The 102,384-nt window shown below is 55.8% G+C and carries 97 protein-coding genes and 1 other RNA gene (1 of these 98 only partly in view); 56 read left to right on the top strand and 42 right to left on the bottom strand.

The features are described from left to right. Positions 1-451 precede the first annotated feature (451 nt). Positions 452-1,477, top strand: a complete 1,026-nt coding sequence (locus ELY25_RS17730; protein WP_126952604.1) for an aspartate carbamoyltransferase — start codon at positions 452-454, stop codon at positions 1,475-1,477. A 3-nt stretch (positions 1,478-1,480) separates the two neighbouring features. Here the strand turns inward: ELY25_RS17730 and ruvX are convergent, their stop codons facing one another. The 4 genes from ruvX to ELY25_RS17710 form a co-directional block, all read right to left on the bottom strand. Then, positions 1,481-1,936: a Holliday junction resolvase RuvX gene (gene ruvX, locus ELY25_RS17725; RefSeq protein WP_126952577.1), complete on the bottom strand. Its 456-nt coding sequence runs from the start codon at positions 1,934-1,936 to the stop codon at positions 1,481-1,483. Next, entirely contained in the window at positions 1,936-2,493 is a 558-nt protein-coding gene (locus ELY25_RS17720) for a YqgE/AlgH family protein (RefSeq protein ID WP_126952576.1), read from the bottom strand. The genes ruvX and ELY25_RS17720 overlap by 1 nt, the downstream gene beginning before the upstream one ends. A 54-nt stretch (positions 2,494-2,547) precedes the next feature. Next, on the bottom strand, positions 2,548-3,519 hold the full coding sequence (gene gshB / locus ELY25_RS17715; protein ID WP_126952575.1) for a glutathione synthase: 972 nt from the start codon (positions 3,517-3,519) through the stop codon (positions 2,548-2,550). 74 nt (positions 3,520-3,593) lie between these two features. Then, a complete protein-coding gene (locus ELY25_RS17710) occupies positions 3,594-4,286 on the bottom strand; it encodes a CvfB family protein (RefSeq protein ID WP_126952574.1) in 693 nt (230 codons plus the stop codon). 180 nt (positions 4,287-4,466) lie between these two features. Here ELY25_RS17710 and ELY25_RS17705 point away from each other — a divergent pair, with 180 nt between their 5' ends. Together ELY25_RS17705 and ELY25_RS17700 are read left to right on the top strand one after the other, a co-directional pair. Then, positions 4,467-6,095 carry a sodium:solute symporter family protein gene (locus ELY25_RS17705; protein WP_126952573.1) on the top strand — a complete coding sequence of 543 codons (1,629 nt, stop codon included), beginning with the start codon at positions 4,467-4,469 and terminating at the stop codon, positions 6,093-6,095. Beyond that, positions 6,088-6,615 carry a hypothetical protein gene (locus tag ELY25_RS17700; RefSeq protein ID WP_126952572.1) on the top strand — a complete coding sequence of 176 codons (528 nt, stop codon included), beginning with the start codon at positions 6,088-6,090 and terminating at the stop codon, positions 6,613-6,615. Before ELY25_RS17705 ends, ELY25_RS17700 begins: the two co-directional genes overlap by 8 nt. A 32-nt stretch (positions 6,616-6,647) precedes the next feature. Here ELY25_RS17700 and ELY25_RS17695 read toward each other — a convergent pair whose 3' ends face one another. Genes ELY25_RS17695 through ELY25_RS17685 form a run of 3 tightly spaced genes read right to left on the bottom strand, consistent with a single transcriptional unit; the run spans position 6,648 to position 8,381 of the window. Further along, positions 6,648-7,403, bottom strand: a complete 756-nt coding sequence (locus tag ELY25_RS17695; protein WP_126952571.1) for a 16S rRNA (uracil(1498)-N(3))-methyltransferase — start codon at positions 7,401-7,403, stop codon at positions 6,648-6,650. Between the two features lie 2 nt (positions 7,404-7,405). After that, entirely contained in the window at positions 7,406-7,912 is a 507-nt protein-coding gene (secB, locus tag ELY25_RS17690) for a protein-export chaperone SecB (protein ID WP_126952570.1), read from the bottom strand. A gap of 46 nt (positions 7,913-7,958) precedes the next feature. Beyond that, positions 7,959-8,381 carry a rhodanese-like domain-containing protein gene (locus ELY25_RS17685; RefSeq protein ID WP_126952603.1) on the bottom strand — a complete coding sequence of 141 codons (423 nt, stop codon included), beginning with the start codon at positions 8,379-8,381 and terminating at the stop codon, positions 7,959-7,961. Between the two features lie 274 nt (positions 8,382-8,655). Between ELY25_RS17685 and gpmI the strand changes: the two genes are divergently transcribed. The 3 genes from gpmI (at position 8,656) to ELY25_RS17670 (ending at position 12,740) form a co-directional block, all read left to right on the top strand. Continuing rightward, a complete protein-coding gene (gene gpmI, locus ELY25_RS17680; protein WP_126952569.1) occupies positions 8,656-10,218 on the top strand; it encodes a 2,3-bisphosphoglycerate-independent phosphoglycerate mutase in 1,563 nt (520 codons plus the stop codon). Further along, positions 10,218-11,360 carry a murein hydrolase activator EnvC family protein gene (locus ELY25_RS17675; protein WP_126952602.1) on the top strand — a complete coding sequence of 381 codons (1,143 nt, stop codon included), beginning with the start codon at positions 10,218-10,220 and terminating at the stop codon, positions 11,358-11,360. Before gpmI ends, ELY25_RS17675 begins: the two co-directional genes overlap by 1 nt. A 75-nt stretch (positions 11,361-11,435) precedes the next feature. Next, entirely contained in the window at positions 11,436-12,740 is a 1,305-nt protein-coding gene (locus tag ELY25_RS17670) for a S41 family peptidase (protein ID WP_126952568.1), read from the top strand. Here ELY25_RS17670 and ELY25_RS17665 read toward each other — a convergent pair. The 4 genes from ELY25_RS17665 to ELY25_RS17650 all read right to left on the bottom strand — a co-directional run bounded on the left by ELY25_RS17665 (position 12,737) and on the right by ELY25_RS17650 (position 17,266). After that, positions 12,737-13,990, bottom strand: coding sequence for a UbiH/UbiF/VisC/COQ6 family ubiquinone biosynthesis hydroxylase (locus ELY25_RS17665; RefSeq protein ID WP_126952567.1), 1,254 nt, complete (start codon positions 13,988-13,990; stop codon positions 12,737-12,739). The genes ELY25_RS17670 and ELY25_RS17665 overlap by 4 nt on opposite strands. A 29-nt stretch (positions 13,991-14,019) precedes the next feature. Then, positions 14,020-15,249: a 2-octaprenyl-6-methoxyphenyl hydroxylase gene (ubiH, locus tag ELY25_RS17660; protein WP_126952566.1), complete on the bottom strand. Its 1,230-nt coding sequence runs from the start codon at positions 15,247-15,249 to the stop codon at positions 14,020-14,022. Between the two features lie 83 nt (positions 15,250-15,332). Beyond that, entirely contained in the window at positions 15,333-16,673 is a 1,341-nt protein-coding gene (gene pepP / locus ELY25_RS17655) for a Xaa-Pro aminopeptidase (RefSeq protein WP_126952565.1), read from the bottom strand. 14 nt (positions 16,674-16,687) lie between these two features. Further along, the gene (locus ELY25_RS17650) at positions 16,688-17,266 is read right to left on the bottom strand and encodes a UPF0149 family protein (protein WP_126952564.1); all 579 of its coding nucleotides are present in this window, start codon (positions 17,264-17,266) and stop codon (positions 16,688-16,690) included. Between the two features lie 158 nt (positions 17,267-17,424). Between ELY25_RS17650 and ELY25_RS17645 the strand changes: the two genes are divergently transcribed. The 3 genes from ELY25_RS17645 (at position 17,425) to ELY25_RS17635 (ending at position 18,601) form a co-directional block, all read left to right on the top strand. Beyond that, the gene (locus tag ELY25_RS17645) at positions 17,425-17,724 is read left to right on the top strand and encodes a cell division protein ZapA (protein WP_126952563.1); all 300 of its coding nucleotides are present in this window, start codon (positions 17,425-17,427) and stop codon (positions 17,722-17,724) included. 53 nt (positions 17,725-17,777) lie between these two features. Then, a non-coding RNA gene (ssrS, locus tag ELY25_RS17640) (6S RNA) lies at positions 17,778-17,961 on the top strand. A gap of 7 nt (positions 17,962-17,968) precedes the next feature. Beyond that, positions 17,969-18,601: a 5-formyltetrahydrofolate cyclo-ligase gene (locus tag ELY25_RS17635; protein WP_126952562.1), complete on the top strand. Its 633-nt coding sequence runs from the start codon at positions 17,969-17,971 to the stop codon at positions 18,599-18,601. Positions 18,602-18,983: 382 nt separating this feature from the next. On the opposite strand, the gene ilvA is transcribed toward ELY25_RS17635, so the two are convergent. Continuing rightward, positions 18,984-20,498 carry a threonine ammonia-lyase, biosynthetic gene (gene ilvA / locus ELY25_RS17630; RefSeq protein ID WP_126952561.1) on the bottom strand — a complete coding sequence of 505 codons (1,515 nt, stop codon included), beginning with the start codon at positions 20,496-20,498 and terminating at the stop codon, positions 18,984-18,986. Between the two features lie 172 nt (positions 20,499-20,670). Between ilvA and rpiA the strand changes: the two genes are divergently transcribed. Then, positions 20,671-21,342, top strand: a complete 672-nt coding sequence (rpiA, locus tag ELY25_RS17625; protein WP_126952560.1) for a ribose-5-phosphate isomerase RpiA — start codon at positions 20,671-20,673, stop codon at positions 21,340-21,342. Here the strand turns inward: rpiA and waaA are convergent. The 3 genes from waaA to ELY25_RS17610 are packed head-to-tail and all read right to left on the bottom strand — an operon-like array spanning position 21,339 to position 25,145. After that, positions 21,339-22,628: a lipid IV(A) 3-deoxy-D-manno-octulosonic acid transferase gene (gene waaA, locus ELY25_RS17620; RefSeq protein WP_126952559.1), complete on the bottom strand. Its 1,290-nt coding sequence runs from the start codon at positions 22,626-22,628 to the stop codon at positions 21,339-21,341. The genes rpiA and waaA overlap by 4 nt on opposite strands. Further along, positions 22,628-24,058 carry a bifunctional D-glycero-beta-D-manno-heptose-7-phosphate kinase/D-glycero-beta-D-manno-heptose 1-phosphate adenylyltransferase HldE gene (gene hldE, locus ELY25_RS17615; RefSeq protein ID WP_126952558.1) on the bottom strand — a complete coding sequence of 477 codons (1,431 nt, stop codon included), beginning with the start codon at positions 24,056-24,058 and terminating at the stop codon, positions 22,628-22,630. Before hldE ends, waaA begins: the two co-directional genes overlap by 1 nt. Further along, positions 24,048-25,145: a glycosyltransferase family 9 protein gene (locus ELY25_RS17610; RefSeq protein WP_126952557.1), complete on the bottom strand. Its 1,098-nt coding sequence runs from the start codon at positions 25,143-25,145 to the stop codon at positions 24,048-24,050. Before ELY25_RS17610 ends, hldE begins: the two co-directional genes overlap by 11 nt. On the opposite strand from ELY25_RS17610, the gene ELY25_RS17605 reads away from it, so the two are divergent. Further along, the gene (locus ELY25_RS17605; RefSeq protein ID WP_126952556.1) at positions 25,144-25,881 is read left to right on the top strand and encodes a 3-deoxy-D-manno-octulosonic acid kinase; all 738 of its coding nucleotides are present in this window, start codon (positions 25,144-25,146) and stop codon (positions 25,879-25,881) included. The genes ELY25_RS17610 and ELY25_RS17605 overlap by 2 nt on opposite strands. Here the strand turns inward: ELY25_RS17605 and ELY25_RS17600 are convergent. Continuing rightward, positions 25,863-26,981 carry a glycosyltransferase family 4 protein gene (locus ELY25_RS17600; protein WP_126952555.1) on the bottom strand — a complete coding sequence of 373 codons (1,119 nt, stop codon included), beginning with the start codon at positions 26,979-26,981 and terminating at the stop codon, positions 25,863-25,865. The two genes, ELY25_RS17605 and ELY25_RS17600, sit on opposite strands and share 19 nt — an antisense overlap. An 81-nt stretch (positions 26,982-27,062) precedes the next feature. On the opposite strand from ELY25_RS17600, the gene ELY25_RS17595 reads away from it, so the two are divergent. Further along, positions 27,063-28,100 carry a glycosyltransferase family 9 protein gene (locus ELY25_RS17595; RefSeq protein WP_126952554.1) on the top strand — a complete coding sequence of 346 codons (1,038 nt, stop codon included), beginning with the start codon at positions 27,063-27,065 and terminating at the stop codon, positions 28,098-28,100. Here the strand turns inward: ELY25_RS17595 and ELY25_RS17590 are convergent. Next, entirely contained in the window at positions 28,080-28,844 is a 765-nt protein-coding gene (locus ELY25_RS17590) for a glycosyltransferase family 2 protein (RefSeq protein ID WP_126952553.1), read from the bottom strand. The genes ELY25_RS17595 and ELY25_RS17590 overlap by 21 nt on opposite strands. Positions 28,845-29,004: 160 nt before the next feature. Between ELY25_RS17590 and ELY25_RS17585 the strand changes: the two genes are divergently transcribed. Next, complete coding sequence (locus ELY25_RS17585) at positions 29,005-30,657, top strand: sulfatase-like hydrolase/transferase (RefSeq protein ID WP_126952552.1); 1,653 nt, start codon at positions 29,005-29,007, stop codon at positions 30,655-30,657. Here ELY25_RS17585 and waaF read toward each other — a convergent pair. Further along, a complete protein-coding gene (gene waaF / locus ELY25_RS17580; protein WP_126952551.1) occupies positions 30,647-31,693 on the bottom strand; it encodes a lipopolysaccharide heptosyltransferase II in 1,047 nt (348 codons plus the stop codon). The two genes, ELY25_RS17585 and waaF, sit on opposite strands and share 11 nt — an antisense overlap. Then, the gene (gene rfaD, locus ELY25_RS17575; RefSeq protein WP_126952550.1) at positions 31,686-32,642 is read right to left on the bottom strand and encodes an ADP-glyceromanno-heptose 6-epimerase; all 957 of its coding nucleotides are present in this window, start codon (positions 32,640-32,642) and stop codon (positions 31,686-31,688) included. Before rfaD ends, waaF begins: the two co-directional genes overlap by 8 nt. Positions 32,643-32,767: 125 nt before the next feature. Between rfaD and glyQ the strand changes: the two genes are divergently transcribed. The 4 genes from glyQ to gmhB all read left to right on the top strand — a co-directional run bounded on the left by glyQ (position 32,768) and on the right by gmhB (position 37,512). Next, the gene (gene glyQ, locus ELY25_RS17570) at positions 32,768-33,727 is read left to right on the top strand and encodes a glycine--tRNA ligase subunit alpha (RefSeq protein WP_126952549.1); all 960 of its coding nucleotides are present in this window, start codon (positions 32,768-32,770) and stop codon (positions 33,725-33,727) included. Further along, the gene (glyS, locus tag ELY25_RS17565) at positions 33,727-35,793 is read left to right on the top strand and encodes a glycine--tRNA ligase subunit beta (protein WP_126952548.1); all 2,067 of its coding nucleotides are present in this window, start codon (positions 33,727-33,729) and stop codon (positions 35,791-35,793) included. The genes glyQ and glyS overlap by 1 nt, the downstream gene beginning before the upstream one ends. Positions 35,794-36,147: 354 nt before the next feature. Continuing rightward, positions 36,148-36,936: a BUD32 family EKC/KEOPS complex subunit gene (locus tag ELY25_RS17560; RefSeq protein WP_126952547.1), complete on the top strand. Its 789-nt coding sequence runs from the start codon at positions 36,148-36,150 to the stop codon at positions 36,934-36,936. A gap of 12 nt (positions 36,937-36,948) precedes the next feature. Next, a complete protein-coding gene (gmhB, locus tag ELY25_RS17555; protein WP_126952546.1) occupies positions 36,949-37,512 on the top strand; it encodes a D-glycero-beta-D-manno-heptose 1,7-bisphosphate 7-phosphatase in 564 nt (187 codons plus the stop codon). Between the two features lie 113 nt (positions 37,513-37,625). Here gmhB and gyrB read toward each other — a convergent pair whose 3' ends face one another. The 4 genes from gyrB to dnaA all read right to left on the bottom strand — a co-directional run bounded on the left by gyrB (position 37,626) and on the right by dnaA (position 43,913). Then, positions 37,626-40,046 (bottom strand): DNA topoisomerase (ATP-hydrolyzing) subunit B, encoded by a 2,421-nt coding sequence (gyrB, locus tag ELY25_RS17550; protein ID WP_126952545.1) that lies wholly within the window; start codon positions 40,044-40,046, stop codon positions 37,626-37,628. A 39-nt stretch (positions 40,047-40,085) separates the two neighbouring features. Beyond that, the gene (recF, locus tag ELY25_RS17545; protein ID WP_126952544.1) at positions 40,086-41,189 is read right to left on the bottom strand and encodes a DNA replication/repair protein RecF; all 1,104 of its coding nucleotides are present in this window, start codon (positions 41,187-41,189) and stop codon (positions 40,086-40,088) included. A gap of 99 nt (positions 41,190-41,288) precedes the next feature. Beyond that, entirely contained in the window at positions 41,289-42,392 is a 1,104-nt protein-coding gene (gene dnaN, locus ELY25_RS17540; RefSeq protein WP_126952543.1) for a DNA polymerase III subunit beta, read from the bottom strand. 57 nt (positions 42,393-42,449) lie between these two features. After that, complete coding sequence (gene dnaA / locus ELY25_RS17535) at positions 42,450-43,913, bottom strand: chromosomal replication initiator protein DnaA (protein WP_126952542.1); 1,464 nt, start codon at positions 43,911-43,913, stop codon at positions 42,450-42,452. A gap of 534 nt (positions 43,914-44,447) precedes the next feature. Between dnaA and rpmH the strand changes: the two genes are divergently transcribed. From rpmH to mnmE, 4 genes are all read left to right on the top strand, one after another. Then, complete coding sequence (gene rpmH, locus ELY25_RS17530; RefSeq protein ID WP_087106981.1) at positions 44,448-44,582, top strand: 50S ribosomal protein L34; 135 nt, start codon at positions 44,448-44,450, stop codon at positions 44,580-44,582. Between the two features lie 13 nt (positions 44,583-44,595). Next, entirely contained in the window at positions 44,596-44,997 is a 402-nt protein-coding gene (gene rnpA / locus ELY25_RS17525; RefSeq protein WP_126952541.1) for a ribonuclease P protein component, read from the top strand. A gap of 115 nt (positions 44,998-45,112) precedes the next feature. Next, a complete protein-coding gene (gene yidC, locus ELY25_RS17520) occupies positions 45,113-46,801 on the top strand; it encodes a membrane protein insertase YidC (protein ID WP_126952540.1) in 1,689 nt (562 codons plus the stop codon). A 98-nt stretch (positions 46,802-46,899) separates the two neighbouring features. Then, a complete protein-coding gene (mnmE, locus tag ELY25_RS17515) occupies positions 46,900-48,270 on the top strand; it encodes a tRNA uridine-5-carboxymethylaminomethyl(34) synthesis GTPase MnmE (protein WP_126952539.1) in 1,371 nt (456 codons plus the stop codon). 13 nt (positions 48,271-48,283) lie between these two features. Here mnmE and ELY25_RS17510 read toward each other — a convergent pair whose 3' ends face one another. The 5 genes from ELY25_RS17510 to rdgB all read right to left on the bottom strand — a co-directional run bounded on the left by ELY25_RS17510 (position 48,284) and on the right by rdgB (position 53,000). Further along, positions 48,284-49,393, bottom strand: coding sequence for a cobalamin-independent methionine synthase II family protein (locus ELY25_RS17510; protein ID WP_126952538.1), 1,110 nt, complete (start codon positions 49,391-49,393; stop codon positions 48,284-48,286). A gap of 200 nt (positions 49,394-49,593) precedes the next feature. Next, positions 49,594-50,439 carry a 23S rRNA (adenine(2030)-N(6))-methyltransferase RlmJ gene (locus ELY25_RS17505; protein WP_126952537.1) on the bottom strand — a complete coding sequence of 282 codons (846 nt, stop codon included), beginning with the start codon at positions 50,437-50,439 and terminating at the stop codon, positions 49,594-49,596. An 84-nt stretch (positions 50,440-50,523) separates the two neighbouring features. Then, positions 50,524-51,198, bottom strand: coding sequence for a YiaD family glycine zipper/OmpA-like lipoprotein (locus ELY25_RS17500; protein WP_126952536.1), 675 nt, complete (start codon positions 51,196-51,198; stop codon positions 50,524-50,526). A gap of 31 nt (positions 51,199-51,229) precedes the next feature. Continuing rightward, the gene (hemW, locus tag ELY25_RS17495; protein WP_126952535.1) at positions 51,230-52,399 is read right to left on the bottom strand and encodes a radical SAM family heme chaperone HemW; all 1,170 of its coding nucleotides are present in this window, start codon (positions 52,397-52,399) and stop codon (positions 51,230-51,232) included. Beyond that, positions 52,392-53,000 (bottom strand): RdgB/HAM1 family non-canonical purine NTP pyrophosphatase, encoded by a 609-nt coding sequence (gene rdgB, locus ELY25_RS17490; protein WP_126952534.1) that lies wholly within the window; start codon positions 52,998-53,000, stop codon positions 52,392-52,394. The genes hemW and rdgB overlap by 8 nt, the downstream gene beginning before the upstream one ends. Before the next feature lie 276 nt (positions 53,001-53,276). On the opposite strand from rdgB, the gene ELY25_RS17485 reads away from it, so the two are divergent. After that, entirely contained in the window at positions 53,277-53,963 is a 687-nt protein-coding gene (locus tag ELY25_RS17485; RefSeq protein WP_126952533.1) for a LuxR C-terminal-related transcriptional regulator, read from the top strand. Positions 53,964-53,989: 26 nt separating this feature from the next. After that, entirely contained in the window at positions 53,990-54,508 is a 519-nt protein-coding gene (locus ELY25_RS17480; protein WP_126952532.1) for a CsgE family curli-type amyloid fiber assembly protein, read from the top strand. A 116-nt stretch (positions 54,509-54,624) separates the two neighbouring features. Here ELY25_RS17480 and ELY25_RS17475 read toward each other — a convergent pair whose 3' ends face one another. The 5 genes from ELY25_RS17475 to ELY25_RS17455 form a co-directional block, all read right to left on the bottom strand. Beyond that, on the bottom strand, positions 54,625-54,894 hold the full coding sequence (locus tag ELY25_RS17475) for a hypothetical protein (protein WP_236995761.1): 270 nt from the start codon (positions 54,892-54,894) through the stop codon (positions 54,625-54,627). A 159-nt stretch (positions 54,895-55,053) separates the two neighbouring features. Next, positions 55,054-56,334, bottom strand: a complete 1,281-nt coding sequence (hemL, locus tag ELY25_RS17470; protein WP_126952531.1) for a glutamate-1-semialdehyde 2,1-aminomutase — start codon at positions 56,332-56,334, stop codon at positions 55,054-55,056. A 36-nt stretch (positions 56,335-56,370) separates the two neighbouring features. Further along, positions 56,371-57,180, bottom strand: coding sequence for a bifunctional hydroxymethylpyrimidine kinase/phosphomethylpyrimidine kinase (thiD, locus tag ELY25_RS17465; protein WP_126952530.1), 810 nt, complete (start codon positions 57,178-57,180; stop codon positions 56,371-56,373). Then, positions 57,180-57,611, bottom strand: a complete 432-nt coding sequence (hemJ, locus tag ELY25_RS17460; RefSeq protein ID WP_106374599.1) for a protoporphyrinogen oxidase HemJ — start codon at positions 57,609-57,611, stop codon at positions 57,180-57,182. The genes thiD and hemJ overlap by 1 nt, the downstream gene beginning before the upstream one ends. A gap of 13 nt (positions 57,612-57,624) precedes the next feature. Beyond that, positions 57,625-59,415, bottom strand: a complete 1,791-nt coding sequence (locus tag ELY25_RS17455) for a chloride channel protein (RefSeq protein ID WP_126952529.1) — start codon at positions 59,413-59,415, stop codon at positions 57,625-57,627. A 133-nt stretch (positions 59,416-59,548) separates the two neighbouring features. On the opposite strand from ELY25_RS17455, the gene argC reads away from it, so the two are divergent. The 19 genes from argC to mgtE all read left to right on the top strand — a co-directional run bounded on the left by argC (position 59,549) and on the right by mgtE (position 77,350). Beyond that, positions 59,549-60,583 (top strand): N-acetyl-gamma-glutamyl-phosphate reductase, encoded by a 1,035-nt coding sequence (argC, locus tag ELY25_RS17450; protein WP_126952528.1) that lies wholly within the window; start codon positions 59,549-59,551, stop codon positions 60,581-60,583. A gap of 158 nt (positions 60,584-60,741) precedes the next feature. Further along, positions 60,742-61,095: an iron-sulfur cluster insertion protein ErpA gene (gene erpA / locus ELY25_RS17445; RefSeq protein ID WP_126952527.1), complete on the top strand. Its 354-nt coding sequence runs from the start codon at positions 60,742-60,744 to the stop codon at positions 61,093-61,095. A 162-nt stretch (positions 61,096-61,257) separates the two neighbouring features. Further along, a complete protein-coding gene (locus ELY25_RS17440; RefSeq protein ID WP_126952526.1) occupies positions 61,258-62,028 on the top strand; it encodes a transporter substrate-binding domain-containing protein in 771 nt (256 codons plus the stop codon). Positions 62,029-62,129: 101 nt separating this feature from the next. Beyond that, on the top strand, positions 62,130-62,801 hold the full coding sequence (locus tag ELY25_RS17435; RefSeq protein ID WP_126952525.1) for an amino acid ABC transporter permease: 672 nt from the start codon (positions 62,130-62,132) through the stop codon (positions 62,799-62,801). Positions 62,802-62,812: 11 nt separating this feature from the next. Continuing rightward, positions 62,813-63,583, top strand: a complete 771-nt coding sequence (locus tag ELY25_RS17430; protein WP_272482565.1) for an amino acid ABC transporter ATP-binding protein — start codon at positions 62,813-62,815, stop codon at positions 63,581-63,583. 555 nt (positions 63,584-64,138) lie between these two features. Next, positions 64,139-66,043 (top strand): tRNA uridine-5-carboxymethylaminomethyl(34) synthesis enzyme MnmG, encoded by a 1,905-nt coding sequence (gene mnmG / locus ELY25_RS17425; protein ID WP_126952524.1) that lies wholly within the window; start codon positions 64,139-64,141, stop codon positions 66,041-66,043. Beyond that, positions 66,040-66,720 (top strand): 16S rRNA (guanine(527)-N(7))-methyltransferase RsmG, encoded by a 681-nt coding sequence (gene rsmG / locus ELY25_RS17420; RefSeq protein ID WP_126952523.1) that lies wholly within the window; start codon positions 66,040-66,042, stop codon positions 66,718-66,720. Before mnmG ends, rsmG begins: the two co-directional genes overlap by 4 nt. Next, complete coding sequence (locus ELY25_RS17415; protein ID WP_126952522.1) at positions 66,721-67,488, top strand: ParA family protein; 768 nt, start codon at positions 66,721-66,723, stop codon at positions 67,486-67,488. A gap of 27 nt (positions 67,489-67,515) precedes the next feature. Next, positions 67,516-68,445, top strand: a complete 930-nt coding sequence (locus ELY25_RS17410; RefSeq protein ID WP_126952521.1) for a ParB/RepB/Spo0J family partition protein — start codon at positions 67,516-67,518, stop codon at positions 68,443-68,445. 193 nt (positions 68,446-68,638) lie between these two features. After that, positions 68,639-69,037 carry an ATP synthase subunit I gene (locus tag ELY25_RS17405; protein WP_126952520.1) on the top strand — a complete coding sequence of 133 codons (399 nt, stop codon included), beginning with the start codon at positions 68,639-68,641 and terminating at the stop codon, positions 69,035-69,037. A gap of 12 nt (positions 69,038-69,049) precedes the next feature. Beyond that, positions 69,050-69,877, top strand: a complete 828-nt coding sequence (atpB, locus tag ELY25_RS17400; protein ID WP_126952519.1) for a F0F1 ATP synthase subunit A — start codon at positions 69,050-69,052, stop codon at positions 69,875-69,877. Positions 69,878-69,994: 117 nt separating this feature from the next. Beyond that, a complete protein-coding gene (gene atpE, locus ELY25_RS17395; RefSeq protein ID WP_018918432.1) occupies positions 69,995-70,222 on the top strand; it encodes a F0F1 ATP synthase subunit C in 228 nt (75 codons plus the stop codon). Between the two features lie 77 nt (positions 70,223-70,299). Beyond that, a complete protein-coding gene (locus ELY25_RS17390; protein WP_126952518.1) occupies positions 70,300-70,770 on the top strand; it encodes a F0F1 ATP synthase subunit B in 471 nt (156 codons plus the stop codon). Between the two features lie 11 nt (positions 70,771-70,781). Further along, positions 70,782-71,318 (top strand): F0F1 ATP synthase subunit delta, encoded by a 537-nt coding sequence (locus tag ELY25_RS17385; protein ID WP_126952517.1) that lies wholly within the window; start codon positions 70,782-70,784, stop codon positions 71,316-71,318. A gap of 16 nt (positions 71,319-71,334) precedes the next feature. Next, the gene (gene atpA / locus ELY25_RS17380; RefSeq protein WP_126952516.1) at positions 71,335-72,879 is read left to right on the top strand and encodes a F0F1 ATP synthase subunit alpha; all 1,545 of its coding nucleotides are present in this window, start codon (positions 71,335-71,337) and stop codon (positions 72,877-72,879) included. Positions 72,880-72,946: 67 nt separating this feature from the next. Next, the gene (atpG, locus tag ELY25_RS17375; protein WP_106374615.1) at positions 72,947-73,831 is read left to right on the top strand and encodes a F0F1 ATP synthase subunit gamma; all 885 of its coding nucleotides are present in this window, start codon (positions 72,947-72,949) and stop codon (positions 73,829-73,831) included. Positions 73,832-73,904: 73 nt separating this feature from the next. Further along, entirely contained in the window at positions 73,905-75,284 is a 1,380-nt protein-coding gene (gene atpD, locus ELY25_RS17370; RefSeq protein ID WP_126952515.1) for a F0F1 ATP synthase subunit beta, read from the top strand. A gap of 24 nt (positions 75,285-75,308) precedes the next feature. Further along, positions 75,309-75,737 (top strand): F0F1 ATP synthase subunit epsilon, encoded by a 429-nt coding sequence (locus ELY25_RS17365; RefSeq protein ID WP_126952514.1) that lies wholly within the window; start codon positions 75,309-75,311, stop codon positions 75,735-75,737. Positions 75,738-75,967: 230 nt separating this feature from the next. Next, positions 75,968-77,350 (top strand): magnesium transporter, encoded by a 1,383-nt coding sequence (mgtE, locus tag ELY25_RS17360; protein WP_126952513.1) that lies wholly within the window; start codon positions 75,968-75,970, stop codon positions 77,348-77,350. Positions 77,351-77,373: 23 nt separating this feature from the next. Here the strand turns inward: mgtE and ELY25_RS17355 are convergent, their stop codons facing one another. Both ELY25_RS17355 and ELY25_RS17350 read right to left on the bottom strand, forming a co-directional pair. Next, complete coding sequence (locus ELY25_RS17355) at positions 77,374-77,973, bottom strand: phosphatase PAP2 family protein (RefSeq protein WP_126952512.1); 600 nt, start codon at positions 77,971-77,973, stop codon at positions 77,374-77,376. A 119-nt stretch (positions 77,974-78,092) separates the two neighbouring features. Then, positions 78,093-79,286: a cation diffusion facilitator family transporter gene (locus tag ELY25_RS17350; protein WP_126952511.1), complete on the bottom strand. Its 1,194-nt coding sequence runs from the start codon at positions 79,284-79,286 to the stop codon at positions 78,093-78,095. A gap of 197 nt (positions 79,287-79,483) precedes the next feature. Here ELY25_RS17350 and ELY25_RS17345 point away from each other — a divergent pair, with 197 nt between their 5' ends. The 5 genes from ELY25_RS17345 to nhaD all read left to right on the top strand — a co-directional run bounded on the left by ELY25_RS17345 (position 79,484) and on the right by nhaD (position 86,286). Continuing rightward, the gene (locus ELY25_RS17345) at positions 79,484-80,284 is read left to right on the top strand and encodes an undecaprenyl-diphosphate phosphatase (protein ID WP_126952510.1); all 801 of its coding nucleotides are present in this window, start codon (positions 79,484-79,486) and stop codon (positions 80,282-80,284) included. A gap of 9 nt (positions 80,285-80,293) precedes the next feature. After that, entirely contained in the window at positions 80,294-81,415 is a 1,122-nt protein-coding gene (locus tag ELY25_RS17340) for an FAD:protein FMN transferase (RefSeq protein ID WP_126952509.1), read from the top strand. Position 81,416: 1 nt separating this feature from the next. Further along, positions 81,417-82,787, top strand: coding sequence for a bifunctional UDP-N-acetylglucosamine diphosphorylase/glucosamine-1-phosphate N-acetyltransferase GlmU (gene glmU, locus ELY25_RS17335; RefSeq protein ID WP_126952508.1), 1,371 nt, complete (start codon positions 81,417-81,419; stop codon positions 82,785-82,787). Positions 82,788-82,835: 48 nt separating this feature from the next. Continuing rightward, entirely contained in the window at positions 82,836-84,665 is a 1,830-nt protein-coding gene (glmS, locus tag ELY25_RS17330) for a glutamine--fructose-6-phosphate transaminase (isomerizing) (RefSeq protein WP_126952507.1), read from the top strand. A 154-nt stretch (positions 84,666-84,819) separates the two neighbouring features. After that, positions 84,820-86,286: a sodium:proton antiporter NhaD gene (nhaD, locus tag ELY25_RS17325; RefSeq protein ID WP_126952506.1), complete on the top strand. Its 1,467-nt coding sequence runs from the start codon at positions 84,820-84,822 to the stop codon at positions 86,284-86,286. Between the two features lie 116 nt (positions 86,287-86,402). Here nhaD and ELY25_RS17320 read toward each other — a convergent pair whose 3' ends face one another. The 3 genes from ELY25_RS17320 to ELY25_RS17310 form a co-directional block, all read right to left on the bottom strand. Further along, on the bottom strand, positions 86,403-87,005 hold the full coding sequence (locus ELY25_RS17320; protein WP_126952505.1) for a CBS domain-containing protein: 603 nt from the start codon (positions 87,003-87,005) through the stop codon (positions 86,403-86,405). Positions 87,006-87,107: 102 nt separating this feature from the next. After that, entirely contained in the window at positions 87,108-88,487 is a 1,380-nt protein-coding gene (locus tag ELY25_RS17315; protein ID WP_126952504.1) for an ATP-binding protein, read from the bottom strand. Then, on the bottom strand, positions 88,484-89,164 hold the full coding sequence (locus ELY25_RS17310) for a response regulator transcription factor (RefSeq protein ID WP_126952503.1): 681 nt from the start codon (positions 89,162-89,164) through the stop codon (positions 88,484-88,486). The genes ELY25_RS17315 and ELY25_RS17310 overlap by 4 nt, the downstream gene beginning before the upstream one ends. A gap of 111 nt (positions 89,165-89,275) precedes the next feature. On the opposite strand from ELY25_RS17310, the gene ELY25_RS17305 reads away from it, so the two are divergent. The 3 genes from ELY25_RS17305 (at position 89,276) to ELY25_RS17295 (ending at position 91,097) form a co-directional block, all read left to right on the top strand. Beyond that, positions 89,276-90,196: a GNAT family N-acetyltransferase gene (locus tag ELY25_RS17305; RefSeq protein WP_126952502.1), complete on the top strand. Its 921-nt coding sequence runs from the start codon at positions 89,276-89,278 to the stop codon at positions 90,194-90,196. Then, the gene (locus tag ELY25_RS17300) at positions 90,162-90,419 is read left to right on the top strand and encodes a hypothetical protein (protein ID WP_126952501.1); all 258 of its coding nucleotides are present in this window, start codon (positions 90,162-90,164) and stop codon (positions 90,417-90,419) included. The genes ELY25_RS17305 and ELY25_RS17300 overlap by 35 nt, the downstream gene beginning before the upstream one ends. 258 nt (positions 90,420-90,677) lie before the next feature. Next, positions 90,678-91,097: a c-type cytochrome gene (locus ELY25_RS17295; protein ID WP_236995760.1), complete on the top strand. Its 420-nt coding sequence runs from the start codon at positions 90,678-90,680 to the stop codon at positions 91,095-91,097. Between the two features lie 49 nt (positions 91,098-91,146). Here the strand turns inward: ELY25_RS17295 and rep are convergent, their stop codons facing one another. After that, positions 91,147-93,216 (bottom strand): DNA helicase Rep, encoded by a 2,070-nt coding sequence (gene rep, locus ELY25_RS17290; RefSeq protein ID WP_126952499.1) that lies wholly within the window; start codon positions 93,214-93,216, stop codon positions 91,147-91,149. Positions 93,217-93,292: 76 nt separating this feature from the next. Between rep and ELY25_RS17285 the strand changes: the two genes are divergently transcribed. After that, on the top strand, positions 93,293-93,763 hold the full coding sequence (locus tag ELY25_RS17285) for a tRNA (cytidine(34)-2'-O)-methyltransferase (RefSeq protein ID WP_126952498.1): 471 nt from the start codon (positions 93,293-93,295) through the stop codon (positions 93,761-93,763). Positions 93,764-93,766: 3 nt separating this feature from the next. Here the strand turns inward: ELY25_RS17285 and pyrE are convergent, their stop codons facing one another. Continuing rightward, positions 93,767-94,432 (bottom strand): orotate phosphoribosyltransferase, encoded by a 666-nt coding sequence (pyrE, locus tag ELY25_RS17280; RefSeq protein ID WP_126952497.1) that lies wholly within the window; start codon positions 94,430-94,432, stop codon positions 93,767-93,769. A 141-nt stretch (positions 94,433-94,573) separates the two neighbouring features. Between pyrE and ELY25_RS17275 the strand changes: the two genes are divergently transcribed. Further along, positions 94,574-95,341: an exodeoxyribonuclease III gene (locus ELY25_RS17275; protein ID WP_126952496.1), complete on the top strand. Its 768-nt coding sequence runs from the start codon at positions 94,574-94,576 to the stop codon at positions 95,339-95,341. 71 nt (positions 95,342-95,412) lie between these two features. On the opposite strand, the gene rph is transcribed toward ELY25_RS17275, so the two are convergent. Continuing rightward, positions 95,413-96,150: a ribonuclease PH gene (gene rph, locus ELY25_RS17270; protein WP_126952495.1), complete on the bottom strand. Its 738-nt coding sequence runs from the start codon at positions 96,148-96,150 to the stop codon at positions 95,413-95,415. Between the two features lie 128 nt (positions 96,151-96,278). Between rph and ELY25_RS17265 the strand changes: the two genes are divergently transcribed. Beyond that, positions 96,279-97,157 carry a YicC/YloC family endoribonuclease gene (locus ELY25_RS17265; RefSeq protein WP_126952494.1) on the top strand — a complete coding sequence of 293 codons (879 nt, stop codon included), beginning with the start codon at positions 96,279-96,281 and terminating at the stop codon, positions 97,155-97,157. A gap of 229 nt (positions 97,158-97,386) precedes the next feature. Here ELY25_RS17265 and ELY25_RS18125 read toward each other — a convergent pair whose 3' ends face one another. Beyond that, positions 97,387-99,078 carry a methyl-accepting chemotaxis protein gene (locus ELY25_RS18125; RefSeq protein WP_126952493.1) on the bottom strand — a complete coding sequence of 564 codons (1,692 nt, stop codon included), beginning with the start codon at positions 99,076-99,078 and terminating at the stop codon, positions 97,387-97,389. A gap of 604 nt (positions 99,079-99,682) precedes the next feature. On the opposite strand from ELY25_RS18125, the gene ELY25_RS17255 reads away from it, so the two are divergent. From ELY25_RS17255 to ELY25_RS17245, 3 genes are all read left to right on the top strand, one after another. Further along, positions 99,683-100,945 (top strand): PAS domain-containing sensor histidine kinase, encoded by a 1,263-nt coding sequence (locus ELY25_RS17255; protein WP_126952492.1) that lies wholly within the window; start codon positions 99,683-99,685, stop codon positions 100,943-100,945. After that, positions 100,942-101,610 carry a response regulator gene (locus ELY25_RS17250; protein WP_221885513.1) on the top strand — a complete coding sequence of 223 codons (669 nt, stop codon included), beginning with the start codon at positions 100,942-100,944 and terminating at the stop codon, positions 101,608-101,610. The genes ELY25_RS17255 and ELY25_RS17250 overlap by 4 nt, the downstream gene beginning before the upstream one ends. Before the next feature lie 111 nt (positions 101,611-101,721). Continuing rightward, positions 101,722-102,384 carry the beginning of an EAL domain-containing protein gene (locus tag ELY25_RS17245; RefSeq protein WP_126952491.1) on the top strand. Its footprint extends 2,958 nt past the window's final position, so only the first 663 of its 3,621 coding nucleotides appear in the window; it begins with the start codon at positions 101,722-101,724; its stop codon lies beyond the right edge, outside the window.

Here is a 102,384-nt window from a genome sequence, read left to right as displayed (position 1 = left end):
GGTGACTTGTCACCCTCATCGGCAAACGCCCACATGAATTACCTGATCAAATTGTTAAAGAGCATTTCGCTAAGACCTATCAACACTCGACTCGATGACCGGAGCCGCTTGCCTCAGCGAGGAAGGCGTATTCTACGCATTTCCTGGCGATTGTCAAGGGCGTTGTTTTCGATGTGAAACGTGCGACATCCAAAACATCCAACCGCTTGATAATCCGAAGGTTTTCACCTTCATTCACCGCTGGTAACGCTTGGCGTCCCCGGCAGCGGATGCGTACTTTACGGATTCACCGGGCGTTTGGCAAGGGGCTTTGCGAAATAAGTCTGAAAAACTTCTGCTACCTCCTTTATAAGGCCGTGAAAGCACTTCGGCGAACCACGTATTGGCGGTTACACTACGCGCAGCCACTTCATCTACTCACTTCGCCTTCTACTTCAACATGAGGTCCATGATGAGCCCCCATCTGCTATCCGTTGACTCCTTAAACCGCGACAGCGTTAACCACCTTCTACGCGTTGCGGCTCAAATGGAGCCGATTGCCCAGCGTCGTCAGGTTACGCGTGTTCTTGAGGGCGCCGTCTTGGGCAACCTGTTCTTCGAAGCCAGTACGCGCACCCGGGTAAGTTTTCATACGGCGTTTTGCCGACTGGGCGGTAGCGTGTGTGACACCACAGGCTTTACCTTCTCTTCCATGGCCAAGGGCGAGTCGCTTTACGATACCAGCCGGGTAATGAGTGGCTACTGTGACGCTATTGTCATGCGCCATCCGGACCAAGGCTCTGTTGCCGAGTTTGCCGCCGCTACTAATGTGCCGGTCATCAATGGCGGTGACGGCCCGGGTGAGCATCCAAGCCAGGCACTGCTGGATCTTTACACCATCGACAAAGAGTTTCAGCGGTTAGGCAAGTCGCTTGGCGGGGCGCATATCCTGCTGACCGGCGATCTCAAGTACGGGCGCACCGTACACTCCCTGATCAAGCTGCTCTCTTTATATGACCCGTTGCGCATCACGCTGGTGTCGCCACCCGGGCTTGAAATGCCGACGTCCTTGATCGACCTGGTCACAGCCCGCGGGCATCAGGTAGAAGTACGTGATCACCTGGCGACTGATTTTAGCGACCTGGATGTGGTGTACACCACGCGGATTCAGAAAGAACGCTTTACCGAAGAGATGAATGAAAGCTTCAAGGGAGTCTCGGACGACTTCATGGTCAATAAGGCATTTTTGGATCAGCGCTGCAGCGACTCGACCATTGTCATGCATCCATTACCGCGCGACAGCCGCCCCGGTGCCAATGATTTGAACGTGGATCTTAATGGCGACCCGCGCCTGGCGATATTCCGTCAGACCGATAACGGTATTCCCATGCGCATGGCCATTTTTGCCACGCTGTTGAAAGTCGACGATCTGATCGAGAAGGACATGCGGCCGGTACGCTGGTTTGTGCCTGATCAACTTGGCACGCTGGACCGTTAAGCCTTAATAGACAGCGCGCCCATCAGGAAGACCTTCCTGGTGGGCAAACCAACCCTCCAGAATCAGCACGGCAGCAATACCGTCCACGCTCTCCTGGCGATAGTTGCCCCGGTGCCCGGCTTCTTTAGCGATCAGCTTGGCCTCCCGGGTAGAGCCGCGCTCATCAACCATCACACACGGTTTGCCATAGCGTCCGTGCAAGCGATTACCAAACTTGCGCGCACGCTTGCTCATGTCCGATTCACTGCCATCCATATTGAGCGGCAATCCCACGACCAGAAGGTCAGGCTGCCACTCTTTAAGAAGCTGCTCTACTTTATTCCAGTCAGGGATACCATCACGCGCGGTGAGCGGGGCAAGCTCCCGAGCGCTTCTAAGCAGCTCATTACCTACGGCGACGCCAATGCGCCGAGTACCATAATCAAAGGCAAGAATTAACCGCTGGCCTGTTTCTGCCATCAAGCGTGCCCTGCGTCCCGAGTCATCAGATTGAGATCAACGCCGAGCAGCCCGGCCGCTGCCGTCAGCCTCTCTGCGGGAGGCGTGCTGAACAGTACCTCGCTCTGGCCTTCAACCGTAAGCCAGGTGTTTTCCTTAAGCTCATCTTCGAGCTGGCCCACTTCCCAGCCCGCACAGCCCAGGCAGATCAGAAAGTGCTCAGGCCCTTCCCCGTTAGCCAGCGCCTGAAGGATATCCATAGAGGTGGTCAGTGCGATGTCGTCTTCTACCTGAATGCTGGAGTCCCACGCCTGACTGTCACCCAGGTGGAGAATAAAGCCGCGGTCCTTATGCATCGGCCCGCCATAATAGACGGGCGCATTGCGATGAGGGCTCTCGTCACCGCCCAGCTCCAACTGGTCAAACAGCGCCTCCAGGGTGATATCCAGCGGGCGGTTGGTAATTACGCCCATACAGCCGTTATGGTCATGCTCACAGAGATAGATCAGGCTGCCCTCAAAATTCGGGTCATCCAGATGCGGCATCGCCATTAAAAAGTGGTGCTTCAGACTTTGCATGCGGCTCCTACGGTCTGCTGGCCCTGCCAGCAGACCTTCTATATTAGTAGTGAATCAGGCGTTCTGGGCAGCGCTCAGGCGGCGCTCAATCGCATCCAGCAGCGATCCGGCAATATCGGTGCCACGCTGATCATCAATTTCACGCACGCAGGTGGGGCTCGTCACGTTGATTTCGGTGATGTAGTCACCGATTACGTCCAGCCCGACAAACATCAGCCCCTTTTCACGAATCATGGGCTGGACTTGCTCAATCAGCCAGTAATCGCGCTTGGTAAGCTCACGCGTTACCCCGCGGCCTCCAGCAGCCAGATTGCCGCGCGTCTCACCCGCCGAGGGGATACGCGCAAGCCCGAAAGGCACCGGCTCGCCATCAACCAGCAGAATGCGCGTGTCGCCATCCTTGATTTCAGGCAGGTAGCGCTGAACCATGATCTGGCGCTGGCCGCGCAGCGTCAGCTGCTCGATGACCGCACCAATGTTGCGACCGTCAGGGCCGATATGAAAAATCCCGGTACCACCCATACCGTCCAGCGGCTTGAAAATCACATCGCCGTGCTCGGCGTGGAAAGCGCGCAGCACGTCATCGCGGCTTGCCACCAGTGTGGGTGTACAGCATTCAGGGAACTGCTGGGCAAACAGCTTCTCGTTACACTGCAAAAGCGCGGCGGTCGGATTCACGACTAGCACGCCTTCGCGCTCGGCAAAGCCCAACAGATGGACAGCATTGGTGAAATCGGCATCCACCGGCGGGTCCTTGCGCATCAGCACCACGTCCAGCTCGGCAAGTGGACGGTTAGCCGGCTCGCCCAGGTCGTACCAGTGCTCGGGGTCGCGATGCACCGTCAGCGGCCGCATACGTGCGCAGGCCTGCCCCGCGTTCAAGAAAAGATCTTCCTGCTCCATATAGTGCAGGGTATAGCCGCGCTCCTGCGCCGCCCATAGCATGGCAAGGGTAGTATCTTTCTTGTAAGCGATGTCACTGATGGGGTCCATCACGACGCCGAGATGCAGATTTGATTGACTCATCGGGGCAAATCCATACATGAACAATAGGTAAGCAGTATGCCGCACTGCCTGGCCGGCTCCAACCGTTGGCGCCGTTACGGGGCAAGCGCGCCTGGGTTCAGGCGTATTGCATCCGGCGCTAGGGTAATCAGCTGCTGCTTGTAGAGCCGCCCGATGGCCTGCTTAAACGCGCTCTTGCTGACCCCCAGGCGTGCCTTGATATCGTGGGCCGAACTCTTGTCGCCCAACGGCAGGTAGCCGCCGCTTTCACGCAGCGCCTTGAGTATCTTCTCGCCCACCACGTCCAGGCGTGCAGCCCCCGGCGGCAGCAGTGAAATGTCCACACGCCCATCATCGCGGCGCTGCTTCACGTAGCCGGTCAGTGACTGCCCGCGGCGCAGCGGCTGGCTGATATCATCCTGGTAGATAAGCCCCCAGTAGCGATGATTGACCACCACCTTCATGCCCAGGTCAGTGCGATCGGCTACCACCACGGCCACCTCGTCGCCCTGAGCCAGCGCCCAGGCATCATCGGTCAGAAAACGATCAAGACGCATGGTGGCTACCGGACGTCCCTGGTCGTCTTCATACAGCTTGACCAGCACACGCTTGCCCGGGTCCGGGCGAAAGATCTGCTCGCTGTAGGGCAGCAAGACGTCCTTGGGCTGCCCCCAGCGCAGGAAAGCGCCGGTGTTGTTCACCGCCGTCACCGTCAGATACGCCACTTCGCCTATCCGGGCAGATGCGTCACTGGCAGCGCGAGGGGGAGTCGTTGATTCACGGACCATGGATGCCGTCCTTAAAAAATGAGCTTTCATTATGGCGCCTGGACGTCTTCGGGCAAAGCATCAGCAATGCTTTAGTCTTGAGTCATGGCAAGCGCCGGTTAATTCATCTCTATCGTAAGCAGGCTTACCACAACCTGCTACGCTCAAAACATCAGTGGAATCAGCCTACAGGGACAGCACATGGAAGGTTTTACGCCCGTCGACATGACAGTCTTGATCGTTTATATCGGCCTGATCGCCTGGATCGGCTCACGCTTTGGCAAGGATCAACATAGCCCCGAAGACTACTTTCTAGGCGGGCGTAAGATTCCCGGCTGGGCCATCGGCCTTTCGGTGATGGCCACCCAGGCAAGCGCCATCACTTTCATCGGCGCCCCCGGCTGGGGCTTTGAAGGCGGGCTTGAACGGCTGGTCACGTTCATCAACGTGCCGCTGGCGATGATCGTGCTGATCATGGTCTTTGTGCCGGTATTTCACCGGGCAGGCATCTACAGCATTTATGAGCTGCTCGAGCGCCGCTTCGGCCCGGCCACCCGCACGCTGAGCGCTCTGCTGTTCTTGATCGCCCGAGGTCTTGCGACCGGCGTGGTGCTGTATGCGCCAGCACTGGTGCTTTCGGTGGTCACCGGCTGGAGCGTCAACCTGACCATTATCATCATGGCGGTGCTGGCCATCAGCTACACGGTGCTGGGCGGCATGAGTGCAGTTATCTGGACCGATGTCATACAGATGTTTGTGCTGTGGCTAGGGGCGCTGATGAGCATCTTCCTGCTGGTGACCAGCCTGCCCGGCGGCTGGAGCGACGTGTTTACCTTCGGCGCGCAGAGTGGCATGTTCAACGCCATCGACCTGTCTCTCGACCCCAGCGTGACCTATTCGCTATGGGCAGGCCTGCTGGGCGGCTTCTTCCTTCACGTCGCCTACTTCGGCACCGACCAGAGTCAGATTCAGCGTGTGCTCTCAAGCCCTTCGGTACTCGATGCCCAGCGCTCGCTGCTGATTGGCGGCTACCTGCTGATTCCGCAAATGCTGCTGTTTCTGTTTATCGGCGTCATCCTGGCGACCTACTACCAGCAGCACGGGCTCACTCCGCCGGAGGACCTGAACGAGCTGCTGCCCCGCTATGTGGTAAACGCCTTTCCTTCGGGGATGGCCGGTCTGGTCATCGCAGGCGTGTTTGCCGCCGCCATGTCGAGCCTTGATTCGGCGCTCAACTCGCTGTCAGCGGTAACCGTGCGCGACTTCTACAGCCGCTATATCAAGCCAGACGCCAGTGATGCGCACTACCTCAAAGCTTCACGGTTGGCGACGATCTTCTGGGGGTTTTACGCCACTCTGTTCGCGTTCTTTGCGGGCAACCTAGGGCCGGTGATCGAAGCGGTCAACCAGATAGGCTCATGGTTCTACGGTGCGCTGCTCGGCACCTTCCTGCTGGCGATCTTCAGCCACCGCTCCAACGCGCGCGGAGCAGTGGCCGGGCTGTTCACCGGCATGCTGGCCGTCTGGTCGGTCTCCAGCCTGCTGGACGTATCATGGCTTTATAACAACACTATCGGCGTCATGGTCTCGGTATCGGTCGGCTACCTGGTCAGCCTGACCAGCGCTGCCCCGCGCCCCGAGCAGCTCTCGGACGTCATCATCGAAGAAACCGCCCCCGACATGCAGGCCATTCTTGCTGCCCGAAGTGCCAACGCCCCCGAAATAGGCCGGGAGGCCCGCCTGACCCGGCGCCGCTGTATCGGCCTGTTCGTCTGGTTTGGAGTGATGCTGGGGCTGCTGGCCCTGCTGCAGGGGTGGGCCAATGGCTGAGCGCCTGACGCTTTCCCGCCAGCTTGATGAACACGCCGCCCGGCGCTGGCTCGGCCGACTGGGGGCAACCGCGCTGGAGCCTGCCTGGGTAGCCCTGTGGGCCGCCCCACTGGGCATGAAGGGAAAACCACCCGGCGCGTGGCTGCTGGGTGCAAGGGATATGCAGCGCGCGCTGCTGCTGACCGGCGCCGAGCTGCCCGTTCAGGCCGAGCGCCCCGATGCTGGCGTTCAACTGACCGGTGCCACTGCGCCCACGCTTGAAGCCACCCAACGACTCTGGCTATGGGAACGTATGGCGACGCCCAGGCTATGGCGTATTCAGGCGCTGGATACACCACCCACGCCGGTATGGCTACCCTGCTGGCTGGGTTACCGCGCAGGGCAAAAGCACCAGCTCACGGTGATCAGTGGTCTGTCAGGGGAAGTGCTCTCCATGATCAAGCCGTTGGTGCTTGCTGGGCTTGAAAGCGCTCACCGCCAGGTCCAGGCAGGCGACGAAAAGACGCTGCCCACCGGATGACGCATGAAAGAGAAGATCAGGTTAGTGAGCGCTTACAGATCGCCAAAGTAGTGCTGAAGAAGGGTTAGCGCCACGACCGGGGCTGTTTCGGTGCGCAGCACGCGCGGCCCCAACGTCAGCGGTGTGAAACCTGAGGCTTGAGCAGCACTGATGTCCGCTTCGGTCAGCCCACCTTCCGGGCCAATCAGCAGTGCTGCCGACGCCGGGCGCTCGGCGTGATCGAAGGCGTTACCGGTGGCCAAGTGCAGCATCAGTCGCAGCGGCTCCTGTCGGTTCTTCAACCACTCATCGATTCCCAGCGGCGGATGCACTACTGGCACTACCGCCCGGCCGCTCTGCTCGCAGGCACTGGCCGCAACAGCCTGCCAGTGGGCCAGCTTCTTGGCTTCGCGGTCGCCTTTCAGGCGCACATCACCGCGCTCGGTATACAGCGGGGTAATGGCGGCAACTCCCAGCTCCACGGCCTTTTGGATCGCATAATCCATCCGGTCGCCCTTGGAGATCGCCTGGCCCAGGTGAACGGCCAGGGGCGATTCGCTCGCCCCCGGCCATACCGCGTCCACCGTGGCGGTGGTGTGCTTGCGGCTCACCTCCGTCAGGCGAACGCCGGCCTCCTGGCCCTGCCCATCAAACAGCACCAGCGGCACGCCCTCGCCCATGCGCAGTACGCGGGTGACGTGGCGCGCCGGGCCTTCCGGCAGTTCCAGCGCCTCGCCTACCGTGAACGGTACCGGCACATACAGGCGGGGCATCTTGCCGTGCTGGGCATACCAGTCGTTGGCCTGCATGCTTAGTGAGTGCTTGCTTCGGCTTGCTGCTGAGCTTCACGCTGTTTGCGCTGGGCGTACATGGCTTCGAAGTTCACTGGCGCCAGCATCAGCGGCGGGAAGCCACCACGGTTGACCAGGTTGTCCACGCACTCCCGCGCATAGGGGAACAGCAGGTTGGGGCAGAACGCACCCAGAGTCTGTTCCAGCTGCGCACCTTCGATGCCCGAAATGCGGAACAGGCCCGCCTGCTCGACTTCAGCCAGAAACGACGTGGTGCCGGTTTCGCTGTCGTTGACCTGTGCGGTTACCTTGATTACGACTTCATACTGGTCATCAGCAATTTTGGTGCTGGTGGTGTTCAAATCCAGGTTGACCTTGGGCTTGAATGCCTGCTTGAAAACAGATGGCGAGTTAGGCGCCTCAAACGAAATATCCTTTACATAGATACGCTGTAAAGAGAACTTCAGCTGCGGCTTGTCACCGGACGCTGCTGCGCCCGCCTGCGGGGTGTTGTTATCTTCCGCCATGGAAAACTCCTCGTTGTTCATTCAATAAATAAAGGCGCAGTTGCGCTTACTTCTTAACCACCGGGAGGCTATCCGCCTGCCACTGCGCCATGCCGCCTTTCAGTTTGGAAACACGCTCAAACCCCGCCTTGGCAAGTTTGGCCTGAACCACGCCGGCGCCCTGGCCATGCTTGCAGACCACAATGATCGGCTGACCTTTCACTTTGTTCAGCTCGTTCATGCGGCTGTCGATATTGCTTTGCGGGATGTTGCGCGCCCCGGCAATATGCCCAGCCTTGAAGTCTTTGCTCTCACGAATATCCAGGATGACCGCGTCTTCGCGGTTAATAAGCTGGGTAGCCTGCGTTGAGGTCACAGCGTTGGTGGAGGCGCTACGCGTTTCATAAATGAGCCACGCTACCAGCACCAGCAAAAACGCCCCGACTAACAGGGGGTGGTTCTGTACGAATTCGAACAGCTGATCGATCATCGCGAACACAATCTCTTGGTATATGCAGAAAAAAGCGGCAAAGCCGCCGTCAAAACGCGACAAGTATACACGCCACAAGGCACCCCGCGCAGGCCTTGGTCATGACGCCCGGCAGTTGCCTACGTTATGATGCCCCAAGCGTGCGCCAGTCGCGACCCCTAAGGCGTTGTTTGAAAAAGATGAGCAGCATACTCGGGCTTTTCAAATGACGCTTTAGGCGCCAACAGCGCTTTCGTTTTACGCCGCTTGGTTTATTCAACCTAACGAGGTTTTTATGGCTACATCTACCCCGCGCCCTGTCGCGCTGATCATTCTTGACGGTTACGGCCACAATCCTGATAGCGCACATAACGCCGTGGCCTCCGCCAATACACCCGTGATGGATGATTTATGGGCCAGCCGGCCGCATACCTTTGTACATACCGATGGCCGTCACGTGGGCCTGCCGGATGGCCAGATGGGCAACTCGGAAGTTGGCCACATGAACCTCGGCGCCGGGCGCATTGTTTACCAAGACTTCACGCGGATCACCAAGGCGATTGAAGATGGTGACCTGGACGTGAATGAAAACCTGACCCAGCCCATTGATGAGGCTGTTGCCAACGGACGTGCCGTTCACCTGTTAGGACTGCTTTCCCCGGGCGGCGTGCACAGTCACGAAGATCATTTTATCGCCATGGCGGAGCTGGCGGCGCGGCGCGGCGCCCAGCGCATTTTTATTCACGCCTTTCTGGATGGCCGAGACATGCCACCGCAAAGCGCACTGGTCTCCATCGAGCGCGCCAATGCCCGCTTATCCGAGCTAGTAGGCGCCGACAACGGCTTTGTCGCATCCGTTATTGGCCGTTTCTACGCCATGGACCGTGACAACCGCTGGGAGCGCGTTGAAAAAGCTTACCGTCTGCTCACCGACGGCCAAGCCGAGGTATATGCCACCAGCGCTGAATCCGCCCTTCGCGATGCCTATGATCGCGGTGAGACCGACGAGTTCGTAGCCCCCAGCTGCGTATTGCTCAATGATAAATGCATTACGTTGCAAGACGGTGACGCGGCGTTTTTCATGAACTTTCGTGCTGACCGCGCCCGCGAGCTTACCCGCGCGCTCGTGGAACCCGACTTCAGCGGCTTTTCTCGCACGGCCCGCCCGACACTTGCCGGCAAGGGCCTAGTGATGCTTACTCAGTATGCTGCCGACATTCCGACGCCTGCCGCCTTCCCCCCGTTTGATTTGAACGACACCCTAGGCGAAGTGGTGGCCAAGCGCGGGCTTAAACAGCTGCGCATTGCGGAAACCGAAAAGTACCCCCACGTGACCTTCTTCTTCTCTGGCGGCCGTGAGGCGGAGTTCGACGGCGAGACTCGGATCCTGCTGCCCTCACCGCAGGATGTGCGCACCTACGATGAAAAGCCCGAGATGAGCGCCTACGAGATTACCGAGAAGCTCGTTGAGGCTATTGATGCCGGGCAGTTTGACCTGATCGTGTGCAATTACGCCAACGGCGACATGGTCGGCCATACCGGCGATTTTGACGCCGCGGTAAAGGCCATCGAGACCGTGGATATTTGCGTTGGCCGGGTGGTAGAGGCCATTGAACGAGCTGGAGGCGCCTGCTTGATCACCGCCGATCACGGCAACGCCGAGCAAATGGTGCACCCCGAAACCGGCGCTCCGCAAACGGCTCACACCACCTTCGTGGTGCCGCTGGTATATGTGGGCGAGCGGGAAGGGGCGCTTGACGAGGGCCGGCTGTGCGACTTGGCGCCCACGCTGCTCACCATGATGGATCAATCCGTTCCCGAGGCGATGACCGGGAAGCCGTTGATTCGCTTCAACTGATGTCAAGGCGGCTGGCACTGGCGCTCGGTGCGCTACTGGCCCTTCTCGTCTCGTCGGCAAGCCTTGCCCAGCCGGATGAAAGCGCTGCCCAAGCGCAGCTGGATGCGCTGGGTCAAGAAATCGAATCGCTTTCCGAGCGCTTAAGCGCCACGGGCCAGGCACGCGACAGTGCCGAGCGTGAACTGCGTGGTGTGGAAACCGAGCTGGCCCAAACGCATCAGCGCCTGGATGCCCTGCAGAGCGAACGGCGGCAGGTGGACGATGAAATGTCCCAGCTACGCCAGCACCGCGACCGCCTGGAAGGCGAGCGCGCCAGCCAGTATGCCGCTCTGGGCCAGCAGCTAGCTGCACTTTATCGGCTGGGGCCCACGCCCCAGCTCAAGCTTTTGCTCAACCAGGGCGACCCTGCCGAGCTTGACCGCATGCAGGCCTACCTGAACCGGTTTACCCAAGCACGCAACCGGCGCCTTGCCGATATTGCCCGCCTGGATACCGCCCTTGCTGATACCGAGCAGGCGCTTGACGAGCGTCAGACGCGCCTGGCAAGCCTGGCCGACGAACTTGACACCCAGCGCGCCCGCCTGGTGACGCGTACCGCAGAGCGGCGCAGCGTTGTGGAAACCCTGGATGACCGCTATGGCAGCGAAGCCGACCGCCTGGCGGATCTCAATGACAACCGCGAGCAGGCCGAGCGCAAGCTGCGTGAAATTCAGGCGGAACTGGCGCGCCTTGATTCGCCTACGCCTACCACCAATATCGTGCGTACACAGGGAGATTTACCGTGGCCGGTGCAGGGTGATATCACATCGTCATTTAACCGTCGTGACGGGGTTCACTATAATGGTATTGTCATTCAGGCAGGTGCCGGTACCCAGGTTAGCGCCGTGCACCCTGGCCGGGTGGTGTTTGCCGACTGGATGCGTGGGTTTGGCAACCTTTTGATTATTGATCACGGTGACCAGATCATGACCCTGTATGCCCACTTGCAGCAGTTCAGCGCCCGGCCCGGTCAGCAGGTCAATAGGGGAGATGAAATAGGCCGCGTGGGAGACAGCGGTGGACAATCTCGCGCCGCGCTCTATTTTGAAGTACGTCAGCGTGGTGAACCCATCAACCCTCAGCGTTGGATTGCGCGCCGCTGACGGGATAAGCTGAACCGTATTAACAGCCAACTTAGGGTAGCGCCTTACGCCTACCTATCGCCTTGCGGAGTCTGCATGACGCCATTTGTTACCGACGTATCGGCCCCTGCCAAGCGCTTCTTGGCTGCCCTGCTTCCTCTTGCGTTTCTGTCGGCCCCGTTACCGCTGCTTGCCCAGCCGGCAAGCCAAGCCTCTGCCGACGACCTGCCCCTTGAAGAGATCCAGACCTTTGCCGAGGTGTTCGAGCGCATCAAGCGCGGCTATGTGGAAGAGGTGGACGACCGCACTCTGCTGCGTAACGCCATGCGCGGCATGCTCAGCGAGCTGGACCCGCACTCCGCCTATCTGGATGAAGAAGAGTACCAGAGCCTGCGCGAATCCACCCAGGGTGAGTTTGGTGGCATCGGTATCGAAGTGGGGATGGAAAACGGGCAGCTCATGGTGGTCACGCCTATCGACGATACGCCAGCTTCGCGGGCAGGCCTGCTCTCCCGGGACGTGATTATCGCCATCGACGGCACGCCCACCGACAGCATGTCGCTGCAGGAAGCCGTGACCATGATGCGCGGTGAGCCGGGAAGCCAGCTGCGTATCTCGGTGCTGCGCACAGGAGAAGAAACCCCGCGCAGCTTTACGCTGACCCGCGAGGTGATTCGCAGCGAAAGCGTCAAACATGAGCTGCTCGAACCAGGCTACGGCTATCTGCGCATCAGCCAGTTCCAGTCGCGCACCCCAGAGCAGGCGCGCCAGGCCATCGAGCGCATGCAGCGCGACGCGCCGCTGGAAGGCTTAATTCTGGATCTGCGTAACAACCCCGGCGGTGTGCTTCAGGCAGCGGCGGGCGTGGCCGACCTGTTTCTGGATAGCGGCCTGATCGTGTACACCGAAGGGCGCCTTGCCGATACGGCAATGTCGTTCTCGGCATCGCGGGACACGCCGGCAGGTGATGTGCCACTGGTGGTATTGATCAATAGCGGCAGCGCCTCGGCCGCTGAGATTGTCGCCGGCGCTCTGCAGGACCAGCGGCGCGGGGTGATCATGGGCACGGACAGCTTCGGCAAGGGTTCGGTCCAGCAGATTATGCCGCTGGGCAACGGCGAAGGTCTAAAACTGACCACAGCGCTCTACTACACGCCCAACGGCCGCTCCATTCAGGCCCAGGGCATCGAGCCGGATGTAGAAGTGGTACGCGGCCGCCTTGAGCTTGCAGAAAGCCGCCTGGAGCTTCGCGAATCCGATCTCGATGGTCATCTGGGCGCTCAGCAGCCAATGACGCAATCGCGCCAATCCGCCTCGGAGCGGCTGCGCGACGACTACCAGATGAGTGAAGCACTCAACCTGCTCAAGGCGCTTAACGTAGTGGATCGCCGCCGCCGTTAACGGCAGCTAAGCGGCAGGCGCCCCCGCTCTCCGGTGGCCTGCCGCATTACCATGCGCTTTACGGGGCTTAACTGATTCATCCCGCTCATGCCCAGATTACGCGCCAGCGTAAAGAGTGGCATCTGCGTACCAAACAGCTCCCTAAACCCCTTCATCAGCCCTAGCATGGCGCTGTTATCCAGCCGTCGCCGGCGCTCATAGCGATTGAGCGTGGTGAGCTCGCCCCAGGGCGCACCGCGTTTCCAGGCGTTAATGACTTCCTCGGCCAGCACGGCCGCATCCATCAAACCCAGATTTACGCCCTGCCCGGCCATCGGATGAATGCTATGCGCCGCATCGCCTATCAGCGCCAGATGCGGCTGCACGTACTGCCTGGCATGGCGCTGTATCAACGGAAAGCGATAAGTGCGATCACAGGCAACCACCTCGCCCAGCCGATAGCCGAATGCCTTGCCAAGCGCCTCTCCCAACGCCTCAGGAGCCAGATTAACCAGCGTGCTCGCATGTTCAGGTGTGGTCGACCAGACAATCGAGCAGTAGCGCTCATCACCGTCGACCGTCAGCGGTAAAAAGGCCAGCGGCCCGCTCTCCATAAATGCCTGTCGCGCGGTACTGCCATGCCCTTGGGTGCACTTTACCGTGGTGACGACGGCTTCTTGGCCCATATCATCAATGGCCACCTCTATTTCCGCCATTTCACGTAGCGTTGAGCGAGCGCCGTCGGCTGCAACTAGCAGCGGCGCATTCAGCTTGCGGCCATCGCCAAGTTCAAGCCAGCGCCCAGCAGCAGAGGTTTGCAGCGCCTGCAGTGTGGCGTCAAAAAAGCATGTCACCTTGGGGTGGTCCATCACCAGTGCATTTAGCGCCGCTTGAGTAATATCGTTTTCCACGATATGACCAAGCACCGGGACCCCGGCCTCATCGGCAGAAAAGTTGATCCCGCCGCTGCCTTCGGCATCCCATACCTGCATATAGCGATACGGCGTTACCCGAGCACGCGCCATGGCAGGCCACGCCCCTAAGTGCGTCAACAGACGCTGTGACACTGGTGTTAGTGCACTAACCCGAACACCCGGCAGTTTGCCAGCAATGCCTTGCCAACGCAGCGGTTCAGTACGGGCCTCCACCAATGCGACCTGCATGCCTGCCTGGGCCAAGAGGGCTACCAGGGTCACTCCCACCACACCGCCCCCTACCACGACAGCGTCAAACTGTTGGGCAGGAGCCGTTTTTTTTGCAAGCGTATCCATAGCGTTCCTGTGTGATGTGGTTGGGTTATCTAGCGTTCAAGGCCCATTGCCCGACGTGCCAAGCTACGACGCAGCGGGCCAACCAGGTTAAGGCCGATCAGTCCTGCCGCTCGGGCATGAGGCAGCAGCGGCAGTGAGTGGCCAAACAGCCGCACCAGTCCATCGCTAAAGCGAATCACGTTGCCACGATCACGAGCCCGCTTCTTTTCAAAGGCCAGCAGCGTGGCCATATCACCTAGTGAGCGCTTGGCCTGTTCGCCCTGCTCAAGCGCTTCGACCAGGTCCATAATACCGCGCAGTGCCAGGTTAAAGCCCTGTCCGGCCACAGGATGCAGCGCGTGGGCCGCATTGCCCAACACCGCAAGCCCTGGGCGTATCGGCTCTTCGGCGGTTACCAGCGAAAGTGGATAGCTATAGCGCTTGCCCATTCGGGTAAAACGTCCCACGCGGTCTCCAAAGGCCACCTGCAACTGAGCGAGAAAGTCGCGCTCTGGTAGGGCCATTCGCGCACGCTCTTCACCACTTGGATGTGTCCAGATCAGCTCCATGGCCTGGCCTGATAGCGGCAACAGCGCCATGGGGCCTTCTTGGGTAAAGCGCTCGTAGGCAATGCCCTGATGAGGCTGGCTGATACCCACATGGGCAATCACCGCGGTCTGTTCGTAGGAGTTGCGGCGGCTATGAATGCCTAACTGCTCTTTAAGCCCCGAACGGCCGCCATCTGCAAGTACGGTCAATGCGGCATGCAGTTCGCTACCGTCTGAAAGACGCAGGCAATGGCCGCTGGCTTCCGGCGATAGTTGCTCCACTTTGGCCGGACAGTGCCACTCGATGGGCAGCGTTTTCAAGTGGCGGTGAAGCACCCGTCCTATCCAGGCGTTGGGAATCACATGGCCTAGCGCCTCAACACCCAGTTCCGAAGCACTCAGCCGCGTGGCCCCCAGGCGCCCGCGCTCGCTGATATGAATATGCTGGATGGGAGTGGCTTCCGTCTGCATGGCCTCCCAGACACCCAGCTGACGAAAACGCTGGGCGGACCCTTCAGCAATTGCGCTTGCCCGAGCGTCAAAGCTTGGCTGCCAACTCTCTTCAAGCGGCACTTCATGGATGGGTGACGCTTCAATAATCGCTACTTTCCATCCATAGCGCTCAATAAGCGGGGCCAGCGCGCAGCCTAAGCTGGCGCCCACTAACCCGCCTCCCACAATGACAATATCGTGAGTGGTCGCTTGTGTTGGCGTATGCTTGGACTGCGACATTGGCATCTCCTGCTACCTGGCTTATAGCCATATCATAAGGTGTAACGTAATTACATAAGGCTCATTCAAGCTTTAAAATATGGTTATTCTTTAACCATTAACGCTTCAATTTCAGCCACCTGCTTGGGTACACCGCTAGTCAGATTTTCATGCCCTTCAGATGTCACCACCAAATTATCTTCAATTCGGATTCCTACGCCTCGGTAAGCGCTGGGGATACCGTCTTCATCGGGAATATAAAGCCCTGGCTCGATGGTCAGGACCATACCAGGTACCAGCGGGCGAGGTGTCTGCTCATCAAGGCGGTAGGTGCCTACATCATGAACATCCAGCCCCAACCAGTGGGAGGTCGAGTGCAGATAAAAACGCCGATAGCTTTCATCGTCGATTCGCGCCTGAACATCGCCTTCAAGTATGCCCAGCGCAATCAACCCGGCGGTTAAGTCCTTCACCACGTTCTGATGAATATCGACAAGCGTGGCACCGGGTTTTACTGCGCTGACCGCTCGTTCCTGAGCGTCGAGTACTACCTGGTAAAGCGCTCGCTGAGCGTCGCTGAATTGGCCACCGACAGGGAAGGTACGCGTAATATCGCCTGCATAGAGATCGAATTCCGCCCCAGCATCAATCAATACCAGAGACTCTCTGCTCAACGCTGTGCGATTTTCAATATAGTGTAGTACGCAGGCGTTCGCGCCACCGCCCACAATAGTGCTGTAGGCCGGGCCGCTGCCGCCTTGCCAGACAAATTCGTGCTCAAGCTCGGCCTGCAGCTGGTACTCATAAAGGCCGGGGCGCGATGCCTGCATGGCGCGCACGTGGGCACGCGCAGAGACCGCCGCCGCATGGCGAAGCAGGGCAATTTCCGTTTCGCTTTTGATCAACCGCATGGCGTGAATCAGTGCGCTCACGTCAAGCCAACCTTTGAGCGGAGCACGTCCGCGCCGTAGCCCCGCATGCGCAGCAGAGAAGGCCTCCTCGGCGATCTCTAAAGCATCCGGGTTATTCAGCGGCACGTAGAGCAGTTCACGACCTTCAAGAAGCGTTGGCAATAGCGCATCGCGGTCAGCGTTTTCAAACGCCTGGTCGATGTCGTGCTCGCGTTCAACGCCTCGCGCACCCAGGCGACGCCCCGTCCAGGCTTCCAGCGTCGGGTCACGGTCCTGGCAGAACACGACACTTTCGCCCGTATCGCGACCTGGTACGAGAACCAGCAAAGCATCGGGTTCGGTAATACCTGTCAGGTAGTAGAAATCGCTGTTCTGGCGAAACGCATACTCGCTATCGTGAGAGCGAGTCACCAGAGAGGCGCCGGGCAATACCACTGCTGCATTGGCGGGTAGCTGCGCCATTAGCGCCTCACGACGCGTACAGTACTCGTCCACGCCGATGGCCGGCGGTCTTGGCAATAACTCAGGCAACATACAGCCTCCGAAGATTAGTGGACGGGTGCGTCGGTTTGCTCGACCTGGGGCTTGCCGGGGTGCTGCTCGGTATACAGCAGCATGGCCGCCATACGCGCATGCTCGGTCAGGGCAAACAGGTCGTTTTCGTTTTCCGGGCTGTCATCGATATCGGTTTCGATCCGGCTCAGCGCTTCCAGGTCGTCAATAGATTCGCGCAGCGCCTGGGACCAGCGCTCGCGCAGCTCGCTGTCGACTACTTCATCGACCACCTCGCTAAAGCCCAGTGTCCACTCCTTGAGCCCTTGGGCCTGCTCGGCCAGCGAGAATAGCTCGTCAGGCAGCAGCGGTGCATAGTTCAGGTCGCTGGCACTCAGTGCTTCCAGGGTCTGCTTGCGCCAGCCCAGAAGGCGTTCGGCACTCGCCTCGTCGCGGGGTTGCTCGACGCCCAGGCTTATGCATACCTCTTCAAGCCAGGCCTGGGCGCTGACATCGCGCAGAGCCAGAAGCGCGCATAGACGGCCGTCCAGAAAAGCGGGCGACTGCATGCTGCCGTGAAGCAGAAAAACATCGGCAACGTCAGAAAAATCCTGTCGCTCATCGATTAATGACATAGTGATAACTCGCTGTATAAAGGGGTGATACGTTAATACGCCGCAGGCACATGCGCGTTGACCCCGTGCAAGCGCCTCTCTTATAGTGAACGACGATATTTTCCTATGTCATGATGTTAACGCATTGGGCCCCTCGCTGGCCCGCCCCGGAGCTTTTAATGAGTAACGCCAAGCGGCCAACGAAAGAAATTACCCTTCTCGGGCGCAGCTACATGATCGCCTGTGATACCGGGGAAGAAGCCAAGCTTGAGCGGGCAGCACGCTACCTTGACCGCGCCATGAACGGTATTAATGCCCAAAGCGGCACCCTGGGAAGTGAGCGTGTCACCCTGATGGCGGCGCTGAATATCACTCATGAACTGCTGGAAGCGCTTGATGAGCATCGTGCAAGCGAAGCCACCTTGAATCGCCTGAACGATCGCCTTGAGCGGGCGCTGGCCAAAACGCGCCAATCTTAGTTAACCTTTCACTCAACACTTTGGCATAGCCGCTGGCTCTGTTAGGATATCGGGGTTCTCTGGGGTGTACGCCAGTCGTTATAGTCCCTCGAGCCTATGCGCAGTACCCAGGGGGCCAAATGCTAGCCAGACCCGTGTGCATGTCCGTGCGTCGGAAAGCCTGACGGTTTGGCTGCGGCCACCCACTCTGAACCAGTAGGTTCAGGGCCAGAATGACAGCGGCACTCTGGGGAACACTTTATTTATGGAAAGCCTGCACGACCCTGACGCCAAGCGCGTCCTGCGCCGCACGCTTCGCCGCAAGCGCTCAGCCCTCTCCAAAGACGAGCAGCGCCAAGCTGCGCTCAATCTTTGCCAGCAGCTCAAACACCTCCCCGAAATTCAGCGCGCTCGGCGTATTAGTTTGTATCTGCCGGTCAACGGTGAAATTGATCCCACGCCTCTTTTACCCTGGTTTCAAAAGCGTAACGTTGATGTTTACCTGCCCGTGCTGCGCCCGTTAAGCGCTAACTCGCTCTGGTTTGTTGCCTACCATGCCCACACGCCCATGGTGAAAAACCGCTTCGGTATTCTCGAGCCCGACACCCGGTTTGCCGCTCACCACCGCAACCGCTTGCCTGTCTGGGCGCTGGATACGCTGATCGTGCCGCTGGTGGGCTTTGATGCCCAGGCAAACCGCATGGGGATGGGCGGCGGCTTTTATGACCGCAGCCTTGCCTTTATGCGCCGAGGAGGCCCGGCGCCTGCCTTGATTGGCGTGGCTCATGCCTGTCAGCAGGTGGACGCCCTGCCCGTGGAACCCTGGGACGTGCCGCTGACCGCCGTCGCGAGCGACAGGGCCGTGGTGCGAGCGGACAAAAAAAAGAGCCGGCCCTGATGGGGTCGACTCGTATCGCCTTGCGGTAAGTAGCCGCGATGCCCGTAACGTTTCGATTAACTTCCCGATAACGCCTGGGCATAGCCAGTGGCAAGTACGCCTAATAAAAACACCACTGTTAATGCCATTACCATATCAGGCTTTTTCCGCCGCATGCCGACTCTCCAACACCTTATGCCCTTGCACTGACACATCACCCGGCTCATCTGGTGAGGGTGATCCGCCTCATTAATTTCGCTGACGACTATAGGGCTTTAAGGCCATCAGTGACAACTGCTAAACAGACATATTTTAGGCCTATTTAAAGCTTTTAATAACCTTTAAGCATCTGGCAGTTCTTAACTGAGGCGTTAGTGAGCACTCACCTTCTCCTGTTAGGATATCAAGCCATGAACAGCCGGTAAGCCGGGTTATCACTTTCATGCCAATAACGGTAGCCAATGGCGTCTAGATAATCGGCTACATGGGTCTGGTCACCGTTGGGTACCTGCATCCCCACCAAGACACGCCCATAGGCCGCCCCATGATTGCGGTAATGAAATAGCGAAATATTCCAGTCATGGGGCAATTGGGTCAGGAAATTCATCAGCGCCCCTGGCCGTTCGGGAAACTCAAAACGATAAAGCGCCTCTTCAAAACGCTCGCTGGGTCGCCCACCGCTCAGGTGACGAATATGCAGCTTGGCAAGCTCGTTATCGGTCAGGTCTTCAACCTGGTAACCCCCCTCGCGCAGCTTTTCAATGACGGCCTGACGATCTTCACCTCCCGGTTTTACCTGCACGCCAACAAAGATATGCGCCTCGGTGCTGTCCGCGTAGCGGTAGCTGAACTCGGTGACCATGCGTTTGCCAAGCGTTCGGCAAAACTTTTTGAAGCTGCCGGGTTTTTCGGCAATGGTGACGGCCAGAATGGCTTCGCGCTGCTCGCCAAGCTCAGTGCGCTCGGCAATATGCTGCAAACGGTCAAAATTGGTGTTGGCACCCGAATTGATGCAGAGCAACGTTTCACCCTCGACGCCGGTTTGCTGCACATACTTTTTCAACCCGGCAAGCGAGAGTGCGCCCGAGGTTTCGGCCACCGCCCGGGTATCTTCAAAGATGTCCTTGACGGCCGCGCACATCTCATCGGTATTGACCGTGATCACCTCGTCTACCAGATCCTTCACCAGTATGAACGGCACCTCACCGATCTGGGCCACCGCGACACCTTCGGCAAATACGCCGACCTGCTCCAGAACTACGCGTTCGTTGGCTTCAAGGGCTGCCTTGAGACAGGCGCTATCCTCAGCTTCAACACCAATGATCCGGATATCTGGGCGCAGATACTTGACGTAAGCTGCAACGCCGGCAATCAGCCCGCCGCCACCTACCGGTACGAAAATGGCGTCCAGCCGCCCACTATGTTGGCGCAGAATCTCCACCCCAATCGTGCCCTGGCCCGCGATCACATCAATATCGTCAAAGGGCGGGATATAGGTGTAGCCATGCTCTTTGATCAGCTCCTGGGCATGCTCGGCGGCGGCGGCAAAGGCATCGCCTTTAAGCACTACCTTCGCCCCGCGCGCGCGCACCGCCTGCACCTTGATTTCCGGGGTAATACGCGGCATGACGATCACCGCCTTCACACCCATCAACTTGGCCGCCATGGCAAGGCCCTGGGCGTGATTACCCGCCGAGGCGGCAATCACGCCCTTGGCTTTCTGCTCCTCAGTGAGCTGGGCCATCTTGTTATACGCGCCGCGAATCTTGAACGAGAACACGGGCTGCAGGTCTTCACGCTTAATCAAAATCTGATTGTTAAAACGACGCGACAAAAAGGGGGCGGGGGAAATCGGGGTCTCACAGGCGGCTTCGTAAACGTTGGCCTGGAGAATCTTTTTGACGGTAGCTTCAAGCATGCGGGTATCCAAAGGGAAAACGTGAAGGTTAAGGCTCGTGAACAAAACGCGAACAAAGCCTGTATTGGTAGCAGATTACGCCTACCGGCGTCTACCGCGTTTCCATCGGCAGGCGCCGCTTTGCCCGGTATACTAACGCTATAACCCCCACGCTTACCTATAAAGGTTTTCCATGACGCAAGATGAACTCAAGGCTGCCGTAGCCGATGCGGCTATCAAAGAGATTGAATCCAAACTTGAGAAAGACACTGTACTGGGTATCGGCACCGGATCAACGGCCAACTTGTTTATTGACCGATTGGGCCCGCTGCGCGACCGCTTCAAGGGTGCGGTGGCAAGTTCTGAAGCCAGTGCCAAGCGCCTGGAAGTGCTGGGTATCGAGGTATTCGAACTGAACAATGTAGGCACGGTGCCCTTCTATATCGATGGCGCTGACGAAGTGAATGCTCACTTACATATGATCAAAGGCGGCGGCGCCGCACTTACCCGTGAAAAAATCGTCGCGGCGTGCGCCGAACGCTTTATCTGCATTGCCGATGGTTCAAAGCTTGTAAATACCCTGGGTGACTTCCCTCTGCCCGTCGAGGTAATCCCTATGGCGCGCTCCTACGTTGCGCGTGAGCTGGTTAAGCTGGGTGCCGACCCGGTTTACCGCCAGGGGGTAGTCACGGATAACGGCAACCAAATTATCGACTGCTACGATTTTATGATTGAAGACCCGGTCGCCATGGAAGCCAAGATCAACGCCATCGTGGGCGTGGTTACCAACGGCCTGTTTGCCGCTCGTGGGGCTGATGTACTGCTGCTGGGTAAAGAAGGCGGCGTCGAGCGCACCACACGCTAGGGGCTAAGCAACGCCTCCAGACCATCCAGGGTGCGTGCAAGCGCACCCTGCTGCGCATTGATAGCGGATTGAGCGGCCTGGCCTTCTTTCAGGCAACGCTCTGGATCGGCGAAGCGGCTGTGTAACGCCTTTACTAAAGCGTCCATATCTTCCACCAGCGTGAGTGCACCCGCGGTTTGCAGAGGCTCGACCACATCAGCAAAGTTTTCCACAAAGGGGCCACTGAGAACGGGCTTGCCCAACGCTGCCGGCTCAAGCACGTTATGCCCGCCAAGCGGCACTAAACTGCCACCCACAAACGCCACTTGGCCAGCGCCGTAGAGTATTACAAGCTCACCCAGCGTATCGCCAATATAAACTTGCGTCTCCTGGGTAACGGGCTCGTCCAGGCTGCGCCGACTCGTCTCCCAACCCTCCGCCTTACACAATGCCGCTACTTCATCAAAGCGCTGCGGATGGCGCGGGGCGAGAACCAGCAGCGCATCAGGATACTGGCGTAGCAACTGCCGGTGCGCCTCAAGCAGCAGCGCTTCTTCGCCATCGCGGGTAGAACCGGCGACCCAAACAGGTCGCTTGCCCCATTGGGTAAGTAAACGCTCACTTTCTCCTAAAGCGTTTTCCTGCAAACCCATCTCAAATTTTAACGACCCTACCACTGCCGTTTTTGAAAGCGTCGCGCCTAGGGTTTTAAACCGCTCGGCATCGGCTTCGGACTTTGCCGCCAGCCAATCGACATCAGCCAGCGTGCGGGCCATTAACGAAGTGATTTTCTGATAGCGCTTGAACGCCCGCGGTGAGAGCCTGCCGTTGACCACAGCGACCGGCACTCCGCGTTGCTGGCAGGTAGAAAGCAGATTGGGCCACAGTTCAGTTTCAAACATGATGGCAAGTTGAGGCTTTACCTGACGTACAAAGCGTTTGGCCGCGCCGGGGAAATCCAGGGGTAAAAAGCAATGTGTGAGCCGGGTACGTTCAGCCTGCTGCTCATTTATTAATGCCTGCGCCTGCTGGGCGCCCGTCGCGGTCATGGTGGTCAACAGCAGGCTATGGCGCGGATAGCGCTCGAGCAGGCCATCTATCAGCGGGAGGGCAGCTCGTACCTCGCCTACTGACGCACAGTGTAGCCAGATGCGCGGCGGCGCAGGTAGCGCGCCAAGGCGTTTTCCCAGCCGTTGCCAGCGCGAGTAAGTGGGCACTTGCTCACGCCAGATACGCCAGCCAATCAGCGGAGCAAGTGCATAGAGCGCCGCCGAATAGCCAAGCCGTGGCCAGTTAATTCGCCCCATTAGCCTTCGCGGTCCAGAATGGAGCTGATCATCGCGGTAGTCGATACGCCATCTTCAAACCCGAGGACCTTAACCTCTCCTCCGTTGGCTCGAACGGCTTCTCCCCCTGCGATATCATCAGGATGGTAATCCCCTCCCTTGACCAGAATATCCGGCAGAACGGCCTCAATCAGCGCTTGCGGCGTGTCATCGCTAAACGGCACGACCCAATCTACCGCGCCAAGACCTGCCAGCACCTGCATACGCCGGTTAAGCGGATTGATGGGCCGCTTGGGCCCTTTCAGGCGGCCAATGGACGCATCGTCATTGACCGCCACGATCAGCCGATCGCCCAGGCGCTTGGCCTGTTCGAGGTACGCCACGTGCCCGGCATGCAGGATATCGAAGCAGCCATTGGTCATGACGACCCGTTCGCCACGCAGCTGGGCGGCGCGCACTGCTTCCACCAACGGCATCTGCTCAATCACGCCGAACTCGGCAAGTTTGTCGCCATGCAGCGCTGTATACAGCTCAGCTACTGACAGCGTGGCGGTACCGGGCTTGGCGACCACCAAGCCGGCCCCCAAGTTAGCCAGCATCATGGCTTCCGGCAGCGCATGGCCTGCAGCCAGCGCCAGACCCATCAAACCGATGACCGTATCACCAGCCCCGGTGACATCGAAGACTTCCTGGGCGCGCGTGGGCAGATGAATGGGCGGCTGGCCTGCACAAATCAAGGTCATGCCTTTTTCACTACGCGTGATTAAAAGCGCTTCAAGCTCAAGCTCAGCGCGCAGCACTTCACCACGCTTGGCAAGCTCGGCGTCGTTTGCGCAGTGGCCCACCACGGCTTCGAACTCGGTAAGATTGGGGGTAATCAGGCTCGCCCCCCGGTACTTGCTGAAATCCTGCCCCTTGGGATCGATCAGCACGCGTTTGCCATGGGCACGCGCCTGGGCGATCAGGCGCTCGACCTGGTTGAGTGTGCCTTTACCGTAGTCGGAGAGAATCATGATATCGCAGTCGGCCAGGGCCTTTTCTACCTGATCCACCAAGCCCGAGGTGTCCACTTTATCCAGGCGCTGTTCGAAATCCAGACGCAGCAACTGCTGGTTACGGCTCATCACACGCAGCTTGGTAATCGTGGGAATATCGGCGCTGCGTTGAAAGTAAGTGCTTACATTGGCGGTATGTAGGCAGTTTTCCAGCAGGTTGGCGTTGTCGTCGTCACCTACCACGCCGGCCAGGGCCGCATGCCCACCTAGTGAAGCGACATTAAGTGCCACGTTGGCCGCGCCACCTGGGCGGTCGTCCGCCTCTTCTACCCGCACTACCGGTACCGGCGCTTCCGGTGAAATACGCGACGTACCGCCGTGCCAGTAACGGTCCAGCATGACGTCGCCCACGACCAGTACGTGGGCATGTTCAAGAGCGGTTAAATCAACTTTCATGACGAGATCCTGGGACAGTGTCGGGTGCGGTATGCGCAAGTAGCGTGTCGAGCTGGGCGATAACGGTATCGGTTTTAATCAGCGCCATGGCGTCCTGATGGCGCACCCGCTGCCCCCACGGCACGTCTTCCACCGATTTATGCAAATAGGCGCGTACCGCTTCGGGGTAGGCATTTACCGCAAAATCACGCCAGCAATAGGGGGCAGCACGCTGAGGGTTGGTCGTGGCGTATAGCCCAAGCGTCGGCGTGCCCATAGCGTTGGCCATATGTGCCGGTCCAGTATCTGGGGCAATTACTGCACGGGCCTGACCAATCAGCGCCAGCACCCCCTTGAGCGAGGTACCGCCGATTGCATTGATCACGCTGTCCGGCTGGCACAGGGCCTCAATCTGCTCGCCGATCTCGCGCTCAAGGGAGCTGCCGCCGCCGGTGAGCACGCTTTTCAGGCCGTGGTGTATCCAGGCGTGTTCAATGACGCTGGCATAGCCCTCGACCGACCAGTTGCGAAAGTTGCGCAGGCGCGCATTGCTGCATGGATTGATCACCAGATAAGGCGCCTCGCCGCTGATGGCTCGCGCCTCATCAAGGGCAGTTTGCGGCACCGGCATATCCCACTCCAAGCGGGTATCGCCAACCCCCAACAGGCGGGCAAAATCCATGAAGGATTCCAGCACGTGGGCCTGGGCGTGGGGCGCCAGCTGGTGCTGGGTAAACCAGTGCTGGGCATCCTTGGCACGGGCTTTGTCATAGCCCACACGTACATCGGCCTTGAGCCCTAGGGAGAGCACGCTGGCGCGAATCGCCTGCTGCATATGCAAGAGCACGTCAAAACGCGTGTCGGAAAGTTCACGCCACAGGGCGCGCATGCCTGCAAAGCCGGTCGATTTGTCATACACAACAAACTCGACCCCGGAAAGCCCCGCCAGTAGACTGTGCTCCCCCTTACCGATAATCCAGGTAATGCGCGCTTGTGGCCACTTGCGCTGAAGTGCGCGTACCGTCGGCACGAGATTGCACACATCTCCCAGGGCGGAGAGGCGCAAAATGGCAATGTGTTTGGGTTCAGCAGGCAACGAGGGCTTCATGCGCTTAACGGCACTCCGACAGAAAAATAGTCTGATTTTACATGATGCAGACAGTTTAAGTGACGCGCCGGGTTCACACCAACTATCGCACCCGGTTGGGCCTGAGCTGTTCAGTGCGGATTACTGGCGTTGCAAGGACCTAGTAGTCGGTGAAGCGCCAGGTCGGGGCAGTAGCCTGTTTCTGCAGGCCACACCTACCCAGCAGTGGGTGCTACGCCCCTATCGGCGTGGCGGTCTGGTGGCGAAGCTTAGCGAAAAGCGCTACTGGTGGGCGGGCGCCGAGCGTACCCGCGCTTTTCAGGAACTACGTTTAACCGCCGCGCTTTTTGAGCAGGGCCTGCCGGTGCCTTCGCCGGTTGCCTGCTGTGTGACGCGCCATGGTATGACCTATGAGGCGGCGCTTATCACCGTGCGCATCCCCGGCGCCCAAGCGCTGGCAAACCTGCTTGCGGCGGGTAAGGCGGACGATGCGCTGCTGCGACGCGTAGGCACCATGATCAAACGCTTTCATGAGGCCGGTCTTGATCATGTCGATCTCAATGCCCGCAATATTTTAATCGACCCCAGTGCCGCGTCCTGGCTGATTGACCTTGACCGCTGCCGGCTGCGCAAACCGGGTAAGTGGCAGTCCAATAACCTTGAGCGCCTTGCCCGCTCCGTAGCCAAATTCAGCGCCTCGGAGCAGGTACCCGCGGTTATGGCCTGTATTCACGCGGGCTACGCTGCCCCACGGTAAAGCTCGATCAGCCGCTTTACATGCTGCTTGTTGCTGAAGTGCTGCTCAACGCGCGCCCGGGCGGCCCGACCCATTGCCTGACGTCCGGCATCATCGCGTACCATGGCGTCTATTGCCGCGGCCCAGGCGCTGACGTCATGCGGCCCTACCAATACGCCGGAGGGGCTGTCGACCAACTCAGGCAACGAGCCGGTATTGGAGCCGATAATCGGCATGCCGCAGGCCATGGACTCGATAATTGTCAGGCCAAAGGCTTCGTTTTCCGAGGGAATGCACACCATGTCCAGCACGGGCAGAATCTCGGTCAGGTCGTTGCGGTGGCCTAGAAAGGTAATTTTCTCGGCAAGCGGCGTGCCGGCAATCAGCGTCTGTAGCTCGGTATAAAAACTTTCTGTACCGCCGGAGGCGTAGTCGGTGCCGCCGATAGAGAGTGCATAGAAATCAAGCGCGGGATCTAGCTCCAGCAGCGCCTTGACCCATACATCCTGTCCCTTGCCCGGCGTGACGCGCCCAGGCAGCCCAATGACGACTGCCCCCTCGGGAACGCCCAGCGCTTTGCGCTTGGCCCGGATCGCATCGGCATCATGGCACGGTTGGTAGGTATTGATATTCACCCCATGGGGCAAAAAAATAACGTGTTCACGCGGCACGGGCAGGTTACTGACGTTGCGCTGGTGGGTGGCCTGGCTGATCGATAGAACGCGATCCACCTTTCCATAGGCAAATCGGTGGTAGAGGTTCTTCTTGGGTCGGCGCCCCCCGACATGGTCGGTATACAGTACGTTGAGTTCCGGCATCAGGCACTTCAGCAATGCGCTAAGCCTTAAGTCGCTCGATTTATGGCAGTGAATGATCGTTACGCCCTGTTCGACCAGCCAGCGGCGAATGCCCAATACGTTAGCCAGTGCTGCCGGGTTGCTCTTGAAGGCTTTGTACGTCACATCGTTGCGCTGCATGTACGCTTCTACCTTGGTATTTTCAAGGCAGATGCCGATAACCTCCCAGCCCTCTTCCTTTAAATCCTCGATGACTCGGTCGACATAGAGCTCCATGCCTCCTTTGCCGTCCGACATACACAGCTGCAGCACTTTATCCGCCATCCCGTCACCACCCATACGCACCGTTAAACAATGAATACAATCTCTTGTAGTATACAGGCTGCAATTAACAGGGCTTTAACCATGGCGAAGAAATTGCTCGTTGTTCGTAACGACAAAATCGGCGACTTTATGCTGGCCTGGCCAGCATTGGCATGCTTGAAGAGCGCATCGCCTGCACCCCATATTACGGTATTGGTTCCCGCTTATACCGCGCCATTGGCAAGCGCCTGCCCCTGGGTCGACGAGGTCATGATCGACCCCGGAAGTCAGGCGGAACAACCGGCCCAGAAGGCCCTGCTGGAAAGCGTCAAATCTGCCCAGTTTGATGCCTTGCTGACACTTTTTTCAACGCCACGCATTGGCTGGCTGGGCTGGCGGGCGGGCATTCCCCTACGCGTCGCACCGGCCACCAAATGGGCGCAGGTGTTTTACAACGTAAGGATACGTCAGCGGCGCTCGCGCTCGGAAAAGCCCGAGTACCAATATAACGTTGATCTCGCCTGTGAGCTGCTTGCCCGCCTTTCACTTAGCTTGAATGCGCTGCCCACCCCGCCCTTTTGGCCCGTGGATGACGTTCAAAGAAGCGCGCAGCGCAAGCGACTGACAAGCTGCATTGAAGCGCGCCCTGACGCCCCACTGGTGGTGGTGCACCCCGGCAGTGGGGGGTCGGCGGTGAATCTTTCGATCGATCAGTATGCAGCACTCATAAGCAATATTGACCGGCAGTTGGAAGGGGGCTCTGCCAACTGGCTGATTAGTGCAGGCCCCGGCGAAGAAACCGCCGCCCAGACACTGATCGATCAGTTAGCTGATGCCAGTATTAAGGCCAAGCACGTACCGGCCAGCACCAGCGTGGCCGATTTTGCTTACCAGCTGACGGGAGCCGATATGCTAATCGCGGGCTCTACCGGCCCGCTGCATATTGCCGGGTGCTTGAACATTGCCACCGCCGGGTTCTATCCCGCCAAACGCTCGGCAACGCCGCTGCGCTGGCAAACCTGCAACAGCGCTGACAGGCGTTTGGCGTTCAGCCCGCCCGCCTCGGCGGATCAGCAGGATATGTCTTCCATTGATATCGAGACGGCGGCCCAGCAGATTTCAGCGCTTCTCAACCGCTGATGTGCGCGTACGTATCCAGAGATCGGCATACTTGTTGAAGGTTGAATGCGCGGACAGCAGGGCCAGTAAGAAGCCCTGCTTGCCATCTTTAAAGCCCGCCTTGAGTACGTACATTTTCAAAAAGCAGGCGATTCCATGGGTGACACCACTTCCCAACGTGGCAGTTTTACCCTGAGCGGCCCGCTGTTCAGACCAGGCCTGGGCATAATGCGCGGACTTTTCCAGATAGTGACGCAGGTCGCGGTAGGTATAGTGAAGCAGATCGCCGGAGAGGCGCCTGACGCTCACTCCCTCAGGCACGACCAGCTTTTCATGTACCAGCGCGGCATTGTAAGCGGCCTGGGCAGTGGGATAGAGGCGCAGCACTCGGTCGGGATACCAACCGGAATGACGGATAAAGCGCCCAAAACACCATGAAAGGCGGCTGGCGCTATAGATAGCCGGCGCTTGCTGAATGGCCTCCAGAATGCTGTCGCGCAACTCAAGGGTTACCCGCTCGTCGGCATCCACCATCAATATCCATTCGTGGCTTGCCCGCGCTTGCGCCCGCTGGCGCTGAATGCCAAAACCCTGCCAGTCCGTATCGGTACTTACGTTATCGGTATACTCACGGGCGATAGCGCAGGTGTCATCCTGGCTCCCTGCATCCAGCACCACGATCTCATCGGCCCAGGTAAGCGTATCCAGGCACTCACGCAAGTGATGTGCTTCATTTTTCACGATCAAAACGGCAGAAATTGGCACAGATCACCTTCGCCAGAAAAATTGGTAGGTGGGTATGAAAGCGTACTTTATCACCTGGCATCAAGATTCATGCTAGCACGCTCTGACGATGAATCGCCCCTTGCGCTGGCAACATTTGGTAAGCTACGAGCTTTTATCGCACTACCTATAGGGATACGGCATGCCCGCATTTACGTCCTTCAAGCTTACACCTTGGCTGCCTTTGGTGATTCTCGGCCTTAGCCTGGGCTATGCCACTACCGTGCTGACTCGCCTGCCCTGGTGGACGCTTCTGTTTATCGCGGCGCTGTGGATTGGCGTGGGCGTCAAACTCGCCTGGGGCCGTCCGCTGAACGCCCGCTATCGCAGAATATGGCCCTGGTCGCTGGTGCCGCTAAGCCTGATGGGCTTGTATGTCTATTTAGCGGACAGCTTTGGCCACGTTGATCTCGGTGCGGTATTTTTCCATCTGCAGGCAGGCATGACGGACCATGGCGGCGCTGGCAAGATGGTTTCAGCCGTGGTGTATATCGCGGTCGTGGTCGCTATTTTATGGTCGGTGACCTGGCTCTCACGACACGACCAGCGCTGGCGTCTGGCCGAGCGCTTCTTTGCGATTCTCTTGCTGGCGACCAACCCGTTGCTTTATGGTCTGGGCCAGCGCAGCGTAGCCATTGTGGCTGACGACGGCGAATGGCTTAACCGCCGTTATATGCCGCCGCCCATCGAGGAGCCGCAGCGCACGCCCAACCTTCTGATCATGTACCTGGAAAGCCTGGAGCGAACTTATGGACACGAAATCTTTGGCGACGCCTACGCCGATTTAAATGCACTTGGCGAGCAGGGTCTGGTGTTTGAAGGCATCCGGCAGATGGACAATACCGGTTGGACCATGGCCGGCATGATTGCCAGCCAGTGCGGCGTTCCACTGATGCCTGCAGGACTCTTGCATGACACTCAGTTTGAACCGCTCCAGCAGGTGGTACCGGGTGTTGACTGCCTGGGCGATATTCTCGCCGCCCAAGGCTATCGGCTCAGCTACCTGGGCGGGGCCAGCACGCAGTTTGCCGGCAAGGGGCTTTTCTACCGCGGCCATCAGTTCAACACAGTCAAGGGCAAGGAAGACTTTGTTCCCGACATGGAGGACCCCGAGTACCTGAATAGTTGGGGGCTCTTTGATGATACGCTTTACGACCTGACCGTTGATGAGATTCGCCGTCTGGACGAGGAAGATAATGGCCCCTGGGCCGTGGTTAACCTTAACCTGGCGGGGCATGCGCCTAGCGGTTTTCCCTCTCAAACCTGTCAGAACCGCCAAGGGCCGTTTGACGGACAAAGCATTCTTTACTCGGTAGAGTGCTCGGCTCATGAAGCCAGAATGCTTATTGAGCGGCTACAGCGCGAAGGCCTTCTGGACAATACGCTGGTTGTCGTCCTTAGCGATCATCTGACCATGCGGGTCTCGGTCTGGGACCAGCTAACCGCGCTGGATCGTGACAATACGCTGATCATGCTGGGCGATCATATTATCCCGCAGCGTATCCGCCGGGATGCCACCATGCTGGATGTTTTCCCCACCATTCTTGAGGCACTGGGCTTTACGCTTAACGAGCATCGCGCAGGGCTAGGTGCTTCGCTTCTTAGTGAAAAACCCACGCTGGTAGAAGTCCACGGTATCGAGGTACTCAACGAGCGCCTGCGTGAGGAAACCGCCTTGCAGCACCGTTTATGGGAAGGCCTTGCGCCCCAGCGCCGGGAACTTGATGAGAGCCCGGTCACGCAGGTTATCGAAACGCCGGCCGATCAGGCCGACGAGGTTCACATCATACGTTGATAATAACGCCACTTGCGCGCTGCCGGTCGGCGCGCATGGCCTGATAGACCTGCTCGACGCCTAGCTGATTCAAGCAGTTGGTATGCCCAAGCGGACAGGTCCGGGCAAAGCACGGCGAGCAGGAAAGCCCCAGGTAATGAATCACCGCGTTATCGGTCAAGGGCGGCGTATAAGCCGGTGATGAAGAACCGTAAAGCGCATGGATACGCACGCCGACCGCTGCGGCCACATGCATCAACCCTGAATCGTTGGTCACCACCTGTCGGCAGTCGGCGAGCAGGTCTACCGCGTCGGCTAATTGGGTTTTGCCACACAGATTATGTGCATGGGGCAACCCCTTCACAATGACCTCCCCTGCCTCATGGTCCTTGGGACCGCCCAGCACCCGCACTTCAAAACCATCGTTAATCAATCGTCTGGCCAAATCGTGAAAATAGTTCAACGGCCACTGCTTGGCCGGGCCATATTCAGCGCCCGGCATCATGCCGATGGCCGGGCGCGATGACAGCGCGTGGGCCAGACGTAAGTTCACCAGATTATCCCGGTCAATGGTCAAGCGTGGTTTGGGAATCGCGAAATCCCCCCGTTCGGCCTCGCTCAAGGGCAGGCCCAGCGACACGAAGCGTTTGACGGTCTGGTCCAGCACCTGCTTGTCGAGCTTGCGTCGCTCCTTGAGCAGTCCGTAGCGGTGTTCGCCCAGAAACCCCACCCGCTCAGGAATACGCGCCATAAACGGCACCAGCGCCGCTTTCCAGGAGCGCGGCAGTACGATGGCGCGATCAAAGCGCCCCTTCAGGCGCCCCGCAAGCTCACGGCGGTTAACCAGCCCAAACTCGCCGTGGCCTACCGCCAAAGGCAGCACTTCATCGACCTCCGGCATACGCTCCAAAATGGGTTGAGACCAGGCGGGCGCCACCACACCGATGGTTGCCTCGGGGTCGCGGGCCTTAAGCGTCATGAACAGGCTCTGAGCCATGACCATGTCGCCCACCCAGGAGGGGCCAACCACCAGCAAGCGCTTGGCTGAACTAGCCATTCAGCCACTCCAGATAGGCGGTTACGCCCTGTGCCACGGTCTTGAACTCGACGTCGCACCCGGCATCACGCAGGTTGCTGATATCAGCGCGCGTATAGCTCTGGTAGCGGCCCTTCAGCTCCTCGGGAAAGTCGATGTAGTTGATCTGTCCCTTCCCGTAAAAGTCGATGACTGCCTCACCAATCGCTTTGAAGGGCTCTGCCCGGCCGGTCCCCAGGTTGAAGATACCCGACGCCTGTGGGTTGTCCAGAAACCACAGGTTGACGTCCACCACATCGCCCACGTACACGAAATCGCGGCTCTGCATACCCGCCTCATAGCCACCGTAGGCGCCAAACAGCTTCAGCGTTTCGCCGTTACGGATCTGCAGATGGTTATGGTAGGCAACGCTTGCCATCTTGCCCTTGTGCTGCTCGCGGGGGCCGTACACGTTGAAATAGCGAAACCCCACGACCTGCGTGGTCAGCTTGTCCCAACGTGCGCGCACGTGCTGATCAAACAAAAGCTTCGAGTAGCCGTAGACGTTAAGCGGCTTCTCGTGTTCTGGGGCTTCCTTGAATACTTCGCTGCCACCATAGGTCGCCGCCGAAGATGCGTACAGAAACGGGATGCCGAACTTCTCGCAGTAGTTAAGCAGCACCTTCGAGTACTCGAAGTTGTTTTCCATCATGTAGTGGCCATCCCACTCCGTGGTATCGGAGCAGGCGCCTTCATGGAAAATCGCCTCGATCCTGGGCAAGTCTACGGTTTCGCCGCGTAGCGCCGCTTTCACTCGAAAAAGAAAGTCGTCCTTGTCCAGATAGTCGGCCAGGGTGCAGTCCGCCAGGTTGATGAACTTGGTGCCATCACGCAGGTCGTCGACCACCATGACGTCGTGGCGACCACGGCCATTGAGTGCTTTTACAATATTGGCTCCAATGAAGCCGGCACCGCCTGTTACAACGATCATTTCGCTCTCCTTACCAAAACTGCTGTGTTGGCTTACGTGCCTATTCGCATACGTGCCTATAACCCATCTGCCTGGGATTGTATACTTGACGGCTTATGAATTCATGGCCAACGGTGCTTTCTGCGATGAGTGTCTCGACAAACCAATCGACACCTGATGTGTCGACCTTTCAAGGCTTGATCCTTGCTCTGCAACAGTACTGGGCAGAACAGGGCTGCGTGATCCTTCAGCCCCTCGATATGGAAGTCGGTGCGGGCACCTTCCACCCCGCCACTTTTCTGCGCTCGATTGGCCCGGAAAGCTGGAACGCCGCCTACGTTCAGCCCTCCCGCCGCCCGACCGACGGCCGTTACGGTGAGAACCCCAACCGCCTGCAGCACTACTACCAGTTCCAGACAGTAATGAAACCCTCGCCTATCAACCTGCAGGAACTCTACTTGGGCTCGCTCAAGCGCCTGGGCCTGGACCCTCTGGTTCACGATATCCGTTTTGTCGAGGACAACTGGGAATCGCCGACCTTGGGTGCCTGGGGCCTTGGTTGGGAAGTATGGCTCAACGGCATGGAAGTTACCCAGTTTACCTACTTCCAGCAGGCCGGCGGCATCGAGTGCTATCCAGTCACTGGCGAGCTGACCTATGGTCTTGAGCGTATCGCCATGTACCTGCAGAACGTCGACAGCGTCTATGACCTGGTGTGGGCCATTGCTCCGGACGGCAGCAAGGTCACCTACGGCGATGTTTACCTGCAAAACGAGCGCGAGCAGTCGGCCTATAACTTCGAGCATGCCGATGTCGATCAGCTGTTTTCAGCGTTCGACCATCAGGAGCGCGAGTGCGCCAAGCTGCTGGCTGCCAATCTGCCTCTGCCCGCCTATGAGCAGGTACTCAAGGCCTCACATACCTTCAACCTGCTGGATGCCCGTCACGCCATCTCTGTGACCGAACGCCAGCGGTTTATTCTGCGCGTACGCACCATGGCACGGAATGTTGCCCACGCCTACTTTGAGTCACGTAAAGCAGAAGGTTTCCCCATGGCCCCCGAAGCCCTTCGCCGCGAATTGTTAGCCGACCAGGGAGACGCATAATGGCTGTTGATACGCTTTTACTAGAACTGGGCGCGGAAGAGCTCCCACCCACGGCACTGGACGCGTTGTCTGATGCGTTTGCAGCCGGTATCGAAAAAGGCCTGCAAGAAGCCGAGATTCCCTTTCAGAGCATCACTGCCTACGCTACACCACGTCGTCTCGCCGTTCAGGTCAGTGAGCTTGCAGATAAACAGCCCGACCGCGAAGTGGAGCGCCGGGGCCCGGCACTGGCCGCCGCGTTCAAGGACGGCGCACCGACAAAAGCCGCCGAAGGCTTTGCTCGCTCCTGCGGGGTCAGCGTGGATGAGCTGATTCATCTGGAAACCGATAAGGGCACCTGGCTGGGTTTTCGCGAACAGCAGCAGGGAGACAATGTTCAAGCGCTGCTGCCCGAGATTCTACGCAAGGCGATTAATGGCCTGCCGGTACCCAAAAATATGCGCTGGGGCGCCTCGCGGGTAGAATTCTCCCGCCCGGTGCACTGGCTAGTAGCGCTTTACGGCTCTGAGGTGATTGCCGCCGAAGCGCTGGGTTTGCAGGCCAGTCGTACAACGTATGGTCATCGTTTCCATGCACCCAATGCCATTCAGCTTGAGCATGCCGACAGCTACTTGGCCGCGCTTGAAAACGCCTACGTACTGGCAGACCGGACAATGCGCCGCGAACGTATTCGCGAGCAAGTACTGGCCGAAGCCGAAGTCCAGGACGCCGATGCGGTGATCGATGAAGACCTGCTGGTCGAAGTCAGCGGTCTGGTCGAGTGGCCTGTGGCGCTGACCGGTAGTTTCGACGAACGCTTTCTGGAAGTGCCGGCGGAGTGCCTGATTTCCTCCATGAAGGCCAACCAGAAGTACTTCCACTTGCTGGATGACCAGGGCAAGCTCAAGCCGCTGTTTATCACTATCTCAAACATCGACAGCGCCGATCCGCAGCAAGTGATTTCGGGTAACGAAAAGGTCATTCGCCCACGCCTGGCCGATGCGGCCTTCTTCTACGACACCGACCGCAAGCGCACGCTCGCCTCGCGCATTCCGCAGCTGGAAAGCGTCGTATTCCAGCAGCAGCTGGGAACGCTGGCGGACAAGGCTCGCCGCAGCACGGTGATTGCCACTTATATTGCCCAGAAAATCAACGGTGATGTAGCCAACGCCCAGCGCGCCGTGGCGCTTGCCAAGTGTGACCTGGTCACCGAAATGGTGCTCGAATTCCCTGAACTTCAGGGCACCATGGGCCGCTACTACGCCGATCAGGATGGTGAGCCTGCCGAAGTTGCCCAGGCGCTTGGAGAGCAGTACCTACCACGCTTTGCCAGCGACTCCATTCCCCAAAGCCTGACCGGTCAGGCGCTCGCCCTGGCGGACCGCCTGGACACGCTAGTGGGAATTTTCGGCATCGGCCAGCGCCCTACCGGCGCCAAGGACCCCTTCGCCCTGCGCCGCGCGTCGATCGGTGTGTTGAACATTCTGGTGAAAGGCGAACTCGATCTTGATCTGCGCGAGTTGTTAAGTATAGCTGCCGAGCAGCACCAAGGCCTGCCCAAAACGGATGGTCTGGTGGACGATGTATTGACCTATATGTTGGATCGCTTTCGTGCCTGGGGCCAAGAGGAAGGTATCAGTACCGAGATGTACCTGGCGGTACGCGCTCGGCCGGTCACCAACCCGCTCGATTTCGCTCGCCGTTTGCGTGCCGTCAAGGCGTTTTCCCAGCGCGAAGAAGCTGCTGCGTTGGCCGCGGCCAACAAGCGGGTCTCCAATATTCTTGGTAAACAGGCACATGACGGCAGCACCCAGGTGAATCAGCAGCTTCTTCAGGAAGATGCCGAACGCACGCTGTTTGAGGCAGTTACCCAATGTCAGGCGAGCGTTACCCCGCTATTTAAGGCAGGCGACTATCAGCAGGCGCTGGATACGCTGGCTACGTTGCGTGAGCCAGTTGACGCCTTCTTTGATGACGTCATGGTAATGGCCGATGATGAAGCGGCCCGTCGTAACCGTCTCGCTCTGTTGGCAAGCCTTCAGGCGCTTTTCCTCAAGGTTGCTGATATTTCTCTACTTCCGCAATAAACTCTACTCTTCCCTTTTCAACCGATGGCGGTCGCCGCCATCGGTTTTTTGTTTCACGTGAAACATCGCACGCTATAACCCCATTCAGCGATTCAAATCTTGTGTAAAAGCGCGCCCGCCCTCTCCTGCCTGTGTTTAATCCCGCAGCGTTTTACATCTCTCAATGAAAGTATCTTAACGCGATCTCTCTTAGTCACCAGTCACGCCACCACTTCAGTTTTCTTTGTTTCACGTGAAACATAGGAGTAAAATAATCGATATTTTATAGAATCAAATACTTTTCATATATAAGTCGTTTTAAACACTCAAGCATGCATTGCCGCTTGAGCAGCCAAGGCCGCGAGGACATCAGCCATGTACGATATATTCCTACTCGATACTCTTCCTCGGCAGCAGGCGACCATGGAGCCGCATACACTTAACGGAGAAAGGGTATGGTTGAAACGCGCCGCTAAGCGCAACTCCCGTTTAGCCTACGCGCCCTTGAAACTCCTGGCGGCCTGGCTAAAGCTGGACACACTTAAACCCGTTCCCAATACGGGTGGTGAGCAAAGCATTCTCACTGAAGCCAAGCGCATTGAAACACTGCGTCTTGCTGGTATTACCGTGCCAACGATTTTGGCCAAGACGCCGCAGGCACTGCTTCTAGCCGATGCAGGTACCCCGGATGAGCCTGCCGTGACTCTACTCGACAAGCTTAAAAGCTCGGATAACCCTGAACAGATCGATCAAACACTGGCACGCAGCATTGAAGCACTCAACAGCGTTCATAGCCGCAACTGTTATCTAAGTGAAGCCTTTGCCCGAAATATTCTGGTCACTGAAGAGAAGACCGTCTTTATTGATTTTGAAACCGACCCGGGTCAGGTTCATGCCCCTGTGGATTGTATGGTGCGTGATTGGTACTGCTTTATCTTTTCACTGTATGGCAAACTATATAAGTCGCCCATGCAATGCGAGCGTTTGACGCCAGCGCTACTGGCAGGCTTGCGCAATGCTAACCAAGAAGTACGCGAACGTTTTTGCGTAATACTTCCAAAACTGCTTCGCTTGCAGCGCCTTCCCTTTAAGCATCTGGGCAGCGATGGGCGTAAAATAAGTGTTACCTTACAAGCACTCGCGGTTCTCAATCAGCGACTTTAAGCGAGATTTTCAATGCCGATAGCCCCTCAACAGCTGGTGATTCTTGATCGTGATGGCGTCATTAATCAGGATTCAGACGCCTACATCAAGTCACTTGAGGAATGGATTCCCTACCCTTCTGCTATTGAAGCTATTGCTCGCCTTTCCCGGGCGGGCTTCACGGTGGCGGTTGCGACCAACCAGTCGGGCATTGCACGCGGCTATTACTCTGAAGCAGTGCTTGCCCGCATGCATGCGCGGCTAAATTCACTGGTAGAAGATGCCGGCGGCCGTATCGCCAATATTGCCTACTGCCCTCACGGACCTGACGACGCGTGTAGCTGCCGAAAACCGTTACCCGGGCTGCTCCACGATATTCAGAAAGCATTGGAGCTGAACAGTCTGGCCGGCAGCTGGATAGTGGGCGACAGCCTACGCGATTTGCAGGCAGGTGAAGCCTGCGGCTGCCGGGCGGTACTGGTCAAAACCGGTAAAGGAGAAAAAACCGCTGCAAAGGGCGTTGGCCTGGAACACGCACTGATTTGTGCTGATCTGGCCGAATTTGCCGATGCTTTGCTTGCGGGGGATTTCGACTGACAACTTTCTTTATTTCCATGAAGCACCTAAACAACGAGCATAAAAAAGCCGCAAACCAAGGTTTGCGGCTTTTTCGTTATTAGTGTTTCACGTGAAACACACGTCAAGCGTTGCTATACATCAAGGTTCGCAACCAGTGCGTTGGTCTCGATGAAGTCACGGCGCGGCTCAACGTCATCACCCATCAGCGTATTGAACATTCTGTCGGCGCCTACCGCATCTTCAATGGTCACGCGTAACATACGCCGGCTGTCCGGATCCATGGTGGTTTCCCACAACTGATCCGGGTTCATCTCGCCAAGCCCCTTGTAGCGCTGTACGGAAAGACCACGCTGGCCCTCCTGCATCAGCCAGGCAAGCACTTCGGAGAAGTGCGATACCGGCTTCTGACGCTCGCCACGAGAAATAAACGCACCCTCTTCCAAAAGCCCGTTAAGCGTATCGCCCAAAGCTGACACCGCACGATAGTCGGCGCTCTCAAAGAAATCCAGACCCCAATCGTATTCAGTGGTTACACCATGAGCAATCAGTGAGACGGTGGGCAGCAGCAGGCCGCGCTCTTCATCTTCCTTGAGATAGAAGGTATAGCGCGGGCCGCCTTCGTAGGCCACCATGTCATCCATGGCTTTCTGCAGCTCGGCGATCCAGTTCTCCATGGTAATGCGATCTTTCAGGCTCGCTTCCCCGTGCAGGCCAGAGGCGTGAATGATCTGTTTGAGCACCTCAATCGGATACACGCGCGCCAGGCGATCAATACGCTTCATTACGTTGCGGTATTGATTGACCAGAGCCTCCAGCTGCGAGCCGGCAATGCCCGGTGCATCCGGATTGACGTAGAGACCGGCACCATCGAGTGCTGTGGTGGTCAGGTAGTCGATCATGGCCTGCTCGTCTTTCAGATAGAGCTCCTGCTTGCCGCGCTTAATCTTGTAAAGCGGCGGCTGGGCAATAAAGATATGCCCGCGTTCGATCAGCTCCGGCATCTGGCGGAAGAAGAAAGTCAGCAGCAGCGTACGGATATGCGAACCGTCCACGTCGGCATCGGTCATGATGATGATCGAGTGATAGCGCAGTTTGTCCGGGTTAAACTCTTCCCGGCCGATACCGCAGCCCAGTGCAGTAATCAGCGTGCCCACCTCGGCGGATGACAGCATCTTGTCAAAGCGCGCTTTTTCGACGTTCAGGATCTTGCCTTTAAGCGGTAAAATAGCCTGGGTACGACGGTCGCGGCCCTGCTTGGCACTACCGCCTGCCGAGTCACCCTCCACCAGGTAGAGCTCAGACTGGCTCGGATCCTTTTCCTGGCAGTCGGCCAGCTTACCCGGCAGTCCTGCAATATCCAGAGCGCCTTTGCGCCGTGTCATGTCGCGGGCTTTACGCGCCGCTTCACGGGCACGTGCGGCGTCCAGCATCTTGTTGACGATGGCTTTCGCTTCGTTGGGTTTTTCGATCAGGTATTCGGCAAACAGGCGGCCCATTTCCTGTTCAACGGCGGTCTTCACTTCGCTCGAGACCAGCTTGTCCTTAGTCTGCGATGAGAACTTCGGATCCGGCACCTTGACGGAAATAATCGCTGTCAGGCCTTCACGGGCATCATCGCCCGCCGTATTTACCTTGGTTTTCTTTAGCAGGCCTTCGGCTTCGATGTAGTTATTCATCGTTCGCGTCAGCGCTGCCCGGAAGCCTGCCAAGTGCGTACCGCCATCCCGCTGGGGAATATTGTTGGTATAGCAGAAAATGCTTTCGGTGAAGACATCGCTCCACTGCATAGCCACTTCCACTTCTACCCCGTCATCGCGTACGGCATTGAAGTGGAAAACCGGGTTGAGCACGGCCTTGTTGGAGTTCAGGTGATCTACGAAGGCTTTGAGGCCGCCTTCATAGTGAAACAGCTCTTCTTTGCCACTGCGCTCGTCGATCAGGCGAATGGCAACGCCGGAGTTCAGAAACGACAGTTCGCGCAGACGTTTAGCCAGAATATCGTAATGGAATTCAATATTGGCAAACGTGTTTGGCGAAGGACGGAAATGCACACGCGTGCCATGCTTTTCCGTTTTACCCACAACACCCAGCGGTGCCTGGGGAACCCCGTGCTTGTAAATCTGTTCGAACACTTCACCCTGGCGCCAGATGGTTAAACGCAGCTCTTCAGACAACGCGTTAACCACAGAAACACCCACGCCGTGAAGGCCGCCGGAAACTTTATAAGAGTTGTCATCGAACTTACCGCCCGCGTGCAGCACGGTCATGATGACTTCAGCAGCGGAAACACCTTCACCTTCGTGAAGTTCAGTAGGAATGCCGCGGCCGTTATCGCTGACGGTGACCGACTCATCGGCATGGATGACAACCCGAATCTCACTACAATGGCCGGCCAGAGCCTCATCGATGGAATTATCCACCAGCTCGAAAACCATATGGTGCAACCCGGTGCCGTCATCCGTATCACCGATATACATACCGGGACGTTTACGTACCGCATCCAGCCCTTTGAGCACCTTGATGCTTGATGAATCGTAAGCCTGCTCGCTCATTGACCACTCCGTCGTGAAGTCTGTCTCGTTCCGTATCGTTTACCCATCCTGCCTCAACTGGCCGAGCCCCTGATCGTCATGTTTCACGTGAAACATGCTTACTGCCGTCTGGGGTTGCCATGTGCGTTGTAGTGCAGTGGGTTCAACGCTGGTAATAAATGCCTGGCACTGCATCTCTTCAAGCAGCTGACAGAAGCGCTGTTGATGCTGCGCGTCCAGTTCGGCCGGCAAGTCATCAATTAGATAGATACAGTGCCGCTGTGCTGTTCTTTCCAGAAACCGCCCTTGGGCAAGCTTTAAAGCGCTTACCACCAGCTTTTGCTGGCCTCTGGAAAGTACTTCTACTGCGGGCTGCTTATTGAGCCTGATACGCAGATCGGCACGTTGGGGCCCCTGCTGTGTAAAGCCCATTTGCTGATCCGTCGCTCGGCTATCGCGGAGCACTTCACTAAGGCTACGTTGCTTATCCCAACCGCGCGCATAGCCAAGCTTCAAACCGGGCAAGGGAAGCAGTACTTCAAGCGTTTCTTCAAAAACAGGAAGAAACTCGCTGAACCACTCCATTCGAAGTCTATCGACAACCTCGCCCCATAGGGCCAGCTCCTGCTCCCAGGCAGCCATTTCCTGTGGATCTATTCTACCACGCCTGAGAAGCGCGTTCCGATGTTTCACTGCACGCCGGGTACGCTTCCAGGCTTCCAGGAAGTCATGTTTCACGTGAAACACTCCCCAGTCAAAAAACTCGCGTCGACCAGCAGGCGAGCCTTCCAGAAGCCTAAAAGCATCAGGGTTAATTAATTGCAGCGGCATAGCCTCAACCAACTCGGCCAGACGCACATCCTTATCACCGCGCAGGCGCAGCTCAAGCTCCCGTTGCGCTCTTAACCGACGCACCCCTATGCTCACCTCTGGTTCACCGGCAAGCCGCCCGTAAAGCGTCATGTGAGGCAACTCGGCCTGGATGGCATTCTTTAGCTGGCGAGTGCGAAACGAACGGCCCATCCCAAGCACATGGATACCCTCAAGCAGGCTAGTCTTGCCGCTGCCGTTGGGACCGCTGATGATATTGATGCGGGGAGAAGGCCTCATATCAAGCGGCGTCAGATTCCGCAAGCCTTGGAAATTAAGCTGTATCAGGCTCATGTCAACTCGCAGGTGATGGCCGCAGCCACGCCATAAGACAAAGCGGCGCTTCTGCTGCCAGAAGCGCCGCCCTTGCTCAACAGTGGTTCAGCAATCAGTTTACAGCCGCATGGGCATGACAACGTACAGCGCATCGCCGCCACCCGGCTCTTCAAGCAGCGCACTGCTGTTGGGGTCGGCCAGTGTCAACTGTACCCTGTCTTCGTTCAAGACCGACAGCACATCCACCAAATAGCCCACGTTAAAGCCTATCTCCATTGCAGAGCCGTTGTACTCAACAGCAACGTTCTCTTCGGCTTCTTCCTGTTCAGGGTTATTGGCCATTACCTTAAGATTGCCTTCCTCCAGGTAGAGCCTCACACCACGATATTTTTCGTTGGATAGAATCGCCGTACGTGAGAGCACCTGACGCAGCTCGGCTCGCTCGGCAATCAGTACCTTGTCACCATTACGCGGCACAACGCGCTCGTAATCGGGGAACTTGCCGTCGATCAGCTTGGAGGTAAAGGTGAAGTCACCCGTATGTGCCCTCACGTGGGTTGAACCCAACGTCAGGCTGACCGGCTCATCACTATCATCAAGCAGCCTTGAAAGCTCCAGAATCCCCTTGCGCGGTACAATCAGCTTTTGCGACTGGCTAACGGCCACCTCTACCGGGCGTGAACACATCGCCAGACGATGCCCGTCGGTGGCTACCGTCCGTAGAAGATTGCTTTGAATTTCCAGCAGCATGCCGTTGAGGTAATAACGGACATCCTGCTGAGCCATGGCAAACGAGGTGGCTTCAATCAGGTGTTTTAACGTCCCCCGCGGAACGCTTAGCTCTTGGCTGCCGTCGCCATCTTCAATATTGGGAAATTCGGCGACCGGCAGGGTGGAAAGCGTAAATCGTGAACGGCCGCTGCGTAGTACTGCGCGCCCATCCTCTACCGCCAGCTGAATCTCAGATTGATCGGGCAATGATTTACAAATATCCATCAGCTTGCGCGCAGGCACAGTGGCAGCGCCGGGCTGGTCAACCTGGCTTGCTACGGTGCGTCCAATAAGCTCGACTTCCAGGTCGGTACCGGTCAAGGAAACCTGGTCACCGTCCACTTGTATCAGTACGTTTGAAAGCACAGGCAACGTTTGGCGCCGCTCTACCACGCCCGCCACCAGAGTCAGCGGACGTAGCAATGCTTCTCGGGAAATTGAAAATTTCATCAACACTCCGGTTTATATCCTGAAAACCTGCCGCTGGCAGGCCTGTCCCTTGGATGGTTAGCTGGTTAATAGGCGCAGCAGATTTTTATAATCCTCACGAATATCCGCGCTTTCCTCTTGCAGGGCTTTTACCTTACGGCAGGCATGCAACACGGTCGTATGATCACGCCCGCCAAACGCATCGCCGATTTCCGGCAAGCTGTGGTTGGTCAGCTCCTTGGCCAACGCCATGGCCACCTGCCGAGGACGCGCCACTGAACGTGAGCGCCGCTTCGATAGTAAATCCGCTACCTTGATCTTGTAGTACTCGGCTACCGTGCGCTGAATATTATCCACGCCCACCTGCTTGTCTTGAAGGGCAAGCAGGTCCTTCAATGACTCACGGATAAAGTCCTGATTAATAGGCTTACCCATAAAGTGCGAGTCGGCAATGACCTTCTTCAAGGCGCCTTCGAGTTCACGCACGTTGGAGCGGATTTTCTGAGCAATAAAGAAGGCAGCATCATGGGGTAAATCGACCTTGGCCTGGTCGGCTTTCTTCATCAAGATGGCCACTCGGGTCTCAAGCTCCGGCGGCTCGATCGCCACCGTCAACCCCCATCCAAAGCGCGACTTCAGGCGCTCCTCGACACCGCTGATTTCCTTGGGGTAACGATCAGAGGTGAGAATCATCTGCTGGCCACCTTCCAATAACGCATTGAAGGTGTGAAAAAACTCTTCCTGAGAGCGCTCTTTGCCAGCAAAAAACTGAATATCATCAATCAGTAAGGCGTCAACGCTGCGATAGAAACGTTTGAAATCGTTGATCGCGTTAAGTTGAAGTGCCTTGACCATATCCGCAACAAAACGCTCTGAATGCAGGTAAACCACCCGGGCATTTTCCCGGCGGCCAGCCAGCGCATTACCCACTGCGTGCATCAAGTGCGTTTTACCCAGACCTACCCCACCGTAGAGAAACAGGGGGTTATAGGCGCCGCCTGGGTTCTCCGAAACCTGCCGTGAAGCAGCCCGAGCCAATTGGTTGGATTTACCTTCAACAAAAGTATCAAACGTAAAATTCGGGTTAAGCCCGCTGCCGTGCTTGAGGCTGCCTTCGACCTGAACCTGACGCTCATTGGTACGCCGACGCGGCGCTTCCTCACGCTCACGCAGCTGGTCGATCTCACGCTCATCGGCAATATCACCACGCGGCGGTGTATGCACGGAAGGCGCGGAGGTGTTGGCGGAAACCGGGTTGCCCAAATCACGTGGTTGGGGCGCGGGTGCCGCCGGGCGGCGGCTACCCACGGTCAGGCTTACCTTGGGTGGTTTAGACGGTGCAAGCTCGCGAATCAGCTCACTGATCCGCTTGGCATACTTGTCACTCACCCAGTCGCGCACAAAGCGATTAGGCGCCAGTAAGCGCAGCTCATTGGACTCTCCTTCTTCTGCCTGCAAGGGACGTATCCAGGTATTGAATTGTTGTGAATTCAATTCGTCCTGCAGGTAGTCCAGGCACTGTTGCCAAAGCGCGAGTGACACTCATCTCACCATCAGTTGAAAACGGCCGACCATTGTAGCGCTCTAGGGCTTGGTTATCCACACGGGTTTGGCTATCAATTTGTGCCTGTGGACAACTTTCCATAAGCACACGGGAAAACCTCCTGAAGAAATGGGGACAGATCCATTATTGGGGTTTTTCCATACAGCTACTCACATTAAATTAACAGTTTATCGGCCGGTTATTCGGCACTTATGCACATTGTTTTTTGGCTTTTAGTTATTTGATAAAAATAAGGAATAATCACTTATCCACAAATAGTATCCCCACTATTAATAACAACATCATTTAAAAACCTTAACTAGTAATAGTAGTAGTCGCTGTTGGGAACGATGAAATATAACCGGGTCGATGCCCATTGCCTTTTTGTTGGTTTTTATGCAAGGAAAAATTGCACCCGACGCGGGAAGTCTCTACAATTTCCGGTCTTGAATTGAAACTCCCCGGCTAGTTTCCTCACTGGACCGGGTCTTTTGGATTCACATCCGTCCTAAACCACGTGGGAATTACGAGTTATGAAACGCACTTTTCAACCCAGCGTTCTCAAACGCAAGCGCACGCATGGCTTCCGTGCTCGCATGGCAACCAAAAACGGCCGTGCCGTTATCTCGCGCCGCCGTGCGAAAGGCCGCAAGCGTCTGAGCGCCTGATTTCAGATTGCGTGTGCCGCCTCAAGGCTTTCCCCGGTGTTTACGTCTTTTAAACGCCGGGGACTTTAGTCACGTGTTTGAACAGGCCGATCTTAAAGTTCATGGCAAAGGTATGATGGCGCTAGCGCGCATGAGTACCCGGGGATACCCCCGCATTGGACTGGTGGTCAGCAAGAAAAATGTAAAGCGCGCTGTAGACCGCAACCACTTTAAGCGTCTTGTCCGAGAATCCGCCAGACTTCGTCAGCATCACCTTCCCTCCATGGATATTGTGATACTAGCCAAGCGCGGTGTGCAGGATATCGATAACGAAACGCTTAACCGCCAGCTACATGGCATGTGGAAACGCCTTCAGCGTGACGCCCAGACGGTATCAGTTGCACCACCGATTGATGGCGTAACACGTGACACTTGACGACGCACCTCGCCGCTCGACCTCGGCCTGCCGCTTGGCAGGCTTTCGTGTGTCATGGGTCGAGTAAATGACACTGCGCCATTAGCATGTTCATCACCCAGCGGGCAGAACCCTCATGGACGTAAAAAGACTTCTATTACTGATTCCACTGGCAGTACTTGCCTATCTACTGGTCATTCAGTGGAATCAGGATTATGGGCCGACAGATTACGACTCGACGCCTGAAATTACCCAAAGCAGTAGCAATGCCCCCTTACCCAATGCTGAAAGCGGTAACGACCTGGCGGTCCCGTCAACGTCTGCACCGAACAATGCAGTGGGCGAAGGGCTGGCTGGCGACACGGAAAGTGACACCTCAAGTCGTGACTTTATCGCGGTCACCACCGACGTACTCGACGTGCGTATTGATCCGCACGGCGGCGACATCGTTTATGCCGCTCTGCCCCAGCACAAGATGACGCTGGACACCGAGCGCAACTATGTTTTGCTCTCAGACAACGCCACACGCAGTTACGTGGCACGCTCTGGCTTACAGCTGGACGGACAGGCAAGCCGCATCGCCTTCACTCCAGAAAGCAATGCCTACAGCCTGGCCGATGACCAGGATCAGCTGAACGTTGACCTGCGTGCCGACGTTAATGGCGTTGAAGTGATCAAGCGTTTGACGTTTGAGCGTGACAACTACGCCGTCGGCGTCAATTACTATATTGCCAATAACACCAATGCGCCGGTCAGCGCTCGCTTTATTGGTCAGTTGGCACGTGATAATAGCCCGGACCCGTCCAGCGGCGTTGCCCTGGGCATGAACTCCTATATCGGCGCGGCCTACTCCACGCCTGATGCACGGTATGAAAAGGTCGATTTCGAAGATATTCGAAACCGTAACTTTGAAAACCGTGAAGCGCAGGGCGGCTGGATCGCGATTATTCAGCACTACTTCGTATCCGCCTGGGCGCCGTCTCAAGACCAGCAGAACCTTTACTACGTCACCACTGATTCAAGTGACCGTAACGTTGTCGCCTTTGCCGGTCCTACCAGCAATATTGCGGCGGAAGGTGAAGCAACGCTTGGCGCAACGCTCTACATGGGGCCCAAGGTTCAGGATTATCTTGAACAGGTAGCCCCTAACCTGCGCCTGACCGTCGACTATGGCTGGCTGTGGTTTATTGCCAACCCGCTGTTCTGGCTGCTGGATAAGATCCACGACATCGTGGGTAACTGGGGCTGGTCGATCGTTCTGCTGACGGTAGTGGTTAAGCTGGTGCTCTTCCCGCTGTCTGCCAAGGCTTACAAGTCCATGGCACGCATGCGCAAGCTAGGCCCGGAAATGCAGCGTCTTAAAGAGATGTATGGCGATGACCGTCAGAAAATGTCTCAAGAGATGATGAAGTTCTACCAAAAGGAGAAGATTAATCCTTTGGGTGGCTGCTTGCCGATCGTGATTCAGATGCCGGTGTTTATCGCGCTGTACTGGATGCTGCTGGAATCCGTTGAACTGCGCCACGCGCCGTTTATCTTCTGGATTCAGGATCTGTCGATCAAGGACCCGTACTTCATCTTGCCGATTCTGATGGGTGTATCCATGTTTGTTCAGCAAATGCTGAACCCGACACCGCCGGACCCCATGCAGGCGAAGATCATGAGGATGCTGCCGATCATCTTCACCTTCTTCTTCCTCTGGTTCCCGGCTGGCCTGGTTATCTACTGGGTAGTCAACAACATCATCTCGGTGGCGCAGCAGTACTTTATTACCAAGCGTATCGAGAAAGACCCAAGCGTCGGCAAGGGATTGCGAACCAAGTAATCCGCCGATCACGTAATCAGACCCCCGCCCTCGTGCGGGGGTCTGGCGTTTTAAAGACGACAAATTCACAATGCATGTATCCATCAAAGAGGCGCGCCATGGCTGAACGACTTTATACCCAGGATACAATTACCGCGTTGGCCACTCCGCCTGGCCGTGGCGGCGTAGGCATCATTCGTGTCTCAGGACCTGCCTGCCGGACTATCGCTGAAGCGGTACTCGGCCATTGCCCAGTGCCTCGCCATGCTCACCACGGCCCTTTCAAGGGCGCTGACGGCACTATTGATGAAGGCATAGCCCTACTGTTTAATGGCCCCCACTCATTTACCGGCGAAGACGTGCTGGAATTACAGGGCCACGGTGGCCCAATCATCATGGACATGCTGCTCGAGCGCTGTGTAGCCTTAGGTGCCCGCCTGGCCCGCCCCGGCGAGTTCTCCGAGCGTGCCTTTCTCAATGATAAGCTCGACCTGGCTCAGGCCGAGGCGATTGCCGATCTGATCGATGCCACCTCACGCTCGGCGGCGGAAAACGCCGTACGCTCGCTTCAGGGTGAGTTCTCCAGCCGTGTATCGGCACTGGTCACAAGGCTTATAGAACTGCGTGTGTATGTCGAGGCCGCAATCGACTTCCCGGAAGAGGAGATCGACTTTCTTGCCGATGGTCACGTGGCAAAACACCTGACGGATGTTCAGCAGGCGCTAAGCGAGGTACGCAAGGCAGCAGGTCAGGGCGCGCTTTTGCGTGAAGGTATGAGCGTGGTGATTGCCGGGCGCCCCAATGCGGGTAAATCAAGCCTCTTGAACGCTCTTACCGAGCAGGATACGGCTATCGTGACCGATATTGCCGGCACCACTCGGGACGTGCTGCGCGAGTACATTCACATTGATGGAATGCCGCTGCATATCATCGATACAGCGGGCCTTCGAGATACGCCGGATGCGGTGGAAAAGATCGGTGTGGCTCGCGCCTGGGATGAGATAGAAAAGGCTGACCGCGTGCTTCTGCTGGTGGATGCCTCGACCACTGACGCAACAGACCCAATGGCCATCTGGCCGGAGTTTGTAGCACGGCTTCCCGATCAAAGCCGTTTGACGCTAGTGCGCAACAAAATCGACACCAGCGCCGAATCCGCAGGAATTGATTTATCCACACCCACCCCAACGCTGCGCCTTTCGGCCAAGACCGGAGCCGGTGTGGATAACTTAAAAGGGCACCTGAAGAGCGTAATGGGCTTTGCCGCCACCACTGAAGGGCGCTTTTCCGCCCGACGGCGGCACCTGGACGCGCTTGACCGTGCCATGGCAGCGCTTGAGGCCGGACGCGCCCAGTTAGATGGCTATGGCGCAGGTGAGCTACTGGCTGAAGACCTGCGCGACGCTCAGCAGGCGCTCGGCGAGATCACCGGAGAATTCAGCGCTGATGATCTGCTCGGCGAGATTTTCGGCAGCTTCTGTATAGGGAAGTAACCTGTGTGGGGCGTTATTCGCCCCATACGTCTCGGACGACCTGAACAACCAGCTCAAGCTTGGCCTGTTGCTGCGCCTCGGTCAGCGAGTTACCCTCTTCCGTCGAGGCAAAGCCGCATTGGGTGCTTAGGCAGAGCTGTTCTAGCGGTACAAAACGGGCGGCTTCAAAAATGCGCTCTTTGATCGCTTCAGGGTCTTCAAGCTCACCGGTTTTGGTGGTCACCAGGCCAAGCACCACCTTCTGGTGGCCCGGTTTGATAAAACGCAAGGGTTCGAAGTCACCGGCGCGGTCAGAGTCGTACTCCAGGAAGAAAGCGTCAATATTGACCGAGCCAAACAGTAGCTCGGCAACCGGCTCGTAGCCCCCTTCGGATATCCAGGTAGAGCGAAAGTTGCCCCGGCACACGTGCATACCGACTACCAGGTCATGCGGTTTGTCCTCAAGCGCTTGGTTGATAACCTCGGCATACACCTGAGCCAGATGATCCGGATCCTCTTCGCGTTCAATCACCAGGGCGCGCTGCTCTTGCGAGCACAGATATGCCCACACGGTATCGTCAAGCTGAAGGTAGCGACAGCCAGCGGCATAAAACGCGCTGATCGCTTCTTTGTAGACGCTCGCCAAGTCGGTGAAGAAATCATTGATATTCGGATAAGCCTCTTCACTGACCACGCCACGGCCACCCCGAAAATGCAGTACGCTTGGGCTCGGAATGGTCATCTTGGGCACAGCGCCCTCAGCAATGCTGGCAAGAAATTTAAAGTCTTCAAGCATTGGATGACGACCAAAACCCAGCTTGCCCGTCACGCGCACGTTGCGCGACTTGGTCTGCACACCGGCAAACTGGATGCCCTGCTCGGCATCGTAGCCTTCGACGCCTTCAAGCCCTTCAAAAAAATCAAAATGCCACCAGGCGCGGCGAAACTCACCATCGGTCACCACTTTCAAGCCGCACTGACACTGGCTTTTCACCGCCTGGGCAATGGCGTCATCCTCGACGCGACGCAGATCATGGGCATCCAGTTCACCGGCTTGATACGCCAAGCGAGCATTTTTGATAGCCGTAGGGCGCAGAAGGCTGCCGACCACATCGGCGGGAAAAGGGGCAGAATTGAGGCTCATGTAGCATCTCCAACGTTAGATTGAGCGTATCGTTGTATCGTCCCCCATCCCCAAGACGCATTAAAGTGATCATTTCTTGAGTGTGCATGAACGACTTTAATGCAGAGTGGCCACTTAATATCGCTAGCGGTTAATCAATTTATTGCTGGTCGAGGTGTATGAGGCCCCACGTTGCGAACCTGGCGTTGCTCAAGGTCTGGCTACTCCTCCACCCACCACTGCGCCTCATGACGGCTTTCTTCGCCAAGGCAGGGAGTTACTTCGGCCATGGCCGTTGCCAGGCGCTCATCCAGCCCCCAGGGCGGGTTGATCACCAGCATACCGCTGCCGTACATGCCGTGAGTCTGCTCGGTGGGGGCGCGCAGTAGAAGCTCGCTGCGCCATATCTTGCGTACGCCGCTGTTCTTCAGCGCGTTCAGCAGTACGTGGTGATGCCCGGCAGGCAGCAGCGGATACCAGACCATCACCACGCCGTGGCGGGCCTTTTCCAGCGCATGAATAACCGTATCCGCAACCTCCTGGTATTCCACCTTGCGCTCGAAACTTGGGTCAATCAATACGCAAAGGCGTGGCGTTGCTACCGGTAGCATGGCGGTCAAACCTGCTAGACCATCGCCATGGATACGTTGCGCTTGAGGCGGAAGCACCTGAGCATTCAGATGCTGATGTTCACCCGGATGAAGCTCAAACAGGCGTAGCCGGTCATGCTCGCGCAGCGGCTGACTTAGCCACCAGGGTGAACCGGGATAGTGCGTCAATTCCTGCGCCACGGGCTGTGCGGCCGAAACGGCATTTAACCAGCCATTAAGCAGCGGGTCGGAGAGCTGTTCGCGCGCCTGCCAGAGGGGCCAGATACCTTCACGGTACTCCTGAAGGCGTTGGGCCTCTTTGGTCGCTAGTGGATATAGACCTCGACCTGCATGCGTATCTATATATGTAATGGTCGTTTTTTTACGTAATAGATAATCCGTAACGGCATAAAGCGTCAGATGTTTGTGTACATCGGCAAAATTACCGGCATGGTAGGCGTGTTGATAAGACAGCATGGTTGCTCGTAAACAGGTGAACGAAAAAAGCCCGCTATGGGAGCATAGCGGGCTTTGAACAGCAATGCGCGGCTAGTGGAATACTTAACGCTGGCCGTTACCGGTAGGGGTCAGGGTAATTTCTACTCGACGGTTCTGCGCACGGCCCTGGTCGGTATTATTGCTGGCCACCGGCTGATTGGCGCCGTAACCCATGGTATTAAGACGTGAGGATGAAACGCCATTCTGGCTCAGGTAGCTACCTACCGCCTGGGCACGACGTTCAGAAAGCCGCTGGTTATAGCTGGCGTCACCGGTACTGTCGGTATGGCCTGCGATATTGACCCGAGTGTCAGTATACTGGTTGAGAATGCTGGCCACTTCATTGAGCGCACTACGGGCATCGCCGGTCAGGTCAGATGAGTCAAAGCCGAAAGTAACACTGCTGGGCATATTCAGCACGATATCATCGCCACGGCGATCGATTTCAATGCGCGAGCCCTGCAGGTTTTGGCGAAGCTGCTGCTCCTGGCGATCCATATAAGCGCCCACCCCGGCACCAGCGGCAGCGCCTACAGCGGCACCGATCAGGGCGCGGTCACGACGGCTAGTGCTACCACTGCCTGAAAGCGCACCCGCTGCAGCACCTACCGCAGCGCCAATCCCTGTTCCCATACCTGTCGATGAGCGTTGTGTTTGGCCACCATAAGGGTCAGAAGTGGCACAACCAGCCACCAAAATTGCGGCGGCTAACGGGGTTAGTAGTCGGGAAATACGCATCACTCACTCCTTGTTTGTTAAAGCGCTTGAATTACTCGTCGCTGATCATGGCCAGCAACTCATTCAAGAATAATAGACCTTGAGGCGAGGCACGCAGCTTTTCAGGCATTTCCATCAAAAGTCCTTTTTTTAAAGCACTTTGTAAGCGAGCCAGAAGCACCTCTTTCGCCTGTCCGGTATGTGCCGACCAGGTGGAAAGCTTTACACCTTCGGTCAAACGCAGCGCATTCATGGCAAATTCGAGTGGCAGCTCATCGAGACTGATGGGCTGCTTACCGGCTAGAAAGCCTCGTGGATCATCAGCGCGTCTTAGATAAGCCTCGGGCTGGCGCGTTTTCCAGCGCCGTTCGATATGCCATTGCCCGTCAGAATCAATTGCCGTTAACTTGCCGTGGGCACCGGCACCAATTCCCAGATAATCGCCAAACTGCCAATAGTTGAGGTTGTGGCGGCTCTGCCTGCCCCGCGTGGCATAGGCGGAAATCTCGTAGCGCGAAAAGCCAGCCTGCTCCAGGCGCTGGTGGCCCATTTCCTGGATATCCCAAAGCGCTTCCTCTTCCGGCAACACCGGCGGCTGTGAATGAAACGCTGTATTAGGTTCAAGGGTCAGTTGATACCAAGAAAGATGATCAGGCTTGAGAGCAAGTGCCTGATCGATATCGGCTAGAGCAAGTTCAGGCGTCTGGCCAGGCAGGCCGTGCATCAAATCAATATTGATGTTGTCAAAACCTGCCGCACGTGCCTGCCCCACGGCGCTGATCGCCTCACCGGCACCATGAATGCGACCTAACGCCTCAAGCTGGGCAGGCTGAAAGCTTTGCGTACCTAGCGATAAGCGATTGATACCCGCTTCCCGATAGCCAATGAAACGCTCCTGCTCGGTGGTGCCAGGGTTGGCCTCCAGGGTAATTTCAATTGTGGAGGAGAACGCCAGCCGCCGCTGTATTTCCTTGAAAAGGCGCTGATAGAACGTCGGTGACAGCAGGCTTGGCGTACCACCGCCAATAAAGATGGTGTGTATTTCACGTCCGGCGGCAAGCGCAAGATCACCGTCCAGATCTTTTAGTAAGGCATCAAGATACGCCGCTTCAGGCAGCGTTTGCGACTGAGGCTCGTGGGAGTTGAAATCGCAGTAAGGACACTTGCGAACACACCAAGGGGTGTGGATATACAGCGACAGGGGCGGCAATGGCTTAGCCATGCGCCACCTTGAGCATGTCTACCAACCCTTGTAGCGCTCGGCCACGATGGCTTAGCCGATTTTTCATTTCACTGGGCAGTTCGGCCACACTCATGCCCTGCTCGGGCAACCAAAAAAGCGGGTCATAGCCAAAACCTTGTTCACCGCGCGGATGGGCAAGCAGCTCGCCTTCCCAACTGCGCTGGACAATGATGGGTACCGGGTCAGCCGGATGGCGCAAATACACCAGCACGCACCAATAGCGCCCGGTGCGCTGGCCTTCCGCGCAGTCGCTAAGGGCTGTCAGAAGCTTTTCATTATTGCGCTGATCACTTTTCGGCTCACCGGCATAGCGCGCTGAATAAATACCCGGTTGGCCTGCTAAAGCATCCACCTCCAGCCCGGAATCGTCCGCCAGCGCGGGTAATCCGCTGACACGGCTCGCCTCACGTGCCTTTAAAAGCGCATTTTCAACAAAGGTCAGTCCTGTTTCTTCAACATCGTGTACACCAAAATCTGCCTGGGGACGGATATCAAACCCCAGAGGAGCCAGCAACTGATTGAACTCTCTTAGCTTTCCTGCATTACCGCTTGCTAGAACCAGGGTATTAACCATAGACATCGCATAATCTCCGAGCATAAGTGGGTCAGTGTACGCCTAAAAAACTCGTTCTATATTTAACTGCGTGTTACCAAATGTATATTTTTTTAATTAGAATAATGTTATTAATATAAAAAAATATGTTTTATAACAATGAGTTATAGCATATGTTATATTTATATAAATATTAGTTATTACGTATATAAAAAATAAGTTGGTAACAAAACTTTACGAAATGGGGCTTATAGGTAACACTAGTGCCGCTGATAGCTCACTCCTTCTTACCAGGGCCTTACCATGAAAAAGGAACAATCCACCGACTCGGTGTATATTCTTACCGAGCAGAGTCCTCAATCTCAGCTATTTGCTGAATATTTAAATAAGCATACCGGCTTTCAAGTGAGCATCTACTCACGTCATTCTTCCCTGCCGGCTGGTACATCAGAAAAACTTTTGCTGCTTATTGATAGCGATCATATCAGTATTGATGCTCTGCCCGAGTGGCAGGATCAACTGCCTGAAGCATTAGCAAATGCAACGCTTGCCGCGTTTAACATCCGTAACATGAACCATGCGTTAGAAGCGCTTTCCTGTGCCCATTTAAAAGGCATTTTCTATCGTGAGCAGAGTCTGGATATTATTTGCAAAGGAATTCACGCCTTATTGGACGGTGAACTCTGGATGTCGCGTGAATTAATGGCTCGGCTGATTCTGTTTTATCGCAAATCACAAACCAACGCGTTTAGACCCACCTGCGGACTGACAAATCGTGAAATTGAAATTATTTCATTATTGAAAGCAGGCTCTTCAAACCAACAAATTGCTGAGCGGCTATTTGTCAGCGAGCATACTGTTAAATCACATCTTTATAATATATTCAGAAAAATAAACGTACATAACCGCATTCAGGCTTTGAATTGGATCCATCAAAATCTTGGTCCTATTCTCCCTGCTATCGATAAGCCACGTGGCCTAAAGAACTAATAATAACATTGGTGTGAGGTTATATCGTGAGGCGATTACTTCGATGTCTAACTCCACTCTATATTTTTTTTCTGCTTACATTATCGTCATTAGTGACCAGTGACGCGCGATCGCTGGCCGATGCAGCACCAGTAAAAGAACCGAAGGGGATTGATTCGATTAACCAACTATCGAGCTCCGCGGGTTTTGAAGAGGAAAATGCTAAAAGTACTGACAGTGAGCTGACCAAGGCCATGGTAGACAGCACACTTACCACGGCGGGCAAGGCATTTTACCGAGCATTTAACCAGCACGCCATGGGCAACACGATTATCGGCAATGCCTCCATCACGATACAAGAGCGGCCTGATGCGCGTTGGGGCAGCCAGATATGGGTAACGGATGGAAGCCGAATATATTTTCGTACGCAGCTCTCTCCAAGGGTTAGTGAGGCTGATCGCGCTGCAGAAGAAGCGGTACAAATCGTCGAAGAAGCATTGCTACGCCAACAAATAGCTTCGGCGCCAAACTCTGATAAAGACTTGGAAAGCGAGGAGATACATTAATGACTCCTAAGTGGCAATGATAATGTGGTCAGCCAAAGCCAATACGTTATACGCCCTTTAAGGTTTCACCAAACCGCACCTTTTGGGGCAGTTTCTGATACCTGCTATTTAAGCATTCAACGAACCCCAACGGTTAACGTCCCACCTGTACCTTGGGTGGATGAACGCGAACGATTGCCGCCTTTCTGAATATCCACCTCCAAGCGCTGGTTATCGCTTAACAGCTTGACGGTACCTTCGATAGCCGATCCGGTAAAACTATACTCAGTGGGTACCGTACCGTGCTCTTCAATATGCTCGATGGTTTGGCCATCTTGGGTGATACGCCAGTGAGCAGAGAATACCGCACCCGGCGTGCCTTTCATGGTGATGTGGATATTCTCCATTTCCTGCTCCTAAAAGCATGGGTGCTAAGAGGGAAACCGATGGCAAATGCGGTGACAGAGCCATAGGATAGACACCGTTATCTGCATGTTGACGACCTCGCTAACCACAAAAGCCGCTCGGTATGAGCGGCTTTTAAGTGCAGCAGATACTACTTTACGTTACATGACGCTAAAGGCTTTTTCCGCCGCATCCAGTGTGAACTGAATATCTTCCGGCGTATGGGCACTCGACATAAAGCCTGCTTCAAACGCAGAGGGGGCCAGATACACTCCGTGGTCCAGCATTGCCCCGAAGAAGCGACGGAAGGCTTCAGGGTCACAGGCTGTCGCCTGAGCAAAGTTGTCCACTCGGCTTTGTGACGTGAAGAAGATACCGAACATGCCCCCAGCCGCCTGCGTCATCATAGGTACGCCAGCCGTATTGGCACGCTCCTGCAAACCATTGCAAAGCGTCTCAACACGTTGAGAGAGCGCATCATGAAAGCCCGGCACTTGAAGCTTGGTCAGAAGCGCAATACCCGCCGCCATGGCCAGCGGGTTACCCGATAGCGTACCTGCCTGATAGACCGGTCCCATGGGCGAGATATTTTGCATAATGTCACGCTTGCCGCCGAACGCACCCACCGGCATGCCGCCGCCCACGATTTTACCCAGGCAGGTTAAATCCGGAGTGATATGGTAATGCGCCTGGGCGCCGCCCAGCGCCACACGAAACCCGGTCATGACTTCGTCAAAGATCAGGATGCTGCCGTGTTCGTTACATACCCGGCGCAGCGTTTCCAGAAAGCCCGGCTGGGGCGGAATGCAATTCATGTTGCCGGCCACAGGTTCAACAATGATGCAGGCGATCTGATCGCCGATTTCCGCAAAGCACGCTTCTACGCCTTCGATATCGTTATAGGAGAGCGTAATGGTGTGTTCAGCAAGTGAGGCGGGAACGCCCGGTGAACTGGGTTCACCATGGGTCAACGCGCCGGAGCCTGCTTTCACCAGTAGCGAATCGGAATGACCGTGGTAGTTGCCTTCAAACTTGACGATCTTGTCGCGCCCGGTGGTACCCCTCGCCAGGCGAATCGCGGACATGGTGGCCTCAGTGCCCGAGCTGGTCATACGGACCATCTCCATGGAAGGGATCATCTCGCAGATCAGGTCTGCCATGGTGGTTTCCACCGCCGTGGGCGTACCAAAGGAGAGGCCGTTATCCAGCCGGGCACGTACGGCGGCCAGCACATCCTGGTCGGCATGGCCGGTAATCATCGGCCCCCAAGAGCCCACATAATCCACGTAACGATTGCCTTCCACGTCAAACAGGTAGGCTCCCTGCGCGCGCTCCATAAACACCGGTGGACGATGCAGACCTTTAAAAGCGCGAACCGGCGAATTTACGCCACCCGGAATATGGCGACTGGCAAGATCAAACAGTTCTGCAGATGTGGTCATGGCGTCCTCAATATCAATGGCCTTGCGCTAATGAGATCAAAAGCGAACCGGTCGTGGCAAGCGATTAGGCAAACACTGCCCACTTGGAGGTTGATACCCGTGAGACAGGCTTTCCCAGGTAAAGTGCTGCGCCTGCTCACAGGCGGTGGGTAAGCGCTCTCCAACTGCCAGGCGCGCTGCAATGGCAGAAGCTAACGTGCAGCCCGAACCGTGAAACTGCTCAGGCAAACGTGGCCACTGCCACTGGCGTGTCGTATCGGGCGAATGCAGTGTGTGTACCACCTGCTGCTCATTACCCGGCACCGGCTCGTCGGTCGCGGTTACTAAAACAGCCTGGCAGCCTTGGGATAAAAGCGCGACAGCTCGCGCCGTATCATCCAGCGGCGCGGTTATCTCAGGCGTTAGCTGGGCGAGCTCAAACCGGTTGGGCGTTAAGATATCCACAAGAGGTAGCAAACGCTCCCCATAAAGCTTGTGCAGTAGGGGTGTGGATAACTCAGCACCGCCCCCGGCTTTAAGCACCGGGTCGGCCACCACGGGAACTCCCGGAAAGCGGCGAATGATCTGCTCGGCCGCTCTTAACGTCGCTTCATCCGCCAGCAAGCCTATCTTGATCGCAGCAATTTGCATCTCGCTTAACGCTTCGGCCATTTGACGCATTAGCACAGGGTCAACTGGGACTACGCGCGCCACATTGTGGCAATTTTGTACTGTTAACGCTGTCGGAATAGTGACCGCCCAGCCACCGCAGGCGGCGATCGTTTCGCTATCGGCGACCAACCCCGCCCCGCCGGTCGGGTCATGGCCGGCCAGCACTAGAACAACAGGAGTAAGAGGTTGGCGCATTAAAAAGGCTTCACAACAGCGAGAAGCACAATCACCACCAGGGCGATCACCGGCGCTTCATTAAACCAGCGGAAGAACGTATGGCTTTTCGTGCAGCGGTCCTGAGCAAACTGCTTCAAATAGATCAGGCAAACGTGGTGATAGGCGATCAACAGGACAACAAAGGTAAGCTTGACGTGCATCCATCCCTGGCTGAACCAGCCGGGCACCAGGTAGAGCATCGCGCCGCCAAAGATCAGCACCAAAATCATCGAGGGCGTCATGATGCCGCGATACAGCTTGCGCTCCATGGTCTTGAAATACGCCATCGACTGATCGTCACCCTTATCCCGCGCCATGGCGTGATACACGTAAAGCCGCGGCAAATAAAACAGCGCGGCAAACCAGGTCACCATGGCCATCAAATGCAGGGCCTTTAACCATATGTACATTTTCTCTCCTTACTTACACGGCTGAATCATTATCTTTTGGGTCGGCGTAATAATAGTAACGCTCAATGGCGCCGCGGGTGATGATACCTGAAATTCGCTGCTGCTTTGGCCGATAGCCGTGCACAACGTAAAGCGCGCCCAGGGCATCATCCTGAAGCTTCAAGAACGCCTCGGAAAGCGTTGCCTGTAATCCGATGGGCGCAAGCTCCAGTCGCTGGCCGGGAATTTCCAGTAAATCCACCTGCTCATCCTCGGGCGGCGCCTTGTCTTCTAACGCTTCATCGTGCTCCAGAAGCCAGCGTGCAAGTGTTGCCCCCTTCAAGGCCAGCACGGTCTTTTCTTCGCTTGAGCGTTCAATGATTAGCCATACCGGGTTGGACTCGAGAAGCCTTCGGGCCTGCTCAACTGTTATTAGACGCTCGGTTCGCACCAGGCTACGCTCCATCACCGCCGGCACTGATACGCGGGAAAGCGCCTGCATCAAAGGTTGCTGAAGTGGGTGCAAACCATAGCGTACGGCACTGATGAAGAAGCCTTCGCAGCTGGTAAGCTGGCGCGAGGTCAAGCAGGCCACCACAACCACGAGCATTCCCGGTAGCATGATATTGGGTGTGTGAGTCAGCTCCATCAGGGCCATCAAGGCCGCGAGTGGCGCCTGCAGCACGGCCCCCATCATGGCGGCCATGCCCAGCATGGCGAAAATGCTGGGGTCGGCCGCCTTGTCAGGCCACAGCCAGCCGCCCAGCATACCAACCAACGCCCCGGTGGCCGCCCCCACCACCAGTACAGGGCCGATAATACCAATAGGTACGCCTCCGGATACGGTCAGCGCGGTGATCAGCAGTTTAGCGATCATCAGCGCCAACAGCACCTTGATCTCCAACTGATCATTCAAGACGCCCGCCACACTGTCGTAGCCGATTCCCTGAATCTGGGGAAACCACCAGGCCACCACGCCGGTTGCTACGCCCACAGTGCCCAGACGAAGCCATAAAGGCCATTGCTGCAGGTGTGTATTACGTGAAATATGAATGAAAAGCCCAGCCAGCAGACCTACTACCAGGCCCAGAATGACCACCCAGGGTAGGTTCATCAACGAGCCAAGGGCGACCTCGGGAATGCGAAACGCGGGTTCATTGCCGTACATCACCTGAGCGACCATTGCCGCCATGGTAGATGCCAGAATAACCGGCATGAAGCTCATCAGGGTGTACTCCATCATGACCACTTCCATGGCAAAGATGACCCCCGCAATCGGCGTATTGAACGATGCGGAAATACCCGCCGCCGTACCGCAGGCCACCAATACGCGCAAGCTGTTGTTGGGTAAGCGAAGCTTGACCCCTAACCCGCTTGACGCGGCAGCGCCTAGATGAATAGCGGGGCCTTCCCGGCCGGCAGAAAGTCCGCCAAGTACTGACACCACACCCACCCACCATTGATTCAACCAGTTACGTAGCGGAAAGCGCCCCTGATGATAGGAAAGCCGCTCAATGACATGTCCAACACCCAGTTTATGGGCTGACGCCTTCTGACGATAAAGCAGCACGCCAATTAAACTGACGGCAACAAGCGGCAGCAGCGAACGCAGCCAGGGAGAAAGCCCTTCAAACGCTTCCGGATTACCTTCCGGCATGTAAAGGACGGCGCCGGCTTCCAGTAACAGTCGAAAGGCGACCATTACCGCCCCGGTAATCACCCCGGATACCAGCCCCAGCACACAAAGCTGCGGCAGCGCATCGACATTGGCCAGCTGACGCCGAAAACTCTCAAGGGTGAAATCAGACCGGGAAAAACGTGCCACGACGACCGTCCTTTGCTCTTGTGTTGTAGTTCTCTTGTGTATCATAGCCCGATACGCTTCGACAGCCTGCAGCAATCTGTTTAGGCTGTTAATTATTACATGTCCCAAAGGCGATACTCGCAAGGAGTGGTTTGTGATTAAGGTCGGCATTGTTGGCGGTACCGGTTACACCGGCGTTGAGCTACTCCGGTTACTTGCCCAGCACCCCAACGTCTGTGTTGAAACAATTACCTCGCGTTCGGAAGCGGGCGTCAAGGTATGTGATATGTACCCCAACCTGCGCGGCCACTACGATACATTGGCTTTCAGTGAGCCCGATGCAAAACAGCTTGGTGCACTGGATGCAGTCTTTTTCGCCACCCCCCACGGGGTTGCCCACGCACTGGCGGGCGAGCTTCTAGCCAACGGCACGCGCATCATCGATCTTTCGGCCGATTTCCGCCTGCGCGATGCCAAAGTATGGAGCGAGTGGTACGGCCAGGCCCACGGTGCCCCGGAGCTTCTGGAAGAGGCCGTTTACGGCCTGCCTGAAATGCACCGCGAGAAGATCAAAACCGCGCGGCTGATCGCCGTACCCGGCTGCTATCCGACCGCCGTTCAGCTGGGCTATCTGCCGCTGCTGGAAGCTGGCTTGATTGACCCACAGCAACTGATTGCCGACTGTAAATCAGGCGTCACGGGAGCCGGCCGCGGCGCCAAAGTGCCTTCGCTGCTGGCGGAAGCCAGTGAATCGTTCAAGGCCTATGGTGCCTCGGGCCATCGTCATTTGCCCGAGATTCGCCAGGGGCTTAATGATATGCAGGCAAGCCCCGTGGGTTTAACCTTTGTGCCCCACCTGACGCCCATGATTAGGGGAATTCACGCCACGCTTTATAGCCAGCTGACAGCCCGCGCGGAGGATCTTCAAGCGCTATTTGAGCAGCGTTATGCCAATGAGCCGTTTGTGGATGTCATGCCCGCGGGAAGCCATCCTGAAACGCGCAGCGTAAAAGGCATCAATACGTGTCGCCTAGCCGTACACCGTCCGGAAGGCAGCAACACGGTCGTGGTGCTGTCGGTCATCGACAACCTGGTGAAAGGCGCTTCAGGCCAGGCCATACAGAACCTGAACCTGATGTTTGGTTTTGATGAAACCATGGGCCTCACTGCCCCGGCACTCATGCCTTAAGCGCTCATATTTTAAGAGCTTAACCACGCTTGCAGAGGGCAACGTCATGTTGCCCTTTGTTGGATGCGCCAACACAATAGTTGACCCTTTTGCTCGGAATTACCCATAATTACCCCCCAATGCCGATTATTCGTTCTTAAAGCTCGCGGGAGGTACCCATGAGCGGTGCAGAAGCTTTTGTTCCAACCCCTTTAATGCTCTCTGATAGTGCGCGCAAACGTATCAACGCACTGATGGATGAAGAGAATAACCCCGCGCTGAAACTTCGTGTCTACGTCACTGGCGGCGGCTGCTCGGGTTTTCAGTACGGTTTCGACTTTGCCGATGGTGTCGCCGAAGACGATACGGTGATTGAGTTCGGCAGCGCCACATTGGTGGTTGACCCACTCTCTTACCAATATCTGGTCGGCTCCACGGTCGATTACGAAGAAGGCCTTGCCGGGGCGCGCTTTCGTGTCCAGAACCCTAATGCCACCACCACCTGCGGCTGTGGCGCTTCCTTTATGGTCTAGGGCCTGTTGCCCCTTGTAGCGTTAATAACACGTGTTCCCCATGACTTGACGCCTTGTCGGTTTCTCGCCAAGGTTGATAGGTCAATAACCGTTCATGCGGCGTTCTAAAGAGATTATCGTCTCTTTAAAACGCTTCAGAGCTAATAAAATACGGGGAAACTAATGAAAGTCACATTAACTAAAACAGCTATTGCGTCCGCTATTGTCCTGAGCCTTGGCAGTGCCACTGTTGTCATGGCCCAAACATCGACCGTTAACGTCGCCACCGACCCAAGCTTTGTCCCCTTTGAAATGATGGATCCAGAAACCGGTGAGATGGTCGGTTTCGATATGGATATCATCAATGAAATTGCCGAGCGAGCTGGCTTTGACGTCAACCTGACCACTATGGAATTTTCCGGCATCATCCCGGCGGTTCAAACCGGTAGCCAGGAAATTGCCATTGCAGGCATAACGATTACCGATGAGCGCGCGCAGATTGTCGATTTTTCAGATCCGTATTACGACTCAGGTCTGCAGATTATTGTTCGCGCCAATAATGAAGACGTTTCCTCTCTTGAAGACCTTCAGGGCTTAACGATTGGCACCAAGATCGGCTCTACCAGTTATGACTTTCTTCAGCAGGAACTAGGTAGTGATGCAGACATCACTCCCTATCCGGGCACGGCCGATATGTACATGGCGCTGATGGGCCGTAACGTCGACGCAGTGCTCTACGACTCCCCCAACGTTGCCTACTTCGCCCAAACCCGCGGTGAAGGCCGCACTAAAGTGGTTGGCCCTTTGTATGAAGGCCAGCAGTACGGCATCGTTTTCCATAAGGGCAGCGAATGGGTCGAGCCTGCCAATGAAGCACTAGCGGCCATGCGTGAAGACGGTACCTACGACGAGATCTATGCCAAGTGGTTTGGTGAAGCGTCCAGCGAAGATTAAGTAATCCGACACTTTCATCCATAGCTACTGCTACAGGGCCGGGCGGCCATCCCCCCGGCCCTATGACGTTGTAACATCGCTTTTCTTCCTGGAGATAACGCGTGGACTTCGATTTTCAGTTTGACTGGTCGGCTGCAATCGCGTCGATCCCCTATCTGCTACCGGGCATTCCCTGGACGCTGTTGATTTCATTTGGCGGCCTGGCGTTTGGCTTCTTTATCGGTATTTTCTTTGGCCTGTTACGCATCAGTCCGATCCGCTGGCTACGTTGGGTTGCCGTCGGCTATATAGAAATATTTCGTGGTACGCCTATTCTCGTGCAGGTGCTGTTTATCTTTTATGGCTTGCCCCAGCTGCTGGGTAGTCCTATCAATGCCTTGGTGGCGGGTATCGCCGCGATTGCGGTCAACTCTGGCGCGTACATTTCTGAAATTGTTCGTGGCGGTGTGCAGTCAATCGAGCGCGGCCAGCGTGAGGCGTCGCTTTCCCTCGGGCTTTCACGGGTTCAGGCGTTTCGCTACGTGATCTGGCCCCAGGCCTTTCGCCGGATGATTCCACCGTTGGGTAATCAGGGCATTATCAGTATTAAAGACACCTCTCTATTTTCCGTGATTGGCGTGGGTGAACTGGTACGCCAGGGACAGATTTACATCGCCACCACGTTTACCGCGCTTGAGGTCTATTTCATGGTGGCGCTGATGTACCTAGCGATCACCTGGACCCTTTCCATTCTTCTGCGCCAGCTTGAGCGCCGCGGCATTGCCGGCCAATAAGGACACGTACAATGACCGATACTGTGTCACCTACAACGCCCCCCATTGTGCGTATGCAAAAGCTCAATAAGCACTTTGGCAGCCTGCATGTACTCAATGATATCGACCTTGAGATTGTCCCTGGGGAAGTCGTCGTCGTCATTGGCGCAAGCGGTTCGGGCAAATCAACCCTTATTCGCTGCATTAACGGGCTTGAGGAGTTTCAATCAGGCACGCTGAGCGTGGATGGCAATACGCTAAAACCCAATGGCAAGAGCAGCAAGGCACTACAAACCATCCGTACCGAAGTCGGCATGGTATTTCAGCAGTTCAACCTGTTTCCTCACCTGAGCGTTATCGACAACATTACCTTGGCCCCTATGAAAGTACGCGGCTGGAACCGGGAAGATGCAGTCAATACGGCAAAACGTCTGCTTGACCGGGTAGGTATTGCCGACCAGGCCGATAAGTACCCCAGCCAGCTCTCCGGTGGCCAACAGCAGCGGGTCGCGCTGGCACGTGCCTTGGCCATGGAGCCACGCCTGATGCTGTTTGACGAGCCTACCTCGGCGCTTGACCCCGAGATGATCGGTGAAGTGCTGGATGCAATGCGTGAGCTTGCCAAAGAAGGCATGACCATGGTGATCGTTACCCATGAAATGGGCTTTGCCCGCGAAGTGGCCGACCGCGTTATCTTTATTCACAAGGGAGTAATTGCCGAACAGGGTACGCCTGAACAGATTTTTAGCGCGCCTCAAAATGAGCAAACCCGTTCATTTTTGGCTCGTGTGTTAAAGCATTAATCGATAAAAACACTCGCTTTACCCTGAATTTTTATGGCCTGTCCTTGTGACAGGCCATTTTTTTGCCTGTGGATAATATTTTTTGTTTTTTCTACTCCACCAAGCCCGCCCCCCCGTCAAAGGGGTCTTTAAGCCAATAAGATGTTAACCCAATGACTTGTTCACAGGTGCGGTAACAAGCCCGGTATGGGAAGGTGGATAAGTGGTGATTTTTGAGTGTTGTGGGTAAGTCGCTTTTTCATCCACAGGGGCCGCACTGCTTCTACGCAGGCACTGCGCTGCTTAATCACATAATTGTAAACAATTTAAGCTTCTGAAATTTATAATAATAAATGTGTTATGCACAGAAACTGTCCACACTAGTAGTTACAACATTAACAGAACTTCTCTTATTTTATTTTTATATTGTTATTAATAGAGACAAGCTGATGAATTGAGGTGTGGAAAAACCTGACGGTTACCCACAGGGGGTTTATACTGGCGGGCTTATTGAATCTGGGTGCCTATCCACCGGCTCCCCTCATCCGTGCCAACTGGCGCAAGAAGAGGTGTCTCTTGAATTACCCCGACCGCTTTGACGTGATTGTCATCGGCGGTGGCCATGCGGGAACTGAAGCCGCATTGGCCTCTGCTCGTATGGGCTGTCAAACCCTGCTGCTCACCCATAACATCGAGACTCTGGGCCAGATGTCGTGCAATCCCGCGATTGGCGGGATTGGCAAGAGTCATCTGGTCAAGGAAATCGATGCGTTAGGCGGCGCGATGGGGCTTGCCACTGATTTAGGCGGCATTCAGTTTCGTGTGCTGAACGCTCGCAAGGGCCCGGCAGTACGTGCCACACGTGCCCAGGCTGACCGGATCCGCTATAAATCGGCGATCCGAGGCATGCTTGAAAACCAGCCTAACCTGACCATTTTCCAGCAGGCTGCAGGCGATCTGGTTGTGGATAACGACACTGTACGAGGTGTCGTGACGGAAACCGGGATTCGTTTTTATGCCGAATCCGTGGTGCTTTCGACAGGCACGTTTTTAGGTGGCGTTATCCATATCGGCCTGGATCAGAGCCGTGGTGGCCGCGCGGGTGACCCGCCTTCCAACGCTCTGGCTGAGCGTTTGCGTGCATTGCCGTTTCGGGTCGACCGGTTAAAGACCGGTACTCCCCCACGTATCGATGCCAAAAGCGTGGATTTTTCCCAGCTTGAAGAACAACCAGGCGATACCCCAACACCGGTGATGTCATACCTTGGTTCGCGGGACATGCACCCGCGTCAAGTCAGCTGTCATATTGCGCACACCAATGAGCGCACCCACGAGCTGATTCTGGCCAACCTTGACCGCTCGCCGATGTACTCCGGCGTCATCGAAGGCATTGGCCCGCGCTACTGCCCGTCAATTGAAGACAAGGTGCACCGCTTTGCGGATAAATCGAGCCATCAGGTATTTATTGAACCTGAAGGCCTCGACACCCACGAGCTCTACCCTAACGGTATCTCCACCTCGCTGCCTTTCGATGTACAGCTGCAGGTAGTCCGCTCGATCAAGGGATTGGAAAACGCGCATATTACGCGGCCGGGTTACGCCATCGAGTACGATTTCTTCGATCCACGGGATCTAAAACACTCGCTGGAAACCAAATTTATCCACAACCTGTTTTTTGCCGGCCAGATCAACGGCACCACGGGTTACGAGGAAGCCGGCGCCCAAGGGCTACTGGCCGGATTGAACGCCGCGCGCCGTGCCAAGCAGTTGGAAAGCTGGCACCCGCGCCGCGACGAAGCCTACCTGGGCGTGTTAGTGGATGACCTGATCACCCTGGGTACCAAAGAGCCCTACCGCATGTTCACTTCTCGGGCGGAGTACCGTCTCCTGCTGCGTGAAGACAATGCGGACCTGCGGCTGACCGAAAAAGGTCGTGAGCTTGGCCTGGTCGATGACCAGCGCTGGCAGGCATTCAGTGAAAAGCGTGAAGCTATTGCGCGTGAAACCGCCCGCCTTGCCAGTGTCTGGGTACAGCCGACAAGCCCCGCTGCCGCCAAGATTGCCGAAAAAATTGGCAAACCGCTAACGCGTGAATATCGCTTGAGCGACCTTCTGCGTCGTCCTGAGCTTAATTATGCCGATCTTGCAGATTTGCCGGGCCTGGATAACGCTCTGATCAATGACGAGGCGGTAGCCGAGCAGGTCCAGATCCAGGCCAAGTACGAAGGCTATATCGAGCGTCAGCAGGGCGAGATTGATAAGCTCAAGCGCCATGAAGCGATGCCGCTTCCTGCCGACCTGGATTACCAACGGGTGGAAGGGCTCTCCAACGAGATCCGCCAGAAGCTTGCCGAAACCCGGCCGGAAACCCTGGCTCAGGCAGCGCGTATTTCAGGCGTGACCCCAGCGGCCGTCTCCATTTTGCTGGTGCATCTTAAAAAGCGCCGTCTGATTGCCTCACCGGAGGTGGCCAACGGATGAGTGGGTTAATGGGACTGCTCAATACCTTACCGACGAGTGTGGCCACCCGCCTGGATGCGGGGCTGGCGCAGCTAGGCCTTTCGGTGAGCGCTCATCAGCGTGAGCAGCTGCTTGGGTTTGTCGCCCTATTGCACAAGTGGAACAAGGCTTATAACCTCACGGCTGTTCGTGATATCGACGAGATGGTGACCCGCCACGTGCTGGATAGCGCAGCCGTGGCCTCCCATGTTGCTGGCCCGAGGCTTCTGGATGTAGGCGCAGGGCCTGGCCTGCCCGGCATAGTGCTGGCCATTCTGAACCCTGATCTGGCGGTAACGCTTGTGGATAGCAACGGCAAGAAAGTCCGCTTTCAACGCCAGGCCGTTATGGAGCTTGGGCTGACGAACGTGACGCCGAGCCAGGCACGGGTGGAAGCATTCATTGACCAGCCCTTTGATCAGGTGATTTCCCGGGCGTTTGCAAGCCTAGTTGATTTTGTCACCCTGACCCGTGAATTGCCCAAGGCAGGCGGGCAGTGGCTGGCCATGAAAGGGCCTGGCGCCGACGATGAACTGCGTCAGTTGCCAAGCGGTGTTCAGCTGACAGCCCGCCACCAACTGAACGTCCCCTTTGAAACGGCCGAGCGACAGCTGTTGATTCTGAACGTTGATTCTGAACCCCAGGAAGGAGTTGAGTAAGTGAGCCAGATCATTGCCCTGACCAACCAAAAAGGCGGCGTGGGCAAGACCACATCGGCCGTTAACCTGGCAGCCAGTCTCGCCGCACTTGATCGGCGGGTGCTGCTGGTGGATCTTGATCCCCAGGGGCACGCCAGCATGGGCAGTGGTATCGACAAGCACGAACTCGACAAGAGCGTTCTCGATGTGCTGCTAGGTGAGGCAACGGCCACCGATACCATCGTCTCTCAACTGCCGGTTAAGTATGATGTTTTGCCAGGTAACGGTGACTTGACGGCTGCGGAAGTCGAACTTCTTGACCTGGATAAGCGCGAAAGCTGCCTGACCGTGGCGCTAGGCTCGGTTGCCGATAACTACGACGTGGTATTGATTGACTGCCCGCCTTCGCTGAATATGCTGACGGTCAATGCGCTTACCGCCGCCAACAGCGTGTTAATTCCGCTGCAGTGCGAGTTTTATGCGCTTGAAGGGCTATCGGCGCTTTTAGATACCGTTGAACAGATCAAGCAGAGCGTTAATCCTGATCTGGCGATTGCCGGTATCCTGCGCACCATGTACGACAAACGCACGAGCCTGACGCGTGAAGTGGACAAACAGCTACGCGACTTTTTTGGCGATGCGCTGCTCAAAACAACGATTCCACGTAACGTAAAAGTGGCCGAAGCGCCAAGCCATGGTCTGCCCGTTACTCAGTATGCCCGCTTCTCACGGGGCAGCCAGGCGTACCGCGTGCTGGCAAAAGAGATGATTCGTCGGTTATCGCTATAACGTATTGATCAGTCCGAGGGAAAGCGAATGACGCGTAAACGCGCGCTAGGACGTGGCCTGGATGCCCTAATTGGTGCGGGCGCTCGTCGCCGTGACAGTCTGGAACTTACCGGTAGCCCAGCATTGGAGGCTTCCCACGAGGCGTCGTCAGTCATGGCGACCAGTGAGGCAACACCTGATCGTCTGGAGCGCTTGCCGCTTGGTCAACTAGCGCGCGGCAAATATCAGCCGCGCCGGGATATTCAGCCTGAAGCTCTTGAAGAGTTGGCGGACTCCATTCGCGCCCAGGGCGTCATGCAGCCCATTGTGGTGCGCCCGGTAGGCGAGGACCGCTACGAAATTATTGCCGGTGAGCGGCGCTGGCGTGCAGCCCAGCTGGCCGAGCTTGATGTTATTCCGGCGGTCATTCGTGACGTCAGCGATGAAGTGGCGCTGGCCTTGGCCCTGATTGAAAATATTCAGCGTGAAAACCTCAACGCCATTGAAGAAGCGCTGGCGCTTAAACGCTTGGGCGATGAGTTTGAACTGACGCAGCAGCAGATTGCCGATGCGGTGGGAAAATCGCGTACCCAGGTTGCCAACTTGCTGCGCCTGCTGGCGCTGGATCCAGAGGTACAAACGCTGTTGGAGCGCGGTGACCTGGATATGGGCCACGCCCGCGCTCTGCTTTCTCTGAGTAGTGCCCAGCAGCGTCAGGTAGCCCATGAAGTGGTCAATAGCGATTTAACGGTGCGGGCAACCGAAGCGCTGGTCAAGAAAGTTCAAACCAGCCAGACAGTGCCCAAAACCCCAGCCCGGCCCAATAAGCCTATGGACGTGTCACGCCTTGAAACACAGCTAGGCGAGCTGCTTGGCGCGCCGGTTTCTATTGACCATGGCAACAAGGGCAAAGGTAAAGTCACTATCCGCTACACAAGTCTTGATGAGCTGGATGGCATTCTTGCGCATATTAAATAAATAGCAGGCTTACTAAGATATCGTTAGAAGCCGCCTTTTTTTCACCCTTTGGTAGCAAGACTCTGCCTAAACGCGTTAAATACGCGCAACTTCGGTTGAAGGTGTGATAGCGCTTCCCTATAATCGCGCAAGATTTGTGTAGGTTGTTCATGAAGAGTAATTGAGCAACCGTTCGCTACCAGGGTGCTGGGTAATGAAACAGCGTATTGAAACCCAGCAACGAAAGGCTTATGTCATTCGGCTTACTACTGCGCAGCTAATAGTCGCGCTGGGCGGTATGTTGGCAGCCTATCCGGTAGCGGGTATCGCTGGCGTGCTATCAGTCATAATGGGAGCCTTGGTCGCCTTGCTACCTCAGGTTTTCTTTATACAGCGGTTAGGTATCCTGCATAACAGACGCAGGTCTTCAAGCGCTGTAAGTCTGTTTCGCGCCGAATCAGGCAAGTTTGGTTTGACGGTGGCGCTGTTTAGCGCAGTGTTCGTGTTAGTGCCTCCCTCAAACCCCGCTTTCTTTTTTAGTGCTTATGTGGCGGTTGTTCTGATGCATGGGCTAACGCCGTTGTTTATGCGCAGGCATCGCACACTTGATTGAGGTGATATCTCTATGGCCGCAGGAAACGAAGTCTCGACGACTTATTATATCCAGCACCACTTGCAGAACCTGACCTTTGGGCATCACCCGGTGAATGGTTGGTCACTGGCGCATTCGGCTGAAGAAGCCGTTGAAATGGGCTTCTGGGCGATCCATCTGGATACCATGGGCTGGTCGATTGCCATGGGTTTGCTGTTTATCTGGCTATTTCGTAAAGCGGGTAAAGCAGCAACAACCGGCGTGCCGGGCGGTTTGCAGAACGCTGTCGAAATGGTCGTAGAGTTTATCGAGAACCTGACGCGATCTACCTTCCATGGTCGCAATCCGCATATCGCTCCGCTGGCGCTGACGCTGTTTGTCTGGATCCTGTTCATGAACGCGCTCAAGATCCTACCGGTCGACTACGGCCCGGTGCTGTTCAGCAAGCTCGGGGTGGACTACATGAAGATCGTGCCGACCACAGATGTGAACGCCACATTGGGCATGGCGCTGGGCGTGTTCGGCCTGATTCTTTACTACAACTTTAAGGTGAAAGGCGTGGGCGGTTTTGCCCGGGAGCTTTCGCTGACCCCGTTCAACCACTGGGCGCTGATTCCCTTCAACCTAGTACTGGAAATCGTCTCCCTGCTGGTCAAGCCGTTCAGCCTGGCAATGCGTCTGTTCGGCAACATGTTCGCAGGCGAAGTAATTTTCATCCTGATCGCGATGCTGCCGTTCTGGGCCATCTGGATACTGGATGTGCCGTGGGCGATCTTCCACATTCTTGTTGTGACGCTGCAGGCGTTCATCTTTACCGTATTGACGGTGGTGTACCTGAGCGCGGCGCACGAGCACCACTAATGTGATCGATGTCACGTACATCGATTTCAAGAGCCTTGTTTTCAAGAACTAAGATTTCAAGAACCCGTTTCATTAACCCTCAACCCTTAACCAAAACTTAAACTCAGGAGCAACATCATGGAAATGGTTTATCTTTCTGCTGCCATCATCATCGGTCTAGGCGCACTGGCTACTGGTATTGGCTTCGCTATTCTGGGCGGCAAACTGCTTGAGTCTACTGCACGTCAGCCAGAGCTGGGTGACCAGCTGCAAACCAAAACCTTCATCATGGCAGGTCTGTTGGACGCTGTACCGATGATCGGTGTTGGTATTGCGATGTACCTGATCTTCGTTGTTGCCGGTTAATGATAGCTTTACCGGGCGGTTAACCGCTCGGTTCTGTTTCACTCCGGTCGCCACGAACTTGTCAGAGGTACATCCCTGTGAATATCAACATGACGCTTATCGGGCAGACGATCGCCTTCGCGATCTTTGTCTGGTTTTGCATAAAGTACGTGTGGCCTCCGATCAGCAACGCGCTTAACGAGCGTCAGAAAAAAATTGCTGATGGCTTGGATGCAGCCAGCCGTGCTACCCGCGATCTTGAGCTTGCTCAAGAACGGGCAGAACAGACGCTGCGTGAGAGCAAGGAACAAGCTTCCCAAATCCTTGAGCAAGCCAACAAGCGCTCTGCTCAGATGATTGAAGAAGCACGCGAGCAGGCCCGCGCAGAAGGTGAACGTCTAATGGCGGGCGCCCGTTCCGAGATTGAGCTAGAAGTTAACCGCGCAAAAGAAGAGCTGCGTGCCCAGGTGTCTCACCTGGCAATCGTTGGCGCTGAGCGTGTTCTAGAAGCCTCTGTCGACGAGAAAGCGCATCGCGAGCTGCTTGATAAGTTAGCCGCTGAACTGTAAGGAGGTGAATCATGGCGGAAATACATACCGTCGCTCGTCCTTACGCTAAGGCGGCGTTTGAACACGCGCGTGATCATGACGCGCTTGATAGCTGGTCACAGGCGCTGGGGTATTTAGGCGCCGCCGTGGCAGATGACGAAGTACGTCGTCTGTTGGGCAGTCCGAAAATCGAGAACGCAAAGAAAGTTGCTCTGCTCGCCGAGATGTTTCCAGAGCAGCAGAGCGATGCGTTAACTCGGTTTTTGGAGGCTCTGGCCGATCAAGGTCGTTTAACGGCCCTACCTTCAATTGCTGAGCAGTTCGAGCATTTACGTGCCGAGCATGAGCAGCGCATTGAGGTCATGGTAACGTCAGCTTACGCGCTGACGGCCGAAGAGCAGACCAAGCTAGCAAGTGCGCTCAAGAAACGTCTGAATCGCGAAATCTCCATTACTACTCAGGTGGACAAGTCGCTTATCGGCGGTGTCATCCTGCGTGCCGGCGATACCGTCATTGACGGTTCGGTGCGTGGTCGATTGAACCGCCTTTCTGAAGCGCTGACCGTTTGAGTCTGAGGGACATGGCATGCAGCAACTGAATCCTTCCGAGATCAGCGACATCATCAAGCAGCGAATCGAAAAGCTTGACGTCGCATCCGAAGCCCGTAATCAGGGCACCATTGTGAGCGTTTCCGACGGTATCGTGAAAATTCACGGCCTTGAAGACGCCATGTTTGGTGAAATGATTGAATTTCCCAACAGCGTTTTTGGCATGGTACTTAACCTGGAGCGCGACTCCGTAGGTGCCGTTGTCCTGGGCGACTATCTGCTACTTGAAGAAGGCATGACCGCCAAGTGTACCGGTCGTATTCTTGAAGTACCGGTAGGCCCTGAGCTGATTGGCCGTGTTGTCGATGCGCTGGGTAACCCGATCGATGGCAAAGGCGACATCAACGCCAAGATGACCGACGCGGTAGAAAAAGTGGCGCCGGGCGTTATCACCCGCCAGTCGGTTGATGAGCCGATCCAAACGGGTCTGAAATCCATCGATGCCATGGTGCCGATTGGCCGCGGTCAGCGTGAGCTGATCATCGGTGACCGCCAGATTGGTAAATCGGCCATCGCGATCGATGCGATTATCAACCAGAAAGGCAAGGGTGTTACCTGTGTCTATGTCGCCATCGGTCAGAAGCAGTCGACCATTGCCAACATAGTAAGAAAGCTTGAAGAGCACGGCGCGATGGGTCACACCATCGTGGTGGCTGCAGGCGCCGCTGATCCGGCACCCATGCAGTTCCTGTCCGCCTACTCTGGCTGCACCATGGGCGAGTACTTCCGTGACCGTGGTGAAGACGCGATGATCGTATATGACGATCTCTCCAAGCAAGCCGTGGCTTACCGCCAGGTATCCCTGCTGCTGCGTCGTCCGCCGGGTCGTGAAGCTTACCCGGGTGACGTGTTCTATCTCCACTCGCGTCTTTTGGAGCGTGCGGCACGCGTTAACGTCGATTACGTCGAGAAGTTCACCAATGGTGAAGTGACAGGCAAGACCGGTTCCTTGACCGCGCTGCCTATCATCGAAACCCAGGGTGGCGACGTTTCCGCGTTCGTTCCGACCAACGTGATCTCGATCACCGATGGTCAGATCTTCCTGGAAACCAACCTGTTCAACTCCGGTGTTCGTCCGGCGATTAACGCAGGTCTGTCGGTTTCTCGTGTAGGTGGTGCAGCGCAAACCAAGATCATCAAGAAGCTTGGCGGTAGCGTGCGTCTGGCCCTGGCTCAGTATCGTGAGCTGGCGGCATTCTCGCAGTTTGCCTCTGACCTTGATGAAGCAACGCGCAAGCAGCTTGAGCACGGTCAGCGTGTGACCGAGCTAATGAAGCAGAACCAGTACTCGCCGATGTCTGTGGCAGAAATGGCTCTCTCGCTGTATGCCGCCAATGAAGGCTACCTGGATGACGTGAGCGTCGACAAGGTGCTGGACTTCGAACGTGCCCTGCACGGTTACATGAAGTCCGAGCATGGCGATCTGCTCGACAAGATCAACCAGAGCGGCGACTACAACGACGAGATTAAAGACGGCATGAAGTCGGGTCTCGAGAAGTTCAAGGCGACTCAGAGCTGGTAATGTCTGGCCCGCCTTAACAGGTGGGCTTGCCTACTTTCTGAGAGCCACGAACGAAGGGTAGATCGCTATGGCAGCTGCAAAAGAGATACGCACCCAGATCGGGAGCATCAAAAATACGCAGAAGATTACCAGTGCCATGGAAATGGTAGCTGCGTCGAAAATGCGTAAAGCACAAGATCTAATGAAGGCCAGCCAGCCTTACGCCAAGCAGATTCGTAACGTGGTAGGCCACCTGGCTAACGCTAACCCCGAGTACACGCACGACTACATGGTCGAGCGTAACGAGGTGAAACGTGTTGGTTATATCGTGGTTTCCACCGACCGTGGCCTGTGTGGCGGGTTAAACGTCAACCTGTTCAAAGCCGTGGTGAAAGACGCTGTGGCCTGGAAACAGGAAGGCGCTGAGCTGGACTTTTGTGCCCTCGGCTCCAAGGCCGGCGCTTTCTTTCGCAACTATGGCGGCAACCTGATTGCGGCCAAGAGTGGAATGGGAGAGAAGCCGACCGTTGAGGGTTTGATCGGAAGTATCAAGGTCATGCTCGAAGCGTACGACGAAGGACGACTCGATCGCCTGTTCGTGGTGTATAACGAATTTGTTAACACTATGACCCAGAGGCCGGTTGTTCGTCAGCTTCTTCCGCTATCACCCGATATGGGTGTCAGCGAGCACGACGAAGAAAACGCCCGTCCCGGAAGTTGGGACTACCTGTATGAACCGGATGCCAAGGCGTTGCTTGATAGCCTGCTGGTTCGTTTCGTCGAATCACAGGTGTATCAGGCGGTCGTCGAAAACGGAGCCTGCGAACAGGCAGCCCGTATGATCGCCATGAAAAGTGCCACCGATAACGCAGGCAATCTGATTGATGATCTGGAGATGGTCTATAACAAGGCCCGCCAGGCTGCCATCACCCAGGAAATTTCCGAAATTGTCGGCGGCGCTTCAGCCGTATAACGCCTAGGGAGCCTAATGTTCACAGGGCTCCCGGCAGACAGGTTTCATTTGCAGGTTTTTGAGAGGAACCAAGATGAGCGGACGTATCGTACAAATCATCGGCGCGGTGATTGACGTAGAGTTTCCGCGGGACTCTGTGCCCAAGGTCTACGACGCGCTGAAGGTCTCTGAAAAAGAGACCGTCCTCGAAGTCCAGCAGCAGCTGGGCGACGGCGTGGTACGCGCAATTGCCATGGGCTCCACCGAGGGTCTGAAGCGTGGCATGAACGCGGTCAATACCGGTACTGCCATTTCCGTACCCGTGGGTAAGGAAACGCTGGGCCGTATCATGAACGTACTTGGCGAGCCGATCGACGAAGCAGGTCCGATTGGTGAGCAAGAGCGTATGCCGATTCACCGTAAAGCACCCAGCTATGCCGACCAGGCGGCTTCTAATGAGTTGCTGGAAACCGGTATCAAGGTTATCGACCTGGTCTGCCCGTTTGCCAAGGGTGGTAAAGTCGGCCTGTTCGGCGGCGCCGGTGTAGGTAAAACCGTTAACATGATGGAGCTTATCCGCAACATCGCCACCGAACACAGCGGCTACTCAGTATTCGCCGGTGTGGGTGAGCGTACGCGTGAGGGTAACGACTTCTATCACGAGATGACGGAATCCAACGTTATCGACAAGGTAGCGCTGGTTTACGGTCAGATGAACGAGCCCCCGGGCAACCGTCTGCGCGTGGCGCTGACCGGCCTGACCATCGCGGAAAAATTCCGTGACGAAGGCCGCGACGTTCTGCTGTTCGTCGACAACATCTACCGCTACACCCTGGCCGGTACCGAAGTATCCGCCCTGCTTGGCCGTATGCCATCAGCGGTAGGTTACCAGCCAACGCTGGCCGAAGAGATGGGCGTTCTGCAAGAACGTATCACCTCGACTAAAACGGGCTCTATCACGTCTGTACAGGCCGTATACGTACCTGCCGATGACTTGACCGACCCATCGCCGGCAACGACGTTTGCTCACCTGGACGCCACTGTGGTACTGGCACGTTCGATCGCTGAGCTGGGTATTTATCCGGCCATCGATCCACTGGACTCCACCTCACGTCAGTTGGATCCGCTGGTCGTCGGTGAAGAGCACTACACTACCGCTCGCGGTGTGCAGAACGTTCTTCAGCGCTACAAGGAACTCAAGGATATCATCGCCATCCTGGGTATGGACGAGCTGTCTGATGAAGACAAGCTGGCCGTTGCCCGCGCGCGTAAAATCCAGCGTTTCCTGTCGCAGCCGTTCTTCGTGGCTGAGGTCTTCACTGGTTCGCCCGGCAAGTATGTTTCGCTGAAAGACACGATCCGTGGCTTCCAGGGCATTCTCGCAGGTGAATACGACGATATGCCGGAACAGGCCTTCTACATGGTCGGCTCCATCGACGAAGCAGTCGAAAAAGCCAACCAGATGAAGAAGTAATCCCGTCCATTAGGGGGATTCGCTATGGCGAATAGCTTCACTTGCAATATCGTCAGCGCTGAAGCATCTATCTTCTCGGGTACTGTCGAGCAGGTAGTGGCTTCCGGGATGATGGGTGACCTGGGTATTTTGCCGGGTCACGCTCCGCTGCTGACCGAGCTTCAGCCGGGCCCGATCCGGGTAATCCACGATGGCGGCAAGGAAGAAAACTTCTTTGTCTCAGGCGGCTTCATGGAAGTGCAGCCCGACGTTGTGACCATCCTGGCCGACGCCGCTTCCCGCGCAAGCGACCTTAATGAGGCCGCTGCCGAAGAAGCACGTCAGCAAGCGCTGCAAGCCTTTAATGAGAAGTCAACTGAGCTTGACTACACCCGTGCGGCAGCAGAACTTGCCGAAGCCGTTGCCCAGCTGCGAACGATTCAGCAGCTGCGCAAGAAGGCGGGTAAAGGCTAAAAAACGCCCTTGGCGTTCATAAACGCTCCTTGAACCCAGATTAGGGTTTAAGGGGCGTTTTTTTTGTCTGGTACTATGACGCGTATACAGTGGCATTCTGTGTTTCGGCTGCCACGATTTAGCAGTCGTGTTTTGAAATGAGTTTTTGTAAAGATGTTTTGTAACAGTATCTTGCAACGATATTTTGCAATAGCACTTGCAACCGTACTTTGTCAGAAAGGGGGAGAGCGATGGCATTAAATGATGAAAGCCTGCAGGAACTGAAGGCCGAGCTGCTCGACGAGCTGGTAAAGGACAAGCCGAGTAAAAACCTGCTTTCTGAGCGTCTGGCCGAGGTTCGCTCAGCTGATATCGGTGAAGTGCTTGAAGAACTTATCGAAGAAGACGAAGAACTGCCGGCGGCGCTGGCGATCCTAGATGTTCTTTCAAGCGAACGCGCGGCCAATGTGCTTGGCTATTTGCCCGGTGAAAGCCAGCTTGAAGTCGTAGGCGAGTTAAGCGATACCCAGGTGCTTAAGCTTCTAGAAGAGATGGGATCTGATGAACGGGTCGACCTGTTCAATCTTCTGGACGAGGATCGTCGCGAGGCATTGTTGCGCCGTATGGCTCACCAGGAGCGTGAAGACCTCAAACGCCTGGCAAGTTATCAGGAAGGGACGGCCGGCGCCATCATGACCTCTGACTATGTGGCCATAGCCAGTGGCATGACGGTGTCGCAGGCGCTGATGCGCGTACGTCAGACCGCGCCTGATGCCGAGACGGTCTATCAGCTCTATATATTGGACAGTGACGGTGAGTTGATTGGAACGATGTCGCTGCGCCAATTGATAGTGGCGCGCCCAGGCGCGTTCGTTGACGACATCATGATCAAGGATGTAATCAGCACGGCTGTGGATGAGGAGCAGGAGGAGGTAGCACGCATCGTGGCCCGCTACGACTTGCTTGCGCTGCCTGTGATCGATTCGGATGGCCGATTGGTAGGTATTGTGACCCACGATGATGCCATGGATGTCGCGGAGTCCGAGGCTACCGAGGATTTCCATAAAGGGATGTCGATCGGTCAGCTGGAAGATGGCGTGAGTCGTGTACGGCTTTGGAGTCTGTACCGCAAACGCGTGACGTGGCTAGTTTTACTGGTGTTTGCCAACCTGTTTTCCGGCGCGGGCATTGCCTACTTTGAAGATATCATTGCCGCCCAAGTGGCCCTGGTGTTCTTCCTGCCGTTATTGATCGGCAGTGGCGGTAATGCCGGTGCCCAGGCCGCCACCCTGATGGTACGCGGGATGGCGACGGGTGACATAGGCGTGAAGGACTGGAGCAAGATGCTCGGCCGTGAGCTTTTGGTCGCTGGCTCGCTGGGTCTCACCATGGCGATTGCCGTGACGCCGATTGGTATTTTCCGCGGCGGTGAAGCCGTCGCCATGGTGGTGGCGCTGAGTATGGTGACGATCGTACTGTTCGGCAGCCTGATCGGCATGTGTCTGCCTTTTGTACTCGAACGCTTCAAGGTTGACCCGGCCACCGCTTCGGCGCCTTTGGTAACCACGCTGATCGATGCCACCGGCGTACTGATCTACTTCACCATCGCAACCGCCATCCTCTCTCAGCTATAGCCCTTGGCTTTATGGGTACGGCCCTAGTGCCGTACCCAGCCGCGGTTGATCAGCGGCGAGAACACGAGGCGATAGCACCTCACGGCCACGCGTTCATAAAGCGGCAGTACCAGCCAGGCACGGCCTATGCCCGTTAGTGCAGCGGCCACTGGGGCCAGCATTAGCGCGCCGATCATGTCCTGGGGAAAGTGAATGCCCATAAAGATTCTGGCCCAGGCGACCGGTAGGGCCAGCACTAACAGGCAATGACCGATACGCCGAGTGCGATCATGCAGCGTCAAGCTGAAGGCCATGGTCAGCATGATTGTTAGATGGTTGCTGGGAAAGGCGGGCGTGGCCGCGTGCACCTGAAGATACTCGCCCACGGGCACCATGAAGGGGCGTGGCATGGGCCATAGTGTGCCGATGGCCCAGCTTGCCGCCAGCGCCATCACGGTTGCGACAAATGCTTCCAGAAGCGGTCGCTTGAGCGTATCACCACCGAGCAGCCAGCCAATGACGAGAAGCGCCGGTACCAGCAGGATAATATCCGAGGCGCACCAGTGGGCAACCATGACAAGCCAGGTAGGCGAATCGGGGGGCGAATTGAGCAGTTCGAAAAGAGCGAGATTGAGCGCGTCCATATCTTCCAGAGCATCATGGTCTATAAGAGAGGCAGGGTTTCTGGCCTGCCGCGTACGCTTGCTTTAATGAGAAGCGCGACGCTATAGGACCGCGTTTCTTGTTGAACGTTCTGGGGTTTCTAGCGCATCGAGCTGCTGGCGGCTCGCGTGATGAACATCACTTCCACATGCCCCAGCCACTCTATATCGCAGGCCAAGGCCTTTAGCTGGCTGGCAAGGCACTGGGGAGGCTGATTGACCGCATCGTCGATGATCAGCGAAACCGATATCTGGCTATCCAGGTAGTGCAGCTGAAGCTCGTTCAGCGTGCGCCATACCGGATGACGGTACCAGCGCTCGTTGAGCGCCGCTTCGACTTCAGGGCGCAGCGGCAGGCCGGGCAAGCGGCTGGGGTCGCCTTCGCCGGCATCATCCTCGGGGTCGACGTGGAAAATAACGTCGGTTAACAGCGGGAATTCGTGGCGCAGGCGGCGGCTGACCTCATTGCCGATCTCATGGGCCTCCGAGACGGTGATTTTGGGCCCGACCACCACATGCAGATCGACCATCACCCAGCCCGCTGACTGGCGGGTACGCAAATCGTGCACGCTATCCACTCCCGGCACGCTGCAGGCAACATCGTGCATCTGCTGCTGGACGTCTTCGGGAAGCGCGGTATCGACCAGCTCGCGGGCCGATTCCCACAAGAGATCCCAGCCCACTTTACCCACCAGCAGCCCCACCACAATGGCGGCTACGGCATCCAGCCAGCCAGCGCCAAACTGAGCGCCAATCAAGGCGACCAACACCACCGCCGTGGAGAGGGCGTCACTGCGCGAGTGCCAGGCATTGGCTTCCAGAAGCCTCGACTGGATACGCTTGGCCACGTGCATGGTATAGCGAAATATCCACTCTTTACTGAGAAGGGCAATAAACGTGATCACGATCGCCCAGAGGCCGGGGGCGGTAACTTCGGCACCACTAAACAAGCGGCTCAGACTGGACCAGGCGATGCCACCTGCCACGAAAATCAGTACGCTGCCTAACAATAGCGTCGTGAGGGTTTCAATACGCCCATGCCCATAATGATGGTCGTCATCCGGCTCCTGACGGCCATAGTGAATAGCCGCTAGCACAAACCCGTCGGTTACCAGGTCGGAAAGCGAATGAATGCCGTCGGCAATCAGCGCAGCCGACCCGACAAGAAATCCTACCGCGACTTTCACAACGCTAAGCAGGCCATCAAGCCAAGCACCGATATAGGTGACGCGCTTGGCGGTTCGGCTATCTTGCTCACGGTTGGGAACCACTGGCGTTTCAACGGTCTGAGTCATGGAATACCTGACAGGGCACGCGTTCGGTAAAACCGTATTGTAGCGCACCGCCTGGTAATCTCTTAAGCCCTTTAAGATGAAGTATTCGCGCGCACATAATGTTATACGACGATGGCCCATGGCGGACATGCGCCTGATAGAGGTGTATCCTTATGTAACAACGTCATTCAATAACCTTCTTATGTACAGGATGATCCATGGAGTGGTTACAAATACTGGTACTTGCCGCGGTGCAAGGCCTAACTGAATTTTTGCCTGTTTCAAGCTCCGCGCATTTAATTTTAGTACCGGTACTTACTTCATGGGAGGATCAAGGGCTTGCCTTTGATGTTGCGCTCCATGTAGGAAGCTTGACTGCCGTTATCATTTATTTTCGAAGAGAAATCCTGCAAATAGTGCAAAGCAGCTTGGCGATTTTAAAAGGCGGGCCGGTCGATGAAGATGCCCGCTTGGGCCTCTGGATCGTCGTCGCTACCCTACCGGTGTGCATCATCGGTTTTCTGCTTCAAGACGCCATCTCAAATTACATGCGCTCAACGCTGGTTATTGGAATCAGCCTGATTGGCTTTGGTCTCTTGCTGGGCTATGCCGATTACTTCAAGAGAGGGACCAAAAGCGAGTATCAGATGGGCTGGAAGGAAGTGCTGATTATCGGCTTTTCCCAGGCGCTGGCCCTGATACCCGGCACCTCGCGCTCTGGCATCAGCATGACGGCAGCCCTGATGGTGGGAATGAGCCGTGAAGGGGCCGCCCGCTTCTCCTTTCTACTCTCTATTCCAGTTATCCTTCTGGCCGGTGGGCTTGAAGCCATCAAGCTGCTACGCCAACCTCAAGCCATCGATTGGTTCCCACTGTTTGCCGGCACGCTGTTATCCGGCGTGTTTGCGTATCTGTGTATTCACTACTTTCTGGTCATCATTAAAAAAATGGGCATGCAGCCCTTTGTCGCATATCGCGTGCTTTTCGGTGCGTGGCTTATCTGGTTTTTTCACTTTTAGAGCTAACTCATGATCTCATCACTGCCTGGGTTGACGCAGTTATTGAAAAAAGCGGCCGTCGCTGCCGCACTTTTGCTTTTAGTAGGCTGTTCTGAGAAAGATCGTCCGCTCGATTCACCGGTACGCTTGGAAGGGGGAATTTTCGGTACCTTCTACCAGATAACGATCAGCGATCCTTTGACCCAGGAGCAGGCTGATAACCTGGAATCCGGTTTTCTGGCTGAGCTTGAAAGCGTGGATATGGCCATGTCGACCTATCGCGATGACTCTGAGCTGAGTGTCTTTAACCAGGCACCGCTGGATGAATGGCAGCCGCTTTCCAATGCGCTTATTGAAGTATTGGCGATTAGCCGCTCGGTAGCAGAAAAAAGCGATGGCGCTTTTGATGTGACCATCGGCGATCTGGTTAATTTGTGGAGCTTTGGGCCTGAAGCGCGGCCCAAGGAGATCCCATCGGAGGAATTGCTTGCCGAGCGGTTGGCCCAGGTCGGTTTTGACGCGGTGGAAGTGGATACACAGGCCATGCAGGCACGTCGTGAGCGTAATGTTTATGTCGACCTTTCTGGTGTTGCCAAAGGCCATGCGACTGATCGCGTGGGCGCATATCTGGATCAGCAGGGGATCGAGGGTTATCTCATCAACCTGGGTGGGGATATGCTGGCCCACGGGTACCGCGATGATCAAAATACCCCCTGGCGCGTGGGCATTGAAACCCCGCAAAGCGGTACGCCTCATGCCCAGCATATTGTGCCGCTACATGATATGTCGGTGGCCACCTCCGGTGACTACCGTAATTACTTCGAGGCCGATGGACAGCGATTTTCTCATACCCTTGACCCGCGTACCGGGCGACCGGTCACGCATAAACTTGCCTCGGTATCGGTATTTCATCCCTCCAACGCCTGGGCTGATGCTTGGGCAACGGCATTGCTAGTTGTGGGTAGTGAGGCCGGTATGGAAATGGCGGTAGACCATAATCTGAGTGTTTTAATGTTGATACGCGATGGCGATCATTGGCAAAGTATCGTAAGCCCTGACTTTGTTGAATATTTCGGCGAAGACCTGGTCAACGAGTTGGGGATTGAGCCATGGACTGCCCCTAACGCGCGCTCGACACAAGAAGGTAACTAGGATGCACAATGAACTGGATGTCGTGATTCTTGCGGCAGGTAAAGGCACACGGATGCGCTCACAAACGCCAAAGGTACTGCATACCCTGGCGGGAAAACCCATGGTGACGCACGTGCTGGAAACCGCTGCAGGCTTACAGCCTGAGCGTACCCATGTGGTGATCGGCCATGGTGCTGACCAACTGCGCAAGGCGCTAGCCGATGAGAACGTGACGTTCGCCTTACAAGCCGAGCAAAAAGGCACGGGCCATGCGGTTGCCCAGTCGCTGGATCAACTGGGTAGCGGGAACGTACTGGTACTTTATGGCGACGTGCCGCTGATTCAGCGCGAAACGTTAAGTGCGTTACTAGCCCATGTGGATGATGAGCATATGGGGCTTTTGACCGTCACCCTCGTTGACCCGACGGGATATGGTCGCATTGTGCGTAATGACGCAGGTGAGGCGGTGGCAATTGTCGAGCAGAAGGACGCTAGTGCCTCCGAGCTTGCGATCACCGAGTGCAACACGGGCATCATGGCGATGACCAGTGCTCAGTTAAAGCGTTGGCTACCGAGACTCTCTGCCGATAACGCTCAGGGCGAGTACTACTTGACCGATGTTATCGAAATGGCCGCTAGTGACGGCATTAAGGTATGCACAGAACAGCCTGCCAGTGCCTCTGAAGTGGAAGGCGTTAACAATCGTGCACAGATGGCGCGATTAGAGCGCGCGTATCAGGTACAGGTAGCTAACCAGTTAATGGAGCAGGGCGTGGCGCTGGCCGACCCGGCTAGGCTTGATGTTCGGGGTAGCCTGACCTGCGGGCATGATGTATCTATCGATATTGGCTGCGTTTTTGAAGGCACCGTAGAACTTGGCGAAGGCGTACGCATAGGGCCTTACTGTGTGATCAAGAACAGCACCATCGGCGCTGGCAGTAATGTAGATAGCCATAGTGTGATTGATAGTACGGTCGCTGCGGGACGTAACCAAATTGGTCCCTATGCGCGGCTACGCCCCGGCACGCGGCTAGCCATCAGCGCCAAGGTCGGTAACTTTGTGGAAACCAAAAATGCCGAGGTAGGCGAAGGCAGTAAGATCAATCATTTAAGCTATGTCGGCGATGCCCGTTTGGGGCGTGATGTGAATGTGGGGGCCGGTACCATTACCTGCAACTACGACGGTGCCAACAAGCATCATACCGAAATAGGCGATAACGCTTTTATTGGCTCCAATAGTGCGCTGGTAGCTCCAGTCACTATCGGCAAAGGGGCGACGGTAGGTGCCGGGTCGACCATTGCCAAGGATGTCAGTGAGCATGCGCTAGCGGTAACGCGTAGCAAGCAGCTGGAAAAAGTCGGCTGGCCGCGCCCCGTCAAATCCGATAAGTAGACTATTGGTACACCCACCGCTTTTTTACATGCTTTAGGAGATTCGTTTATGTGTGGCATCGTCGCGGCTGTTGCGCAACGTAACGTGCAGGAAATACTGTTGGAAGGGCTTAAACGCCTGGAGTATCGCGGTTACGATTCAGCCGGTATGACGGTGTTGAACGATAAAGGCGAGCTGACCCGTCATCGCGCGTTGGGCAAGGTGGCTGTTCTGGGAGATGAGCTTGCCAAGGCAGCTCTGCCGGGCTTTTTCGGCATTGCCCACACCCGCTGGGCAACCCATGGTAAACCGTCAGAAGCCAATGCACACCCGCATCACAGCGGGCAGCAGGTGGCCGTCGTACATAACGGAATCATCGAGAACTACGAGTATATAAAAGAGACCCTGCAAGCCAGTGGTTACACGTTCAGTTCAGAAACCGATACCGAAGTAATCGCTCATTTGCTTTCCGACAAACTGCAAAGTGGTTTCAGCCTGTTTGATGCCACCCAGGAAATTGTTAATGGCCTGGGCGGCGCCTATGCCTTGGGCGTCATGAGTAGCAAGGAACCAGGCGTAGTAGTGGGCGCTCGTCAGGGCAGTCCTCTGGTAGTGGGCGTGGGTATTGATGAGGCATTTTTAGCCTCAGACCCGCTTGCTTTGCTGCAGGTGACGGATCGGTTTATTTACCTGGAAGAGGGCGACCTGGTAGAACTGCGTGAGAAAGGTGTCATCCGCATCGTGGATCGTGACGGCAATTCAGTAACCCGGCCCGTACAAATCTTCGAGCATGGCGATGGTGCTGCCAGTAAAGGGGACTATCGTCACTATATGCTCAAAGAAATCTATGAGCAGCCTACGGTCATTCAAGCTGTTCTTGAAGGTCGGCTGAGTGGCAACAGCGTACTGATAGAGAGCTTTGGTCCTGATGCCCAGGCACTTTTCCAGAAAGCGCGTCAAATACATATCATCGCCTGTGGCACCAGCTACCATGCTGCCATGGTGGCTCGCTACTGGCTTGAGCGTTACGCCTGCGTACCGGTGCAGGTTGAAGTAGCGTCAGAATACCGTTATCGCCACCCGGTTGTGCCGGAAGGCGCCTTGTTTGTGACACTTTCCCAATCTGGTGAAACGGCCGATACGTTGGCGGCTCTTCGGTTTGCCAAAACCTTGGGCTACGTAGGCACGTTGGCGATCTGCAACGTGCCGGGAAGCTCTTTGGTGCGCGAGTCTGACATGACATTGATGACCCGTGCGGGCCCTGAAATCGGTGTTGCCTCGACCAAAGCTTTCACTACCCAACTGGTCGCGCTCATGCTGTTGACGCTTTCGGTCAGCAAAGCCAAGGGCCAGGAAGAGCATGCGGGTATTGTGGAAGCGTTGCAGACGCTCCCTGACGTCTGCAAGCAGACGCTGGCGCTGGATAGCCAGATAGAGCAGCTTTCTCAAGCCTTTGCGGAAAAACATCATGCGTTGTTTCTGGGCCGGGGTGCTCACTATCCTATTGCGTTGGAAGGTGCGCTCAAGCTTAAAGAGATTTCTTACATTCATGCAGAAGCCTATCCTGCAGGCGAGTTAAAGCACGGGCCGCTGGCACTGGTGGATAGCGAGATGCCGGTCATTTCGGTCGCGCCCAACGATGACCTGTTGGAAAAGCTTAAGTCCAACTTGCAGGAAGTCCGCGCCCGTGGTGGCCAGCTATTTGTATTTGCCGATGAAAACGTGGGTATCAAACCTGAGGATAATATTCAGGTCATTGAATTGCCCCATATTCATGAAGCGCTGGCGCCGCTTTTGTATACCCTTCCCCTGCAGCTTCTGAGCTACCACGTAGCAGTTTTGAAAGGTACCGATGTGGACCAGCCGCGTAACCTGGCGAAAAGCGTAACAGTCGAATAACAGCGTAAGCAAAATTAGGGAAGTTTCAAAAAACCGCTTTACATGGTGCGGCATTAAGCCGCACCATATGCGCGGTCGCTGCGTTGCCGCATTTAGTTAGTGTGCTTATTATCGTGGCGCTGTCTCTCTCCCAAACTGTCAGGATCACGCTGTCATGAAACCACCAAACGTCCTTGCTGCCCGGCTCTTAGCTCGCCGGGTCGCTTGGTTGTTGATCGCTCTCTGCACTATTGCTTTTCCCACTCTCTCCTATGCCGATGCCGGCCCCCTTGATTTAACCCTGTCGCTTGCCGGTATTACCTGTGTTGCCATCTTCATACTTGCCTACGCTCTGGTCATGTCTGAAGAACTTATCCACATGCGCAAATCAAAGCCCGTGCTGGTGGCGGCGGGGCTTATCTGGGCTATCGTGGCATGGGTATACGTTCAGGCTGGAATGCCTGAAGTATCGGAAATCGCATTTCGTGAAACCCTGCTTGAATATACTGAGCTGCTGCTGTTCTTGTTGGTAGCCATGACGTATATCAACGCGATGGAAGAGCGGCGTACCTTCGATGCGCTGCGTGCATGGCTTGTACGCAAAGGATTTAGTTACCGTAGCCTTTTCTGGATTACCGGTTTCCTGGCGTTTGGTATTTCGGCGATTGCCAATAACATGACCACGGCCATGTTGATGTGTGCAGTGGTGCTGAAAGTAGCCGAAGGCGATAAAAAGTTTATTGGTTTATGCTGCGTTAACGTGGTGGTGGCCTCTAACGCGGGAGGCGCGTTTAGCCCGTTTGGGGATATCACCACACTGATGGTTTGGCAGGCAGGCCAGGTGCCGTTTAGCGGCTTCTTTGTGCTTTTATTGCCTGCGATTGTTAACTTCATGGTGCCTGCAGTCATCATGAATTTCTTTATTGTTAACCGCCAGCCTGCGGCCCTTACTGAAACCGTTTGGCTCAAGCGGGGCGCACGGCGGATTATCGTGCTGTTTTTGATTACCGTTGCCATTTCAGTTCTCTGCCACTCGGTTCTGCATCTGCCGCCTGCCATGGGCATGATGTTCGGCCTGGGGCTTTTACAGTTTTTTGGCTACTACCTGCGGCGCAGTCTGCCGCGCTCGCTGGAGCGCAAGCGGGAACGTTATTCGCGCCGGGGAGACTGGAAGAAGCTGGAGCAGCTGGGTAGCGTGGTACCGTTTGATATCTTCAGCCGTATTGCCCGCTCGGAGTGGGACACCCTGCTGTTTTTCTACGGGGTTGTGCTGTGTGTTGGCGGGCTTGGCTTTATGGGTTACTTAAGCCTGCTGTCTGAAACGCTTTACGGCGGTTGGAACCCGGTCTGGGCTAACGTGGTGTTAGGTCTTATCTCGGCGGTCGTGGATAACATTCCCGTGATGTTTGCGGTGCTTTCAATGGCGCCGGATATGTCGGAAGGCAACTGGCTATTGATCACCCTGACAGCCGGCGTAGGCGGCAGCCTGCTTTCCATGGGTTCTGCTGCGGGTGTTGCCTTGATGGGACAGGCGCGGGGTATTTATACCTTTATGGTCCACTTGCGCTGGGTACCTGCCATTTTGTTGGGTTACGCGGCAAGTATCGCGACTCATCTACTGATTAACGCGTCCCTATTCTGATAGATCGATTGATACGTTACTAAAAACGCCCCTTACCGTTACCGATAAGGGGCGTTTTTATATAATAAAAATAATTTTAAAAAAATAATATCTTAGGTGTAACTGGCTAGCTAACCCTATAGGTCGTGACCGGTAATCACTTGGCAGATATCGGCAAAGCTGCGCGCCATGGGGACTACGTTGTTCACTTCTTTACCGACCGCATTTTGTATATCGGTAGCTGAGACCAGCCCACGAATGGTCAGCTCATGCTGGGCATCGTACTGGGTAATCAACAGGTGCTGCTCGGTAGCGTCTTCCATAATAAAGACAAGGTCTTCAATCGTCAGAGCGGAAAGCTGAGCGAACGTCATGGCGCTCAGCTTGTTCCAGGGCGTCATGATCATTTCAGCAGTAATTTCGTTACGATCAAGGTTACGCTGCTGCATGGCCAGGTTGATACGACGGGTGCCGATTAGCTCTCGGGAGGTAAGAATGCCTAGGCAGTGGCTCTGCTTATCGGTCACGAATAGCAGCCGTACACCGCTGTGCCGCATTTTAAGATGGGCTTCATCCACAGGCGTATCGGCTGTAACCGAATGAGGCTTCAGGGTCTGAAAGTCGGTAAGTACGTCAAGCGCTGAGCTTTCAGTGGTTAGTCGTTTGGCCTCAGGTGAGGTAAGGCGGGGTGTCGTGTTGAACTGAATTAAAGATTTGGGAGAAAAAGCCACTTGGTTCATCAGGGTACCTCCTGTTATAGGGACTAACGGCTTACTGCCCGCTGGTCTGGTACCTTCAGAGTTGCAGTTAATTCTTACCACAACCTTAAGACTCGAAAATGATCACAAAAACGGGTCTGAAGATAAACGACGTTTTAGTGTTACCTGAACACGCAAACCACCTCCCGGCGCGTCATCAAACGCCAGCATGCCGCCTTGTTGGGTAATGATCCGTTCAACAATAGATAACCCGAGCCCGGAGCCCGCGCCAGGCCCTGACCGGTGAAAGCGTGCGGTCACCGCCTTGCGCGCCGCTAGCGGAATGCCAGGGCCCTGATCGTCCACCACTATGGTGATGTGCTCCGCCGCAGCTTTGAGGTGCACGTGGATATTGCCGTTAGGGGGGGAGTGCTGGATAGCGTTACCTACCAGATTTTGAATCAACGCCCCCAGCGCGCCAGGAACCTCGTTTAATGTCCAGGGGCCCTCTTCATCGGCATCTAGCTGAAGCGATTGCTGTTGCTGCTGAGCCAGAGGCAGCAGTTTGGCCAGCGCATCACGCACCTCGAAAAGTGCATCCACAGAGCGTAGTGGCGGGCTGGCTTCATCGGGGTCAAGCCGTGCCAATGTTAATAGCTGGCTGACCAGATGAGTGGCCCGGGCAACGCCCTGGCGCAAGTGATCAAGTGACTCCTCACGGTCTTGTGGGGTCTGTGCGGCCAGGGCGTTTTGCGCATGCAGATCAAGTACGGCAAGCGGGGTGCGTAGCTCGTGGGCGGCATCGGCGATAAAGTGCTTTTCACGCTCCCGCAAGCGTTGAATACGCATTAACAGACGATTAAGCGCGCCGGAAATGGTCGCCAATTCGTAAGGCAGTGGGGAAAGCCTGAGCGGCTGGAGATTGTGCGGGTCACGGCTGCGAATCTGCTCTGCCATTCGCGACAGCGGCGCAAGCCCCCAACCGATGCTCCACCAAAGCAGCAAAGCCAATATAATTAAGCCGATAAGCTCAGGCAACAAAGTGCGCAACGCCACACGCTTGATCAGGCCTAGGCGCACATCGTCGCGTTCACCCACGATCACTCGGCGGGTGCCGTCAGCCAGCGGTAAAGTATAGGTTTGCCACGTCTGTTCTTGATGCTGCTGCCTTGCATAACCACCCTCGGGCGCTGAAAGCGGTGCGGCAAGGGGGAGTCGCGGCGCATCCGCCGAACGGAGTAGCAATTCGTCTCCTTCCCAAAGCTGAAACACCAGCATGTTGGGAGCGCGTTGCTCGGTTTGCAGGGTGCTTTCCACTCTTCTTAGGAGCGCTTGGCGATAGGCTGGTGGTAGGGGAGCCTGCATCAGTTCGCCCAACAGATGGGCGTGGCGGGCGAGGCTGGCATCATGCAACTGCTGGATTTCATGGGTGGTGTAGCGATAGCTGATCACGCTGATTGCCATGATGCTGAATAAAAACAGCAGCAGCGTCAGCCCCAGCGTTCGCCGGCGAATAGAGTTCACCGTTCGCCTCCTGGCGGCGTCTTGTCCATTACGTAGCCAATACCGCGCAGCGTGCGAATCACCTCAGGGAATAGCTTACGCCTCAGGTGGTGGATATGGACTTCAATGGCATTGCTCTCCACATCTTCATCCCAGCCATAAATCAGGCTGGTCAGCGTATCGCGGGTAAATACCCGGTCCGGGTGGCCCATAAATTCCTGCAGCAGGGTAAATTCGCGCCGCGAAAGGGGAATGTTTTGACCCTGATAACTAGCGCTTAGGGTTAGCGGGTCCAGACGGATGCCGCGGCACTCCAGGTGGTTATCCAGCTGGCCTTGGCTTCGCCGCAATAGCGCGCGCAGGCGGGCCTTGAGCTCCTCTACCTCAAAGGGTTTGACCAGGTAATCATCAGCCCCGGCATCCAGCCCCGCAATGCGGTCGTTAATACCATCTCGTGCAGTGAGGACCAGAATGGGAATCTGGCTGCCCTGGCGGCGAACGGTCTTGATAATCTGCAAACCATCCACGCCGGGCAGGCCTAAATCGAGAATCATCGCATCGAAAGGTTCGGACTCTTTGAGTGCCAAAAGGGCACTGTTGCCATTATCTAAATGGTCAACGGTATAGTGCTCCGGCTTGAGCGCCAGGCGAATGCCCGAAGACAAGCTGGCGTCATCTTCAACCAGCAGTATGCGCATGGTGTTAGCTACTCCTGTAATGGTCCGTTAATTGGTAACAAAAGGTAGCATCGTTAGGGGGAGTCAGTCAGGATTAACATCAACGAAAGCAATGCAATGGCGCTTTGATTAATGAATAAATCCACCGTTTATAGCGCTTGTGTGGCTATCTGCCCTTCAACGCTTCGCCGGGAAGCACTGCTGCATCTGGCTGCGGTCCATGAGCCTGCTTTGCAGCCAGCACTCCAGGCTGCCTTGAAGTCGGCCAGACAGCCTGACTGGGAAGGGCTATGGGTCTATCGGCAGCAAGAGCAGATTACCGGTGCGCTCTGGGTTCAGCCGCTCGCCCACGCCACGGCACAGCTATGGCTTCCTCGTCAGGATAGCCCGGCAGGCCAGGCCTTGCTGGTTGCCGCCCACGCATGGATAACCGAGCAGGGAATAACCCTTTGCCATGTGGCATTGCCGCCCAGCCACTATGCGTGGGAGGCGACGCTGCTCGCCCACAATATGGTGCGCCTGGCCGAGCTGCGCCATTTATCTATTAATTTGTTATCCGTTACCTTGGCGCCTGAACTAACCTGCGTGCAATCTGGTACGCCAACGCCTATCAAACTGGAAGCCTTTGCCAAGCTGAACGTGGCTGCGCAAACCTCCCTGCTTGATTCAATCAGTCAAGGGTCGCTGGACTGCCCGACGCTGCGGGAGTCGCTTTCCAGTGAAGCACTCTTGGCTGGTTTTTATAACCAGGCCCCGGAGGCTCCAGATCACTGGTATAGCGTTAACTTAGGTCATGAACGGGTAGGCGTGCTGCTGCTGGCTCCTGGGTCTGAACATTGCTGGGAGCTTTTATTAATGGGCGTCGTGCCGCTATGGCGCGGCCAGGGAATAGGCCGAAAAGTGTTACAAGCAGCTTTTAAGCTAGCGGTTAGCCAAGGCGCGGCCGATATGATACTAACGGTCGATGCCAACAATACGCCTGCCCTACGCCTTTACCAGCAGGCGGGATTAGCCTGCTATGCCCAGCAGCGCCTGCTTGCCTGGAAATGCTAATGGTTTAATGCTTCAAGCCTATGATGAAGCACATGAATTCTTTTATTCAAAGGATAATATTAAGTGTGTCGTTTGGTTTTTCTTCTATACTGAGAGCGCTGTATTAAGGAATGCTTCTTTTAATCATGGAGGAAACGCTATGAAAATTTTGCTTTGGGTTATTATCTTTATTTTTGCCGTAGGTCTTCTTACCCTTACCGGCGTCTTTAAACTGATCTTCTAAACGAACGCATTTAAATCACCGTGTAGGCACTTCTATTTCATCCACGATAGGCGACTCTCGCCTATCGCCCCTTTGGTTATCCGGCATTAAAACTTGTTCTGCTATCTGTGAAAAAGAAGATACTATTTTCTTGAAACGCTGTTATCGGTGCAGGGTTGGACCTTGTTGTCGTGATGATAAAAGCTGTCGTGGCGATAAAAGACTAAGGGGGGCTGGGTGAATTTCAAATGTATATTGGGCGGGTTAGTGGCTTTTGGGATGTTATCAGGTGTAGTGCTTGCTAACGAAGAAGCCGAAGATGAACCGCTTGCCGAGCGCCTTGCGCCGGTTGGCAGGCTCTGCCTACAAGGCCAGGAGTGCCAACGGGCTGTGACCCAGCATAGGGAGACTGAAGTTGCTGCGTCAGATACGCCTGACCTGGAAGAAGCCGCCCAATACGACGGTGAAGCGCTATACGCCAAGGCGAGTTGTGGCGCCTGCCACGCGGCAGGCATTGCAGGCGCCCCGGCGACGGGTGATAGCAATGCCTGGACGGCACGGCTTGCTCAGGGGACTGACAAGCTTTATGCCAATGCGATCAACGGAATTGGTGCCATGCCACCCAAGGGTGGCCGGTTCAATTTCAGCGATGACGAGATCAAAGCGATTGTCGACTATATGGTTGACGAGCTTGAATAACCTATCCACAGGCGTAATGCCAAATCCGCCTGTGGATAATTCAAGGCCGCTAGCCTAGTAACGAGCGTAAACCTGCAATAGCATCCTTGCCCCGCGCCTGCTTCTTGTCAGGGTCCTCTTTATCCGCCCGGCCTTCCCATTCCAGGTCATCTGCAGGCAGCTCATCTAAAAAGCGGCTGGGCTGACAATCCATCAGCTCGCCGTAGGCTTTCCGCTGGCGGGCAAGCGTAAGCGTCAGCGTGCGCCTGGCCCGGGTAATACCCACGTAGGCCAACCGGCGCTCCTCTTCCACCGTACCCATTTCAATGGCATTGCGGTGGGGCAGAAGATCCTCTTCCAAACCCAGCAGATAAACATGCGGGAACTCCAGCCCCTTTGATGCGTGCATGGTGAGTAGCTGTACGCGGTCCGAGTCATCCTCCTCGGCCTGCTGCTCCAGAATATCGCGCAGTACCAGTCGAGAGATGGCGGCTTCCACGCTATCGGTCTCGGTCGATGTGGAATCGGTATCCTCTTCCGGGTCACGATTGATCGACTTTTCCAACTGGTCGATCAGAATCCACACGTTGGCCATGCGCCGTTCGGCAATGGTGGGGGCGCTTGCATTCTGATAAAGCCACGCCTCGTAGTCCATGTCACGCAGCATATCGCGAATGGCGGCAATCGCATCGCCTTGATCCATCCGCTTGCGTACCCCATCGATAAAATGGGTAAACCGGCTCAAGCGCTCCACCGCGCGGGTAGGCAGCGTCTGCTCCAGGCCCAGCTCGTGGCAGGCGGCGAACAGCGAAATCGAGCGCTCGGTAGCGTAGTTGGCCAGTTTCTCAAGCGTGCCTGGGCCTATCTCGCGGCGCGGCACATTCACGATGCGCAAGAATGCATTATCGTCGGCGGGGTTGATCAGCAGGCGCAGGTAGGCCATGGCATCCTTGATCTCGTTGCGCGAGAAGAACGACGTGCCGCCGGATAGCTTGTAGGGAATCTGGTAGTGCTGAAGCTTGAGCTCCAGAAGCCTGGCCTGGAAGTTGCCGCGATACAGTACGGCAAAATCGCGCCACTCGGCTTTCTCCTTGATCCGCCGGGTGAGCATTTCGCTGGCTACCCGCTCGGACTCTGCCTCTTCGTGGCGATTGACGATCACCCGGATCGGCGCGCCGTCGCCCATATCCGACCACAGGGTTTTATCGTAAACGTGGGGATTATTGGCAATCAGCGTGTTGGCGGCGCGCAGAATTGTCCCGGTCGAGCGGTAGTTCTGTTCCAGCTTGATCACCTTCAGGCGTGGAAAGTCTTCCCCCAGGGTAATCAGATTCTCGGGGCGTGCGCCGCGCCAGGCGTAGATTGACTGGTCGTCATCGCCTACCACCGTAAAGGTCGAGCGCTCGGCCATCAAAAGCTTCACCAGCAAGTACTGAGAAACGTTGGTGTCCTGATACTCGTCCACCAGCATGTAGTGGATCTTGCGCCGCCAGCGCTCCAATGCGTCGGCATCGTTTTTCAACAGCACCACCGGCAACAGGATCAGATCATCGAAATCCACCGCGTTGTAGGCTTTCAGGTGGCGGTTATAGGCCTCGTACACGCGGGCGGCGAAATGCTCGTCGTCATCGGCGGCAAAGGAAAGTGCGTCGCTGGGCAGCACCAGGTCGTTCTTCCAGGTGGAAATCTTGCTCTGCACGCTGTTGATCTGTTCGGCGTCTACCTGGGCGTCCTTGTTCATCAGATCACGCAGCAGCGCCTTGGCGTCTTCCGGGTCGAACAGTGAAAAGCCCGGCTTGTAACCCAGCGTTTTCAGCTCGCCACGGATAATGTTGAGCCCCAGGGTATGAAAGGTCGAAACCGTTAGGCCATGCCCTTCCTTGCCTTTGAGCATTTGCCCAACGCGCTCTTTCATTTCCCGAGCGGCTTTGTTGGTGAACGTGACCGCCGCAATCCGGCGCGCACTCATTCCGCACTCTTGCACCAGATAGGCAATCTTGGTGGTGATAACGCTGGTTTTGCCGGAGCCTGCCCCCGCCAGTACCAGGCAGGGGCCGTCAATATATCGCACGGCTTCCTGCTGGCGCGGATTGAGGCCTTTGATGCGGCTGAGAATGGACTGCGGGGGCGAGGGCGTCATTAGGCACGTTATCCTTTGCGGTTTTTCATCTACAATCAGGCGTTTCTACGCGCATAACTTGGATAGGCAGGTGGTAATGTTTGAAGTAGCGCTGTTTGAGCCGCGCATGGCACCCAATACGGGTAATATCATGCGCCTGGTGGCCAACAATGGCTGTCGTTTACATTTAATCGAGCCGCTCGGCTTTGATCTTGAAGAAAAAAAGCTGCGCCGTGCGGGGCTGGATTACCGCGACCTAGCCAATGTGACCCGCCACGCTGATTTTGCTGCGTTTCAAAGCGCGATGCAGGGACGGCGTATCTGGGCGATTACCACCAAGGGTACGCGACCTCACAGTGAAGCTGATTTTGCGGCTGGCGATGTGCTGCTGTTCGGTTCAGAAACGGCCGGTTTATCCGCTGATGTGCATCAGGCCCTGCCCGACGCCCAAAAGCTTCGCATTCCCATGCAGCCCAATAATCGTAGCCTTAACCTTTCCAACGCGGTGGCTATTGTGAGCTATGAGGCGTGGCGCCAGCAAGGCTATGCTGGCGCTCTTTTTGAATAGTGCTTAGCCAGCAATGCCGTAGCGGTCACGATAGGCGCGTACTGCTTCTGCATAGGCGAGCATTTCACCGCCTGCATGCTCTTCCAGGTAAGTGAGCACTTGCTCGAGGGTGACGATACTCACCACCGGCATGCCGTACTCGGCCTGTACTTCCTGAATAGCGCTCTGTTCGCCCTGACCACGCTCCTGGCGGTCAAGAGCAATAATCACGCCACCTGCGCGGGCGCCGCTTCGTTCAATAATACCCATTACTTCGCGAATGGCAGTACCTGCGGTGATGACGTCGTCGATAATCAGGATATCGCCTGATAGCGGTGCACCAACAATACTGCCGCCTTCGCCATGAGTTTTGGCTTCCTTGCGGTTAAAGGCGTAGGGCATATCCTTATCGTGATGATCCGCCAGGGAGGCAGCAGTCACAGCCGCCAGGGGAATACCCTTGTACGCCGGGCCGAACAGAACGTCGGCTTTCAGGCCACTGTCCATGATCGCCTGGGCGTAAAAGCGCCCCAGCTTGGCCAGCGCCCGGCCAGTCTGGAACAGGCCAGCGTTAAAGAAGTAAGGGCTTACTCGCCCGGATTTGAGCGTAAACTCACCAAATTTGAGAACGCCCTGCTCGATAGCAAAGGCGATGAATTCGCGCTGGTAGGGTTGTAAAGTGGTAGCCACGGCGATCCTCATCAGGCGGGTGATTTATGTCAGCACAGAAGCGACAATAAAACGCAGGTAAATAGCAAGAATAAGAGGGTCTATTTACCCAAACGTCTAAACGTCGGGTATCATACAGCAGCGACGCAAAAGGGACGATTTATGAAAATTGCCAGCATCAATGTTAATGGTATACGTGATGCCGTCGACCGTGGCTTCCTGGACTGGCTGGCTCAGCAGGACGCCGATGTGGTCTGCGTGCAGAACATCAAGGCAAAAAGTTTTGAATTAGGTGACCATATTCTCTATCCGGAAGGCTATGAAGGCTACTTCCTGGATGCCGAAGAGGATGGGTTCGCCGGTGTCGGGCTTTACTGCCGTAAAATTCCCAAGGCCATCATGTACGGCCTGGGCTTTCCGCAGTGCGATCACGAAGGGCGCTTTCTGCAGGCGGATTATGACCGCTTCAGCATCGCCACCTTTTTGATGCCCGATGGCAGCGATCAGAAAGCCAAACAGGCGTTTATGGAGCAGTACCAGGAGTACCTGACGAAGATGTCGCGCAAACGCCGCGAATACATCATCTGCGGTACCTGGAACGTTGCCCATAAAACGGTCGATTTGGCCAATTGGTCGGATAACCAGCTCACCTCTGGTTTCCGCCCCGAAGAGCGCGCCTGGATGGACCAGGTGCTTGGCCCAACAGGGTTTATCGACACCTTCCGCGAAATCAATCGCGACGCTGGCGAATACACCTGGTGGCCGAAGCTCGACCAGGACGTACCACGCAGCCGTCAGGAAGGCTGGCGGATCGACTACCAGTTAGTCGGCCCCAACTTCCGCCGCCACGTGGTCGACGCATGGATCGATAAAGAGGCAACTTTCTCCGAGTTCGCCCCGCTGATTGTCGAGTACGATCTCGCCCTTTAAGCATCTTTCCCGCGTCGTCGTTAACCAATGAGCCGACCTAGGTCGGCTCATTGCGTTGGCGATTAAATCGCTTAACCGCGAATGCCCAGCGCCTCACGCTGCTTTTCACGCAGCTCATCACCCGATTTTTCAGCGAGATCCAACATGGCGTTCAGCTCGGCCCGGTTAAACGCGCCCGCCTCGGCCGTGCCCTGCACTTCAATTAACTCACCGCTTTCGGTCATGACCACGTTCAAATCGGTATCAGCCTTGCTGTCTTCCGGGTAATCCAGATCCAGTACCGGTACGCCTTTGTAAATACCCACTGAAATTGCGCTGACCAACTGCTTGAAAGGGTCGCTCTTGATCTTCTTCTCGCGCTGCAAGTAACGAATCGCATCCACCAGCGCCACACAGCCGCCGGTAATCGATGCGGTACGCGTGCCGCCATCCGCCTGGATCACATCGCAATCCACGGTAATCGTGAACTCGCCCAGCTTTTTTAGATTCACCGCAGCACGCAGACTACGCCCAATCAGGCGCTGGATTTCCAGCGTGCGGCCGCCCTGTTGGCCGCGCGCGGCTTCACGGCCACTGCGTGAATGGGTCGCGCGGGGCAGCATGCCATACTCTGCAGTGATCCAGCCCTGGTTCTTGCCGCGCAGCCAGCGCGGCACGCCCGCTTCTATGCTTGCATTACATAGCACCTTGGTATCACCAAACTCGACCAGCACCGAGCCTTCCGCATGGCGGGTGTAGTCGCGGGTCAGGCGAATTTCACGCAGCTGGTCAGCTTCACGGCCGCTGGGGCGAACAACATCAGGACGCATGGCACCTCACAAAAAGCACTTCACATAAGCGCGTAACTAGGAAAAGCCTTCCATTGTACACGTCTTAACGTTCAAGCCTGTCCTTATCGGGTAGACTGAGGAAAATGCGTTCTCAAAGGATAATCACCATGGCCACTTCAAGTCGCGTACACAGCATGACCGCTTTTGCTCGCACCGAGGAGGCCGCCCCTTGGGGCACGCTGCAAGTTGAAATTCGCTCGGTGAACCAGCGCTACCTCGAACCCCATTTTCGCCTGCCCGACAGCCTGCGTGATCTTGAGCCTGCCCTGCGCGAAGCGCTGCGTAGCCGCTTGGCGCGAGGCAAAGTAGAGTGCAGCGTGCGCTTTGAAAGCACGGAGGCCGTTCAGGCGCCTACGGTGAATGCCCATCGCCTAAAAGAGGTCGCCGATGCGTTGGCAGACATCCAGCGCCAGGTACCCAGCGCACTCGCACCCACCACGCTTGAGCTTTTAAATCAGCCCGGTGTGATGGAAACCCAGCATCTGGATCAGGACGCCATCAAAGCCGCCGCTAAAACGTTGTTTGATCAAGCACTGGATGAACTTATCGATGCCCGCGCCCGGGAAGGTGAAAAGCTTTCTGAAATGATCACTAGTCGCCTGACAGCGGTAAGCGAGCAGGTGGCGACCGTTAAAGGCCTGTTGCCGCACATTCTGGAGCGCCAGCGCGCCCAGCTGCTGGAACGCTTGGAAATCGCCAAGACCGAACTCGACCCCCAACGCCTGGAAGCCGAGCTGGTACTGGTCGCCCAAAAGGCCGATGTAGACGAAGAGCTTGACCGCCTAACCGCCCACGTAGGCGAAGTCAGTCGTCAGCTCGCCCAACAAGGCCCCAAAGGCCGCCGCCTGGATTTTCTGATGCAGGAGCTCAACCGTGAAGCCAATACGCTTTCGTCCAAATCAGTGGTGGCCGAAAGCACCCGCTGTGCGGTAGAGCTTAAGGTATTGATTGAGCAGATGAGGGAGCAGATTCAGAATATTGAGTAGTCTTCAATGGTATCTAGTGGAGTTTTTTAACTACTAAACTTTATTATTTTTGTCGCAACTCTGTTCAGGGCTTATTAGCTGGATTAGGGGTGCTTGCAGCAAGTTATCAGAAACCTTCTGATGCCTTGCTCCTTAAGCGAAACTGTTATGTATAGAAAGTAGAGCCCGGCCGCTTAGCCGGGTTTAAACCCCTATTGGGCGATAACCAGAACTTGATTTAAACTCCTTTTCAAAACTCTTCCCATTCCAGTTCCGCTGCTTTGGAGCTAGCAAACTTTCCACTAGTAGGCCGAACTTGTTGAGTAGGGGAGATTGACCTTATAGCAGGTTTACCGATAGGTAGAGCGCCGCGAATCTCACCATCCACCAGTTTGAAGATAGACACAGCCGATTCAAGTTGCGCGGCTTGCTCTTCAAGGGACGTTGCCGCTGTGGCGGCTTGCTGAACAAGGGCAGCGTTCTGCTGAGTAACCTCATCCATCTGTGAAACTGCTTGGCTCACCTGTTCAATCCCATCACTTTGCTCCGCAGAAGCAGCAGAAATTTCGTCCATGATATCGGCCACACGCTTTACTGAGGCCATGATCTCCTCCATCGTCTGACCAGCCCCTTCTACTAAGCTAGAGCCCTGTTGAACCTGGCCCGCCGATGTCTCGATCAGTGCCCGAATCTCCTTCGCGGCGTCAGCACTGCGGCTTGCCAGGTTGCGTACTTCAGTAGCAACAACCGCAAAGCCGCGGCCCTGCTCACCTGCCCGAGCAGCTTCAACAGAGGCATTAAGTGCCAAAATATTGGTCTGAAAGGCAATGGAGTCGATCACGCCAATGATATCGCTAATTTTTTTAGAGCTTTCTGCTATACCATGCATCGTTACAACAACTTGATCTACGGCCTTACCTCCACGGGCTGCCGTGGCAGAGGCATCACCTGCTAGGGTGCTACCCTGGCGTGCATTATCTGAGTTTTGCTTCACTGTCGCAGTAAGCTGTTCCATGCTGGCAGCCGTCTCTTGCAGTGACGCTGCTTGCTGTTCAGTGCGTGAAGAAAGGTCAGCATTGCCACCAGAAATTTCACGCGCACCGATATGGATTGAACCACTGCTGTCACGTACAGTTGAGACGGTTTGATAAAGCCCCGACTGCATATGCTGCATGGCCGCGAACAGTTGGCCAATTTCGTTTCGTCCGCGATCCACAATCTTATGTGACAAGTCACCCTGGGCGATGCGCTCAAAATGCTGCACGGCTTCCTGAAGGGGGCGAATGACAACACGCATCATGCCTACCCGAACTAAGACGACACAGAGGACAACCAGAAGCAATGCAATTAGCCCAACATAACTAAACGTTGTCATGGTTGATTGATAATCAGCCATAAGATTCTGACCACGTGAGTTGGCATAATCAACGAAGGCTTCATTAGCCTGCATGTAGGCTAAGTTGAGCTGGTCACCTTCACGTTTAGCCGCACGAAAAGCGCTGTCATTGTTGCGATTTAGTGCCTCGTACTGTGGTCTTAGACCTCTGGCTATAAGTTGATTAAATGCGTCTTCAATTGCATCTGCAAAGGGTTTTCCCTGCCCCGTCTTTGGTATTGCTGCGAAGGCAACAAAATGTTGCTGGGCTCTCTGTAGCATTTGGTTTGCTTTTACTAGATGAGCTTCTGCTAGAGCCTGTTCCCCTTCGTTCAAAGCGTCGAGGTGATTAAGGAAAAACAGCTGGGTGTCAGCGATATTCACTTGCGCACGGTTAAGCGTGTTCAATTGCTTAACATTGATACTGTTAAGTTCGTCAATCGAACTAGCACCTAGAGAGCTGGATTGATAGCCCAACGCAGCGACAAGAAGTATCAGGATAGTAAACAAACCCAGAACAGCTGTTAAACCTGTTCTAATAGTCATGTTTTTCAATGAATTAGCCATTATTATACTCTTGAAATAGTGGGATCAATCAGCCTTGAGTGCACCCAGCCATTGGGAAGGCGCTACGTCACAACAAACATAAAAGGCATGTTTAAGATGAGTTTAAGAATTATCGGCATCGGTAGGCCAATATTTAGATAATAAAATAAATTATTTAAACCATTGATTTTAAATATAAATTTATCGATGGGAGGTCGAGCTTAAACACATGCCAGAAGAGCTACCTACTTTGAAATCGTTATCCACTCTCAATTTCCGATGAGATATCCACAAACTCGATTTGGCACGGCGGTGCGTTGGAGTAGAGAGTACCCTTGAATAATGGGTGGTCATTGCATTGGACGTGATTCATGGTCCGCAGTGAAAACAACAGTAAAAGGAAAAGAAAAGCTAGTGTTTTCTGCTTTTCTAGTTAATCGAATTTCTGACCCTATGATTAAATTAGCCGCGTAATGTTATATACGCTCGGCCGGGCTACTTCCTGTTCGGTTAGCTATTGCCACTTAAAACGCTTTCAAAAAACCTAAAAAGGCTTTGATAAAAACCGATACTTGTTGGAGAAAGCCTCTCTTCTCATATACTGACCGGACCTAGCACAAAAGCAATGTTGTCACTTATTTTAGATCATGCAAAAAAAATTGCTGGATCGTGGCATGTTCTGCTTGGAGCGCAGCAAGCATTTACTTCAGGGATGAGTAAACAACGCGAGAATTCTTTATATCAGCCTACCGAGAAGCCTAATTGCGATTTTTTCAAGACTCATCTACTTCCGGTTGCCGTATTGAATGATAAATCTGTATATGTCCAGCACAGCGCCGCATTGCGTCGAAAGGAAGCTGCACACCAGAGCTTGGTAGATATCCTGCCACAAGGTCTAATCACTTTCTGTAAGTCACGTATTATATTTGCCAATTCAGCTGCTTATCGAATGCTGGGCGATTCGTCAGGGCAATTACCGGCAACTTTTGATTTGTCCTGGTGCATTCCTTCATCTAGACGAGCGCGGGAGCTGGATCGTCTCCATGCCTTACAGCAGGGATTGACTAAGGGACAGCAGACACGTCGCTTAAAACTCAGGCGTCTGGATGGCAGCGAGTTCGACGCAGAGGTCACGGAAATCCTAGTGGAAGGCGAAGATGGCCGAGAGGTGCAGTGGTTGTTGCGTGATGTAACCCAAGACCAGAAGATGCAGCTTGACCTGGAAGAGGCCAATAGCCAATTGAAACATCTCTCCCAACGGCTCATCGAGATTCAGGAGATCGAACGGCGTGAGATTGCACGAGACCTCCATGATGACATTGGCCAACAGCTGACAGGGCTTAAGCTTTATATGCAACGGTTGATTCGAAAACTCGACAATCCAGAAGCTATAGCGATCACCAGCGGACTGGTTGAAGGCACCGACCAGGCCCTGGCAAAGGTCCGCCGCTTGTCTTTATCGTTACACCCGTTGCAGTTGGAGACCTTGGGTCTGGAAGCAGCACTTCGCTGGCACTTGTCTCGTTTTCTTGAGGCAACACAAACAGCCTGGGAGCTTCAGGTAGAAGGGCTTCTTGACACGATATCACCTGCCAAGGCGGTTGCCGCTTTCAGAATCGTGCAAGAGGCGGTGAACAATGCAACAAAACACGCCCAGGCGGACAACTTGCGGATCATGCTGAATCGTGACCAGGATGGATTACGGCTTGAAGTATTGGATGACGGCTGTGGCTTCGATACTTCAGACGCGGCCCTTGGAATTCATAGCCTGGGCTTGACCAGCATGCGAGAACGGGTGGCCTCTTTGGGAGGACATCTCACTATTAACAGCCTTGAGGGAGTGGGGACACGTATTACTGCGTGCTTGCCTGCCCAGCGTGAAGCATGAACGAAATGATTGCTGTAAAGCGAGTGGCGTTAGTGGACGATCACGCGTTGGTAAGGGCTGGGCTCAAGGCGCTTGTGGAAGACCAGCCGGGACATGAAGTGGTGGCGGAAGGCAGCGATGGCAGAGACGTGGAGATGATTCTGACCAAAGCCCAGCCTGACATCCTGCTGCTGGATATTAACATGCGGCACTTAAGTGGTCTGGATGCCTTGCAACAGATACGCACCCGATTCCCCAACGTGCAGGTGCTGATTCTATCCATGCACGATACGCCCGACTACGTTCTGGCGGCGCTCAGGCTAGGTGCAGGTGGCTATTTATTGAAGGACGCCGCTGCCCAAGAACTGGAGCTAGCATTACAGGCGCTAGCCAGAAACGAGTCCTACCTGAGCCCAGGTGTTGCCAGGACTGTCATTCAATCCGCTATCGTCGAACCTTCGGCCCGCAGCAAGGCTAATACACCGGCACTGACCCCAAGGCAAACGGAAATCCTCAGGCTCATTGCGCGAGGTTGCTCTACCAGAGATATCAGCCAGGGATTGGGAATCAGCATGAAAACGGTCGAGACGCATCGCTCCCAGATCATGGATCGGCTCAATCTGCATGACATTCCGTCTCTGGTGCTTTACGCGGTTCGAGAGAGATTGGTTAGCCCCGAGGATTAAGGTTTCTATTACCGGTGAGGAGGCTCTTCACCTTTTCCTAGGGAAATTCCCGATGGATGGCTCCGAGCCGATACTGCAAACTGGGTTATTGGTCGAAAAAGTGAGCACACCATGTCTGCGTCCCATGTCGATGACTTTTTAGAACGTTACCTGACTCGGCATATTACCTGCCGCTGGAGAATAGATCATTTTCCTGCCTGGGCAATATGGCTTACGGCACTGCTTGCGCTGGTCGGGAGCCTGATGAGTCTGCATTCGGGATTAGGCACAGTCTCACTTGGCCTGTGTGTGGGAGCCTTTGCCGTGGCTGGCGCCACTAAAGCTGCGCATAAGGTAATGCTAGCTTGCCTGGTGGTGATCAGCCTGGGTTATTTGGTATGGCAAGTCGTTGATCCTCGCTTCACTATGGCTTCCTCAAAAACGCTGCTTATAACTGGACTCGGGGCGCTGGTCGGTTATTTGATCGGCTGGGTATACACCTTACGCAGTGCTCTGGATCATGCAACAAAACGCAACCGGCTTTTGACACAATTTAGTGAGGTTATTCTTCATCTCGACAATGGATGCTTAAAAGAGGTTGATCTTCAGGGGCGGTTGAAGAACATGAATGTGGCAGGTCAGTCACTGATGGAGATCTGTGATTTTGCAAACCTTCATGATAGTAACTGGTTAGATTTCTGGTCAGATGATAGCAGGGATGCCGTACAACGTGCTTTCAATGAAGCCAAGGAGGGAAGGCCGGGGAGCTTCTCGGGATTCTGCCCCACATTGGCA

It is taken from the genome of Vreelandella populi, from assembly GCF_003989825.1.
GTDB classification, from domain to species: domain Bacteria; phylum Pseudomonadota; class Gammaproteobacteria; order Pseudomonadales; family Halomonadaceae; genus Vreelandella; species Vreelandella populi.
This window is presented reverse-complemented; position numbering and strand designations above follow the sequence as displayed.

Bases quoted from the DNA above. Each gene is read 5' to 3' on its own strand.
- ELY25_RS17730 (WP_126952604.1), top strand. From the start codon at position 452: ATGAGCCCCCATCTGCTATCCGTTGACTCCTTAAACCGCGACAGCGTT.
- ELY25_RS17705 (WP_126952573.1), top strand. From the start codon at position 4,467: ATGGAAGGTTTTACGCCCGTCGACATGACAGTCTTGATCGTTTATATC.
- atpG (WP_106374615.1), top strand. From the start codon at position 72,947: ATGGCAGCTGCAAAAGAGATACGCACCCAGATCGGGAGCATCAAAAAT.
- ELY25_RS17650 (WP_126952564.1), bottom strand. From the start codon at position 17,266: ATGTCATTAATCGATGAGCGACAGGATTTTTCTGACGTTGCCGATGTT.
- mgtE (WP_126952513.1), top strand. From the start codon at position 75,968: ATGGCATTAAATGATGAAAGCCTGCAGGAACTGAAGGCCGAGCTGCTC.
- rep (WP_126952499.1), bottom strand. From the start codon at position 93,216: ATGACGCCCTCGCCCCCGCAGTCCATTCTCAGCCGCATCAAAGGCCTC.
- rpmH (WP_087106981.1), top strand. From the start codon at position 44,448: ATGAAACGCACTTTTCAACCCAGCGTTCTCAAACGCAAGCGCACGCAT.
- gyrB (WP_126952545.1), bottom strand. From the start codon at position 40,046: ATGAGCGAGCAGGCTTACGATTCATCAAGCATCAAGGTGCTCAAAGGG.
- ELY25_RS17665 (WP_126952567.1), bottom strand. From the start codon at position 13,990: ATGGATACGCTTGCAAAAAAAACGGCTCCTGCCCAACAGTTTGACGCT.
- ELY25_RS17720 (WP_126952576.1), bottom strand. From the start codon at position 2,493: ATGCAAAGTCTGAAGCACCACTTTTTAATGGCGATGCCGCATCTGGAT.
- glyS (WP_126952548.1), top strand. From the start codon at position 33,727: ATGGCTGTTGATACGCTTTTACTAGAACTGGGCGCGGAAGAGCTCCCA.
- atpB (WP_126952519.1), top strand. From the start codon at position 69,050: ATGGCCGCAGGAAACGAAGTCTCGACGACTTATTATATCCAGCACCAC.
- ELY25_RS17255 (WP_126952492.1), top strand. From the start codon at position 99,683: ATGTTGTCACTTATTTTAGATCATGCAAAAAAAATTGCTGGATCGTGG.
- rdgB (WP_126952534.1), bottom strand. From the start codon at position 53,000: ATGTCTATGGTTAATACCCTGGTTCTAGCAAGCGGTAATGCAGGAAAG.
- ELY25_RS17345 (WP_126952510.1), top strand. From the start codon at position 79,484: ATGGAGTGGTTACAAATACTGGTACTTGCCGCGGTGCAAGGCCTAACT.
- ELY25_RS17275 (WP_126952496.1), top strand. From the start codon at position 94,574: ATGAAAATTGCCAGCATCAATGTTAATGGTATACGTGATGCCGTCGAC.
- dnaN (WP_126952543.1), bottom strand. From the start codon at position 42,392: ATGAAATTTTCAATTTCCCGAGAAGCATTGCTACGTCCGCTGACTCTG.
- glyQ (WP_126952549.1), top strand. From the start codon at position 32,768: ATGAGTGTCTCGACAAACCAATCGACACCTGATGTGTCGACCTTTCAA.
- nhaD (WP_126952506.1), top strand. From the start codon at position 84,820: ATGAAACCACCAAACGTCCTTGCTGCCCGGCTCTTAGCTCGCCGGGTC.
- ELY25_RS17510 (WP_126952538.1), bottom strand. From the start codon at position 49,393: ATGAGCCTCAATTCTGCCCCTTTTCCCGCCGATGTGGTCGGCAGCCTT.
- thiD (WP_126952530.1), bottom strand. From the start codon at position 57,180: ATGCGCCAACCTCTTACTCCTGTTGTTCTAGTGCTGGCCGGCCATGAC.
- glmU (WP_126952508.1), top strand. From the start codon at position 81,417: ATGCACAATGAACTGGATGTCGTGATTCTTGCGGCAGGTAAAGGCACA.
- hemJ (WP_106374599.1), bottom strand. From the start codon at position 57,611: ATGTACATATGGTTAAAGGCCCTGCATTTGATGGCCATGGTGACCTGG.
- ELY25_RS18125 (WP_126952493.1), bottom strand. From the start codon at position 99,078: ATGGCTAATTCATTGAAAAACATGACTATTAGAACAGGTTTAACAGCT.
- ELY25_RS17600 (WP_126952555.1), bottom strand. From the start codon at position 26,981: ATGGCGGATAAAGTGCTGCAGCTGTGTATGTCGGACGGCAAAGGAGGC.
- ELY25_RS17350 (WP_126952511.1), bottom strand. From the start codon at position 79,286: ATGACTCAGACCGTTGAAACGCCAGTGGTTCCCAACCGTGAGCAAGAT.
- ELY25_RS17560 (WP_126952547.1), top strand. From the start codon at position 36,148: ATGTACGATATATTCCTACTCGATACTCTTCCTCGGCAGCAGGCGACC.
- ELY25_RS17710 (WP_126952574.1), bottom strand. From the start codon at position 4,286: ATGGTCCGTGAATCAACGACTCCCCCTCGCGCTGCCAGTGACGCATCT.
- ELY25_RS17320 (WP_126952505.1), bottom strand. From the start codon at position 87,005: ATGAACCAAGTGGCTTTTTCTCCCAAATCTTTAATTCAGTTCAACACG.
- ELY25_RS17355 (WP_126952512.1), bottom strand. From the start codon at position 77,973: ATGGACGCGCTCAATCTCGCTCTTTTCGAACTGCTCAATTCGCCCCCC.
- secB (WP_126952570.1), bottom strand. From the start codon at position 7,912: ATGGCGGAAGATAACAACACCCCGCAGGCGGGCGCAGCAGCGTCCGGT.
- ELY25_RS17340 (WP_126952509.1), top strand. From the start codon at position 80,294: ATGATCTCATCACTGCCTGGGTTGACGCAGTTATTGAAAAAAGCGGCC.
- gmhB (WP_126952546.1), top strand. From the start codon at position 36,949: ATGCCGATAGCCCCTCAACAGCTGGTGATTCTTGATCGTGATGGCGTC.
- ELY25_RS17635 (WP_126952562.1), top strand. From the start codon at position 17,969: ATGGAAAGCCTGCACGACCCTGACGCCAAGCGCGTCCTGCGCCGCACG.
- rfaD (WP_126952550.1), bottom strand. From the start codon at position 32,642: ATGATCGTTGTAACAGGCGGTGCCGGCTTCATTGGAGCCAATATTGTA.
- ELY25_RS17700 (WP_126952572.1), top strand. From the start codon at position 6,088: ATGGCTGAGCGCCTGACGCTTTCCCGCCAGCTTGATGAACACGCCGCC.
- recF (WP_126952544.1), bottom strand. From the start codon at position 41,189: ATGAGCCTGATACAGCTTAATTTCCAAGGCTTGCGGAATCTGACGCCG.
- ELY25_RS17485 (WP_126952533.1), top strand. From the start codon at position 53,277: ATGAAAAAGGAACAATCCACCGACTCGGTGTATATTCTTACCGAGCAG.
- ubiH (WP_126952566.1), bottom strand. From the start codon at position 15,249: ATGTCGCAGTCCAAGCATACGCCAACACAAGCGACCACTCACGATATT.
- atpA (WP_126952516.1), top strand. From the start codon at position 71,335: ATGCAGCAACTGAATCCTTCCGAGATCAGCGACATCATCAAGCAGCGA.
- ELY25_RS17675 (WP_126952602.1), top strand. From the start codon at position 10,218: ATGTCAAGGCGGCTGGCACTGGCGCTCGGTGCGCTACTGGCCCTTCTC.
- ELY25_RS17385 (WP_126952517.1), top strand. From the start codon at position 70,782: ATGGCGGAAATACATACCGTCGCTCGTCCTTACGCTAAGGCGGCGTTT.
- rpiA (WP_126952560.1), top strand. From the start codon at position 20,671: ATGACGCAAGATGAACTCAAGGCTGCCGTAGCCGATGCGGCTATCAAA.
- ELY25_RS17405 (WP_126952520.1), top strand. From the start codon at position 68,639: ATGAAACAGCGTATTGAAACCCAGCAACGAAAGGCTTATGTCATTCGG.
- gpmI (WP_126952569.1), top strand. From the start codon at position 8,656: ATGGCTACATCTACCCCGCGCCCTGTCGCGCTGATCATTCTTGACGGT.
- ELY25_RS17430 (WP_272482565.1), top strand. From the start codon at position 62,813: ATGACCGATACTGTGTCACCTACAACGCCCCCCATTGTGCGTATGCAA.
- ELY25_RS17265 (WP_126952494.1), top strand. From the start codon at position 96,279: ATGGCCACTTCAAGTCGCGTACACAGCATGACCGCTTTTGCTCGCACC.
- ELY25_RS17285 (WP_126952498.1), top strand. From the start codon at position 93,293: ATGTTTGAAGTAGCGCTGTTTGAGCCGCGCATGGCACCCAATACGGGT.
- ELY25_RS17305 (WP_126952502.1), top strand. From the start codon at position 89,276: ATGAATAAATCCACCGTTTATAGCGCTTGTGTGGCTATCTGCCCTTCA.
- ilvA (WP_126952561.1), bottom strand. From the start codon at position 20,498: ATGCTTGAAGCTACCGTCAAAAAGATTCTCCAGGCCAACGTTTACGAA.
- hldE (WP_126952558.1), bottom strand. From the start codon at position 24,058: ATGAAAGTTGATTTAACCGCTCTTGAACATGCCCACGTACTGGTCGTG.
- ELY25_RS17585 (WP_126952552.1), top strand. From the start codon at position 29,005: ATGCCCGCATTTACGTCCTTCAAGCTTACACCTTGGCTGCCTTTGGTG.
- waaF (WP_126952551.1), bottom strand. From the start codon at position 31,693: ATGGCTAGTTCAGCCAAGCGCTTGCTGGTGGTTGGCCCCTCCTGGGTG.
- ELY25_RS17605 (WP_126952556.1), top strand. From the start codon at position 25,144: ATGCGCTTAACGGCACTCCGACAGAAAAATAGTCTGATTTTACATGAT.
- ruvX (WP_126952577.1), bottom strand. From the start codon at position 1,936: ATGGCAGAAACAGGCCAGCGGTTAATTCTTGCCTTTGATTATGGTACT.
- yidC (WP_126952540.1), top strand. From the start codon at position 45,113: ATGGACGTAAAAAGACTTCTATTACTGATTCCACTGGCAGTACTTGCC.
- ELY25_RS17310 (WP_126952503.1), bottom strand. From the start codon at position 89,164: ATGCGCATACTGCTGGTTGAAGATGACGCCAGCTTGTCTTCGGGCATT.
- mnmE (WP_126952539.1), top strand. From the start codon at position 46,900: ATGGCTGAACGACTTTATACCCAGGATACAATTACCGCGTTGGCCACT.
- glmS (WP_126952507.1), top strand. From the start codon at position 82,836: ATGTGTGGCATCGTCGCGGCTGTTGCGCAACGTAACGTGCAGGAAATA.
- ELY25_RS17595 (WP_126952554.1), top strand. From the start codon at position 27,063: ATGGCGAAGAAATTGCTCGTTGTTCGTAACGACAAAATCGGCGACTTT.
- ELY25_RS17505 (WP_126952537.1), bottom strand. From the start codon at position 50,439: ATGCTGTCTTATCAACACGCCTACCATGCCGGTAATTTTGCCGATGTA.
- hemW (WP_126952535.1), bottom strand. From the start codon at position 52,399: ATGGCTAAGCCATTGCCGCCCCTGTCGCTGTATATCCACACCCCTTGG.
- ELY25_RS17410 (WP_126952521.1), top strand. From the start codon at position 67,516: ATGACGCGTAAACGCGCGCTAGGACGTGGCCTGGATGCCCTAATTGGT.
- ELY25_RS17250 (WP_221885513.1), top strand. From the start codon at position 100,942: ATGAACGAAATGATTGCTGTAAAGCGAGTGGCGTTAGTGGACGATCAC.
- ELY25_RS17685 (WP_126952603.1), bottom strand. From the start codon at position 8,381: ATGATCGATCAGCTGTTCGAATTCGTACAGAACCACCCCCTGTTAGTC.
- ELY25_RS17440 (WP_126952526.1), top strand. From the start codon at position 61,258: ATGAAAGTCACATTAACTAAAACAGCTATTGCGTCCGCTATTGTCCTG.
- pepP (WP_126952565.1), bottom strand. From the start codon at position 16,673: ATGTTGCCTGAGTTATTGCCAAGACCGCCGGCCATCGGCGTGGACGAG.
- erpA (WP_126952527.1), top strand. From the start codon at position 60,742: ATGAGCGGTGCAGAAGCTTTTGTTCCAACCCCTTTAATGCTCTCTGAT.
- ELY25_RS17670 (WP_126952568.1), top strand. From the start codon at position 11,436: ATGACGCCATTTGTTACCGACGTATCGGCCCCTGCCAAGCGCTTCTTG.
- atpE (WP_018918432.1), top strand. From the start codon at position 69,995: ATGGAAATGGTTTATCTTTCTGCTGCCATCATCATCGGTCTAGGCGCA.
- ELY25_RS17645 (WP_126952563.1), top strand. From the start codon at position 17,425: ATGAGTAACGCCAAGCGGCCAACGAAAGAAATTACCCTTCTCGGGCGC.
- ELY25_RS17500 (WP_126952536.1), bottom strand. From the start codon at position 51,198: ATGCGTATTTCCCGACTACTAACCCCGTTAGCCGCCGCAATTTTGGTG.
- rsmG (WP_126952523.1), top strand. From the start codon at position 66,040: ATGAGTGGGTTAATGGGACTGCTCAATACCTTACCGACGAGTGTGGCC.
- ELY25_RS17475 (WP_236995761.1), bottom strand. From the start codon at position 54,894: ATGGAGAATATCCACATCACCATGAAAGGCACGCCGGGTGCGGTATTC.
- ELY25_RS17610 (WP_126952557.1), bottom strand. From the start codon at position 25,145: ATGAAGCCCTCGTTGCCTGCTGAACCCAAACACATTGCCATTTTGCGC.
- ELY25_RS17695 (WP_126952571.1), bottom strand. From the start codon at position 7,403: ATGCAGGCCAACGACTGGTATGCCCAGCACGGCAAGATGCCCCGCCTG.
- waaA (WP_126952559.1), bottom strand. From the start codon at position 22,628: ATGGGGCGAATTAACTGGCCACGGCTTGGCTATTCGGCGGCGCTCTAT.
- gshB (WP_126952575.1), bottom strand. From the start codon at position 3,519: ATGAGTCAATCAAATCTGCATCTCGGCGTCGTGATGGACCCCATCAGT.
- ELY25_RS17300 (WP_126952501.1), top strand. From the start codon at position 90,162: ATGCCCAGCAGCGCCTGCTTGCCTGGAAATGCTAATGGTTTAATGCTT.
- atpD (WP_126952515.1), top strand. From the start codon at position 73,905: ATGAGCGGACGTATCGTACAAATCATCGGCGCGGTGATTGACGTAGAG.
- hemL (WP_126952531.1), bottom strand. From the start codon at position 56,334: ATGACCACATCTGCAGAACTGTTTGATCTTGCCAGTCGCCATATTCCG.
- ELY25_RS17365 (WP_126952514.1), top strand. From the start codon at position 75,309: ATGGCGAATAGCTTCACTTGCAATATCGTCAGCGCTGAAGCATCTATC.
- ELY25_RS17295 (WP_236995760.1), top strand. From the start codon at position 90,678: ATGTTATCAGGTGTAGTGCTTGCTAACGAAGAAGCCGAAGATGAACCG.
- rph (WP_126952495.1), bottom strand. From the start codon at position 96,150: ATGCGTCCTGATGTTGTTCGCCCCAGCGGCCGTGAAGCTGACCAGCTG.